This window comes from Gluconacetobacter sacchari (assembly GCF_014174255.1).
In the GTDB taxonomy this organism is placed as follows: Bacteria; Pseudomonadota; Alphaproteobacteria; order Acetobacterales; family Acetobacteraceae; genus Gluconacetobacter; species Gluconacetobacter sacchari.
The window spans coordinates 1-112,196 of sequence record NZ_JABEQJ010000009.1 but is presented as its reverse complement, the minus strand read 5'-3'; the positions used below and the strand labels follow the sequence as shown (position 1 = coordinate 112,196).

Below are 112,196 nucleotides of genomic sequence, written 5' to 3'. Positions count from 1 at the left end.
AGGATTTCAAGGCCACCCAGTGCGGAACGTCCGACGCGGCCGCCGCCACCCCTGCCGCCACCGCCCCGGCCGAGCAGGCAACCCCATCGGTGACCACGCCCCCGCCCACCGCCCCGGTCACGCCATCCAGGAACCCGGCCAGCATCGCGGCGACCGCCGCTGCCGGCAGCGCGGTGCTGCCCACCGCGATTTCGCCCAAATATGCCAGCGAAAAGCCGGGCAAGGCCCGCATGCATACCTGCCTGGACCAGTACAACGCCAACAAGGCGACCAACGCCAATGGCGGCCTGGTCTGGATCAAGAAGGGCGGCGGGTATTACAGCGTCTGCAACGCGCATCTGAAAAGCTGAACCGGCGAACCGGTCGGGACGGCGCGACAGCCCGGCCGGTTGCTAATAGGTGGAAAGGCTCTGGCGCCGTGCCGGCCGCATGAACATCCGGCCGGCGGCGTACGATATCCAGACCGTATGGCGGGCGAACCAGTCCGCGCCCAGCAGCATGTCCACCCGATCGCGCAGCGGGGCGACCGTCAGCACGGGGGCGTGCTCCATCTCGTTTCCCACCCGCAGGCTGGCGAAACGATGCCAGTGATACAATACCGGCCTGCCATCGACGCCACGGGTCTCGCCCCCCGGATCCCGCGCCAGGGTCTCTGGCGGCACGCCGGCCTGCTCGGCCGCGACCGACGACAGGATCCGCGAGCGCGCGCCGCTATCGACCAGCGCCTCCAGCAACTGCCCGTCCAGTTGCACCGCCAGCGCCACCCGGTGGCCGTCCCGCGACAACGCCACCGTGTCATAGGCCCCGTGCCACGCCGGCGCCGCCCGGCATGCGCCATCGGGCCGCATGCGCCAGAAGGACAGCCAGCCGCCCGCGACATCGAATTCCAGATCGAAGCGTGACAGCACGTCTCCGCCCAGCAGCCCCGCGACCGGCGGCGAGATCATCGGTTGCCCCGGCAGGTCGCCCACCGGGGTCGACAGGGCACCAAGATCCAGCCCGGGCCCATCCGGGCTGTCCAGACGCAGATCGGCGATCAGCGCGTTCGGGACCAGATCTCCGGCCCCGCCGGTGCCGTACAGCACGGTCCGCCGTCCGGAATCGACCGCCAGCCCCAGCGTTTCCGCCACCTGGCCGCTGATCAGCCCGCCCTCGGCCCCGGTATCGACCACCAGACTATAGGTGCCCCGCGCTTTCTGACCGGCGATCGACGCCGATACCGACAGATAGCCGCCATCATCACGCAACGGGACCCGCGCGATTCGCGTAACGGCACAGGCAACCGGCGCCGGTTCATCGGCCAGCCCCCGGGCGGGCAGCAGGCCCAGCAGCATCGCCGCAAACGGGGCCCACCCGCCCTTTCCCGTCCGGAGCATGCGCTCAGTCGCCGGCGGCAAAACGGTCGGTGGCGTTGAGCAATGCGGTCTGGATGCCCGGTTCGGAGACAGCATGACCGGCATCGTCCACCAGATGGAAATCCGCCTCGGGCCAGGCGCGATGCAGGTCCCAGGCCGTCCGCATGGGAGTGGCGATATCGTAACGCCCCTGTACGATGACCGCCGGGATATGCCGGATCCGCCCGACATCGCGGATCAACTGGCCTTCATCCAGCCACCCGCCATGGACGAAATAATGGTTTTCGATCCGCGCGAAGGCGAGCGCGTACTCCGCTTCGGCATGCTGGACCGACAAAGCCGGCGCCGGGCGCAGGGTCAGGGTCTCGCCCTCCCAGAGGCTCCAGGCCACGGCGGCCTCGGCCCGCGCCGCCGGATCTGGGCCGGTCAGGCGGCGGCGATAGGCCGCCATCAGGTCTCCCCGCTCGGCGGCCGGGATCGGGGCGAGGAACCGCTCCCATTTATCGGGAAACAGCCAGGATGCGCCTTCCTGATAATACCACAGCAATTCGGCCCGCCGCAGGGTAAAGATCCCGCGCAGGATCAGCCCCGTCACCCGGTCGGGATGCGTCTCGGCATAGGCCAGGGCCAGGGTCGAGCCCCAGGAGCCACCGAAGACCACCCAGCGCTCCGCGCCGGTCAGTACGCGCAGGCGTTCGATATCCTCCACCAGATGCCAGGTCGTATTGTTGTCCAGCCCCGCATGCGGTCTCGACCGGCCGCAGCCGCGCTGGTCGAACAGCAGGATGCGATAGCGCGCCGGGTCGAACAGGCGCCGATGCGCGGGCGTGCAACCGCCACCGGGACCGCCATGCAGGAACACCACGGGGATGCCGTTCGGATTGCCGCATAATTCCCAATAGACCTGATGACCGTCGCCGGTCTCCAGGATGCCGCTGCGATAGGGCTCGATCGGTGGATAGGGCACACGGCCGGCGCAGGTGGTCATGACTCGGTCTTTCCTGTTGTTCCTGTTCCGCCTTCGTCGGGCGACGCGCCGGGGGCACGCGGATGCGCCCCCGCCCACACCTGCATCAGCCGGGCCTCGTCCGCCAGCGTATAGCGCTGGGTCGTCGACAGGCTGGCATGGCCCAGCAGGTCCTGGATCACGCGCAGGTCCGCCCCTCCTTCCATCAGATGGGTGGCGAAGGAATGGCGCAACGCGTGCGGCGTCGCGTGATCGGGCAGACCCGCCATGTCGCGCCACACCCGCATGGCCCGTTGCGCCACCGCCGGCTGCAACCGCCCACCGCGCACCCCAGGAAACAATGGCGCGCCGGCCAGCGGCGCGGGGTGGCGCCCCCGCCATTCGGCCAGCACGCGCGCCACCTCCGGCACCATCGGCACCAGCCGCTCCCGCCCCCCCTTGCCACGGATCAGCAGCGTGCCCCCCGCCGACAGCGCGTGGTCAAGATCGCGGATATCCAGGCCCAATGCCTCGGAAATGCGCAGGCCGCAGCCATAGAGCAACAGGAACAGCGCCCGGTCGCGCCGTTCGACCATCGGGTTGGTGGCAACCGCACCCAGCCCGTCGGGCACCTCCAGCGCCTGCTCCGTCGTCAGCGGACGCGGCAGCGATGCGCGGACCTTGGGGGCGGCCAGCAGGCCTGGCGCCGGATTGGTCACGCCATGATGCCGCGCCAGATAGCGATAGAACGCGCGCATGGCCGACACCCGCCGGGCCCGGGTCCGTGCCGCGCGATCCGCCCCGCCCGGACGATGCCCCTGCCGCGCGCGCTGCGCCCCGGCATGTTCCGACGCCAGCCAGGCGCGCAGGTCGGTCAGGGACAGCCGGTCCAGCATCGCCAGGTCCACTTCGGCGCCCATATGACTGCCGACAAAGGCCAGGAACCGGTCCAGATCGCCCCGATAGGCCGCGATCGTCAGCGGCGCGGCCCGCCTTTCGTCGCGCATCCAGTCCAGGAAGGCATCGCGCAACGCGGCGCCGGTCATGCGGGCAGCCACCGGGCAGGCGGCAATGGCAGGACAAGACAGCGGACCGCCGGAGCGATAAAAAACCTCATGGCACATGCGAGTCTAGACAAACGCCCCTCGGCGCGGAAGCCGGAAAGCACCGGCCGGCCGCGCGCCGCCGTGCTGCTGCCGTTGCCCTTTCCCGGCCCGTTCGACTATGCCGTGCCGCCCACGCTGGCCGATCTGCAACCCGGCGACATCGTCAGCGTGCCGCTGGGCCGCCGGACCGAAACCGGGGTCGTGTGGGACCAAGCCCCGACCCTGCCGCCCGAATTCATGCCACCGCCGATGAAGCCGGTGAGCGATGGACGGCTGAAGCCGGTGATCGCGCGGCTGGACCAGCCCCCCCTGCCCGCCGCGCTGCGCCGCTTCGTCGACTGGGTCGCGGCCTATACGCTCTCGCCGCCGGGCCTGGTCCTGGCGATGGCGCTGCGGACGGCGACCACCGCCCCCACCGCGCCCGCGACCTGCTGGGCCATTGCCACCCCACCGACCGACCTGCGCGACACCCCCGCCCGCCGCCGGGTGCTGGACATCGCCTCCAGCGACGGCCCCCTGCCCGCCGCCGAACTGGCGCGCCGCGCCGGCGTGCGAACGGGCGTCGTGCGCGGACTGGCCGATGCCGGCGCCCTGCGCGCCGTCGTGCTGCGGCCGCCCCCCCCCTTTGCCGCCCCCGACCCCACTTATTGCCCGCCGACCCTGGGGGACGGCCAGGGCGAGGCGGCGCGGAGCCTGCGTACCCTGGCGGGGGCCGGCGGTTTTTCCGTCACGTTGCTGGAAGGCGTCACCGGGTCGGGCAAGACCGAGATCTATCTGGAAGCCATCGCCGCCTGCCTGGAACGCGGCCGGCAGGTGCTGGTGCTGTTGCCGGAAATCGCCCTGTCGGCACAATGGACCGGCCGTTTCGCCCGTCGCTTCGGCACCGAACCGGCGCTATGGCATTCCGACCTGGGCCCCCGCCTGCGCCGCGTCACCTGGCATGCGGTGGCCGAGGGCAGCGCGCGCGTGGTGGTCGGCGCGCGTTCCGCCCTGTTCCTGCCCTTTGCGGAGCTGGGCCTGATCATCGTCGACGAAGAGCATGAGAGCGCCTTCAAGCAGGAAGACGGCGTGACCTACCATGCGCGCGACATGGCGGTGGTGCGGGCGCGCCTGGACCATGCCCCGATCATCCTGGTCTCCGCCACCCCCAGCCTGGAAACCTTGGCCAATGTCGGGGCCGGCCGCTACCGCCACCTGGCGCTGACCGCGCGGCACGGGGGCGCCGCGATGCCCGACGTCCGCACCATCGACATGCGCGCCCACCCGCCCGAGCGCGGGCTGTTCCTGTCGCCGGTGCTGACCGAGGCGATACAGGCGACCATGGCGCGCGGCGAACAGGCGATGCTGTTCCTCAACCGCCGCGGCTATGCGCCGCTGACGTTGTGCCGCACCTGCGGCCACCGCCTGCAATGCCCCAACTGCACCGCCTGGCTGGTGGAACACCGCGCGCGCCGGGTCATCACCTGCCACCATTGCGGCTATCAGGAACCCACGCCCCCCACCTGCCCCTCCTGCCATGCCGAAGCCAGCCTGACCCCGATCGGCCCCGGCGTGGAACGCATTACCGAGGAAGCCCGCGCCACCTTCCCCGACGCCCGGCTGCTGGTGATGGCCAGCGACACGCTGCCCGGCCCCGCCGCCACCGCCGACGCGGTGGCGCGCATCGCCCGGCGCGAGGTCGATCTTGTGATCGGCACCCAGATCGTGGCCAAGGGCTGGCATTTTCCGCACCTGACGCTGGTTGGCGTGGTCGATGCCGATCTCGGGCTGGGCGGCGGCGACCTGCGGGCGGCGGAACGCACCGTGCAATTGCTGCACCAGGTCGCCGGCCGCGCCGGCCGCGCCGAGGCACCGGGCACGGTCCTGCTGCAAAGCTACTGTGCCGAGCACCCGGTGATGCAGGCCCTGGTTTCGGGCGATTTCGCCAGTTTCATGCATCAGGAGGCCGAACAGCGCCGCCCCGGCTTCTGGCCCCCCTTCGGTCGGCTGGCGGCGCTGATCGTCAGCGCCGACACGCCCGAGGCCGCCGACGCCACCGCCCGCGCCCTGGGGGCCACCGCTCCGCGCGGCGACGGCATGCAGGTCCTGGGCCCCGCGCCCGCGCCCCTGGCCATCCTGCGCGGCCGCCATCGCAGGCGGCTGCTGCTGCGCGCGCGGCGCGAGATCGCGCTGCAACCGATCGTGCGGCAATGGCTGGAGCGCGTGACGCCGGAACGCGGCGCGCGGATCGATGTCGATATCGATCCGGTTTCGTTTCTGTAGGTATCGGGCTCCGTTTTTATCGCCGGAAGCCTTTTTTGCGAATGCGCGCCGCCTCAATATGTGAAGCTGATCTGCCCCATGAAGGTCCGGCCCGCCGTCGGTGTCGCGCGATTGGAGAACAGGCTCTGATAATTCAGCCTGTTGGCCAGATTGTAGCCGTTCATCGCGATCTTCCAGTGCTCGTTGAGGCGATGCGACAGGACGGCGTCGAAATCGAGGTTGGCCGGTGCGCGCATCGTGTTGGCCGCGTCCAGCCACACATGCTGGCGCCAGGTCAAACCGCCGCCGAAGGCGATATTATACGGCTTCGCCGGAAAGGCTTCATACACGGACCACAGCGTTGCTTGATTATGCGGCACATATTGCACCTGCCTGCCGCGATTGGCCGCGGTGCCTGATGCGGTCGTGTCGCTGTCATACAGGGCGTAGGTCGCGCTGATATTCCACCCTCGCATGATCATGCCGCCCACGGAGAGTTCCAGCCCCTGGTTGCGCTGCTGGTCCGAACTGCCCAGGATCTCGCCCGTCACCGGGTCGGCATTCAGCGCATTGCCCTTTTCCAGCCGGAACAGGGACGCCGTGAAGCCGATCCGGTCATGGAAGGCACTGTATTTCGCTCCGACTTCGTACAGATTGGCCTTTTCCGGGCTGGCGTAGGAATTGGTGCCCGGGCGGATCGGCACCGAGCCGTTGGTGACATACATGCCCATCGGCGTCGTCGAGTTAGCCCAGGTGAAATAATAGGTCTGGTGGGCGTCCGGCGTCAGCACCAGGCTGACATTGGGGTTGAAGACGCTGCTGACATCATGGAAGTGGATATCGGGATTTTTCGCGATATTGCCGCCGGTCAGATTGTAGCTGGTCTGCCAGCGATCCCAGCGGAAACCGCCCTTGACCGAAAGCCATTTCGTGAACCAGATCTGGTCGAAGAAGAACAGCCCGGTATCGAATCCATACCCGTTGCTGTGTGGCTTGGCCCCCAGGCTGCCCAGCGTGACCAGGCCACCCGGGTTGGCCTCGCCCGGCACGAGGTCGAGATTGCCGACATACGGATCGGGATTGACCAGATTGGCGTAGGGTTTCGCCTTCAGATAGGTCGATTGCGCGCGCACGTCGTTCACGCGCTCGATATCGAACCCGGCCACGACCTGATGTTTCAGGAAGCCGGTATCGAAGTCGGCGACCATGGAGCCGACATTCTGCACCGACCAGCTTCTCTGCTGATAGGGCAGCGGCGCCATGTAGGTGCCCGGCCCCACCCCCTTGCCGGCACCGACCGGGCCGGACCGGGCGACCAGGGCCGCATCGGGATTGCCCAGAAAATACGTATTGACGCAGGTCGCATCGCATGTCGCCTTCGATGCCGCGAAGGTACGATAATATTCGCCACCGCGCAGATCATCGTAAAAGGTGATGTGCCTGTTCAGTCTGAAGGAAAAGCGCGCGGTTTCCATATTGTCGTTGGTTGCGTTCTGGTCATTGTTCGTGCCGTAGAAATTGGTGCGGCGAATCCCGTATTCGGTGATCGGTTCTCCATAGGGGGCGCCAGGCTTTTTGACGACGGGGACACCGAAATCGGGGATCGAATTTTCCTGCTGGTGCATGTACTGCAAGATCAGCGTCGTACGCCGGCCAAGCCCGAAGGCGATCGACGGCGCGATTCCCCAGCGATGCGAATAAAGAAAGTCTCGGCCGACGATGGCGTTCTCGTTCCCCATGCCGGCGATACGGATGGCCGTGGTGCTGTCGAGCCGCTTGTTGAAATCGAGCGTACCACGATAATAGGACCCCGATCCGCCGCTGAAATCGGCGGCATAGCGGTCGGTCAGGCCGGGCGTCTTGCTCTTCATATTGATCGCGCCGCCCGTCGTGCCGTTTCCAAATACTTCGGACGACGGCCCCTTGATGACCGAAATCGTCTCCAGGTTGAAGGCGTCCCGGCTATAAACCCCGAAATCACGCAGCCCGTCTTCATAGATGTCGTTCTGCGCCTGGAATCCCCGGATCAGGAACTGGTCGCCGTTCATGCCGCCGGCGCCTTCACCGATCGAGGACGTGACGCCGGGGACGTTGCGCAGGGCCTCGTCGAGCGATTTGACATTCTGCTGTTTCATCAATGCCTGCGGGACGACGTTGATCTGCTGCGGGGTGTGCAGCACATCCTGCGGCATCCGCGACAGGCCGCTCGGTTCATGAAGCGTGTTGAAGCCATGGCCGACGACCGTCACCGTCTCCGCAGCGCCACCTCCGTCGGCGAGCGTGTCGCCGGCCACCGTCGGTTTCGCACCGTCCGCGCGCGGGGCGTCCTTCTGGCGTTTCCGATCGTCGGTGCGCTCGTGTTTTCGGTGAGAATCAGTCGTCATATCGACTGTCGCAGCCTGGGCGGCCGAGGCGGCAAGGACTAGCCCGGTCATCACCGGCAGGGGTTGAAGGCAACGGCTGATAAAACGGCTCATGGCATCCTGTTTCATTTCGACATATGGGACACCTTGCATATATCGATATTGATACTCATTCGCAAATAAAATATGGCATGGCGATCCGTCGTGGCGCGACGTCGCCCCGCTGTGGACGCTGCTCCCCGCCCAATCGGTGAGGTCCACGGAAGACAGACTCATCATAAAAACCATTTCATTCGGCGCGATCGATCCATGACCTTATGAGGTAAAGGATATTATCCGGCACGCGTCGCCCCGAACCCGCGCAAGGGAGAACTGACCATTGAATCGTCGCGACCTGCTCGCCGCCGCCGCTGGTGCCAGCCTCCTGCCCGTCCTGCCCGCCCCGGGGCGCGCCGGCACGGTCTCGGGCGACACGGCCCCGGCCGGATCGCTGGACATCGTCGCCGAATTCTATGGCCCCGGCCCGTCCGGGATCGCCGTCACGCCGGATCATCGCATCTTCATCGGCTTTCCCCGCCACGCCGAAAACCACAGCAAGGCGACGCTGGCCGAACTGAAGGGTGATGTGCTGGTTCCCTATCCCGACAAGGCGCTCAGCCTGCCGTCATCCGCCTCGCCGGACCACCGGCTGGTCTCGATCCACGGCATGACCACGGACAGCAGGGGGCGGCTCTGGGCCATCGATGACGGCAAGATCGTCGGGCAGCCCATCGCGCCCGGAGCGGCGAAAGTGATCGGCATCGACCCCGCGACCGACCGGCTGATCGCCAGCATCGTGCTGGTCCCGCCCACCATGCGGCCCGACAGCCACATGAACGATCTGCGCGTCGACCTGACCCACGGGGCGCTCGGCACGGCCTATGTCGCGGATTCCTCCTTCGGCACCGCGCCCGCGCTGGTCGTGGTCGATATCGCCACGGGCCGCCAGCGCCGCGTCCTGGCCGATCATCCTTCGGTCCAGGCCGAGAAAGGGTTCCTGACCGTGCTTGAGGGCCGCCCGCTGCGCTACGACCCCAGGCACCCGACCTTCCCGATCGGCGGCGTGGACAGCATCACCCTCAGCCCGGACAGCACGATTCTGTATTATTCGCCGCTGACCAGCCGCCGCCTCTACAGCATCCCCACGGCGCTGCTGTCGGATTTCGACGCGACCGACGCACAGCTCGCCGCCGGGGTCAGGGATCACGGCGAAAAAGTCATGACCGACGGACTGGCCACCGACGCGCGAGGCCGGATCTATCTGACCGCGGGCGAGCATGATGCGATCATGCGCTGGCGACCGGAAGACGGCACGATCGACGTCGTGGTCCGCGACCCCCGCATCGTCTGGCCGGACGGTATTTTCGCCACCCTTACCCATGTCTACTGCACGCTGGGCCAGTGGAACCGCCTGGCGGGCTTCAATGGCGGCAAGGATCTGCGCCAGCCGCCCTATCTGCTGGTGCGCGCGCCGATCGCGCCGCCCATCCGCGAAGACCAGTCGTAAGGGCACCTGCGGTCGGAGCGTCGGCTCGCCGCCGCGCGCATCGCCGAAAAGCCTCTCAGGCGTCCTCGCCGACATGCTGCACATCCGCGTCGGCGGTGCCCATGACCCAGTAGCCCGATGCCATGATCCACTGCGCGGCGATCCCGCGATTGTCCAGCAGGTAGCGGCGCACCGCCTTCGCCACGGCAGCCTCGGCCCCGACCCAGACGAAGGTGCGGTCGGGAATATCGATCGCGGCCAGCACGTCCAGAATGCCGCGCGCCTGATCGGCCTCTTCCATCGGGCGATGGACCCAGTGCGCTTCGTGCCGGGCGGTCGTCGCGAAAACCTGCTCGTCATCCGCGCCCGCGACCGCCACCACGCTCGTCACCCGGTCCCGGGCCGAAAGCTCCTCGACCCGCCGGCCGATGGCGGGCAGCGCCGTTTCGTCCCCGATCAACAGCCAGCGATCGACCGGGCCCGTCACGACCCGCGAGCCGCGCGGGCCGGCGATCTCCAGCCGGTCCCCGACCCGGGCAGCGCGCGCCCAGGCGACGGCAGGGCCGCCATCATGACTCACGAAATCCAGGACCAGGGTCCCGCCATCCGGGTCATGACGGCGCGGCGTGTAGTCCCGCCGCGTCACTTCGCCATCCAGACCGGGAACGAAGACCTTGATATGATCGTCGGGCGAGGCGCTGACGAACCCGGCCAGTTCGGCGCCGGTCAGCGTCACCCGGATCATGTGCGGGGTCAGCCGCTCCACGGCCGCGACATCGAGGGTGCGCCGTCGCAATTCATGACGAACCCGCTGGATCGCAGGACCAGCCCCGCGACCGAGCAGAGAGTCGAGCATACTCATCTCTTGAATCCTCTATCCGAAAAAGTAACCGGTGGCGCGGCCGCCGCCTTCAGGCCTGCGCGATCTCGCGGGCGGCGGCGTCCAGCAGGTCGGTGATCTTCTGTTCCGTCACCGGGTCGAGCCCACCATTGCGCAGGCGAAGACGCAGGGCCGTCCTCAGATTCTCCATGGCGCGCATCAGCGGCACGGGAATGTTGCGGCGCCCGCCGCCCTCCGCGCCCGCTGTCGCCGAGCGGGCGAGAATTTCGTCCAGCGCCGCGCGGTTCGATGCCAGGAACGCTTCGCCCTCAGGCATGATGTGATAGCTCTTGCGCCCATCGGCGTCGGCCAGGCGGACATAGCCCGCTTCATCCAGCCAGGTGAGCGTCGGGTAGATCACGCCGGGGCTGGGCGTGTAGCTGCCGCCGAACCGCTCCTCGATCATACGGATCAGTTCGTAGCCATAGGTCGGCTTCCCGGCGATCAGGCTCAGGACCAGCAGGCGCATCTCGCCATAATCCAGCAGCCGGTTCCGGCCGCCCCGCCCGCCACCATGCCGGCCATGTCCCATGAACCCGGGCGGTCCCTCGGCGGAAAAAAATCGGCGGTCACGGCCGCCTTCATGTCTGTATCTGTGTCTCATGGCTCCGATATACATCCCGATATATCGGATATCAAGATATATCGGGATGTATTTTTTATTCGGTCCCATCCACTGGAATCGGTGATTTCAGCGGTATCGTGCCAGCCAGTGGGCGTAGGGCGGCGGCAGCACCGCGGCGGCATCCTCGCGGCCCAGCGCCTTCGCGGCCGCATAGGGCCAGTGCGGATCGGCCAGCAACGGACGCCCGACCATGACGAGATCCACTTCACCCTGGCGCACGATCGCGTCGGCAAGCTGCGGCGCGCTGGCGGCGTTCCAGCTTGTCGCCGTAGGCAGCCCCGTCTCGCGCCGTACCTGGCCGGCGATCGCACCCAGGAAGCCGGGCCCCCACGGTATCCGTGCCGTCGGCGTATTGAAGCCCATCGATACGTCCACGAAACCCAGCCCGTCCTGTTTCATGATCCGGAGCATGGCGAGGGCCTCGGCCAGCATTGCCGCGTCATCGCCGGCAAATTCGACGACGCCCAGCCGGATCGACAACGGCAGGTTCTCCGGCCAGACCGCCCGTACCGCACGTAGGGTCTCGATCAGGAAACGCGCGCGGTTTTCGGCGGAACCGCCATAGACGTCCGTCCGTTGATTGGCGAAGGGAGAAAAGAAGCTCTGCGCCAGATAGCCATGCGCGAAATGCAGCATCAGCCATTTGAACCCGGCCGCGCGCGCGCGAATCGCCGCGGAGACGAAATCCTGCCGCACCCGCTCGATATCCGCGAGCGACATCTCGCGCGGCGGGCGGGACAGGTTTCCGCCGAAGGCCACCGCCGACGGCGCGATCGGCTGCCAGGCGCGCGGGTCGGAGTCCGGCAGGTGATCGTCGCCTTCCCAGGGCCGGTTGGCGCTGGCCTTGCGCCCGGCATGGGCGATCTGGATACCCGGAACCGACCCGGCTGCTTCGATCGCACGCGCGATGGGCGCCAGGGCCTCGGCCTGGTCGTCACGCCAGATGCCGACATCGCCGGGCGTGATCCGGCCCTCGGGCGAAACCGCCGAGGCCTCGACCACCACCAGCCCCGCGCCGCCCCGCGCCAGCGTACCCAGATGCCCATGATGCCACGCGTTCACCACGCCGTCTTCGGCCATATACTGGCACATGGGCGATACCGCGATCCGGTTGCGCAACGTCACGTCGCCCAGCGTGTAGGGCGTAAAGAGGTGAGCCATGCCGTATTCCTTCTCTCGCCGCCCTCCCGATGGGGAAAGCGTTAGTTCCATGTCTATCGAACAAATGGGATTATGGGGTAGAGTAGGCGCCATGGCGAGAGACGAAAGCGGCATTTCTCATCCCGATGAAGCGACATTATCCCTGGAGGCGATCTTTCATGCGCTGTCCGATCCCTACCGCCTGCGGATCGTCCGGTCCCTCGCCGCCAGCGCCTGCCCCCTGAATTGCGGCGACCTGAGCTTCGACCGGCCGAAATCGAGCATGTCGCATCATTTCCGCATCCTGCGCGCCGCCGGGGTGCTGCACACCACCACCCAGGGCGTGGAACATCGGAACAGCCTGCGCCGCGACGCGCTGGACCGGCGCTTCCCCGGCCTGATGGCCGCGATCCTGGGCGAAACGGGGCGCCCTGCCACCCCAGCCATAATGGACCCTGCATGCCATGCAGGCGGTGCGGATTCCTGATCCGAACGCGGGGCTTCGGATCCTGACTTAAAACCGAGGGCATGTTCGGGGCAGGGTCACACATATGGCCCTATCGCGCCCTGAACGGCCTCGCGGTCAGATGCGCCGGGCGCGAAGCCTGTCCGCCCATCGCACAACGAGATCTTTCAAAGCACGATCCCTGTCGGCCGGACTCTCATCGTCTTTCAGGCGTTCGATCACCTCGAAGCAAAGGCCGTCGGCCCCGTGAAGATGCCACGCCTGCTGGAGCGACGGAGTGGGATGGCTTCGATGACGAAGCGTGAACCAGATCCGATTCTGGATCGTGCGAAGGTCCGGCGCGCCGCCTACCCATGTTTCCCCCGAAGCCATGCACCGGACAGCATAGACGCCGCTCTCGATTCTGCGCTCCTTGTAGGCGACGATCGCCACCTTTCTCTCGTCTCGTTGCATGCGCGCCTTCTCCACCATCAGAGGCGAGCATAGGTACGCAGCATCTTACGCACAATATCACCCGGGCATATTGACACGATAAATTTAACCCGGGTATATTTTTGCCATGTCAGATTATCTCTCAAAGCCCTGCACTGCGTTTACAGGCACCCGAAAGCTTGCCGGCGGCGCGCTGATCGACGTCGCCCTTGCGGTCAAGGAAGTGGACCCCGCGATGGTCGGTGACGCTGTCCTCGTATTCGACGACGCCACGGGCGGCGTCGTGGACCTCGACCTTCGCGGCAGCACCGCCGACATTGTCGCGCGACTGACGATACAGGGCAAAGCCGTGGCCCATGCCGGCAAAGCCCGGCGCCAGCCGACCGGCGACGTGTCGCATACCGGCCGCGGCCGTCCGAAGCTCGGGGTCGTCGCGCGCGAGGTCACGCTGCTGCCACGCCATTGGGAATGGCTTGCCGCCCAGCCCGGCGGTGCGTCGCAAATGCTGCGCCGGCTTGTCGATCAGGCCCGCCGTTCGGATGGCGGGCAAACCGGGATACGGGACGCCAGGGAAAGAACCTATCGTTTCCTGTCGGCTCTGGCCGGCAACCTGCCCGGCTTCGAGGAGGCGACGCGCGCGCTGTTCTCCGGTGACGATTCCGCCTTCGCCGGTCATATGCGCGACTGGCCGGCCGACGTGAAAGCCCATGCCCTGATGCTGGCACGCCCGCTCCCCGCGCAGAAGACCGGGTCGTGACGGACACCCGGCGCAAGCGGCGTCTGGCATCCTTCATTCGGAGCGTCTGGAATGACGGCGACGTCGCCGCCGTCGACGCCTATCTCGCGGATACATACACGATCCGTCACGACCCAGGCGATCCGTGGGAGGGCAAGGCGCTGGATCGCAGCGCCTTCAGGCAACGCATTCAAACGCTACGGGCAGCGTTTCCCGATCAGGCCTTCGAGATCCAGGCCCTGCTCGCCGATGGTGACGGCGTTGCCATGACGTGGCTGTGGAAGGCGACCCATCTCGGCGCGGTGGCGGATTTCCCGCCGACGGGCAGGACGATCCGGATGTCGGGCGCGACCGTCTATACGTTCGATCGCGAGGAACGGCTGACCGGACATTGGCAGATTGCCGATCGGCTCGGGGTCTATCAGCAACTCCAGCGCAATCGGGTCATCCCGGACTGACGGAGGGGAGAGCAGGCAAAACGGATGCATAGTCCGGCAGGCGCAGCGAAGCATGCACCGCCTGCTTGCTGGCGTCGAACATGCCGGTCGGTCCGTTTCGCGCGATTTCAGCAAGCACGCGGTCGCGCGCCTGGATATCTTTCTGCGTCCGGGGCAGGAAGAACGCACCATTGTCGCCGGTCGCCAGCGCCTGGTTGGCCTCGACAAACGGCCGCGCGACACGCTCATAGGCGGCGAAGGCGTCTTGCGGATCGTCATGCGTGGCCAGTTCGCCCGCCAGGATGTAGGCGCCGACGAGGGCCAGGCTGGTCCCCTGCCCCGAGCGGAACGAGGGGGCGAATGCCGCGTCGCCCACCAGCGCGACGCGGCCTTTCGACCAGCACGGCATGCGGATCTGGCAGACGGAATCGAAATACAGGTCGTCGGCCGCCGCCATCGCATCGAGCAGGCGCGGAACCTCCCAGCCCATGCCGGCGAATGCGGCCCGCGTGCGCCTGATCTGCTCCGCCACGTCGCGGCTGATGGCGGCCGGCGCGTCGTCCGTCGCGAAAGCGAGGAAGCCGAAAACCCGCGGGCTGTCCTGCACTGCCCAGATCCCGGAGATGCGTCCCGCCTCGGCATGGACGATCCCGCCATGCGACAGGCCCCGGTCGTTTGGCATGGAAAAGAGCGAAAAGCAGAAACCGAGCGAATGGGTGAAGGTGTCCTCGGGACCGACGACCAGCCGGCGCGTCCGCGAATGGAGCCCGTCCGCGCCGATGACGACATCGTACCGCGCCCGCCGGCCGCTGGCGAAGCCGACATCGATACCCTGGCCGTCATCATGCAGGCTGTCGATCGAGTCGTTGAAACGATAGGCGATAGTGCCGTTTCGCGTCGCGTCGTGAAGCAGACTTGCCAGAGTGCCGCGTGGAAGTTCGACATCGCGCGCGCTATCGCTACCGATCGCCTCGTAGATCGGGACGCTGCCGATGACCCGGCCCTGCCCGTCCACGAAATTCATCGCGCGGGAGGCTATATGCGCCGCGCGGATCTGCGGCAGCAGGCCCATGCGCTCGACCACGTCGATTGCCGTGCCGCGCACATCGATCGGGTAGCCGCCGGTGCGGATCGTCGGTGCCCGCTCGACCACCGTCACAGCGAACCCGTGACGGTCGAGCCAATAGGCAAGCGCCGGTCCCGCGATGCTGGCGCCAGAGACGAGGACGGACCGGCGACGGGGAGGAACCTCTGTTTTGCTCATGACGTGTATCCCTATATAAGATTCCTCGCGCATCTTATATGGCGGGCGCTGAAAGGCAATAAGATTCACGATGTATCTTAATTGGATGTCATGAGAGTCCGCGGGCGGACACGCCGGCGCGGTTCGGCGCTGGAAGAGGCGATCCTGGAGGCGGCCAGGGCGGAACTGGCGGAGCGCGGGTACACCGGGCTGACGATGGAGAACGTCGCGCGCCGCGCGGGGACCAGTCGCCCGGTGCTGCACCGGCGCTGGCCCAGCCGTACTGCGCTCGCGACCGCCGCGCTCGCGCAGCAACTCGCGCGGGCGAACATCGTCATTCCGGATTTGGGCAGCCTGCGCGACGAATTGTGTCTTCTGCTTCGGACCATGTCGGACCGTGCCGGGGGCGGGAACCTGCAACTGCTCTTCGACATGCAGAAGGATCTCGTGGCCGAACGATCGAGCTTTGCCGACATCAGGGCCCGCATCGTGGACGGCAGTCAGTTCCATGCCGTCATCGGGCGCGCCATCGCACGGGGTGAGATCGATCCGGGTCGCCTCACCCCACGGATCGCCTCGCTTCCGCTCGATCTCGTGCGCCACGAGATGCTGATGACGTTCCAGCCTTTGTCCGACGAGGCGATCCGCGAGATCGTCGACGGCATCTTTCTGCCCCTGGTGCGCCGGGGCGGTCCCCCTGCCCCGACATGACGACGCATCGCATGCCGAGGCTTGCACCATCGGCGTTGTGCAAGATCTCGAAAAATGCGGGAATTGGGCACCCTCCTGTCGTTTCGGCGGGCGACCGCGCGAAACCTCACCTGACGCACGAAGGATCGATCCGGATATGAAACTCGCAGTCTTCTGTGGCTCGGCGTCGGGAGATCGTCCCGCCTATCGGGATGCGGCCCACGCTTTCGGGCAACTGGCAGCCCGGCGGGGGATTGGCCTCGTCTATGGCGGTGGCAGGGTCGGCCTGATGGGTGCCGTGGCAGACGGCGCCCTCGCCGCGGGAGGAGACGTGACGGGTGTCATGCCGATCGCGCTGGTGGAGCAGGAAATTGCCCATACGGGCCTGACACGTCTGGACATCGTGCCGGATATGCATGCGCGAAAGACCCGAATGGCCGAACTGGCTTCGGGGTTTGTGACCCTGCCGGGCGGCGCGGGAACCCTGGAAGAGATTTTCGAACAATGGACATGGGCACAATTGGGGATTCACCAGAAACCGTGCGGCTTTCTCAACGTCGCCGGCTATTTTGACCCGCTTCTTGAAATGATCGAGCACGCCGTATCCGCGGGCTTTCTGAAGCGGGCGTATGCGGAGATGCTGGTCTGTACCCCCGCCCCCGATACGCTGCTGGAACGCTTCGCATGCTACCGGCCTCCTGCCCAGAAATGGCGGACGCAGGGGGCGGCTGGGCCGTAACCCACGGGAATGTGCTACGGGTTGCGGACAGGCAATGAAAATGGACGCGATTCATGATATTCCACACACGCTCGCAGGCCACGCAGGTGCGACGCGCATGAGCGAAACGCCACCCGATGGGCGCATCGACGGTCCGGGCAAGCGCGGCTGGTCGCCCACGGTCATCCTGCTGCTGGGCGTGGCGGGCATGCTCGACTTCATCGACCGGTTCGTGTTCTCGACGGCGAACGACGCGATCAAGCATGACCTTCATCTCTCGGATGCCATGGTCGGGCTTCTGGGCGGCACCGCGTTTGCGCTGCTCTATGGCGTGATGATCGTGCCGTTCGCCCTGATTTCCGATCGGGGGTTCGCCGCGCGCATGGCGACATTCGGCATCGCGCTGTGGAGTGTCGCGACCGTCCTGATGGGGCGCACGCACGGCATCGCCAGCATGGCGACCACCCGTATCTGCGTGGGGCTGGGGCAGGCTGCGTTTTCCCCCTCATCCTCCGCCCTGAACGCTGCCTATTCGTCGCCCGAGAAGCGCAGCACCGCCTTTTCGATCGCCTATGGCGTGTCGTATCTCGGCTATATCGTCGGGCTCGCGGGCGGCGGCTATCTCGTCGAGCATATCGGCTGGCGCATGACATTTACCGCCGTCGGTCTGGCGGGCATTCCGGTGACGATCCTGATGCTGCTGTTCGTCCGCGAACCGCGCCTGCCGCCGGCGACGCAGGATGGGGAATCATGGCGCGCCCTGCTCGCCAACAGGCCCCTGCGCGACCTTCTGCTATTTGGAATCAGCAGCCAGGTCGTAAATTACGGCATCACCCTGTGGGGCGTGTCCTTCTACATGCGCTCCTTCGGCCTGACGTCGGGACAGGCCGGCGCGTGGTTCGGCATCGGTATCGGGATCGCCACCGTTGTCGGCACCTTCATCGGCGGGCCGATCGCCGACCGCCTGGCATCGCGTTTCGGCATGGGTGGCGCGATGCGGTTCGCCTTCTGGGCCTATCTCGTCTCCCAGCCCTTCCAGATCGTCCAGATGCTGACGCATTCGCTCGATCTCTCACTGACGATGCTGGTCCTGACGGCGACACTGTCGGCCCTGTGCGCCGGCCCGGTCTACGGCGCGATCCCGAGCGTGGTGCCGCCGCATCAGCGCGCGACCGCGACGGGGCTGTTCGCGCTCCTGGCCAATGCGATCGGCATCGGACTGGGCCCGCCGCTCTTCGGATGGATCAGCGATTTGCTGACGCCGCATTTCGGCGCCGATGCCCTGCGCATGTCTCTGCTGGTCGCGGCGATTCTCAGCTTCTGGCCGGCGGTGCATCTCTTTCAGTTGCAGCGCCGGTTCCGGCGCCGGACCTGATTCCATCCGGATGGATGAAGGCCGGCGGATGCCGGCCTTCAAGGTGCGATCAAATCTGAAAGGGCACCGAGACCGAGCCAAAAACGCCAAGTCCGGGCTGCGAGTAGAACAGCCCGGTCGTGCCGTTCTTCGCATAGCCGTTGAAGTAATATATATTATGACTGTTCAGAAGATTATTGACATTCAGCTTGAGTTTCACGTTTTTCATCGGCCCGATCAGCGTCGGCACCGTATAGGCGAGCGAGAGATTGAGGGTATTGTAAGGATCTATGCCCTGTTTATTCCCGGTGTCGCCATAGGAGGCTCCGACCCATTTGTCGATCAGAGAAGCATAGAACGGCCCGTCATTATACGTGATGCCACCCGCTGCCGTCGCGTCGGGCGCATAGGGTACCCAGCTATTGTCGGAATTCAGACGGGCCTGATTGTAGCTACCGTTGGCGAACAGGGATATTCCGCGCCCCAGATAGTAGGAACCTGAAAACTCCACGCCATAATAACGTGTGGACCCGACATTGCGGTAGAGACTGTCACCAAGAGAGACATCATTGATCGCAACGATCATGTTGCTGAAATCAATATAATAGAAATCTGCGCTTACGCTGTATCTTCTGCTCTGATAGGACGTTCCGATCTGATAGTTCCATGTTTTTTCGGGAGAGATGGCGTTCTGGGACGGGTCCGGGACATAATAGTAGCTCAGGCTCGGGGCTTCGAAACCACGGGCGACCTGAATATAACCGGCCCATTTCGGCGTGAACATGTAGTGGAAGCTGAAAGAGGGAAGCGGCGTTCCATAGGAACTGGAGTAATAAAGGGGCGTCTTGGTCTTCTGGTTGATCGGGGCTTCAAGATCGCGCGAAAAATCGGCCCATTTGAAACCTGCTGAAAAGATCAGCTCCTTCGTGATATGGACATCCGCCTGAACGAAGGGCTGGACACTGAGATTCTGGTCGTGCATCAGCCGGCTGAAGGCCTTCACGGGCGGGTTCAGTTTGCCCCCCTTCGTCTTCCCGGGGTCGGGTCTGCCACCCAGGGTATAATCCACACTATATTGGTCGCGCCCATTGCTCTGGTGATCGACCCAGACGCCGGTCTGGAAGTCCACGATCGAGACGCTCTTCCTGATCTTGAGGATATCGCCCCACGCGCGGTAATTCATCTTCATCCGCGTGCCGGGAACATTGTCCGGACCGAAGGACGTACCGTTGGGCGTGCCGCCGTTCGGGTCTTTTCCGGACAGGCCGGGCTGGTGATAATAGGCGAAGGTATAGACCTTGTCCTCGATCTGCCATCCGGCGCCGAGATCCGACTTGATGCCGACATATTCCAGATCGCTCTGGACGACATCGAGATTGTAGCCCTCGTAATTCTGTTTCGTCGGATCGTTGGTCAGTCCGAATTTCGGACCGTATTCGGCGATCTGCGCGCGGGTGGCGCCGGGCGACTGATGGGAATCGACATGGTTGTAGAAGCCTGACGCCGTCAGGGTCGTATGCGCGCCGAGCGGCTGCACATATTTGAGGAAATAATTCGCTCGCCGCAGCGCGCTGTAATTCGCATAGCCATGGCTGGTCGTGCCCTCGACATCGACGACCAGGCGCCCCCCGTTGGTGCCGCGAATCAGGCCGCTATTATATTGGGCGCCATAGTTGTAGCTGTCGAAACTGCCGGCCATGGCGTGGGCCTCGGCGCTCATGACCGTCTTGGGGTCCACCGAATTCACATAGATCTGACCGCCAAAGGTTGCGAATCCGACCGTCGCCGCGTCGCCGGGGCCGGCATTGACCACGACCGACCCGGTAACGGGTCCCTGGTAATAGGAGGTGGTATGGTGGGTATTGTCGTTGGTCTGGGCGACCGGAATATCGTCGAACAGGACATCGTACTGTCCGTCGACGAATCCGCGCAGGGTCATGTTGATGCTTTCCGACAGGCCGGGACCATTGGGCGACGTGCCGGCCACGCTCGGCGCTATGGTCGCGATCGTATCGTAATTGGCGCTGGCCGGCAGATTATTCTCGATGAAATGCCGATTCACGACGAAGGTCGGCTGGGTCACGGTCAGGGGCGTGCTGGTCGGCGCCTGGTAGATCGCGGAATGAGTGCGCTGCCCCTCGACCTCGACATCCTCGCCCGGCATCGGGTCGCTCTGGCCGGCGGCCGCGTCCTGCCGCTGCCCCGCCTTGTCCCGATGCGTCGCGCCGGATTGACCGCGCTTGGTGGGCGTCATGACGGCGGGCGTTTGGGCGTCCTGTCCCGCCACGGTCGGATTCTCAGCGCGGGCGGGGGCGCCGATAAAGACCGGAACCGAACACAGCAGAACAGCACTCAGTCCCCGGAATTTGTATTTTTCTGACATGACAGAATTATTATGGGTTTCGAACTTCTGCGACTTGATCATTTTTCAATCCGACGACGAGCATTATTATAACGCAAATATATTATTTCCAAGCCGCCGGAATTTTCGTTCAGTGTTACGAATTGTCAATGTAACGTTGAACAAACTTTTATTAAATAATTGTTTCATATCAAGAACATAATATTCCTATTGAAGTCCGCGCCCTTTCAAGGGCCGGGTTATTTTTAATAAAAATATCATATTCTTGACATTACACGTCTCGTAGATTTGGCCGAGCACAACAAGCCACCGCAGAAAGAAACGATGTGACCGCCTGGCCGCACTCCTTGTCCAGCACACTGTCGCGCCGCGCCCTCTTGACCGGTTCGGCCAGCCTGATTGCGGCCCCCCTGTTCGGGACCGTGCCGGCGCGGGCGCGCGATCCGGATATGGTCAGCGTGCTCGTCGGGGATTGGGGGCGCAACGGCCACGATCATCAGCGCGAGGTCGCCGCGGAAATGGCGCGCGTGGCGGAGCGGTCGCGCAGCATTTTTACCGTCTCGCTCGGCGACAATTTTTACGAAGATGGCGTCAGCGGCGTCGACGACCCGCAATGGCGCAGTTCGTTCGAGGATATTTACGACGCCCCCAGCCTCCAGACACCGTGGCGCATCATTCTGGGCAACCATGATTATCGCGGCAGCGTCGAGGCGCAGCTTCGCTATGGCGCGAACGGGCATAAGCGCTGGCTGCTGCCCGCACGCTATTACAGCGTGCGCGACCGGCTGCCCGATGGCACGACGATCGACAGTTTCTATATCGACACCAGTCCGTTTCTGAAGAAGTACCGCCATTCCATCGTCAGGATCGACGATCAGGACCCGCGTGCCCAGCAGGCATGGCTTTCCGAAGCGTTGGGACGCAGCGACGCCGACTGGAAATTCGTGATCGGGCATCATCCCATCCATACCGGCGACGGCCGGCACGAAACCCCCGAGCTGATAGCCGCGATCGCGCCGCTCCTGCGGCATTATCGGGTCGCCGCCTATATTTCGGCGCACAAGCATAATTTCCAGCATCGTCGTATCGGCGGGATCGACTACATCGTCAACGGTGCCGGGTCACGGCTGGACCCGGCAGGGGTTGCCCTCGGCGGGGCGTTCACCAACGATGGTCAGCATGGCTTCATGACCATGCGCGTGGCCCGCGACCTCGTGGAAATCGGCTTCATCGGCGGCAGCGGAAAGACGCTCTTCTCCCGCCGCATTCCGCGCCCGACCGCCCTGTAACCACCACGTCATCCGGACTGACTGCCGAACAACCGTGCAACCGTCTGGACGGATGCCCGTGCGCTTATAGAGCCTGGGTGCTGCGGGTCATGGTCTGGCGGATCAGCCCGTCCACCGGCCGGCCCGCCATGGTCAGGGCCACGGCCTCCGCCACCCGTATGCCGTCGATCGCCGCCGACAGGATGCCGCCGGCATAACCCGCCCCCTCGCCCGCCGGATACAGGCCGGCGACGTTGGTGCATTGACCGTCCGGGCCGCGCGGAATCCGGAGCGGCGAGGAGGTACGGGTTTCCACGCCCGTCATCACCGCATCCGCCATGGCGAACCCGTCCAACTGCCGACCGAATGCCGCCAGGGCCTCGCGTATCGCCAGCACGGCGAAATCCGGCAGGCAGGATGTCAGGTCGGTCGGCGTGACGCCGGGGCGATAGCTGGGCTCGACCGTGCCCAGATGGGTGGACGGCCGGCCGGCCAGAAAATCGCCGACACGCTGGGCGGGGGCACGATAATCGCCGCCGCCGGCCAGAAAGGCCTGTCGCTCCCAATGGCGCTGGAAGGCGACGCCCGCCAGCGGGCCGCCGGGAAAATCGGCCTCTGGCGTGACGCCGACCACGATCCCCGCATTGGCGTTGCGCTCGGCGCGCGAATACTGGCTCATGCCGTTGGTGACCACACGCCCTTCCTCCGAGGTCGCGGCGACCACCGTCCCGCCGGGACACATGCAGAAGGAATAGACCGCCCGCCCGTTGGAGGCATGATGCACCAGCCGGTAATCAGCCGCCCCCAGCAGCGGGTTGCCCGCCTGCGGGCCGAACCGCGCCCCATCGATCACCGATTGCGGATGTTCGATCCGCACACCGATCGAAAAGGGCTTGGCCTCCATCGCGACGTCATGCGCGTGCAGCATCGCGAAGGTATCGCGCGCGCTGTGCCCGACCGCCAGCACGACATGATCGGCCGCGATCTCCTCGCCATCCGCCAGACGCAGCCCCGCGATCCGTCGCGCGCCGCCGGCGTCGGTCGCCAGCAGAATGTCCTCCACCCGGCTGTCGAACCGGTAGGCGCCGCCCAACGCCTCGATCTCGGCGCGGATATGCTCGACCATCGACACCAGGCGGAAGGTACCGATATGCGGCTTGGACAGGTACAGGATCTCCTCCGGCGCACCGGCACGGACGAATTCATGCAGCACCTTGCGCCCGTAATGGCGCGGATCGCTGACCTGGCTGTACAGCTTGCCGTCCGAGAACGTGCCCGCCCCGCCTTCGCCGAACTGCACGTTGCTCTCGGGCGTCAGCACCGATTTACGCCACAGCGCGAACGTATCGACCGTGCGCTCGCGCACGACCTTGCCCCGTTCCAGGACCAGCGGGCGCAGCCCCATCTGCGCCAGCAGCAGGGCCGCCAGCAGGCCGCAGGGGCCGGCGCCGACCACCACCGGGCGGCGATACCCCGGCCGCCCGGCGACATCCGCCCCGTCGCGCATCACGAAATGATAGGACGTATCGGGCGCCCGGCCGACATGCGGCGTGCCCGCCAGGCGCGCCAGCACCGCCTCCTCGTCCCGCACGGCGCAATCGACCGTATAGACCAGCGTGACCGCGCCGCGCTTGCGCGCGTCGTACCCCCGGCGGAAGACCGTATGCGCCAGCAGGTCCGCGCCCGCGATGCCCAGCCGGCGCGCGATATCCGCCGCCAGCGCTTCGGGCTGATGGTCGAGGGGAAGCCTGATTTCGGTCAGTCGGATCATGCGGGGCGGAACATCCGTTCGCGGGATTATGGAACTGTGCTGGCACGGGACGGCACGGCGTGGAGACGCCACGCGCCGTGCCTTATCACGACCGCCCGCCCCGGCGAAAGCACGCGGGGCTGGCCCCCGGTGCGACGCATCTGTTACAGAGGGCCGCCGCTCCAGGAGAAGCCCCGCCATGGCCGACTTGCACGACCCTTCATCCGCGCATGGGCACGCGGGCCGGGACCGGGCGCATGCGTGCGACCATGACCATGACCATCATGGACATCACGGCCACGGGCATGTGCATGCGCCGGCCTCGTTCGGCGCCGCCTTCGCCTGGGGGATCGGCCTCAATCTGGTCTATGTGATGGCCGAGGCGGCATGGGGCGTCACGTCGCACGCGCTGGCCCTGCTGGCCGATGCCGGGCACAACCTGTCCGACGTACTGGCGCTGGCGGCGGCGTGGCTGGCGCATGTTCTGTCGCAGCGCGCGCCCAGCGCCGCATTCACCTACGGGCTGCGCCGGTCCTCGATCCTCGCGGCGCTGGGCAATGCCGTGGCGCTGCTGCTGGTCACCGGCGGCATCGTCTGGGAATCGATCCTGCGCCTGATCGAACCCACGGCGGTGCCGGGTGGCACGGTCATGGCCGTGGCCGCGGGGGGCATCGTGGTCAACGGCGCGACGACCCTGCTCTTCGCGCGGAGCGGCGGCGACCTGAACATTCGCGGGGCCTTTCTGCACATGCTGGCCGATACGATGATGTCGGCCGGCGTCGTGGTCGCCGGCGCGATCATTTTCTATACCGGCTGGGTCCGGCTGGATCCGATCATGGGGCTGCTTTTGTCCTGCGCGATCGTCGCCGGCACATGGTCGCTGCTGCGCGATTCGCTGGACATGGCGCTGGACCGCGTGCCGCGCACGATCGATCAGGCAGGGGTCGAGGCCTATCTGCGCGCCCTGCCGGGCGTTCAGGACCTGCACGACCTGCATATCTGGCCGATCAGCACCACCGAGACCGCGCTGACCGTCCATCTGGTCTGCCCGATTGCCGCGGACGATACGCTGCTGGGCGACGCGACCGAAGCGCTGCGCTCCCGCTTCGGCATCGGGCACCCGACCTTCCAGGTCGAAACCCCGGCCTATGCGGGCCGCTGCGTGCTGGCCGACGCGAACGTGCCCTGACCCGATGCCCGAGATCAGCAAGAGCGCGCTGGCCTGGACCAGCCTGGGCGTCAGCATCGCCGCGCTGGGGCTGAAATACGCGGCCTGGCGCGTCACGGGCTCGATCGCGCTCTATTCCGATGCGATCGAGACCATCATCAATGTCGTTGCCGCCCTGACCGGCCTGTGGGCCCTGCATGTCGCCAGCCTGCCGCCGGACGACAACCATACCTATGGCCATTACAAGGCCGAATATCTCTCGGCCGTGGCGGAAGGCGTGCTGGTGCTGATCACCGCGCTGGCCATCGGCCGCGAGGCCTGGATCGACTGGCAGCATCCCGGCCTGCCGAACGCGCCGTTGGCCGGCATCGCGCTGAATGGCTCGGCCGGCCTGCTGAACCTGGCCTGGGCGCAGGTCCTGCTGCGCGCGGGCCGGGCAAAGCGGTCGCCCACCCTGGTCGCGGCCGGCCAGCACGTGATGTCCGACGTCTGGACCACGCTCGGCCTGGTGGGCGGCTTCGTCCTGATTCCTCTGACCGGCTGGCCATGGATCGACCCCCTGCTGGCCGGCCTGATCGCCCTCAATGTGCTGCGGGTGGGCTGGGGCATGATGCGCGACTCGATCGCGGGCCTGATGGACGAGGCCCCGGAGCCGGACACGCTGGACGCGATCCGCCAGGTGATCGCCGCCAGCGGCCACGGAGCGATCGAGGCGCACGATCTGCGCGCGCGCATCGTCGGCGCCATGGCCTTCGTGGAATTTCACCTGGTCGTACCCGGCGGCATGAGCGTCGATGCCGCGCATGAAATCTGCGACCGGATCGAGGCCGCGCTGCGGGCGCGCATCGGCGAGGCGCTGATCCATATCCATGTCGAGCCCGACCGCAAGGCCAAGCATTGCGGAATCGCGATCCCGTCCTGAGCGCTCCGTTGTGACAGGCACAACACAGCATCCCCCGCCGGTCGGGGATAAATGAGCGGTTCCAGTGGAAATACCCGGCACTAAGGGGGTAAAGGGCGGATAGATAATGCCATCACGCCCCCTGAGACCCTTCCGCTCCGGGGCGCCAGTGCCCCGGATACCCGACGATGAAGACCGACCTGACCGAACTGCGCATCCGTCACATGCGACATCTGCGCCGTTCCGCCCGGGTCACGACGGCGCAGTGGCGCCGCAAGATCGTCTATTGGACGGCCGCCGTCCTGGTCGGGCTGGTCGCGGTCGGGTTCGCCTCCGCGGCCGATACCGCCGCGGCCCTGCGAACCCGGCTGGTGGCGTGGGACCCATGGATCATGCTGGCGCTTACCCCGGCCGGCCTGGCGCTCTCGACCTGGCTGACGCGCACCTGGTTTCGCGGCGCCCAGGGTTCGGGCATTCCCCAGACGATCGCCGCCCTGCACCTGGAAAATTTCGCCATCGTCGACCGGCTGCTGTCGCTGCGCATCGCCTTCGGCAAGATCGTGCTGACCACGATGGGCCTGCTGGCCGGCGCGTCGATCGGGCGCGAAGGGCCGACGGTGCAGGTCGGCGCGGCCATCATGCACGCCTTCGGGCGATGGTTGAACCTGTCGACGGTCAGCGTCCGGCGCGGGCTGATCCTGGCCGGGGGCGCCTCGGGCGTATCCGCCGCCTTCAACACGCCGCTGGGCGGGATCGTGTTCGCGATCGAGGAACTCAGCCATTCCTTCGAACAGCGCACCAGCGGCACGATGCTGACGGGCGTGATCCTCTCGGGCGTCACCGCCATCGCGCTGGTCGGCAATTATACCTATTTCGGCCACACCGACGTCGTGGTGCCGATCGGCATCAGTTGGATCGCGGTACTGACTTGCGGCATCCTGGGCGGCATCAGCGGCGGCGTGTTTTCCGCGATCCTGATCCGCACCTCCCAGGGGCTGCCGGGCATGCTGGGCCAGTTCGTCGCACGGCGGCCGATCGCCTTCGCGGCCCTCTGCGGGCTGGTGCTGGCGGTGCTGGGGCTCGCCTCGGGCGGCATCACCTACGGCACGGGCTACACCCAGGCACGCGAGATCATCGCCGGCCAGACCAGCTATCCGGCCTCGTTCTTCATCCTGAAATATATCGCCACCATCGTGTCCTACTGCTCGGGCATTCCGGGCGGCCTGTTCGCGCCCTCGCTGGCCATCGGCGCGGGCATCGGCGGCTGGGTGGCGCAGTTCCTGCCGCACACCACGCCCGGCGCGGTGGTCCTGCTGGGCACGGTCGCCTATTTCTCGGCCGTGGTGCAGGCACCGCTGACGGCCAGCGTGATCGTGATGGAAATGTCGGACAACCAGCAGGTCACGCTGGCGCTGCTGGCCACCTCGTTCCTCGCCTATGGCGTCTCGCGCATGATCTGCCCCCGCTCGCTCTACAGCGCGCTGGCGGAGAAATTCCTCTCGGTGGTCGAAAACACCGAACCACCGCCGGCCGAAACGCCAGCCCCCGCCGAACGCCCCTGATCGCGCCGGAAGAGGGATTACCGTCGGATGGAAGACTGTTCGCAATCAAAACAAGACAGGCAGGCGATGCATGAACGAGGTCACACGCCATTATGACCAGCTTCTGGCGGCGCATTATTCCTGGATGAACGGACTGCCGCTGGAGGAAAAGATCGCCGAACAGCAGGCGCTTCTCGTCGATCTCGGACTGAATGACGGCCCCAAGGGCATCGCTGTCGATCTGGGCTGCGGGCCGGGCTACCAGTCATTCGCCCTCATGGCCATCGGCTACGATACCATCATCGCGATCGATACGAGCGCCGAGCTTCTGGCGGAACTGGAAGCGGCGGCAACCGGCCAGCCTATCAGGACTGTCCACGCCGATCTGCGCGGCTTCCCGACGCTGGTCGGCCGCGCGTCGGCCGACGCGATCGTCTGCATGGGCGATACGTTGACGCACCTGGAGGACCGGGCCGACGTGTCGACTCTCTATCGCGACGCGTACGAGGCCCTGCGCCCCGGTGGCCATTTCATCCTGACATTTCGCGATCTGTCGCAGGAACTCACGGGGCTCGATCGTTTCCTTTCCGTCCAGAGCGACGATCATCGTCTCATGACATGCGTTCTGGAATATGAACCGGAACGCGTCATCGTGAACGATCTTCTCCATGTTCGCGAAGCGTCCGGCTGGCGTTTCCAGAAAAGCCGCTACCGGAAGCTGCGCCTCTCCCCGGCGGAACAGGTCGCCGAACTGAAAAGACTTGGCTTCACGATCGGGCATGACCGCCCCATCGGCGGACTGCGTGCGATTGCCGCGCGAAAATAGCGGTGTCGCGCAGGTCTGGGGACGGTTCGGCTGAACATTTTTCATCCCGCCCTTCCTGCCGGGCGGAGACATTCAGTTCGATTATTATCTATCGGTGATCGCGAACGATGAACGCGTCGTCCTGGTCGATACCGGCTTTCGCGCGGAAACGGGCCTTCGTCGCGGTCGAGCGATGCTGCGCTGCCCGATCGACAGTCTCTCCCTTTGTGGATTCGATGTCCGCCAGGTGCGTGACGTCATCCTGACGCACCTGCATTACGACCATGCCGGAAACATGGGGCGCTTCGATGCCGCGCACTTCCATCTTCAGCGGCGCGAGATCGAATTCGTCACCAGCGCGATGATGTCCAGCACCAATCCCAACCTGGGCGGCTCGGTGGAAGCGAGCGACATCCATACATTGCTGGACCTGATTTTTGCCGGACGCGTCAATATCCTCGACGGATATGCCACTTTGGCGCCCGGCATCGAGCTTCAACGCATCGGCGGCCACACACCCGGCCAGCAGCTCGTACGTGTCAGGACCGCTCGCGGCTGGGTCGTCCTGGCAAACGACACATGCCACTACGAAAAGAACCTCGCCGATCGTCACCCGGTCAGCGCATTTGTCGATCTGCGTGAAATGATCGCAGGCTTTGACACGATCATGCGTCTGGCGGACGGGGACATGTCCAGAATCATTCCCGGCCATGACCCCATCGTCATGCGGCGCTTCCCGTCGCCACGCCCGTCCTTGAACGATATCGTGGTCCGGGTCGACCTTCCTCCCCTGCACATCGCCCCCTGACGGGGGATGCGCCCGAAAGGCCGCTATCGCGCCGCCAGGTCGACGATCCCGATCGCTCCGTCCTCGGTCCCGAATGCCAGGCCGGTTCCATCGGGGCTGAAAGCCAGTGCCGAGACCGCGCCACCGCCGGCGTCGCGCACCGGCAGGACCTTCTGCGCCGTCGCATCCTCCAGCAGGATGGTACCGTCGGCGAAGCCCGCCGCCACGATCTCATGCACCGGGTGGCAGGCCACGCGGCGGCAGATCACGCCCGGCAGGCCCGCCAGCTCGACCGGCGGCTTGCCCATCGGGCCGCCGCCGAAGAACGGCCACATGACCACGCTGTCCGCCCCGCCGGTCACCAGCCATTTGCCGGTGCGCGAGAACGCCATCGACTGCACCTTGGCCGGATAGCCGCTCATGCGCATATTGTGCCCGTCGGCCAGCCGCCAGCCGTGCAACTCGTTTTCCTGCATGCTGGTCACCAGCGCGTCACCGGCCGGATGGATGATGATACCGGTATGGCTGCCCTTCCAGTCCAGCCGCCGGGGGTTATCGACCCTGGCCTGCACGAACCACATCGACGCACCGTTATAGTGCGACGCCGCCACCCGCTTGCCCTTGGCGTCAAACGTCACGCCGCTGACGGTGGAAGGATGGTCCAGCACCTTCAGCGTCTCGGTGCCGGCCGCATCGCGCAGTTCGACCTGCTTGCCGGAGGCAAAGGCGATCACGCCCGATTTCGGGGTATTCTTCGCGTCGATCCAGGTGGCGACATGTTCGATCCACCGTCGGCCACGCACCAGGTCGGTCACCGCGCCATCCGCGCCGATCCGGCGCAGCGTGGAATCGTCGCCCCCGGTCAGGAAGCCGGTCGGCGCCGCATCGGGCGCCAGGCACAAGATCGCACCGTCATGCACCGTTTGCACCTGCCACGCGGCCGCGTCGGCGAAATCCGCGCGCGCCGCCAGTACCACATCGCCCTCGGCGGTGGCGAAGGCGAACTGGTTGCTGTCGCGCGACGCCACACAGGCGACGACATGGCCGTCGATCGTGCGCGCGGCACCCCGTCGTTCCAGCAGGCCGGCCGGTGCCCCGCTCTCGGTCCTCATCCCCGTCATCGTGCGCGACAGCTTTCAAAACCGCGACGCAGGCGCGGGCGGTTGAGGTTGCGGCCGATCATCACCAGGCGCGATTCCTTTTTCTCGCCATCCTTCCACGGCCCGATGAAGCCGCCATCGGCCATCATATGCACCGCCTGGAAAGCGAAGCGCCGGTCCTCGCCCGCATAATTCATGATGCCCTTGGCCCGCAGGATGTCCGGCCCCTGCTCCTGAAGCACCGCGCCGATCCACGCCTGGAATTTGGCGGCATCCAGAGGTTCCTCCACCACGTAGGATACCGAACTCACGTTCTCCTCGTGCGAATGGCTGGTGTCTTCCAGGAAATGCGGCGCGTGCTCCAGCGCCCGCGCCAGGTCGAAGCCGCCCTGGTCCAGCACCTCGGCCAGCGCCACGTTGCCGCGCTGGGCGCGATGCAGGCGGGCCACCGGGTTGATGGTGCGAATGCGGGCCTCGATGGCGGCCAGCGCCGCCTCGTCCGCCAGATCGGTCTTGTTCAGGATGATCACGTCGGCGAAGGCGATCTGGTTCACCGCCTCGGGGCTCTCTTCCAGGGTCTGCACCACGTTCAGCGCGTCGACCACGGTCACCACCGCATCCAGCCGCGTCTTGCCCCGCACATCCTCGTCGACGAAGAAGGTCTGCGCCACCGGGGCCGGATCGGCCAGGCCGGTGGTCTCGACGATAATGCCGTCGAACTTGCCCCGCCGCTTCATCAGGCTGCCCAGGATGCGGATCAGGTCGCCCCGCACGGTGCAGCAGATGCAGCCATTGTTCATTTCGAACACTTCCTCGTCGGCATCCACCACGAGGTCGTTATCCACGCCCAGTTCACCGAACTCGTTGATCACCACGGCGTATTTCCGCCCGTGTTCGGCCGTCAGGATATGATTGAGCAGCGTCGTCTTGCCGGCTCCGAGAAAGCCGGTCAGCACCGTGACCGGCACCAGCCCGTCGCCGGTCGCCGCTTGGGTCTCAGACATGTCGTCTCCTGTCCATCGTCGATAATCGTCCCAGCATATAGGCGCGCCGGTGCCTCCGTCCCATCCCTCGCCCGGAACTCTTTCAGCGGAGGGCGATCGCGGCCCGCCGCAACGCACCCAGCCTGTCCCTCGCGACCGCGCAATCGAACATCGCCGCCCGCGCCCGCCCCGCGACCGACAGCGCGGCGCGCCGGTCCGGGGCGGCCGCAAGCGCGCCGATCGCCGCCGCCAGGTCCGCCACCGGGTCCGGACGCGCCAGGATCGCGGCATCGCCCACGACATCCGGCAGCCCGCCCACCGGCGAGGCGACCAGGGCGGCGCCACAGGCCATCGCCTCCAGCGCCGTCAGGCCGAACGGTTCGGGCCAGCGGCTGGGCACCACCACGATCGCGGCCCGCGCCATTTCGTCCAGCACCCGGTCATGGGGCCGGTAGCCCGGCATCTCCACCCCCGCCGCCCGCGCGGCAGGCCGCAATGCACGCAGAAACGGCGTTTCGGGTGAAACGTCGCCGAAACGGTCGGCCCCGATCATGCACGCCCGCCAGCCCGGCAGATGCGGCAGCAGCGCGCCGCAGGCGGCCACGAAGGCATCGGCGCCCTTGTCCGCCACCACCCGCCCGGCAAACAGGATCGTCCGCTCGCGCGCCGCCGCCGGCAGGGGGGCAGGCAGGGACGCCATGTCGATGCAATTCGGCAGCACCGCCACCTCGATGCCGGGCAATCCCTCGGCAAAGCACCGGCTTACCCACTCCGACACCGCGATCACCCGCATCCGCCGCGCCAGCGCCGCCCGCTGGGCGGGCGACGCCGCGCCGCGCATCGGCCGCGGATCGTTATGCAGCGTCAATGTCATCGGCAGCGTGGGGAAACGCCGCGCCAGCGCCAGGGCGATATCGGGCCGGTTATGGATTTCGACCAGCGCGGGCCGTGCCTGTCGGACGATGCGCGCCACGGCGGCCACGTAGCGCGCCGTTGCGCGCAGAGGCCGGAACGGCCAGCACCCGGGAAGCGCGGCCCGGAACGCCACATCGGCGAAAGGCGCCGCGACCGGCTGGCCCACCACGATATCACCGGGGCCCGCCAGACGATGCACCACCAGACTGATCGCCCCCGCCTGCCCCGGCGCGAACCGCTCGCGCGGCGGCAGGATCGTCAGGACCGGCGCCATTGGCGTCACCGGTCGTTCAGGCGATGGACTCGTATCGCTCCAGCCGCCACGCTTCCGGCTCGGCGGCCGCGTCGTCATACCAGCGCGCCACCAGCGGATGCGCCCGCAGGAACGCCGCATAATCGGCAGCCCCCGTCGACAGAGCGACGTCGTAGGACAGGAAGCGGGCGATCACCGGTGCGAACATCGCGTCGGCCACCGTCAGTTCGGCACCGAACAGATACGGGCCGCCCTGGGCATAGGCCGCACGGGTTTCCGACAGGATGGCATCGATCCGCGCGATATCGGCCCGCACGTCATCGGCCAGCCCACCCGCCAGCGGCCGCGCGGGGCGGCCCAGATTCATCGGCAACGCAACACGCAGCGGGCGGAAACCGGCATGCATCTCGGCGGCGATGCTGCGGGCATGCGCCCGCGCGATCCGGTCCGTCGGCCACAGGCCGGGCGCGATCTCGGCGCAATATTCGCCGATCGCCAGACTTTCCCACATCCGCGCGCCGTGATGTTCCAGGTAAGGCACCAGCCCATTAGGCGAGACCGCCCTGATCGCCGTCGTGCCGCCGCCCCCGGCAAGGGGTATCAGCACCTCGTCGACATCCAGGCCCGCCAGATGCACGACCAGCCAGCCACGCAGGGACCAGGACGAATAGCGTCGGGTGCCGATATACAATGTGCCGTCCGCCATGGTGCTTGCCCTCTCCGCCTTTGTTCTTTTCAAGAAACAGAAGATCCCCGCACCGCGACGGGCTCCCGCCGCCGAATAAACCCGCCGCCCAGCACCCGGCTTCCCTCGTACAGCACGCATGCCTGCCCCGGCGCCGGCATCGCCGGTTCGTCCAGCGTCACGCTGGCACCATTCTCCGCCCACCGTACGGTCGCCGCCCGCGCATCTTCTCGCGCGCGGATCTGCACCATGCAGCGCAATTCGCCCTCCGGCGGGGGGATCAGCCAGTTCACGTCGCGCAACGACACATCACGCACCGCGCCGGCGGCGCGCGGCCCGATCACCACGCGGCGCGCGGCGGGTTCGATCCCGACCACCATCTGCCGTTCGCCATCGCGCATCGCGGCATTGCCCAGCCGCCGGCTCTGCCCGACCGTAAAACGCGTCACGCCGTCATGCCGCCCGACCACCCGCCCGGCTTCGTCCACGATCTCGCCGCTACCCGCCATCTCGGGGCGCAGCTTTTCGACCACCTGCGCGTAGGAACCGTCGGAGACGAAGCACAGATCCTGGCTGTCGGGCTTGGACGCCACCTCCAGACCGAAACGCTCGGCCTCGGCCCGCACGGCGGCCTTGTCCGGCATGTCGCCCAGCGGAAAGCGCAGGAAATCCAATTGATCGCGCGTGGTCGCGAACAGGAACCACGACTGGTCGCGCGAGGCATCGACCGGGCGATGCAGTTCCGGCCCGGCCGGACCTTCGATCCGGCGGACATAATGGCCGGTCGCCATCGCATCGACGCCCAGGTCGCGCGCCATGCCCAGCAGGTCGGTAAACTTCACGCCCTGGTTGCAGGCCACGCACGGAACCGGCGTCTCGCCGCCGGCATAGGCGTCGGCGAAGGTTTCGATCACGCTCTCGCGGAACCGGCTTTCGGCATCGATCACATAATGCGGAATGCCCAGCCGGTCGGCCACGCGACGCGCGTCATGGATGTCGCGCCCGGCGCAGCACGCGCCCTTGCGCGCGCTGGCCCGCGAATCATAGAGCTGCAACGTCGCGCCCACCACCTCGTGGCCCTCGGCCACCAGGCGCGCGGCGACCACGCTGCTGTCCACGCCGCCCGACATGGCGACCATGATCCGCATGGGGCGGGTTCCTTCCGTTCGTTCAGGCCGTTCGCTCAGGCGGTGCGCGGCAGGCGCACGACCAGGCCGTCCAGCGCGTCGGTCATCACGATCTGGCAGCCCAGGCGCGAGGTCTTCTCCAACCCGAACGCCAGGTCCAGCATGTCTTCCTCGTCCTCGGTCGGCGCGGCCAGCTTCGGCGCCCATTCGGGGTCGACCACGACATGGCAGGTGGCGCAGGCCAGCGATCCCTCGCACGCGCCCTCCAGATCGACCCCATGCTTGTGGGCGATCTCCAGAACCGACAGGCCGACCGGGGCGTCGACTTCGCGGCGGGTTCCGTCATGCTCGACGAAAATCATATGCGGCATTCTGCTATCCTGGCCGTGTCATCATGAGTCGGCTCACGGGCGGCCTCCCCCGCCGCGCGCGCTTCCGCCACCGCCCGGCACAGGATCGCCGCCGCGCGATCCATATCGGCGGCTGAGGTATAGCGTCCCACCGCCAGACGCAAGCTTCGCGCGGCCGCATCCGCATCCAGCCCCATCGCGGTCAGTACATAGGACGGCACCAATTCGGCCGACGAGCAGGCCGATCCGGTGGAAACGCATATTTCCGGCGCGTGCGCGATCACATCCAGCGCCCGCACGTCGGGGAAACGCAGATTGAGGTTGGCCGGCAGCCGATGCGCCATGGACCCGTTGACCGCGAGGCCGGGAATGGCCGCCATCATGCGGTCCAGGAAACGGTCGCGCAGCCCCGTCATCCGCCGCGCCTCCTCCACCCGCACCGTGCGCGCGACGCGGCAGGCCGCGCCGAACCCCACCAGCAGCGGCGTCGCCAGCGTGCCCGACCGCAGCCCCCGCTCCTGCCCGCCACCCGAGAACAGCGGCGCCAACCGCACGCGCGGCCGCCGGCGGACATACAGGGCACCCACGCCCTTCGGCCCATACAGCTTGTGGGCGGACACCGACGCGAGGTCGAGATCCATCGCCCGCACGTCCAGCGCCACCTTGCCCGCCGCCTGCGCCACGTCGCTGTGCAGCAGCGCGCCCGCCGCGCGAACCTCCGGCGCCAGGGCGGCCATGTCGTGCAGCACGCCGGTCTCGTTGTTCGCCGCCATGATGCTGACCAGCAGCGTGGGCACGGCCAGCGCCGCGCGCAGCACCGTCGGGTCCAGCCTCCCGTCGGCCCCGACCGGCAGGATCACCGGGTCGAACCCCTCCGCCGCCAGGTCGCGCACCGATTCCAGCACGCATTTATGCTCGGTCGCGACCGTGATGACGCGCCGTCTGCCGTCGCCCCGCGCCGCCAGATGGCGCACCGCGCCCTTGATGGCGATGTTGTTGGCTTCCGTGGCGCCGGACGTGAACACCACCTCGCGCACATCCGCCCCCAGCAGCGCCGCCACATCGGCCCGTGCGTCCTCCACCGCGTCGCGGGCCTGCCGGCCCATCGCATGGTCCACGCTGTGCGGGTTGCCGAACATCTCGGCGAACCAGGGCATCATCGCCGCCATCACCGCCGGATCGCAGGGCGTCGTCGCCTGGTAATCCAGATAGAGCGGGGGCACGGCCTCGCCTGCGGCTTCCCCGGTCATGCTCCGGCCTCCTCCAGCGTCACGCGCCGCACGGGAAGGCGGGCCGCCATCGTGCGATAGGCCTCGATAAATCGCATCACATCCTCCTCGCGCGTCGTCCAGGGCAGCGAGACGCGGATCGCCTCACCCGCCAGCGGTCCCAGCCCCATCGCATCCAGCACATGCGACCGCGCGACTTTGCCCGACGAACAGGCCGACCCGGCGGACACGCCGAACCCCGCCAGATCCAGCGCGATCAGTTGCATCTGGGACGTCCGCCCCGGCAATGCCAGGCAGGTGGTGTTGGCCAGGCGCGGCGCAGCAGCACCGCAGACCACCGCCCCCGCCGCCACCGCCGCGGCGTCGATGGCATCGCGCCAGCGCGCCATCGCCGCCGCGCCCTCCGCCGCCAGCGCCGCGACCGCCTCGGACGCCGCCTCGGCCATCGCGGCGATCGCCGGCAGGGCCGGCGTACCGCCGCGCCGCCCCATTTCCTGCCCGCCGCCCGCCATCACCGGCGGCAGCGTCCGGGTCGCATCGCCGGCCAGCAGCAAGGCCCCCGCTCCCTTGACGCCGCCGAATTTATGCCCCGACACCGCGAGGCCGTCCGCCCCCAGCACACGCAGATCGACCGCGATCCGCCCCGCCGCCTGCACCGCGTCGACATGCAGCAGCGCGCCATGGGCGCGGCAGATCCGCGCCGCCTCGGCCACCGGCTGAATCGTCCCGACCTCGTTATTCGCCAGCATCAGGCAGACCAGCGCCGGCCCGCCCCGCGGATCGGCCAGCATCCGCTCCAGCACGGCCAGCCGCACCACGCCGTCGCCATCGACCGGAATGCTCTCCCCCACCACAGCGGCACGCACCGCGTCATGCTCGATCGCCGAGACCAGCACACGCCGCCCGGCACCCAGCCCGGCCACCGCCAGCAGGTTGGCCTCGGTCCCGCCGGAGGTCATGACGCAATTGTCCCCACGCGCGCCGAACAGGGCCGCCAGCCGCTCCCGCGCCGATTCGAGCACCGCGCGCGCCTCCCGCCCCGCCCGATGCACCGAGGACGGATTGCCCGGCACGGACGCCGCACGGGCCAGAGCATCCAGCGCCGCCGGGCGCACCGGTTCGGAAGCGTTGGCATCGAAGTAGATCCAGTCATGCCCCATGCCATTTTCTCCCCTCGGCCCAGATGCCAGCCCCGTTCCACGACCGGACGGTGCGTGTCGCACCGGCAAGTGTAAACACGAATTATCTGGCAATTGGCGATTCCGGATCGCTATATACACCCTCATGGCAAGGCGATCGGCTCATGAACCGCCGGATGCGCGATGAGTATTGTCACACCCGGGCGAACGGCATCGGCCGGCCGGATGTCATGGACGGTGACTGCCGCCCTGATGGAATGAAGGGATACTGGACTATGGCCACATCAAGCAGGAAGTCAACCGGTCAGCCTCCCGTTCCCTCCCCAGGGGTTCCATGACTGCTTGAAATGCAATCCACGCCTGACAAACCGGCATTTCGCGCCCTCCTCGCGTTGCGTCACTCTAAACAGGATGCAATGTCGGCTCGTCCCCCATCCGGCCGGATCGGCGCTGTCGGTATGACCAGAGATCACGCGTGAATCGCAAGGGCAGCGTGCCCGACTGCCGGGGCGGCCGAGCAGCCGCCCTTTCCTATCCGCCGGCAGGCGACGGGGCATCGTCGTCCACCGGCCGCCACAGTAACGATCCCGACGCCATGCCTGGGGGCGCGGGAAGCATATTGCGGGATACGAATGCCTGAGGTCATGTTCGCCGGCCCTGACGGCCGCCTTGAGGGACGTTATCACCATTCAAGCGAGCCCAATGCGCCGCTGGCGCTGGTCCTTCATCCCCACCCGCTGCATGGCGGCACCATGAACAACCGCATCACCTATGCGATGTATCGTTCGTTCGAGAAGATGGGTTTCTCGGTCATGCGATATAATTCGCGTGGGGTCGGCCGTTCGCAGGGCCGCTATGACGGCGGCATCGGAGAAATCTCCGACGCGGCGGCGGCGCTGGACTGGATGCAGATGGTCAACCCGAATGCCGGCGGGCTGTGGATCGCCGGCTATTCGTTCGGCGCCTTCGTCGGCATGCAACTGCTGATGCGGCGGCCGGAAATCACCGGCTGGATCAGCGTCGCACCGCCGGCCAATCATTACGATTTCGGCTTCCTGGCCCCGTGTCCCTGCGGCGGGCTGATGATCGCCGGCGATTCCGACGAACTGGTTCCCGAGCCGGCGATCCGCAAGCTGGTCGACAAGCTGAACACCCAGAAGGGCGTCTCGGTGGATTATCGCATTTTCGCGGGTGCCGACCATATCTTCGCCAACCATGCCGAACAGGTGGCCGAAGCCGTGGAAGACCATGTGGGCACCATCATGGCGCGCGGCGCGCTGGCGCTGGCCGCCGACTGACCTTGTGGCCGCCCCGCCGGACGTTGCCCGACGGGGCGGCCACAGTCATCGCGTCTCCCTCTTTCCAACGCCGCGAAACCCGTGCGGGTTTCATGTCGCCGGAGGGACATGCTAGAGGGTCGCCGGTGCCTGTCCGTCCCAGCCGGCCGGGCCGCCATGATACCAGAGTGACCCGACCATGCCGAACAGCGAATTCCTCCAGGAAGCCGAGGCCCGCGGCTTCATCTTCCAGTGTACCGACCTCGAAGCACTGGACGCCGCCCTGACGGCCGGGCCGGTGGCCGGCTATATCGGCTTCGACCCCACCGCCGACAGCCTCCATGTCGGCAGCCTGATCCAGATCATGTTGCTGCGCCTGATGCAGAAGCACGGCCACCGGCCGGTGGCCCTGATGGGCGGCGGCACGGCGCGAATCGGCGACCCCTCCTTCCGCGAGGAAGCCCGGCAGTTGATGACCGGCGAGACGATCGCGGCCAATCTGCGCGGGATCGAGGGCTGCCTGCGCCAGTTCCTGGCATTCGAGGGCGAGACGGGGGCAAGGCTGGCGAATAACGCCGACTGGCTGGACCGGCTGTCCTATATCGACCTGCTGCGCGATGTCGGGGTGCATTTTTCGGTCAACCGCATGCTGGCCTTCGATTCCGTGCGCTCGCGCCTCGAGCGCGAACAGGGGCTGACCTTCCTGGAATTCAATTATTCCATCCTGCAATCGTACGATTTCCGCGAGATGAACCGCACGATGGGCGTGACGCTGCAAATGGGCGGATCCGACCAGTGGGGCAATATCGTCTCGGGCATCGACCTGGTCCGCCGCACCGAGCAGAAGCAGGTCTTCGGCCTGACGACGCCGCTGCTGACCACTTCGTCGGGCGCCAAGATGGGCAAGTCGGCACGTGGCGCCGTCTGGCTGTCGGCGGCGCGCCTGCCGGTGTTCGAGTATTGGCAGTTCTGGCGCAATGTCGAGGATGCCGATGTCGGCCGCTTCCTGCGCCTGTTCACCGACCTGCCGCTGGCGGAATGCGACCGCCTGGCCGCGCTGGAAGGTGCGGAGGTCAACGAGGCGAAGAAGATCCTGGCCACCGAGGTCACCGCCCTGTGCCACGGCCGGGCCGCCGCCGAGGAAGCCGCCGAGACCGCGCGCCGCACCTTCGAGGGCGGCGAGGCTCCCGCCGCCCTGCCCGCCACGACGATCGCGGCCGACCTGCTGGCGGCCGGCCTGCCCGCCTTCCGCCTGTTCGCCGAAAGCGGCATGGCCGCCAGCAATGGCGAGGCGCGGCGCCTGATCCGCGGCGGCGGCGCGCGGATCAACGATGTCGCGGTGAAGGACGAATCGCTCATGGTCACCCCGGCGGACCTGGTGGACGGCGCGATCAAGCTGTCGTCGGGGCGCAAGCATCACCTTCTGGTGCGCCCGGCCTGATGGGCGGAGGTGTCGGGGCGGGCGACACGCCGCCCCCGCCGATACCCGACGCGCTGTGGCAGGGCCTGGCCCGTTCGGCTTTCCGGGCGCGCTTCCATCTGGATGCGAAGGATCGCGCCTATCTGAAAGACAAGGGCCTCCCGACGGTCATGGAGCATGCGGCGGATTTCATCACGCGCCGCCTGGCCCCGGCGCACCCGGCGCGCGACGGCCGCCAGACGCCCTGGCGCGGCCACCCGGTCTTCGTCGCGCAGCATGCCACCGCCACCTGCTGTCGCGGCTGCCTGGAGAAATGGCACGGGCTTGCCAAGGGACAGCAACTGGATGCACCCGACCGCGCCTATGTGCTGACAATCATCAGGACATGGCTGGAGCGGGAGCAAGCCTGACCCAGAGCGCGCCATCGCATTCGCGAACGGGAAAGCGCGCCACCGCGCATTCAGGAACGGCCACGCCATCGGGCCCGACATAATGACCCGATTCGTCGAACGCCCAGAGATGAAACGGGCAGACCAGGTGCCCCGCCTCGACATACCCCGCCGACAGCCGGGCATCGCGATGGGGGCAGCGATCGGCGAAGACGCGCGGCCTGCCGCCGGCCGCAAGCCAGACCACCAGCCCCGTGCCGTCCACGACCACGCGGTGCGGCCCCGCGCGCGCCGCCTCGGTCGCGCACAGCCGCACCCAGTTCTCCATGCTTCGGCCGCAATCCTCATCCATTTGTGTCCCGCCTCGACCGTTCCACGGCGGTTGCCTATCCGCTCCCAAACGATCAGGCTAGGGTGAATGGATCAAAGTGACAGGATATCCGCTTTCAATGACATCCTCATCGACATCCTCATCGACGTCCTCCTCGCCGCCCCCTGGCGGGTCGGCCCATGACAGGCTTCTGGACCGCCTGGGCGAAGTCGCGGTCCGGATCGGGCTGAACGTCGCGCCGGGCCAGCAGGTGCTGATCACGGCGCCGCTGGAGGCGGTGCCGCTGGTGCGGCGGATCGCCGAACACGCCTATCGGGCCGGCGCGTCGCTGGTCACGCCGTTCTATACGGATGACGCCGTCACGCTGGCGCGCTTCCGCCATGCCCCCGACGCGGCATTCGACATCGCGCCGACCTGGCTGCACGAAGGCATGGCCGACGCCTATCGCCAGGGCGCGGCACGCATGGCCATCACCGGCGGCAACCCCGTACTGCTGAGCCATGAGGACCCCGACCGCGTGGCCCGTGCCAGCAAGGCCGCGTCGCTGGCCGGTCGACCGGCGATGGAACTGATCACCAGCTTCGCCGTGAACTGGAACATCGTCGCCTGCGCCACCCCGGCCTGGGCGGAGCAGGTCTTCCCCGACGAGGCCCCCGACCGGGCGCTGGAACGGCTGTGGGGCGCGATCTTCCAGGCCTCGCGCGTCACGGCGGACGACCCGGTGGCGAACTGGAGCGCCCATAACGCAACCCTGCACCGGCGCGCCGACTGGCTGAACGACCGGCGCTTCGCGGCGCTGCACTTCACCGGGCCCGGCACCGACCTGACGGTAGGCCTGGCCGACGGCCACGCCTGGGCCGGCGGGTCGGAGCCCGCGCGCAACGGCATCGTGTGCAATCCCAATATCCCGACCGAGGAAGTCTTCACCACGCCGCACGCGCGGCGGGTCGAAGGCGTCGTCCGCGCCACCAAGCCGCTGTTTCACCAGGGGACGCTGATCGACGGCATCGCGGTGCGTTTCGAGGGCGGCCGGATCACCGAAGCCCGCGCGACCCAGGGCCAGGCGGTGCTGGAACGCATCCTGGCCACCGACGAAGGGGCCCGGCGCCTGGGCGAGGTGGCGCTGGTACCCCATTCCTCCCCGATCTCGCAGACCGGAGTGCTGTTCCGCAACACGCTGTTCGACGAGAACGCCGCCAGCCACATCGCACTCGGCCAGGCCTACACGAAATGCATGGTGGAGACCGAAGGCCAGACACCGGAACAGCTTGAGGCGCGCGGCGCCAACAGCAGCTTCATCCATATCGACTGGATGATCGGTTCGGCCGAAATCGACGTGACCGCCATCTCCCAGGATGGCGACCGCGAACCCCTGATGAAACACGGTGAATGGGTCAATACGGTATGACGATGCGACTGACGATCCTGGCGGCCACCCTGGCCGCCGCCCTGCCCGCCGCCGCAATGGCCCAGGCGCCGCAGCAACAGGCCCGCCAGCCTTCGGCCGCCGAAATCGCGGCGTTCCAGCACGACATGCAGGCGGCCGCGCAATATCCGCTGCCGGCCGATTTCCTGCCGCGCATGACCACGACCATCCGCGCCATCCAGGCCGCCGGCATCAATCCGCCGAACGCCCAGAACCTGTCGCTGGCCCAGACCATCGACCAGACCGCCGCCATTCCGGGCCTGTCCCAGATCCTGGCGGCCAATGGCTTCACGGCTCGTGACTTCGTCATGGGGATCAGCGCATTCGGCATCACCGAGGCCATGATCCGTCAGCCGCCACCAGCCGGCGCGCACGCCCCCACCCTCAACCCGGCCAATGTCGCCCTGCTGAAAGCCCACCAGCCGGAAGCCGACGCGCTGATGAAGGCCATGAACTGAGACGCGGGACGTCCCCCGCAGCCATACGGCGCGCCCCGGTTCCGGATGACGGAAACGGGGCGTCGCTTTTTCACGCAAGCGTGATAAAGACATCCAGCGACGGCCGCCCCCGGACAGACGGAAGCGGCACTCGTGATGAAGTTGATTCTTCTTCAATAAATCTCATGTTTTTTGGAAACCCCACACACCCTGACGCGTCATGACGGCATGATGAAGCCGTCGGATTACTATTGCAATTGCGAGGCATTCTTAATTAAAGTCATCCTCACGCACGATACGCAACGCCGATCGGGAGTGTCCCATGACTGACGCAATGCCCCGCCTGTACGACCTGTCCCCCAGCGAGAGACTGACGGTCCGAATCCTCCGGCGCCTGTCCGCGCAATGGACGGCCCGCCAGGGCACGGTCGGACGTACCCCCCTACCCGCTCCGGCGCGGCCACGTGCCGTCCACGCGACCATGGCGCTCGCCTTCCATGACGCATTCAGCCGCATGGCCCATCTGTGCCTGCCGGGGCTGGCCGTCGGCACGTCCGGCACCACCCGGCTCACGGCGACCGAACAGAGTTTCCTGCATGCCACCGCCGCCGCCCAGCAAGGGCGGATGCCGGAAATCGGCAATGCACTGCACCGCGTCTTCCCCCGCCCCTCGGTCCATGCCCGGTTCGTGGCAGCGGTGAAGATGCTGGGCGCGTATCTGGCCAGCACCGGATACCACCTGCCCTATCCGCGCCCCCTCCTGCCGGCGGGAGAAAGGCTGGTCGTGGGTGGTGCCTGCCTGCTGACCATGGCGCGCTGGCATGGGCTGGATATCGGAGCGACCCGCGTCCTGTGGCCCCGGACGGAGCCGGCAAACGCCGCGTCCTGAACGCTCGGCTGGGCTTTGGCAGCCTATGCGGCATGGCAGCCATTGCCGAGCAACGAATTGAAACAGGACGGATGGCAATTCAGCTTTCCTTGCGGCGTGGCTTCAACAGCCGCCACGATCGGCGTCCCGCCCGCTGATCCTCGCCCGCGCGAGTTTGTGCCTGATCTTCCAGGCCGCAATCTGCATCACGTCGAGCACGATTCAGGATCGGGGCACCAGACCGACAGTACAGTCTACCGAATAAACAGGTTAGCCTGTGGTTATGGTCGAACGACCTTTTTGAAATGGACACATTCAGTTCGATATAGAAACACTATGATACCGAAACATAATTCAGTCGCCAGGAGCACGAGGCATGACAAAGCCGGGAAGATTCGAAAGACAACCGGATCATATCGGAACAGCAGGCCGCGTCGATCCGACCACCCGTCATGTCGACGTCAATGATAACCTGACACCGATCCCAGCGCCGTTCAGGCGGCGGCAATGCCCTGCTGCAACCGGAACTGTCGCGCACCTGTACCATCGGCACGATCCTGACCCCGCGCTTCCTGCCGGCGTTGACCGCGACGATCGATTATGTCCAAACCCACATCACCGAGACGATCGGCTATCCGTCATTGCCGACCGAACTGAATGGCTGTTACGAAAGCACCAACCTTTCCAGCCCCTCCTGCTCCATCCTGCATGGACGTGACGTGAACGGGCAGCTCTGCCCGGTATCGCGGCTGCATACGAATACCGGCGCCTTTATCGAAGACGGGCTGGATATCAACACATCCTACGTCCACCCGATCGACTATCTGAATGCGCTGTCCTTCGGCGCCGATATCCAGGATGTCATGGCCACCTATCATGAAAGCTGGTATATCGTGACGGCAGGGGTGAAGAATATCGGCGGACGCGACCCGAACTTCTACGCCAACGGTGACTGCAACACCGCCCCCGGCATCCATGATTATGTCGGCCGTTCCATGTTCATCAAGGCACAGGCCCACTTCTGACACCCATGACCGGCTCCGCAATTATCCCCGCCGCCCCCCGCATCGTCTCGATCGACGCGATGCGGGGGGCAACGATCGCGTTCATGATCGTCGTCAACACGCCCGGTAGCTGGAACCATGTCTGGCCGCTCCTGGAACATGCTCCCTGGAACGGCTGCCGCCCGGCGGACTTCGTCTTTCCGTTCTTCCTGTTCCTGATGGGCTGCGTCATTCCGTTCGCGCTCGACCGCCGCCTTGCCGCCGGCGAAAGCCGGGCCAAGCTGGCCGGGCATATCGCGCGACGGGTTCTGCTGCTGATCGCACTCAAGCTTCTACTCAGTGCGTATCCCCATTTCCATCTCGGCCATCTGCGCCTCTTCGGCGTTCTGACGCGCATCGCATTGTGCTACGGTCTGGTGGCACTGCTCTATATGGCGACCCGCAAGCCCCTGCCGCTGCTGGCCGTGACCTGCGGCATTCTGCTGGGCTGGTGGCTGATGCTTTGCGCCGTTCCCATACCAGGCCTCGGCCTGCCGGGACGCGATGTCCCGCTGCTCGACCCCCAGGCCAACCTGGCGGCATGGCTGGACCGTATCGTCTCGCACTGGACGCTCCGCGTGCTGCATACGGGCATATTGTATGAAAAAACCTGGGACCCGGAAGGCCTGCTTGGCACGCTGCCGGCCTGCGCCTCTGTACTGTCCGGCGTGCTGGCGGGGCAGGCGTTCCGGAATCGCAACATGTCCGCGCGACACAGGACGCTCCTGCTCCTTGCCGCAGGCCTCATCAGCCTTGCACTCGGTCAAGCGTGGGGCATGGCCATGCCGATCAACAAGGCACTATGGACCAGTTCCTTCGTGCTGGTCACATCCGGCGCCGCCCTGCTGATGCTGGCCGCGTTCGATTGGGCGTTCGACATCCGGCGGGTTCAGGACGACAGCCGGATCGCGTCCCATGCGCTGCTCGTCCTGCGCGTGTTCGGCACAAACGCCATCGTCGCCTTCCTGCTCAGCGGTTTCGTCGTCAAGACCATGATGGTTCTTCCGGCCCCCGCCGACACGGAGCATTCGGTCTATACGTGGCTCTATACGCGGTTTTTCGCCTTCTGGATTCCGTCACCGGACCTGGCCTCGTTCCTCTTCGCCGTGGCCTTCACGGCTGTCATGGCCTTGCCCCTTGCGGTGCTCTACCGCCGCAACATCGTCATCAGACTCTGACCCCGCAAAGGCCACTACGAACCACCCCAGGCTGAGTAGCGAAGGGCGCGGCAAGGACGGTGCCGGAGGAACGCCTGCGCGCGAACGCTCTTCGCATGCGATTCAAGGCGAAAGCGGCCCGGCGCGGGATGCGCCAGGCATGTGTTTCAGGGTCTCACGCCTGCTCGGGCGCCGGCGCCGAGTTCAACTGAATATAACGCTCGATCCCGACCAGCTTGATCAGATCGAACTGGCGGTCGAGGAAATCTTCATGCTCTTCCTCGTTATCGAGAATCTTCAGAAGCAGATCGCGCGACACGTAATCGCGCACGCTCTCGCAATAGGCGATGCCTTCACGCAGATCGTCCAGCGCCTTGACTTCGAGCTTCAGGTCGCATTCCAGGATCTCCTGGACGTTCTGGCCGACCAGGATGGTGTTCAGCCGCTGCACGTTCGGCAGGCCGCCCAGATAGAGAATGCGCTCGATCAGCCAGTCGGCATGACGCATCTCCTCGATCGATTCCTCGTATTCCTTCTTCCCCAGCAGGGTGACGCCCCAGTGGCGCAGCGTGCGGGCGTGCAGGAAATACTGGTTGATCGCCGTCAACTCGTTGGTGAGCTGGGTGTTCAGATGCTCGATAACCTTGGGGTCCTTGATGGCCATGCGCCCTCTCCGATCGATGGTGGATGCTTTCCATCACGGGCTTACACCCTGCCGCATCCGGATTGCAAACATAAAATTCATATATATCAATATGATAATAGATTTAATTCTCACTCGCAAATCTGACGCTGCGTTGCGCGCGCCAGCACCGGTCACTCCCCCTCGGTCGCGTGGAAGCGCGTGTAATCGACGGTGATCCGCCCATCGGCCGACGCGTCGATGATATCGACGAAGCGATGATTGTACAGCACCCGGTCGAACCCGTAGGCGGACCGCGCGAAGACGCTCTGTCCCGAGACCTCGTCGGTACCGCTCACGGTCAGGACGATTTCCGCTTCCTCCTTGCGCAGTTCCTCGATCGTCAGGCCGTGCAGCGGGCTGCCTTCGTCGATGACGTGCATCAGCGAGAAGGCGAAGCGCAGGACCGGGATATGCGACTGGACCAGCGGCAGCGGGTCGAACTGCCTGACCAGCCGCCCGTTCGGCTGGACGATCAGGCGCGAGAGAAACAATTCGGTGTCGATCGACAGGATCGGGCTCAGGCGCTGGTTGGCGATACGCACGCTCAGATGCGCGATGCCCTGCTCGTGGCGGATCAGGGCGCTGTTGCTGAACATGATCCTGGCCCTGGGCCGGGCGAAGCGCGCGAAGACCAGGCCGGTGGCCACGGCGTTGAGGATCATCCCCCCCAGCAATTCGCAGGCCGAGAACACGTGCGCCACCAGCCCCACCGGCGCCATCACGCCATAGCCCACGGTGGAAAAGGTCTGGATGCTGAAGAAGAAGTAATCCCAGAACACGCCCGGCCGGGTGCCCGTGACCTGCCGGGGAACCGTCATGTACAGCAGCGCGAACACGCCGTTGAACAGGACGTAGCAGAGCAGGGTATACCAGAAGAAACCGGTCCAGCGGATCGTCAGGGCATGGTGATAGAAATCGGACCACGCCCTGTCGGCATGGCCGACACGCACGACATTGTCATGTCCCCGGTCTTCCAGCGCATGATGCAGGCGCAGACGCGACAGGACATGCGGCATATGGGGGGCGGTAGGCCTTGTTTTTGTTTTATTTTCCGGTCCAGGCGCCCTGTCCATTGTCGCTAATCCTTCCGCATGATCTGATTGCGGAGAGATATGACGCGAAAACGCGCGGCCGCGTATGGCGCGGATCGCGCGGGTCTCATGCGCGCCGCGCCGGGTGAAAGCGCGCTGGCCGGAAGCCTGCCGCCATGGCAAAATGGCCGCTCCACAGGAGATACAGACCATGGCCGCCTATATCGTCTTCACGCGTGAATCCACCTCCGACCAGGCGGAACTCGACGCCTATTCGAAAGCCGTCGCCCCCACCTTCGCGGGCCATCCGGCCCGGATCCTGGCGGCCTACGGCACCCAGGACGTCCTGGAAGGCACGCCCCCCGAAGGCGTGGTGATCGTCGAATTCCCCACCATCGAGGCCGCGCGCGCCTGGTACGACAGCCCGGCCTACCAGACGGTGGTGCAGCACCGCTGGAAAGGCGCGTCATACCGCGCCGTCATCGTCCAGGGCGTTTAAGGCCGGTTTCAACCGGCCTCCGGACATGTCAGGCGGCGGCGAGGGCCGCCACGACCCGCTGGCGGCGGAACAGGCCCGCCGCCAGCGTCCGCGCATCCTGGAGCGACGTCATGATCTGCCCGTTCAACGGGCGCAGCCATTCATGGATGGCACGGAAGACGCGCGTTCCGTCATGGCGGAACTGGATGACGACCCCGACGAACACCCCGTCGATTTCGACGATCTCAGACTTGATCATGACATGACTCTCCTTCGTGCAGCGGCATGTCGGTAGAAACGCGGGTTCATGACCACGATCTCCGGCCCGACGCAACGACGGCCGCATGAAGTCTTCGTGACAGTCCGATGACGGCCGCCTAGCGCGCCCAGAAGACGGCCGTCCGGCGGAATTTGCGCCAGCGCCGATGCGCGTTCTCATGGGTCGCATCCTGGCGGCAGCAGAGAAACCCGGTGACGGCGCCCAGGACATAGCGGATCTCGCCGTCCGCCGCATCGCCGAAGCGTTCCAGCAGCAGCCGCGTGGTCAGGACATCGCTATCCATGCCCAGCGCCGCCTGCATCGCCGCCAGGCGGCGCAGATAACGCCTGCCCGCATGCCCCGGCGCATGCAGCGTGACGAAGAATTCCGCCGCATAGCGCAACCTCTTCAAGGCCAGGCGTACCTCATGACGCTGCGGCGGCGTCAGCAGCGTGAATCCCCGCCCCTTCCGCAGGACCTTGCGATGCAGCCGCGCCAGATGACGGACGGCGAAAGCGCCAGCCGGCTCCTCCAGCGCCTTCAATCCCGCCGGCGACCGAGCCTCGTCCCATAGTTCGCCTTCGGCCAGACGGTTCACCAGGCGCAGGACCCACCTGGCATCCTCCCCACCCAGGATCTGCCGAACCCCGTCATAGGCGGCGTCGCGCCGGGCCGCGGCCAACGGCAGCAACATCCCGGCGACATTGACCCCCATCCGCCCCAGCGGGCTCAGGCCCGGCAGCGTCTCCAGCAGGAAGACGTCCCAGTCCCGCGCGTCGCCGACGGCCCGCGCCAGCCTGCGCGCCCGCGCCGCCGCCTCGTCCAGCGTCGCACACGGATAATCGCGTCGCAGCAAGGCCACCAGCGCGCGGAACCGACGCAATGCCACGCGCACCTGATGCACGCCCTCGACATTCCGCCCGTCGATCGCCACCGGCAGGTTGGCCGTCAGGTGGTCGCGCAGAACGGCGGCGATCCGCGCCACCGCCCGGCACACGCTATCACCGGGCTCCAGTTCCACCGGCGCCGCGCCGTGACTGTCCGGAATGGCAGTCCCGACCTGATCGGGCATGTTCGTGACCTCTCACCCCTGTCGCCACACCACGGGGCGGATGGCGAAATGACTCTGGATCTGTGCCACGCCGGGCAGGCGCGAAAGTTCCTCGTTATGGATACGCTCGTAATCCGCCGCATCGCGCACCGCGACGTGCAGCAGATAATCCGCGTCGCCGGTCATCAGGTAGCATTGGCGCACGTCGGGGCAGGTCCTGACCCGGGCCTCGAACCGCCGCAGGCATTCCTCGGTCTGGCGCTCCAGCGTGATCCGCACGATCACGATCGTCGTCCCCTCGCGCCCCCGTTCGTCGATGATCGCGCGATAGCCGCGGATCACCCCGGCCCGTTCCAACTGCCGTACTCGCCGCAGGCACGCCGAGGGAGACAGCCCGACCCGCTGCGCCAGATCGGCATTGGTCATGCGCCCGTCCTGGCTCAGATGACGCAGGATCGATTCGGTCGTCCGGTCCTTTTTTTGTTTCGAGTCAGATTCTATCATGTTCCTGCAACCACCCCGGCAGATCATGCCATTTCAGCGCATGGAATTGCATATTTCTCATTCAGGCGACAGATCATGCGATCAATCGGCAGGAAATATCAGCCCCACCCGGCCTAAGCTGATGCAGGACATCACACGCCCTGATCGGTCGAGGTCGCGCCGCCATGCCCCCTGCTCCCCCTGCCCCGCTTTTATCCGATACCGGCTGGCCCCGCAGCCGGGCCGGCGCGACGCTGACGATCGACCTCGACGCCATTCGCGCCAATTACCGCACGCTGCGCGGCCTGGCGGCCGGGGCGGAATGCGCGGCGGTGGTCAAGGCCGACGCCTACGGGCTGGGCGCCACCCGGGTCGCCCCGGCGCTGGAGCGCGCCGGCGCGCGCACCTTCTTCGTCGCCCATGTGGACGAGGGCATCGCCCTGCGCCCCCATGTCGCGTCCACCACCCGGATCTTCGTCCTGCACGGCCCGCTGGCGGGAGCCGAGGCCGATTGCGTGCGGCATGACCTGATCCCGGTGCTGAACAGTGTCGAGCAGATCCGGGGCTGGCGCGCCACGGCGCGCGGCCTGGACCGCCCCCTGCCGGCGGCGGTGCAACTCGATACCGGCATGTCGCGCTTCGGCCTGTCGGAGCAGGATATCGATCGAATCGAGGCCGATCCCGACGGCTGGCGCGGCATCGGTCCCGGCCTGGTCATGAGCCATCTCGCCTGCGCCGACGACCCGTCCGATCCGGCCAGCGCCCGGCAGCGCGCGCGCCTGCTGGCACTGCGCGCGCGCCTGCCGGCGGCGCCCGTCAGCCTGGCCGCCTCGTCGGGCATTTTCCTGGGGCCGGGTTTCCATTTCGACGTCGTGCGCCCCGGCGCGGCGCTGTACGGCGTGGCACCCAACGACAGCGCACCCAACCCGATGCGCCCGGTCGTGCGCCTGCAAGCCCGGATCCTCCAGACCCGCATCGTCGGCCCCAGGGACGGCGTGGGGTACGGCCTGACCTACCGCCCGTCCGCTCCACGCCGGATCGCGACCGTCGCCGCGGGCTACGCCGACGGCTTCATGCGCCATGCCGCGCGCGACGGCCGCGCCTGGCTGGGCACGCAGGCCCTGCCGATCGTCGGTCGCATCTCGATGGATTCCATGGCCGTCGACATCACCGACGCCCCCGATTCCCTGACCACGCCCGGCGCCATGCTGGACCTGCTGGGGCCCCAGCACGGCGTCGATGACGTGGCACGCGGCGCCGGCACCATCGGCTACGAAATCCTGACCTCCCTGGGGCATCGCTACCACCGCGCCTATGTCGCGGACGGCACCCCCTCTCCTGAGCGGACCTGACGACACATCATGAAGATCATCATTCTCGGCGGAGGCGTGGTCGGCGTGACCTCGGCCTGGTATCTCACGCAGGCCGGGCACGCGGTCACGGTCATCGATCGGCAGCCGGCGGCGGGGCTGGGAACCAGCTTCGCCAATGCCGGCCAGGTCTCGCCCGGCTATTCCTCGCCCTGGGCCGGTCCGGGCGTGCCGTTGAAGGCGGTGCGCTGGCTGCTGATGGCCCATCGCCCCTTCGTCTTCCGCCCGATGGCCGACCCGCGCCAATGGCGCTGGCTGGCCCGGATGCTGGCCAACTGCACCAGCGCCGCCTACGACCGCAACAAGGGCCGCATGGTCCGCCTCGCCGAATACAGCCGCGACCTGCTGGACGAGCTGCGCGCCGGCACCGGCCTCGCCTATGATGACCGCCAGCAGGGCACATTGCAGGTCTTTCGCACGCAGAAGCAGATGGACCATCTCGGCGACGACCTGCGCGTGCTGGACCAGTACAAGGTGCCCTACGAAATACTGGACGCCGCCGGCTGCGTGCGGGCCGAGCCCGGACTGGCGGCGGCCCGGGACAAGCTGGTCGGCGGCCTGCGCCTGCCGGGGGATCAGACGGGCGACGCCCATATCTTCACCCAGCGCCTGGCGGCGATGGCGGCCGAACGGGGCGCGACCTTCCTCTACGATACCACCATCCGCGGCTTGCGCCGCGAGGACCGGCGCCTGACCGGCATCGACACCAGCCGCGGCCGGATGGATGCGGATGCCTATGTGCTCGCGCTGGGCAGTTTCTCGCCCGCCATGGTGCGTGCCCTGGGGCTGGACCTGCCGATCTATCCGGTCAAGGGCTATTCGATCACCGCCCCGATCATCGACGCCACCCTGGCCCCGGTTTCCACCGTGATGGACGAAACCTACAAGATCGCCATCACCCGCCTGGGCGATCGCATCCGTGTCGGCGGCACCGCCGAACTCGCGGGGTTCAGCACCACGCTCCGCGCCCCGCGCCGGGCGACGCTGGAACATTCCCTGACGGACCTGTTCGCCGGTGCCGGCGACGTGCCGTCCGCGACCTTCTGGACCGGGCTGCGCCCCATGACGCCCGACGGCACGCCGATCATCGGCCCGACCGCAATCGACAATCTGTATCTCAATACCGGTCACGGCACGCTGGGCTGGACCATGGCCTGCGGGTCGGGCCGGGTGCTGGCCGACATCCTCTCCGCCCGCAAACCCGACATCGCGTACGAGGATCTGGCCCTGGCCCGCTATCGCGCCTGACCCGCGAGACCTTGCTTGTCGCCCTCTCGATGCTGCGATATGGTGCGCGCCGCATCCAGAGCCGGGGCAACCCGGCACCAACCTGCATCCGAGCAAGGTGGCGTTCCCGTTCCGGGAAGATGTGGCCGATCCGGCAAAAAACGGACCGCTACCTCATGTCGCCGATCCTCGTGATGCTTGTAGCAAGCGAGGAAAGGCCACGATCGCGATGCCCCATACCCAGCAATTCGCCAGCGACAATTACGCGGGTATCTGTCCCGAAGCCCTGCGGGCAATGGAAGAGGCCAATCGCGGCTCGGCCCCGGCCTATGGCGACGATCCGTGGACGTTGCGCGCCGCCGACGCCTTCCGCCGGACGTTCGAAACCGATTGCGAGCTGTTCTTCGTCTTCAACGGCACGGCGGCCAACTCGCTGGCGCTGGCGTCGCTGTGCCAGTCGTACGAAAGCATCATCGCCGCAGACATCGCCCATGTCGAAACCGACGAGTGCGGGGCGCCGGAATTCTTCTCGAACGGCGCCAAGATCCTGGTCGGCCGCACCACCGACGGCAAGCTGACCCCCGAGACGATCCGCGATTTCGCGCTGGGACGCACCGACATCCATTTCCCGCGCCCCAAGGCCGTGACCATCACCCAGCCGACCGAGACCGGGCAGGTCTACACCCTGGACGAGATCCGCGCGATTTCCGCCACCTGCCGCGAATTGGGGCTGCGGCTGCACATGGACGGCGCGCGCTTCGCCAACGCGATCGAGAGCCTGGGCTGCTCGCCGGCCGAGATGACCTGGCAGGCCGGCATCGACGTGATGAGCTTCGGCGGCACCAAGAACGGCATGGCGGTCGGCGAGGCCGTGATCTTCTTCGACCGGGCGCTGGCCGAAGGGTTCGACTATCGCTGCAAGCAGGCCGGTCAACTGGCTTCCAAGATGCGCTTCCTGTCCGCGCCGTGGGCCGTGATGTTCGAAACCGGCGCCTGGCGGACCCACGCGGCCCACGCCAATGCCTGCGCCCGCCATTTCGCCGATCAGGTCAGGGACCTGCCCGGGATCGCACTCATGTTTCCCGTCGAGGCCAACGGCGTGTTCCTCAAACTGTCCGAGCCCCTGACCGAAGGACTGCGCGCCCGGGGCTGGCGGTTCTATACGTTCATCGGCGGCAGCGCCCGCTTCATGTTCGCCTGGGATTCCCAGATCGCCCGTGTGGACGCGCTGATCGCCGACCTGCGCGCGCTCACGGGCGGCGATGCGGCATGGAAAGCCGTCCCCGACGCGCCCGTCCTTACAGCGTGACCTGCCCGCTGATCCGGGTCACGGTATCGCCGCCGATCCAGAATCCAGCTTCGTCCCGCGCCACCCGGACCCGCCCCATGCGCCCCAGCACCGTCCCCTGCCTGACGATATAGCGATCGGGCGCCAGACCCGCGCCGATCAGCCATGTCGCCAGTCCCGCATTCAGGCTGCCGGTCACCGGGTCCTCGAAGACGGTCCCGCCGCCGGTGAACGCACGGACCTCGAACTGCGCCGCATCCCCGTCGCGCGCCGGGTCCCACGGCGCGACCAGCCCGATGCGCCAGTCGCCCAGGGCTTGCGCATCCGGCCGCAGCGCCAGCAACGCCTCCCGGTCCCGCAGCATCAGGGCCAGCCAGCCGGGACCGTTATCGACCCAGTTCGACGCCGCGATGCGATCCGTGGACAGTCCCAGAATCCGGGTCACGGCCTCCAGGTCCGACGCATCGACCGGCCCCGCGCGACGCAGCGGCGGGGCGGCGAAGGCCAGTCCGTCGCCACCGCGCCGCACCGTCACCAGCCCGGCACCGCATTCCTGCACCACATCGCGCCCCTGCGGCACGCCACCCATGGCCAGCCAGACATGGCACGATCCCAGCGTAGGATGCCCGGCGAACGGCAGCTCCTCCTCCGGGGTGAAGATCCGCACCCGGTAGTCGGCACCGGGCATCGTGGGCTTCAGCAGGAAGGTCGTCTCGCTCAGATTCATCCAGTTCGCGAAGGCCGCCATCTGCGCGTCGTCCAGCGCATCCGCCCCCGCGACGACGGCCAGCGGATTGCCCTTCAGCGGCGCGGCCGCGAAGACATCGACCTGATGAAAGACGTATGTCGTCATCACCTGTTTCTCCGAACCCGCGCCATCATCCATCACGTCGGCATCCATCACGTCGGCGGATTGTCGCGCAGCGCGACGTCCAGCACCGGCGCCCCGATCCGCGCCACCGCCTGCGACAGCGACCGCCGCCGGCAGTCCGACCGGGCGATGGCGGCGCGCAGCACATCCAGGCTGGCATGATCGTCACCGCACGCCACCAGCGCGGCGTGATCCAGCCGGGCCAGCAGCCGGCGCGCATGCGCCGCGTCGCGCAGGTCGGCGGCATCGTACGCCACCCGCACCGCGACCGTCTTCTCCGCCGGGTCGTCCTGGCCTCTCGCCGGCCCATGCAGCGCCAGCAGCAAGACCAGCCCCAGCGCGATGACCAATCCGATCCCAGCACCTTCGGCATGTTCCCGGACCGCGTCCAGTCCGGGCTGCCGGATTGGAGGGCTCCCGATCGGCGCGGATCTCGTTTCCCTTCCCACCATGATCATCGTCAATCGTCCTTTTTTCAGGCACGAAAAGGCTATCCGAGACAATTTCGGAAATTGTACTATTACAATATCGGATTCCTCTCCGTTTCATGAGTTTTGTTCTAGTATTTTCGCCGGTCAATCGTTATATTGTCATATATCAATCCGCTCGTACCACGCACGGCAGAACCCATGACCCCTCTCTGGCACCCCGACATTCCGCCTCCGCCCGGCCCGCTCTACGCCCGCCTGGCCGACGCGCTGGAACGGGACATTGCTGCCGGCATCCTGCCGGGCGGCAGTCGCCTGCCGCCTCAGCGCGAGCTTGCCTATGCGCTCGGCCTCAGCATCGGCACGGTGACCAGGGCCTATGCCGAGGCCGAGCGGCGCGGCCTGCTGCTGGCCCATGTCGGACGCGGCTCCTTCATCCGGGACACGAGCCCGGACATCGCGATCGCGACCAGCTTCGATCCCACGCCGTCCACCCCCGCTCCGCAGACCGGGACGATCGACCTGCGCTGCAACATTCCGCCGCGCATGGGCCTGACCCGGGCGCTGGAACGCGCGGTGGCGGAACTGGCGGCCGCCGGCCAGCTCGAACCGGCGGTCCAGTACATCCAGGGCAGCGGCCTGCGTTCGGTGCGCGAGGCCGGCGCGACCTGGCTGGCGCGCCGCCATGGGCTGGCCTGCGATCCGGCCGACCTGATCCAGTGCAATGGCGGGCAGCATGCGATCGCGCTGGTGCTGTCCTCGCTCTGCCGGCCGGGCGACACGGTGCTGTGCGAATCCGCCACCTTCTACGGCGCGCGCACCGCCGCCGAACATCTGGGCCTGACGCTGCGCGGCGTGGCGATGGACGAACAGGGGCTGCTCCCCGCGGCGCTGGAACGCGCCGCCGCCGAGACCCGCGCGCGGGTCCTGTTCACGGTGCCGACCTTGCAGAACCCCACGACCCGCACCATGAGCCTGTCCCGGCGGCAGGACATCGCGCGCGTCGCCCACCAGCACGACCTGACGATCGTCGAGGACGACGCCTATTACACCTACGCCGACCCCGCCGACCGGCCTCCGCCGATCGCCATGATCGCCCCGGACCGCACGCTCTACGTCGCCAGCATTTCCAAGGGGATCCTTCCGGGTTTCCGCCTGGGTTTCGTCACGCTGCCGCCCACCGTGATGCGCGAGCGGATCATGCGCGGCATCCGCGCGCTGGGCTATTGCCCGCCCGCGCTGGGCGGGATGATCTTCGCCCGCTGGGTGGCGGACGGCACCGCCGACGCCATCGCCGACGCGGTGCAAGCCGAAACCGCGGTGCGTCTGGCCATGGCGCGCCAGATCCTGGGGTCCGCCATGGAGCCGCCGGGCGCCGCGCGCTCACCGCATGTCTGGGTGCCGCTCTCCCCGCTGGCGGCCCAACGCACGCTGAACCACGCCTTGCGCGCAGGTGTGGAACTGACGCCGCCCGAGGCCTGCTCCGTCTCCCGCGATGCCGAATCCGGCGTCCGCGTCTGCCTGGGCGCACCGGACGACCGCCCCATGCTGGAACGGGCGCTGCATATCGTGCGCGACGCCATCCACGAACCCGCGCTCAGCGAGGCGAGCGGCATTATCTGACCGGCCAGACCTGTATGCAGTTCGGGTCGATATTGACCCGGCAGGCCCCATCCGCGTCGCAGGACGGATCGGCCAGGATCTCCAGCACCCCGTCGCCCAGGCGCAGCCGCATCGGACGCTGGCCGTCGCATACCGGCCCCCGCCACAGGATATGGGCGGGATAGGCCCCATCCGTCGCCAGCCGGATCTGATAGGGCCGCGCCGCCCAGCGCACCCGCGTTCCCGGCGGCGGCAGAGCCGGGTCGTCACATTCAGGATGCCGAACCCTCAGCGCCACGCCCATCCCCACATCGATCCGTCCCTCCGGCGTCACCATGCCGTCGCCCATCGGCCCCGCCCCCAGCAGCAGCGCGGCCAGTTCGCTGCCCGGGCGGGCGAAGACGTCGGCGGCGGAGCCGGCACGGATGACACGCCCGGCCTCCAGCAGCACGAGGTCCTCCGCCATCGCCAGGGCCTCGGCCGGGTCGTGGGTCACCAGCACCGTCAGCACCTTCATGCCGCGCAGCACGGCCAGAACCTCGCGCCGCAGCCGCGCGCGCAGCGGCACGTCCAGCGCCGCGAACGGCTCGTCCAGCAGCACCAGATCCACGCGGCACCGCGACAGGGCGCGGGCCAGCGCCACCCGCTGACGCTGGCCCGGCGAGAGTTCATGGGGATACCGCGCCGACAACGCCTCCAGCCCCAGCGCCGCCATCCATGCCGCCGCCCGGTCGGGCACGCAATCGGTCGCGAACGTGACCTGCCGCGCCACGGTCAGATGCGCCGGCAACGCATAACCCTGCGGAACATAGGCGACGGCGCGCCGGTCCGGCGGCAGCGACGACAGGTCGCGCCCGTCCAGCCTCACCTGTACCCCGGCCGCGTCGTCCAGCCCCGCGATCGCGCGCAGGGTCATCGACTTGCCCGAGCCGGACGGTCCGAGAACGGCGATGCGCCGGGCCCGGCTGTCCAGCATCAGGTCCAGCGTAAAGCCCGGCAGGTCGCGGCGCAGCGCCAGTTCCAGATGGCGCGGCGGCGCCTCGGCAGCCTCCCGTGCCGCCAGAGGCGGCAGCGGGGCGCCAGGGGGCGCCGCGCCGCCGGCGACCGGCCGGGTCAGCCAGCGCCCCGCCGCCAGCACCAGCGCGGCCAGCGCCAGGGTCGGCGCCAGCACCGGCAGCATGGACGGCAACCCGGCTTCGCCGAACGCGACATAGGTAAAGACCGGCAGCGAATAGGGATGATAGGCCAACATCACCGTCGCGCCGAACTCGCCGAACGCCCGCAGCCACGCCAGGACCAGCCCGGCCAGGATCGGCCGCCAGGCCAGCGGCAGGCTGACCCGGCGAAAGATGCCGCCCGGCCCGTGCCCCAGCGTCGCCGCCACGTCTTCCATCGCCGGATCGATCGCGGCGAAGGCCGAGCGCGCGGCGATGATCAGAAAAGGCGACGCGACGAAGATCTCGGCCGCGACGATGCCGGCGAAATGCTCGCTCAGGCCCAGGGCGCCCAGAGGCCCGCCATATCCCAGCAGGAACAGCAGCAGCACTCCGCCGGCCAGCGGCGGCAGGGCCAGCGGCAATTGCACCACCCCGCCGAGGCACGCGATCCACCATCCCCGTCCCCGCGCCAGGACATAGCCCAGCGGAATGCCGAACAGTCCGATCAGCAGCGTCGCCACGCTGGCGCTGGCCACGGACACGGCGGCGGCACGGAGCAGCGCCGCGCGGTCGACGCCCCACCAGTCCGCATCGCCCAGCCGCAGCAGCCCGGCCGCGAACGGCGCCAGCAGCCACAGGCCGAGCACGCAGGCCAGGACCCCGACCGCACCGGGCATCCGCCGCATGGCGCCCGCCTCAGGGATGGATCAGCGGCCGCAGCAGCGCGGGCATCATGCTGCCGTCGCCCGTCAGGACCGGCGCCACCTTCTCCAGCCCATGCCGCCGCAGGATCGCGCCCCCCGCCTCGCCCAGCAGGAAGGCGACGAACCGCGCCGCGCCCTCCGGATTGGGCGCGTCCCGCAGGATCGTGACGGAATAGCGGGCCGCCAGCGACAGGTCCGGCGGCAGGGTAACGGTCGGGATATGCAGGTCGGCGGTTTCCATCGCGTAGAAGAACCCGGCATCGATCTGCCCCGATTGCAGCCGTCCGACCAGGTTTTCCTCCGGCCGCACCTGACCGGATGCGTCGGAGCCCATGATCCGCGCCGCGAGCCCGGGCTGGTGATAGAATTGCTCGGCCTGCCGGAGCATGCGCACCGTCAGCGCCCCTTTCGGGTCCAGCGCCGGATCGGTCCGGCCGATCCGGATGCCGGTCTGTTGCAGGACCTCGTACCACGGCCGTGTCCGGAATGAATCGGCAAATCCGCTCCGCGGATCATAACCGATCACCAGGGGCGAACGCGCGAAGACGATATACCAGCGCACCTGGTCGCCCTGCGTCGCACCCAGCCGGTCGTTCAGCGCCGGATCGGCGCTGATGAAGACATCGCCGCGCCGCAGGCCGCCCCGGATCTGGTTGACCAGGGCGCCCGACCCGCCCGCATAGCCGCGAAAGCGATCGCCGCCCAGCGCATCGAAGGCCGGGGCGATCCCGCGTTCCATCAGGTTCAGCAGCGAGCCCGCATACAGCACGTCCACCGTGCGCCCGTCCCGCGCCCGTGCCGCGAGCGGCAGCATCGCCGCCCCCAGTACTATCGTCCGCCGCCGCATGCCCCCTCCCGCCGCCTTCAGGAACCGGGGCACCATAGCACCGGCCATGGCTTTGTCAGCGCGCGGCGGCCCGTATCCCCCGCCTGGCGGTGTCAGTGGCGGGGGGCCAGGATATCCGCCAGCACGTCCGGCTTGCCCGCCACCCGCTCCAGATGCGGATAGCGCAGACCGCCATGATAGGAGACCGGTACCGTCAGATACCGGTCGCCTTCCTGGAGCAGCAGCGCGATCGGCGCGGTATGCGCGTCCTTCGCCTCGACGATCGCCTCGCGCAGCAGATCGGCGTCATACGCCTCGCCATTCACCGCGATCAGCTTGGCGTCGCGGGTAATCCCGGCCTGCCAGGCCGGGCTGCCCCATTCGACATTGGACAGCGTGCCGCCCTTGCCGATCATGATGCCCAGCGAGAAGCTGAAATCCGTCACATGACGCATGGCGGCAAACGAGGCGACATAGCTGTTGGGCTGATCGGTATACACCAGCCGGTAGCCCCCGCGCGTGACCCCGTCCAGCGGCCCATGCTCCGACGTCATGTCCAGCCGCTGGTGCAGGAACGCGGCCCAGTCGTAAGGCTGGATGTCGTTCAGCGCCTTCACCACGTCGTCGAACTGATAGGTGCTGGTGACGAAGCTGCCGTCATTCGTGCCGAAGAAATGGCGCGCGACATCGTCCAGCGAATGCCTGCCGCCCGAAAGCTGGCGGATCAGCGTGTCGGCATCCAGCCAGACGAGTTGGCCCTCGGAATAATAATCCTCGCTCCGCTGCCAGCTCCGCCAGGACAGGGGCGCACGCCGCGCGATCACCGGGTCGTTGGTGGTGTCCAGAAGCGGCCGCCAGGTCCGTCCGCGACGGGTGTCGTACATCGCCGCCACCTCGGCCAGCGCCTCGGTCACCTGCGGCGCCGTCATCAGGCCGGCCCGCGCCGCCAGGACATAGCCCCAATACTGCGTCTGCCCCTCATAGACCCACAGGCCGGAACCGCGCTGCGGGGTATTGAAATTCGGCGCCCACAGGTCGGCCGGCCGGCGGTATTTGCCGTTCCACGAATGGGTATATTCGTGGGCCAGCAGGTCGCGCGCCGCGAAGGTCTTGTCCCATTCCGTAAAATACCCGCGCGGGCCGCTATTTTCGCTGGATTGATGATGTTCCAGCCCGATCCGCCCCAGTTCGTCGGTCAAAGCCAGCAGGAAATCGTAATGATCGTAATGGTGCGAGCCAAAGAGCAGGTTCGCCTGCGTCACCAGGGCGCGATGCGCGCCGATCTGCGCCTCGGTCGCCTCCAGCTCCGCCGGCTTGTCCGCCACCAGGTTCAGCGCCACCGGCACGGCCGCCCCCGGCGCCAGGTCGATGCGGCGGAAATACCGCCCGGCGAACAGCGGGGAATCCACCAGCGTATTGAACGGCACCGGATCGAAGGTCACGACGTCGCCCGCCGTGGCCTGCGCCCGCAGCGCCGTCCCGTACCGCCAGCCCGTGGGCAGGCGCAGGCTGGCCTGCACCGGAATCTGGCGCGTGAAATATCCGGCCGGATACAGCGCCACGGCGTTCCACTGCACGTTCAGCATCTCGGGCGTCATCACCACGCGCCCTTCCTCGGACGAGACGGGCGAGAGGAGCTGGAACGACAGATCCAGCGCATGCACCCCCTTGGGCACATGCACGTGGAAGGCGCTGACCGTCACGCTGTCGCGCACCCAGCCGACCGTGGCGCCCCCGGCCTTGACGACCAGGCCGCCGAACTGATCCAGCGTGCCGCTCGGCGAATGATCGCCCGGCAGCCACATCGGATAGAGCAGTGGCAGGTCCCCACCACTCGCCGACAGCGCGGCGGGCACGGGCACGGTCTCACGCACCGTCATGATATGCCGCGTCAGGTCGGTGGCATCGACCGAGAGCCGGATGGTCCCGCCGAACGGCACGTCCCGCGGCGCGGGAATGGAGTCCGGCAACGCCAGGGGCTGAGGCTGGCCGCCGGCGGCCCGCGACGACCCCGTCAGGCCGACGGTCGCCAGCGCCGTGGACAGGGAAAGGACAAGAATGCGTTGGGAAAGCGGACGCAAATGAGCACACCTTTGACAATGTCACGAACGGGAGGGCAGCGCCGGGCGTAACCCCGGCAATCATCTTCCGCAATGAAATGACATGAAACCCACCGTGCTGTCACGGTCCCGGCCCACGGCCGACCGCGCCCGGGGACCGGCCCTCCGGACCATGCGGGCAAGGCAGCAGGTGAAGTTTTCATGACATCCGCGAGTCGCGCATTCTCCTGGCGAACAAGATTAAATAATGACAATCTTGATGTTATGATTTTGAAAAAGTTTGAAATATTTTATCCGTCGTCATACCTGCTGTCATGCCCATTCCTGTCCGCGCATCAGCCGGATCGGCCCGTTCAAAAGTGATGCCCGTGCCAGACCTGATACAGAGAAATCGTTTCATTTCATCCTTTACGGTGCCCTTTCGCCGCTCACGGACCCAGGCCGACGTCGCATCCGCATGGCGTGGCGGCGCGGCTCCCGGCGCTTCCCCATGGACAATGACCCGGATCATCGCTACTGGCTGCGCGCGGTGGTGGGGCCCGACGGATCCGGATCGCGCGACATGCCGCAGGGGCGCATGCGCTCCGTTCCCGAGACGGGCCGCCATGTTCCCGTAATGAAATCGTCCTGTACAGAACTGATCCCGGCCTGCCTCCCGCTCGCGGGACCAGACGCCGTTATTCCCTTCCAAGACTTCAGGCCCAGGCCCATGCACCAGACCGCGCCCCTGACAAGAGACTGCCCGACAAGCCGGCGACCGCCGCTTGGCGGCGCCGCGCGTCTTGTCGCGACAGGGATCATGGGGTGCGCCATCCTTGCGGCGGCGATCGCGCCGGGTACGGCCGCGCCCGCCGCCATGGTGCGCAACGACCATGGCCAATTGACGGTCGCCGCGGATTCACCGCTGGCGGCGCGGCTGTCCGTGACCCCGGTGACGCTGGTATCGCTCAGCCGCACGATCCCCGTCCCGGGCGAAGTCCGGGCCGAGCCGTCGCGGTCGCTGTCCGTGATGACGCCGGTCGCCGGTTCCATCGTCAGCCTGCCGGTTTCCCCCGGCGATCCCGTGACCCGCGGCCAGGTCGTCGCCGAACTGGTGTCGGGCGACATGGCGCAGGCCGCGACCGACGTGGCAAAGGCCCGCGCGGCGCTGGATTACGCGCACCGGGCCCTGGTCCGCGCGCAGGGCGTCGCCAGTGCCGGCGGCGCCGCGACGCGGGACGTGGAATCCGCTCGCAGCACCTGGCTCCAGGCGCAGGCGGAGGACGACCGCGCCACCGCCCGCATGGCCGCGCTGCGTGCCTCGGCCGGATATCAGGCCGGACAGGGCGGCGTCATCAGGCTGACCGCGCCGATCGACGGCATCGTGTCCGCGGTCAACACCGCCCCCGGCGCCTTCGTCACCGATCCGACCGCGCCGCTGCTGGCGATTACCGGCACGCAGGAGGTCTGGGCCGTCGCCGCCGTGCCGGAAAACCTGGCGGATGCGCTGCATGTCGGCCAGCAGACCGAGATCGACGTCCCCGCCCTGCCCGGCCGGACGGCCCACGGCGCCATCTCGGCGATCGAACCGGTGCTGCATGCCGATACCCGTACGTTGCAGGCGCGGGTGGTGCTGGCCAATGGGGACGGCGCGCTGAAACCCGGCATGTTCGCGACCCTGACCGTCCTGACCCCGCAGCCGCCCCGGATCATGGTCCCGCAATCGGCGCTGCTGATGAACAACGACACCGTGACGGTGTTCGTCGAGGTCGCGCCCCACACCTACCGGCGGCGCGGCATCGAAATCGTCTATGACGACGGCGATCTGTGCGAGGTCACCTCCGGACTGTCTGCGGGCGAGCGCGTCGTGACCCAGGGCGCGGTGCTGCTGAACGATGATTAATCGCTTTATCGCCGTCTGCCTGGAGCAGCGGCGGGTCGTCTTCGCCGCCATGATGATCCTGGTCACGCTGGGCGCGATATCGTGGAACCTGATCGCGGTCGAGGCCTATCCCGATCTCGGCGCCGTCAACGTCCAGATCACGACGCAGGTTTCGGGCCTGGCCGCCGAGGAAATCGAGCAGGAAGTCACCACCCCGCTGGAACGGCTGATCGCCAGTTCGCCGGGCCTGGTGGACAGCCGGTCCAGTTCCACCTTCGGCCTGTCGCTGATCACGCTGATCTTCAAGGACGGCACCGACGTCTATGCCGCCCGGCAGTATGTCTCGGAACAACTGGCGCAGGCGACGCTGCCCACCGGCGTGGTGCCCTCGCTGGGGCCGATCAGCGGCCCATCGGGCGAGATCTATCGCTATACGCTCGAATCCGACAGCAAGAACCTGATGCAACTGTCCGACATCCAGCGATGGATCGTCGTGCCGGCGCTGATGCAGGTCCCCGGCGTCGCCGCCGTCAACAATTTCGGCGGCTTCACCATCGAGTACCAGATCGTTCTCGACCCGCAGGCGCTGTTCCGCTACGGGGTCGGCGTCAATGACGTGATGTCGGCGCTTCAGGTCAACAACGCCAATGCCGGCGGCGGCCGCGTCACGCGCGGCGACCAGTCCTATATCGTGCGCGGCGTCGGCATGGTTCACACGCTGGCCGACATGGGCGCCATCGCGGTGACCCAGCGCAACGGCGTGCCGATCCTGGTCCGCGACCTGGGCGACCTGCAACTGGGCCACCAGGTGCGCGAGGGCATCCTGGGCAAGAACGGCAACCCGGACACGATCGAGGGCATCGTCCAGATGCTCACCGGCCAGAATCCGTCACTGGTACTCAACGACCTGCACGCCTCGGTCGAGCGTCTCCAGGCCCGGCTCGCGCCGCTGGGGGTGCGGATCGTACCGTATATCGACCGCGACAATCTGGTGCATACCACCACCGAAAAGGTCACCCACACGGTGATCGAGGGCGTGGGCCTGGTGTTCCTGATCCTGATCCTGTTCCTCGGCAGCCCGCGCAGCGCGATCGTCGCGGCCGTGACCATCCCGATCGCCCTGGCGACGGTCTTCGTGCTGATGCACCTGCTGCACATGCCGGCCAACCTGTTCTCGCTGGGCGCCATCGATTTCGGCGTGATCGTGGACGGCGCCATCGTGGTGACCGAAGCCATCCTGCGCATCCGCGAGGACCACCCCGACCACACGATGGACAAGGGCGACATCCTGGCCGTCACCCGCCATGTCGGCCGCGCGATCGTCTTCGCCACCCTGATCATCATCGTCGCCTACGGCCCGCTCTTCGCCTTCGAAGGCGCGGAAGGCCGCCTGTTCCGGCCGATGGCCTTCACCGTCAGCTTCGCCCTGCTCGGCGCGCTGATCTGCTCGATCACCCTGACGCCGGCCCTGGCCTACCTGGCCATGCGCAAGCCGCATCGGCTGTTCCACAACGCGCCGCTGGAAAAACTGCACCACGGCTATCATCGCTGGCTGGGCCACATGGTGGACCGGCCATGGGCCGCCTATCTGGGCGGGGCGATCGCCTTCTGCCTGGTGGTGTGGCTGGGCGCGCGCACGGGGCGCGAATTCCTGCCCGACCTGGACGAAGGCGCGCTGTGGCTGCAAATCCAGTTGCCGTCGGGCCTGTCGCTGGAGAAAGCGGGCGCGATGGCGGACGAGATCCGCACCGCGATCCATTCCTTTCCCGAAACCAGCTACGCGGTGACGCAGCTTGGCCGCAGCGATGCGGGCACCGACCCGTGGAGCCCCTCGCATATCGAGGCCCCGGTCGGCCTGACCCCCTATTCGACCTGGCCGCACGGCGAAACCCGCGTACAGTTCATCCACCGGCTGCGTGACCGGCTGGCACAGATCCCGGGCATCAGCTTCGGCATCAGCCAGCCGATCGCCGACAACATGAACGATCTGGTCGGCGGCGCGCACAGCCCGCTGGTGCTGCGCGTCTACGGCAACGATTTGAAGGAACTGCGCCGGATCGGCAGCCAGATCGTGGGCATCCTGCAACAGGTTCCCGGCACCGCCGACGCCTCGATCTTCCAGGAACCCGAGATCCCGCAGATGGACGTGACGGTCGACCGGGCCGCCGCCGCGCGCTACGGCATAAGCGGCACCGACATCATGAACGCGGTCCAGAACATGATCGGCGATGCCGCGGTAGGGCAGGTCTATGTCAGCGACCGCATCTACGCCATGACGGTGCATATGAAGCGGCAGTTGACCAGCAAGCTGCCCGCGATCGACCAGATTCCCCTGACCGGCCTGAACGGCGCGCGGATTCCGCTCGGTCTGGTGGCCCGCATCTCGCTCCAGACCGGCGAGGCCAACATCGCGCACGAGATGAACCACCGGCAGATCACCATCCGCGTCGATAACGGCCAGCGTCCGCTGTCGCAATATCTCGCCGACGCGCAGGGCCGCATCGCGAGCCAGGTGCATTTCGACGCCGCGCGCTACCGGCTGGAATGGGCCGGCACCTTCCAGCAGGAGGAACGCGCCCAGGCCCGCCTGAGCGTGGCGCTGGCCATCATGTTCTGCGTCATGCTGGTGCTGCTGTTCGGCCAGTTCGGCTGCCTGCGGCAGGCCGTCCTGGTGCTGGCGGTCGTGCCCATGGCCACGCTGGGCGGCCTGGTGGCCCTGAACCTGCGCGGCGAGACGCTGAACATCGCCACCGCCGTCGGCTTCATCGCCCTGTTCGGCGTCGCGATCCAGAACGGCATCATCATGATCTCGGCCATCAACCGGCTGCGCGACGAGGGCATGGCCCTGCGCGACGCCGTGCTGGCGGGCGCGGGCGAACGTTTCCGTCCCGTGCTGATGACGGCGACCGTCGCCAGCATGGGCATGCTGCCGGCGGCGCTGGCGACCGGCATCGGCACCGACGTCCAGCGCGGCCTGGCCACCGTGGTCGTCGGCGGCCTGGGCATCGCGACCCTGCTCACATTGTTCATCCTGCCGACCTATTATTGCGAGCTGGAGGCCTGGTACGCCCGCCGCGCGCCGCGCCGGAAGGGAGACCCGACATGACCGCCGCGCCCGCGCGCCCCGTTTCCCCGCGTCGCTGGCGGCATCTGCTGTGCGGCGCAGGCATGCTGTCGGTGCTGATCGACGTGGGCGGGTGCGCGGTCGGGCCGAATTTCCACCATCCGGCGGCGCCCGCCACCCGCTTCGCGCAGGCCGGCCGCCCCGCCCGCACCGACAGCCTGGCCGGGGCCGACGGTCAGGCCCAGGTTTTCCACCCGGGCGCGGACATTCCGGCGGAATGGTGGACGCTGTTCCACTCCCCGGCGCTGGACCGGCTGGTCCGCCACGCGCTGGCCAACAGCCCGACGCTGGACTCAGCGCGCCACGCGCTCCGCGTGGCGCAGGAAAACCGCGCCGCCCAGGCGGGGGTGCTGTATCCCAGTATCTCGGCCAGCTTCAATCCGGCGCGCTACAAGACCTCGCGCACCTATTCGCCGGTGCCGAACAGCAATAGCTGGCTCTACACGGTCCACACCGCGCAGTTGAACATCTCCTACCAGGCCGACATCTGGGGTGGCCTGCGGCGCGGCATCGAGGCCACGTCCGCCCAGCGCGATGCCGAACGCTATCAGTTGGAGGCCGCGTATCTGTCCCTGACCGGCGAACTGGTCCAGGCAGCCATCGCGTACGCCGCCCTGCGCGCGCAGGTCGAGGCCACGCAGGATCTGGTCGCCAGCCAGCGCGAGATCCTGGACTCGGCGACCCGCCAGATCGCCCTGGGCCAGATCTCCGACGCCGACCTGGCCCAGCAGCGCGCCCAGCTCGCGCAGGCCGAGGCCACGCTGGTCCCGCTGCGCCAGCAGGTGACGCAGCAGCACGACCAGATCGCCGCCCTGGCGGGCGACATGCCCGACGACCCGACGCCGGATTTCACGCTCGACGGCTTCACCCTGCCCCAGGACCTGCCCGTCAGCGTGCCCGCGCGGCTGATCGACCAGCGGCCGGACGTGAAGGTCGCCGAGGCCGGATGGCATGCCGCCTGCGCGCAGGTCGGGGTCGCGATCGCCAACCGCCTGCCCAACCTGCAACTCAGTGCCCAGCCCGGCCTGGCCGCGGCCTCGATCGGCCAGTTGTTCGTTCCCGGCTACGGCCAGTGGATGGTCGCCGGCATGCTGTCCCAGCCCCTGTTCCAGGGCGGCCAGTTGATGCACCAGGAACGCGCGGCCCGCGCGCAGTACGAGCAGGCCGCCGCCGACTATCGCGCCGCCGTCGTCGCCGCCGTCCAGGATGTCACCGACAGCCTGAACGCCATCGGCTTCGACGCCACCGCCCTGGTCGCCGACAGCACCGCCGAACGCGCGGCCACGCGCGGCCTCGAGATCGCGCGGGCGCGTCTGGCGTACGGCGATGCCTCGCGGGTGGACATGCTGCTGGCCGCCCAGACCGCGCTCCAGGCCCGCGTGACCCTGGCCCAGGCCCGCGCGGCACGCCTGTCCGACACGGCCGGCCTGTTCCAGTCCCTGGGCGGCGGCTGGTGGAACCGCCACGACGCGCCGCCCGCTCGCGCCGGCTGGCCGCCGTGAGGGCGAGCCGGCCTTTCACGAAAGAGTAGGCGCGCGCAACGAAACGTTCACCGACGGGTTGCGGCCACGAGCATCTGACAGAGAGCGTGGCAATGAACGAACCGAACGCAATCCTGCTGGACCACCACGAGCCGGTCCGCCGCTCGGCGGAAACCGGCGTGGCATCCCCCACGCGCGGGGTGAACGAAGGCTATCCGATGCTTCAGATGCTGCGGATGCTCGTCGGCCTCAGCATTTTCGCCGGCCATTGGTCGGAGCCCTATTTCGGGCAGATGTGGCCGCAGGGACAGATCGCGATCGACATCTTCTTCATGATCGAGGGCTTTCTCTCGATGCGCTTTCTATCGCAGCCCGCCGTCGTCGGCGCGGGCTGGCGGCGGGTCGTCGGCGATCGCATCGCCCATGTCTACCCGATCTACGCCATGGCACTCATCGCGGGCTTCTGCTCGTTCGCGCCCCTCGCCCTCAAACATGCCGAGGGATGGACAATCGCGAACTGGGTCGGCGCCTTCTTCTCGGGCCTTGTCCTGATGCCCGTCTTCTCCCCACGCGTCTACGGCTCGGTGTTCCCGCTCAATCCGCCCAGTTGGGCCATCGTGCTGGAACTGTTCGGCTTTGCATTCCTGGCCGCGCTGCGCGTCCAGGGCTCTCCAGGACGACTGGTTGTCTTATGGGTCGGTGCGATGTCCGCCTGCCTAGCGCTCGGCGCGCTCTGGCACGACCCCAATGCGGGCTGGTCCGCGGCGCATTACTGGGGCGGATGGCCACGGATGATCCTGAGCTTCTGCGGCGGTGCCCTGCTGTGGCATCTCCACAGGCGCCATGGCACGCGCGGCCCGACATTGCCCCCCACCTACGTCCTGGCCGGATTCGTCGGCATGCATCTGCCGGCGATCCGGTTCATCGGCTGGCCGTTGCTGGCATTCGGCGTGCCGGTGCTGGTCTGGTCCGGCGCCGCGTGCGCGCGGCCCGCGTGGCTCGAAACCATCGCGGGCTATGCGAGACGAAACGCGCTGGCGATCTACCTGCTCGGCTACCCCGTCATGATGATCTGGCGATACGCGGACACCGCCTTCACCATGCGCCCGTCCTTCGCCGAGAGTCCGGCCGGGTTCGCCCTGGTTCTCGGCAGCCTGCTGGCGGCCAGCGTGACCGTCATGCGGCTACAGAACAACACAGTCCGCGTTGCGCCGGCTCGGCCTTGAGCCGGCTTCGGCGCCTCTCAGCATGTCAGGATACCACCGATCTCCCGACACACGCCCTGGGTCGCTCCCGTCCCGTCCCGCGCGATCCATGCGCCCGGCCCGGTCGGCGTAATGGTCAGGCCTCTGCGCTGCGCCGCGATGCGCCGGTCGATGTCGTGCTGCACCGCCTGCTCGCGCTGCCATTGCTCGGGCGTCGCCGGGGCCGACGCGCCGCGCTCCCCACGCAGCGCGTCGAGCGCCGCCTGATCGCGCGCGATCGCCCGCTGCTCACGGGTCCGGGCGGCAAGGTCCTGCTGCCGGATCGCCGTCTCCACCTCCATCTGCCGTCGCGCCCGATCCGCCGCCGTGGCCACCCCTTCCTCCGGCACGATCGCACCCGGCGGCAGACCGACGCCGGCAGGATAGCTCTGCCCCCACGCCGCCGCGCACCATGGCGACAGGGCCAACCCCACCATCAGGACCAGCCCGTACCGTCCCCGCGACCTCTCCATCATGGCCGCGCATCCGCGAAATGCGTCGCCAGCCACGCGCGCATCAGCGCGTAGGACTGCCGGGCGGCATTCTCATCATACCGGCACGGCCCACCTGGAGCGGTCGCCTCGGTCTCGGTAAAGCAATGCACGGCATGCCCGATCACCACGAACTGCCAGGCGGCGGGGACCTGGCTCATCTCCCGCAGGAAGGCCGGAAGATCGGGCATCGTCCACTGGTCGTCCGCCCCGTTCATCACCAGCGTCGCTGCGCGGATCTGCCGCGCCAAGGCAGGATCGTCGGTCGCCAGCCCGCCATGGAACGAGACCGCCGCGCGCAGGTCCGCCCCGCTCCGCGCCAGATCCAGCACCGCCGTGCCGCCAAAACAGAAGCCGATGGCCGCCAGACGGGAGAGATCGATCGGTGCCGACACCGCCTGCGCCCGCAATGCGGCCAGCGCCCGCGCCATCCGCCGCCGAAGCAACGCGCGGTCGGCCATCAGCGGCTTCACCGCCGCCCGGGCCTGCGCGTCATCGACCGGCCGCACCGACGCGCCATAGACGTCCGTCAGCAGGATGACATAGTCACGCCCCGCGATTATCCGCGCCTTGTCGACGGCGATCGCATTCACCCCATGCCAGTTGGGCACCATGACCAGGCCCGGCCGACGGCCGGACACCGAATCGTCATAGACCAGCACGCTGGCGAAGCGCACGCCGTCTTCGGTCCAGGTGACGGGGCGTGTCACCATCCGTGCGACGGCCTCGCCCCGCCCCGCGTACAACGTCGCCACAACCAGGCAGAACAGGCCGAAAAACCGCCACAACCGCATCGCATCCCCCAGTGCCGAGTGCCGAGTGCCCAGTGCCCAGTGCGGACAGGCGGGATACCCCACCCGCCGCCACTCATTTCGCCGACCCGACCACCGCGATCAGCCGGCCGACGATCGTCGCATCGGCCAGCGTCGACAGATCGCCCAGCCCGTCCAGCTCGTGACAGGCGATCTTCCGCAGCAGCCGCCGCACGATCTTGCCCGAGCGCGTCTTCGGCAGGTCAGGCACCAGATAAACCCGTTCGGGCACCGCATAGCGCCCGATCCCCCTGGTCACGGCCAGCGACGCGGCATCCGCCAGGCCGGGTTCGGCCGCATCGCGCGCCACCGCGAACACGACCAGCCCCTGCCCCTTGATATCATGCGGAATGCCGACCGCCGCGCATTCGACGAAACGATGGTCGGTCGCCACCACATCCTCGACCTCGGCGGTGCCGATCCGATGACCCGAAACGTTGATCACATCGTCGATGCGCCCGGTGATCCAGTAATACCCGTCTTCATCGCGCCGCGCCCCGTCGCCCGAGAAATAATAGCCGGGGCAGAAGCTGAAATATGTCTGGCGGAACCGGTCGTGACCTCCCCAGATGGTCCGCGCCTGGCCGGGCCAGGAGCGGGCAATGCACAGGCAGCCCTCGCCCACCCCCTCGATAACCGCGCCCTTGTCCGTCAGCAGCGCGAGTTCCACCCCGGGCAGCGGCAGAGTGGCCGAGCCCGGCTTCTGCGGCACGGCACCGGGAACCGGCGCGATCAGGATGCCGCCCGTCTCGGTCTGCCACCAGGTATCGACCACGGGGCAGCGCCCGCGACCGACGGCCTCGTGGAACCACACCCACGCATCGGGGCTGATCGGCTCGCCCACGCTGCCCAGCAGGCGCAGGCTGTCCAGCGCATGGCGCTCCACCGTCCCGCCATCGTCGCGCATCAGCGAGCGGATCGCCGTGGGCGCGGTATAGAAGGTCGTGACCTTGTGGGTCTCGATCACCTCCCACCACCGTCCCGGCGCGGGATAGGACGGCAGCCCCTCGAACAGCAGGACCGTGCCGCCATTGGCCAGCGGCCCGTAGACGACATAGGTGTGGCCGGTGATCCAACTGATATCCGCCGTACACCAGAACACATCCCCCGCCCGATGATCGAAGACCAGCTCGTGGGTAAAGGACGCCCAGACCATGTAGCCACCGGTGGCGTGGACCACCCCTTTCGGCTTGCCGGTGCTGCCGGACGTATAGAGCAGGAACAGCGGATCCTCGGCCGCCATCTCGGCCGCCGGACAGTCCGGCGACGCCTCGGCCAGCAGCGGGCCCAGCGCCAGGTCGCGGCCGTCATGCATCGGCAGGTCCAGGCCGGTCACCGCCAGCACCAGCACGTGCCGCACGCTGGGCACCCCCCGCGCCAGGGCCTCGTCCATCACGCTCTTCAGCGGAATCCGCTTGGCGCCGCGCCGCGCCTCGTCGGCGGTGATGACGACCACCGCCCCGCTGTCGTTCAGCCGGTCGGCCAGCCCCTCGGCCGAAAATCCGCCGAACAGCACCACATGCAGCGCGCCGATCCGCGCGCAGGCCAGCATCGCCACCACGCCTTCGGCCACCATCGGCAGATGAATCGCCACCCGGTCGCCCCGCCCGACCCCGAGCCCGCGCAGCACATTGGCCATGCGGCAGACGCGCTCATGCAACGCGCGATAGGTCAGCCGCTCGACCTGCGCCGCCTCCTGCCCCTGCCAGATCAGGGCGATCTGCTCGCCCCGTTCGGCCAGATGGCGGTCCAGGCAATTGACGCTGGCATTCAGCCGCCCATCCGCGAACCAGCGGATCGAAACATCGTCCGCGAAGGACGAGCCGGACGCGACCGTCGGCCGCCATGTCCAGTCCAGACGCCCCGCCTGACCGAGCCAGAACCGTTCCGGATCGCGCGCGGCCTCTTCGGTCATCTGGCGCAGACGGTCGCCATCGACGGCCGCCTGTGCGGCGAATAACGGCGGAGTCTGGAAAATCTCTTTTTCTGACACTGTATTTTAAATCCACCTGTCGGACCGGTTTGAATGCCGATTTCTCTGGTTGGGGGGATGTGCGTCGGACAACATAGAGAATCCCTCCCCGGGACACGAGCCCAATTTCCGCTCTCGCTGCCATTTCCCCGAACGCTCGCCGCCTCAGCCCCCGATCGGGCGCTCCGGACCGGTATCGAGCGTGAATGGCAGCGCGTCCCGCCGATTGATATCCAGCGCCAGGCGATGATGCAGCGGCGGGTGCGCGCGCGACCGGCATTCGGTCCATTCGCACAAATGGCAGGATATACCGACAGGAATGGCCGGCGCCTGGAGATTCAGCCGGTCGGAATACACGATTTCCGAAGCCCGGGTCATGTCGCATCCCATGGCGATGGCATGGACCGGCTGCACGTCGTTCCAGCCGGTCGAAATGCCCGACACCGTCCGCGAGAAACACAGGAAGGTCCGCCCATCGGTAAACTGCGCCACCTGCGCCTGCGTGACGCCCGGCGTCGCGAAACATGTATTGGCATTCCATTGCGGGCAGGAATGCCCCTGCCGGGGCACCGGAAACCCGCAGGCGGAAAAGCTCTTGGTCATGTTGCCCGCCGGGTCGGTACGCACGAAGAAGAACGGCACCCCCCGCTCGCCCGGCTTCTGCAATGTCGACAGGCGCTGCGCCGCCTGCTGGTAGGACACGCCGAACCGGGCCGAGAGAATGTCCAGGTCGTAGCGCAACGCCACCGCCGCCGTCAGAAAGGGCGAATAGGGCATCAGCAGCGCGGCGGCGGCGTAGTTCACCAGCCCGATCTGGATGACGATGCGGGCATCCTCGGTGCTGGGCGCGATCTCGTGCAGCAGCGCCTCGATTGCCTCGCGCCCCTCCAGCAGCATCAGTTGAAAAGCCAGTTGGAAACCCCGGCTTTCCCGTGGCAGCAGGTCGGACAGCAGCAGCAGCCGGCTGTCGGGATCGTAGCGGCGGAATGCCCCGTCCAGGGCGGTGATCCGCACCACGATGCCATGAAGCTGGCGCAGGCGGGTGGCGATCATGTGGTTGCTTTCCGACGGCGGCAGCGCCTCGCCATCCGGCAGCCGGGCCGCCCGCGCCATGTCCGCGCGCACGTGCTGGGCGAGATCTTCCAGCGTGGGGAAATGGTTCAACCGTTCGTCATAGACCAGTCGCGCCTCCTCCTGCGGCAGGATGACGCGCGTGCCCGTCGGCAGCATCAGCCTTGTCGCGTCGTGATGCGCGGCCCGGAACGCCTGGTGCAGGGTCAGCACCGCCCGCGCGGCCTCGGGCTGGGCCGCCAGGGCGGCGATTTCCTGCGCCGGAATGCCATGCGCCCCCAGCAGCGGGTCGGACAGCGCCTGGTGCAGCAGGCCTTCCATCCGCTGTTCGTCCACCCCCGACAGCGCCTCGATGGACACATCCAGCGCCCGCGTCAGCTTGATCAGGAGCGACGCGGTGACGCTGCGCTGGTCATGCTCGATCAAATTGAGATAGCTGGGCGAAATGCCCAGCCTTACGGCCAGCGCCTGCTGCGACAGGGACCGTTCGGTCCGGATCCTGCGGATGATGCGGCCGATGCGGGTCGGGGACATGTTTATTTACTCGTTTTTACAAATATATTCATCAGTATGTAAATGGTTTTACACCATTCATGATCTGGCGTCTTCTTTTGTCTGGCATGTACTGTCAGGTCTCTCCTTAACTGGTCGCACAGCATGATCGAAGAGGAAGATTCGTCAATGCCCGCCGGGGGCCGCCTGGTCATCGGCATGCACCGGCCACCACAGACACGCCGGACCGGACCCGGTCCGCACATTCCATTCAAGGGAAACCGTCATGTCCCGTCGCACCATTGGTCAGATCCACGTCGATCGCGCTCTCGATTCCTTCGTCACGAACGAGGTCCTGCCCGGGACCGGCATCGCCCCCGACCGGTTCTGGGCCGGCCTGTCCGACATCGTCTCGCAGTTCGCGCCCAAGGTCCTGAACGCGCTGGCGCGGCGTCGGCTGCTTCAACAGGCCGTGGACCAGTTGCTGACCGCGCCGGGATTCGATCCAGCCGATATCGACGGCCAGATCCGGCTGCTGCGCACGACCGGATATCTGGAGCCCGAGCCCGCCCATTTCGACATCACGACCCGCGATGTCGATGCCGAGATGGCCCATGTCGCGGGCCCGCAGCTTGTCGTGCCCGTCACCAATGCCCGCTACGCGCTCAACGCCGCCAATGCGCGCTGGGGCAGCCTGTACGACGCGTTCTACGGCACGGATGCCGAGCCGTACGGCCCCTCGGGCGTGCCGGCTCGCGGCTATGACGAACGGCGCGGCGCGCAGGTGATCCGGCGCGTGCGGCTTATTCTGGACGAGATCATGCCGCTGTCGCAGGGCAGCCACGCCGATGCCACCCGCTATCATGTCGCGGACGGGCGGCTGTTCGCCACGATCGCCGGCATCGCCGAGCCGGTCGAACTGCGCCGCCCCGCCCAGTTCGCGGGTTTCCAGGGCTCCGGCGACAGGCCAGAGGCCGTCGTGCTGCGCAATCACGGACTGCATATCGAACTGCGCTTCGATCCCACCTCGCCGATCGGCAGCCGCGACAAGGCCGGCATCGCGGACGTGATCGCGGAATCCGCGCTGACCACCATCATGGATTGCGAGGACAGCGTCTCGGCCGTCGATGTCCAGGACAAGATCCTCGTCTACCGCAACTGGCTGGGCCTGATGAAGGGCACGCTCACCGCGTCGTTCCCCAAGGGCGGGCGCACGGTGGAGCGGCAACTGGCGCCCGACCGCCGCTATACCGCGCCCGACGGCACGTCGCTGGTGCTGCCGGGGCGCAGCCTGATGCTGGTGCGCAATGTCGGGCACCATATGTTCACCGACGCGGTGGTGGACAGCACCGGCCATGCCATCCCCGAGGGGGTGCTGGACGCCGCGATCACCGCCGCCATCGCGCTGCACGACCTGCGCGGCAATTCGCCCACCATCAACAGCCGTACCGGGTCGATCTATATCGTCAAGCCGAAGATGCATGGCGGCGAGGAGGTCGCGCTGTCCAACGCCCTGTTCGACCGGATCGAGCAGTTGCTGGACCTGCCGCCCAACACGATCAAGATGGGCATCATGGACGAGGAACGGCGCACCAGCGCCAATCTGGCCTCCTGCATCCATGCGGCGCGCGCGCGCGTAGTCTTCATCAATACCGGCTTCCTCGACCGCACGGGCGACGAGATCCATTACTGCATGCAGGCCGGCCCGGTGGTGCGCAAGGCCGAGATGCGCGCCGAACCGTGGATGGCCGCCTACGAACAGCGCAACGTCGCCATCGGCCTGGCCTGCGGCCTGAAGGGCCGCGCGCAGATCGGCAAGGGCATGTGGGCGATGCCCGACCGCATGGCCGACATGATGGAACAGAAGATCGCCCACCCCCGCGCCGGCGCGAACACGGCGTGGGTGCCGTCGCCCACCGCCGCGACCCTGCATGCCCTGCACTATCATTTCGTCGACGTGCGGGCCGTTCAGGACCGGCTGAAGGCCGCCCATCCGGTGGCCCTGCCCGCGCTGCTGACTCTGCCGCTGGCCCGCCAGGTCGCCTGGTCGGCGGCGGAGCGCCGAGCGGAGCTGGACAACAATCTGCAAGGCATCCTGGGCTACGTCGTGCGCTGGGTGGATATGGGGATCGGCTGCTCCAAGGTGCCGGACCTCAACGATGTCGGCCTGATGGAAGACCGCGCGACGCTGCGCATCTCCTCGCAGCATGTCGCCAACTGGCTGCGTCACGGCGTGATCTCGGAGGACGATGTCCGCACCTCGATGACGCGCATGGCCGCGATCGTCGATGCGCAGAACCAGAGCGAGGACGGCTATCGCCCGATGGCCGAAAATCCCGACGGTCCCGCCTTCCGCGCGGCGGCCGAACTGGTCTTCACCGGCACCACCCAGCCCAACGGCTACACGGAGCCGACCCTGCATCGCTGGCGCCGTGTCGCCAAGGCGCAGGCGGCGGCAGGCCAGGGCGCGCCCGTGCTGGAAAAGACGACGATCTGAACCACCCACCCCGTCCGGATGTCCCCATCCGGACGGGCCCCTTCGCCCGGCGCCACGTGGCAAAGGCCGCGATCATGCGCGCTTCCCCATTTCGTGAAAACCCCCCCGCTGCACGATGACGCGCCGCACCCCATTTCGCGGGAAGCACGAGTCCGCTGCGAGCGGGGGAAGACCATGTCGTCAGATCGCTCCATCCTCTTCAGGAACAGGCACGACGCCGGCCAGGCGCTGGGTATCGCCCTTCGGCCGCTGGCCTCTTTCCATCCCCTGGTTCTGGCGCTGCCGCGCGGTGGCGTGCCCGTCGCGTTCGCGGTCGCACAGGCGCTCGATGCGGAGATGGACCTGCTGTTCGTACGCAAGATCGGCAGTCCCGGTCACGAGGAATATGGCTTCGGCGCGGTCGTCGATGGCGCCGAGCCGCAAATCGTGCTCGACGACGCCTATGTGCGCGTGTCCGGAATCAGCCAGGAGACGATCCAGGACATCGTGGATCTGCAACGGGCGGAAATCGACCGGCAACGCCGCCTGTATGCGCCGGACCGGCAACCGGCGCCGGTCACCGGTCGCGTGGTGATCGTCGTGGATGACGGAATCGCCACCGGCGGCACGATGCGGGCCGCCCTTCGCGCATTGCGGAAAAACCGCCCAGCCCGCCTGGTGCTGGCCGTACCCGTGGCGCCCCCCGACAGCATCGCGACCCTCGGCGCGGAATGCGACCAGACCGTCTGCCTGCTGCAACCGGAATCCTTCCATGCCGTCGGCGCCTATTATCACGATTTCTCCCCCGTGGAGGATGCCGAGGTCATCCGGCTGGTCGCGGAGGCCCGCGCCATGCACCGCGTCCGCCGGCATTCCGATGCCATCTGACATCTCGGCCGGACGCATCCCGGTCGCGCGCGCCGCTCAACGCAGGGCCGGACGCGCGGGCGGCAGGCGGCTTTTGTCGCGCAGAATATGAATGGTCATGATTTCCCCGATATTCGTCTGGGAGATCAGCCCCATGAATCGCCCCTGTCCGTCGCACACCCCGACCGCCGGTACCTGGCGTTCCTCCAACAGGCGCATGGCATCGTCCACGCTCTGGTAGGAATGCAGGGTGGGGATATCCGGCATCATGATGTCGGCGGCCATCGCATCCGTCTGTCCGGCATGCATGGCCCGCAGGATGGCCGCATGCGTCAGAAGGCCACACAGCTTGCCCTGCCCGTCCACGACGGGGAATTCCCGCTGCGGCAGATGCACCATCGTGACGACGATATCGTCGATCCGACTGTCGGGTGACACGGGCTGGAGATGCGTGGTCATGACATCGGACACGATCATGCCATGCGCCAGTTGACGGAACAGGGCCCCCTGCGCCTCGGCCACGGCGCCCAGATAGACGAAAAGCGCGATGAACACGAGCAGCGGATTGCCGACAAGGCCGAGAAATCCAAAAACGAACGCGATCCCCTGCCCGATCGAGGCGGCAACCTGCGTCGCCTGGGCATAGGCCATCCGATAGGTCAGCAAGGCCCGCAGCGCCCGTCCGCCATCCATCGGAAACGCCGGGATCAGGTTGAAGACCGCCAGGAACAGGTTGATGCTCGACAGCCGCGCCACCAGGCCCACGCCCTGGTCCTGGAACGCGGCGCCCGAAAGATGCGGCACGCTCCGCGTGATGCCATACAGGATCGCGGCGATCACGAGATTCACCGCCGGCCCGGCCAGGGCGATCACCAGTTCCTGGGTCGGCTGCTCGGGAATGCGCGCCATCCGGGCAACCCCGCCGATCGGCAGGAGCGTGATGTCGCGGGTCTGCACGCCATAATGCCGCGCGGCGAGCACATGGCCGAATTCATGCAGCACGACGCAGGCAAACACGGCCAGCACGAGCACAACGCCGTCGATCGCCGCCCGCATGCCGGCCCGCGCGGCATAGACCGCGCCGATCCAGACCAGAAAGAGCAGGAACGTGATGTGAAGCCGAACCGTCGTTCCGCCAAATCGGCCGATCGGGATGGACCAGGTCATGCCGTGCCCTCGATGAACGATCGTCTGCTGCGCGAACATGGTTAACATCGTCGCGCGGCATAAGTTCGCCCCGCGCGTGGCGCGCCTCCCCATCACAGAGTCCGGAGCCGCCTTGTTTCCCCCCTCCTCGCGCGCATCTGTGGAGGAAGAAGAAAAAAGACCGATTTTTCATGAGGATCAGGAAAGATGACCGCCCGGAACACCATTCTGATCGTCGTCGCGGACGGGGCGCATGCCCGCTTCGTGCAACCGGCCGAAAACCGTGCGCTGCACACCATCGAATCCTTCGACGCCCTCTCCGCGCGTCAGCGGACGTCCGACCTCGGAGACGACGCGCCGGGCGCGACCTACCATACCGGCTCCACCGCCCGCCACGCCCTCGCCCCGCGCCATGACCGCCACAGGCTGGAGATGGACGCGTTCTCGCAATTCGTCGCCCGGCAGATCAATGAATGGGATCATGCGTATGACAGGCTTCTGGTCATCGCGCCCGCCCATAGAAACGCGGAAATCGTCAGTCACCTCAAGCCGGAATCCCGAACGAAAATCATCGGAATCATCGACAAGGACCTGACCGGGGTGCCCGACGACGCCCTGGGGGATCACATCGACCACGTCATCTGATCCCCTGCCGCGATACCGCGCCCCGCCCCCGCCGTCTGGTATCGGACGCGCGACACGGCCATAATCGCGCAGTGCCGGAGCCGGCAGCCAGAGTCCGCTCCCGGCACATGGTCATCGTCCGGAAAGGCAGGCCCATGTATCGGCGTCGCTTCTGCTCGTCCCTGGGGGCGGCGCTGGCCCTCTCCGGCTCTCCCGGCATCGCCGACGCCGACGACGGGCCGATGGTCGGGCCGATCCACCTGGTCGGCAACCGGGTGGCCATGCCGGTGCGCGTCAACCAGGCCGGCACCTTCCTGTTCGCCATCGACACCGGAGGCGCCATCAGCCTGATCCGTGAGGACCTGGCGCGAACATTATCGCTTCCCTACGGCGGGTCGCTCAATGTCGGCGTCGCAGGGCATGACGGCCCCCACGAGACGTTCGTGATCGAGGATGCGACCCTCGCCGGCATCGTACGACAGCAGAATGTCCGGCTGGTCGGCGTCGGGCCGACCGTGCTGGGCGACCAGATCGCGGGCGCGCTCGCCTCCGGCATCCTCACGACGGTCTTCAGCGAGCTGAATTTCGACACCTTGCAATGGCGGGTCTGGCCGAACGGTCGCCCGAACCTGGCGGGCTTCACCCGGCTGGACTCCGAAATCACCCGTTCCGAACCCGGCCGCTGGTCCCCTGCCCTGACCGCCGCGGGCACCGTCAACGGCACCCGCCTGCGCTTCCTGCTCGATACCGGCGGGCTGTCGCTGGTGCGGCTGAACCACCGCGCCGCCCGCGATCTCGGCCTGTGGTCGAACGATCATCCGTTTGCGCCGCTACCAAACGGCAGACGGATCGTCAGGCTGAAAACGATGGCATTCGCGGGATACGTCTTCGACGGCCTCCTGGCCCTGCTGCTGTCCGACAATCGCGAGGACGATATCTCCGACGGCCTGATCGGACTGCCGCTGCTGCGCTGTTTCAATCTGGCCTGCGATCCGGCCGGCCACGTGATCTGGGCCAGACGCAGCGGCCTGTCGCCTGCGCCCTTCACCTACCCTCTCTCCGGCCTCGCCGCCACCCAGGCAGGGGGCGCCCTCCGCGTCACGGCCGTCGGCAAGGGCAGCCCGGGGGAACAGGCGGGCATCCGTCCCGACGACACGATCCTCAGCCAGGCCCCCCAGGCGACCCTGCAAGCACTGGGCGGCCCGCCCGGCTCCGCCGTGTCGCTGACGATCAGCCGCCCTTCCGGGCCATTCTCCGCCACGGTCACCCTACGCCCCTATCTCTGACGATCATCCCGCGCCGGCACATGCGCATCACGTCGCGGATCTCGCGACAAGTGATCCGTCGAATGCCCTGCTGCTCCATAAACCGCGTCAACGACAGGTCGGTGAGGCAGGCCGCGTCATGGATGCGAATATGGGTGAAGCGATGATCGTAGGCGCGCAGTTCGCCAGTGTCGTCGGCCGGATGGGCGAAGATTTCGCCAATACCGGGCGACAGGCCCGGCACCACCTCCAGCAGGACGTCCCGGGCCGGATACGGAACGGACGCTGTGACATGACCCCGCTTCGTTGCCGGTCCGGCCACATCCCCTCTTGCGAGGACAGCACCTCGCTCGGGAAAGCAGGTTGGTGCCGAACGTCCGTCCAGCTCTTGATGCTGGCAGGCAGCCTAATCGGACAGGCACGCAAAGACAACCGCTCCGGCGGTTCAGCCATGGGGGGCCGAACGGGCGGAATGCTCCAGATAGAGCCGCAGCACCGCCTCGGCTTCCACGTCCCCGGCCGATTGCGGGCCTGGACCGTCCTGTGGAAGCGCGAAGATCGCCTTGACCAGATGCAGCAGTATCACCGCCCGTTCGTCATGCGCCCCCGGCGAGCCGCCGAGCCGCGACAGCAGCCCGCCCATGCGCCCGATCAGCGCCGTGCGGAGCGTACCCGTCCCGGCCTGCCACGCGATTCCGCTGTCGATCAGCGACAATACGACGGACCGCTCCGTCCGCAGGCACCGGACGATCTCCAGCAGCCCCGCCGCCGCATCCGCCACGGACAGGGGCGGATCGCGGTCGATCAACCGGTCCAGCGCATGCAGCAACCGCTCGCCATAGCGTTCGAGCAGCGCGACGGCCAGGACCTCCTTGGTCGGAAAGAAGCGATAGAGCGAGCCGATCGCCGTGCCGGAGCGAAGAGCCACCTCGGTCATCGTCGCCGCCTCGTAGGACTTCTCGGCAAACAGCGCCGTCGCCGCCTCGAGGATCGCCGCGACACGATCTCGTCCGCGCTGCCGCTTGGGGGCCAGCGCGACGCCAGGGGGGAGGCTTGACATAATGCGAGGACTCCCTCAACTAACTTTATGCGAGACAATCTTCGCATAATGAACTTTCCGCCGCCGGTCGATAAGCGATGTCGACACGCGACACGACGGTATCTCCCACCCCTGCGAGGCTTCAATCCATGCTTCAATGCGACCCGCGAACCACCGCACTCGTCCTCATCGACCTGCAAAACGGCATCCTTGCCCTGCCGACCGTCCCGAGACCATCGTCCGAGGTGCTGGAGGGCGGAAAATCCCTGGCCAAGCGGTTCCGCGACGCCGGCGCGGCGGTGGTTCTGGTCCGCGTCGCATTCGCTCCCGACTATGCCGACGCACCGCCGGGCTCCACCGATCAGCCCCTCGCGCGTCCCGAGGGCGGCCTGCCGGCAAACTGGGCGCGCCTCGCGGATGGGCTGGAGGCACCGGGCGACATCGTCATCACCAAGCATCAATGGGGCGCGTTCACGGGCACGGAGCTGGACCTGCAACTCCGCAGGCGGGGCGTGCGGACGATCGTGCTTGGCGGCATCGCCACGAATTTCGGCGTCGAATCCACCGCGCGCCACGCCTGGGAGTTGGGCTATCACGTCGTCATCGCCGAGGATCTGTGTACCAGCCTGTCGGCGGAGTTGCACGACATCGCCGTCCGCTCCGTTTTCCCACGGATCGCGCGCGTGACGCGGGCCGACGGCATCTCGATCAGCCATTGATCCACGCCGCGGTCCGGCCCCTCCGCACGGCCTCCCGTCCTGCGGTGGGGCGTACTGGCCCTCCTGTCGCCGGTCTTCACCGCCAGGATGCGCGGTCCGCATTCCATCTCGATCCATGCAGGTCGCCCGGTTCTTCCGCGTCCCGGTCACCGGGCCGGCCGTGGCACGCTGGCCGTCTCGGACATCGTCCGGTCGCCCTCTCTGAGACGTGCCAGCCAAACGCGTTATTTTTTCGAATCCCCCCTTGAGCGCCCCGCTTTCGAAACCAGCTCACTCATAGCCCGGCGCATCAGCGTTTCCGGGCGCCATTCTCCAGAACGGCAGAAAACGACGAACAGGAGATTGATGATGGCAAACCTCGAAAAAATTTCGGAAAAAACGGAAACGACAACGGGGAAGACGGGCATGCCCGTCTCCCGTCCATCGGCGGGGTCGGCCCTGGACGCCCTGCGATGGGAACTCGATCGTCTCTTTGACGATTTCCGCACGAGCACGTGGCGCCGTCCGGCGAGCCGCATACCCGGTCTCGAACGTCTTTGGCCACGAGACGACACATTCGCCGTCGTCCCGGCGATTTCCGTGGTGGAAAAGGACAATTCCTACGACGTCGTCGCGGAACTGCCTGGAATCGATGAAAAAGATCTGGAGATCAAACTCTCCGGCGGCGTTCTGAGCATTCGCGGCGAAAAATGCGAGCAACGCGAGGACGAACAGAAGAACTATCACTATTCGGAACGTCGCTTCGGCACATTCATGCGGTCCCTCGCGGTCCCCGACGGCGTCGATGCGAGCAAGATCGATGCTTCGTTCGAGAACGGGCTCCTGACGATCACCATGCCCAAGACGGTGGACGCCCAGAAAAACGAGAAGATCATCCCCGTCAAACACGCCTGACACGCCGCGCCGCAAAAAAACAAACCCCGCCACGGGGGCGGGGTTTGCCGACAGTCCCGGCCGCCCCAGCGGGGCGGCCGTCCATGCGATCCGGCCGAAATCAGGCCGACTTGGCCACGATCTCCTCGGCCACATTGCGCGGCACCGGGTCGTAGTGATGGAACTGCATCGTGAAGGACGCGCGCCCCTTCGTGATCGAACGCAGGTGCGAGATGTAGCCGAACATTTCCTTCAGCGGCACCAGCGCGCGGACCATAACGGTCGAGCCCGAGCTTTCCTGGTTCTGGATCATGCCGCGACGACGGTTCAGGTCGCCCACCACGTCGCCGACATGATCGTTCGGCGTCGTGACTTCCACGTCCATGATCGGCTCCAGGATCACCGGGCCGGCCTTCTTCATGCCTTCGCGGAAGCAGGCCTTGGCGGCGATTTCGAACGCCAGCGCCGAGGAGTCGACGTCATGGTACTTGCCGTCCAGCAGCGTGAACTTGAAGTCCACGGTCGGGAAGCCCGCCAGCACGCCCGTCGTGGACTGCATGCGGATACCCTTTTCGACCGCCGGAATATATTCCTTCGGCACGGTGCCGCCGACGACCTTGTTCTCGAACTGGATCTCCTGGTTCCGTTCCAGCGGCGCGAACTCGATCTTCACTTCGGCGAACTGGCCCGACCCACCCGACTGCTTCTTGTGGGTATAGGTCTCGACATGCGGCTGGGTGATCGTCTCGCGATAGGCCACCTGCGGCGCACCGATATTCGCGTCCACGCCATATTCGCGGCGCAGGCGGTCGATGATGATGTCCAGATGCAGTTCGCCCATGCCCGACAGGATGGTCTGGCCGGTTTCCTGGTCGGTCTTCAGACGCAGCGAGGGGTCTTCGCCCGCCAGCTTCTGCAACGCCAGGGTCATCTTCTCGACCCCGTCCTTGGTCTTCGGCTCGACCGAGATGTCGATCACCGGCACCGGGAAGCTCATGCGCTCCAGCACCACCGGGTCGGCGGCGTCGGCCAGCGTGTCGCCGGTCTGGGTGTCCTTCAGGCCCACGAAGGCGGCGATGTCGCCGGCGTGGACTTCCTTCACTTCCTGGCGCTTGTCGGCATGCATCTGGAAGATACGGCCGATCCGCTCCTTGTGGTCCTTCGTGGTGTTCAGGACGCTGTCGCCCGAACGCAGCACGCCGCGATAGACGCGCACGAAGGTCAGCGTGCCGTATTTGTCGTTGATGATCTTGAACGCCAGGCCGGCGAACTTGCCATCTGGATCGACCGGGATGATCGGCAGCGCGTTCTCGTCCACTTCCTCGCCCTCGGGCGGGGCGATACGGATGCCCGCCACGTCGTCCGGCGCGGGCAGATAGTCGATCACCGCATCCAGCAGCGGCTGCACGCCCTTGTTCTTGAAGGCGGTGCCGCACAGCACCGGGCGGAACTCACCCGAGATCGTGCCCTTCTTGATGCAGCGCTTCAGGGTGGCGACATCGACGTCGCCCTTGTCGAAATATTCTTCCATCGCCGCGTTGTCGACGGCCAGCGCCGTGTCCAGCAGTTCCTGCCGGGCCTCGGCGGCCTTTTCCTTCAACTCGTCCGGAATCTCGGCGTAATGGAACTTCGCGCCCAGTTCGCCGCCTTCCCAGATGATCGCGCGCATCTCGACCAGATCGACGACGCCGACGAAGTTTTCCTCGGCCCCGATCGGCAGTTGCAGCGGGATCGCGACGATGTCCAGCTTCTCCTTCAGCGTGTCGAACGCGCGGTAGAAGTCGGCGCCGGTGCGGTCCAGCTTGTTGATGAAGATGATGCGCGGCACGTTGTAGCGGTCGGCCAGGCGCCAGTTGGTCTCGGACTGCGGCTGCACGCCGGCCACGCCCTCGATGATGAACACCGCGCCGTCGAGCACGCGCAGCGAGCGGTTCACCTCGATGTTGAAATCGATATGGCCCGGCGTGTCGATGATGTTGATGCGATGCCCGTCCCATTCGCAGGTGACGGCGGCCGAGGTGATCGTGATGCCGCGCTCACGCTCCTGGTCCATATAGTCGGTCGTGGTGTTGCCCTCATGGACCTCACCGATCTTGTGCGACACGCCGGTGTAATACAGGATCCGCTCGGTGGTCGTCGTCTTGCCGGCGTCGATATGCGCGGTGATGCCGATATTACGGATCAGTGAAAGATCGGACTTTTCAGACACGGGGGGAACCTCCACAAAACAGTTCAGGCGCGAACGGAACCTTTCCCCTCGCGCCTGCCGGAGCCGGACGCCCACCCCGTCGACAAAGGTCGAGGACGATGCGGACCGGCCGAATAGACAGTTGGCCCTGACATGCGTCAGGCACCTGAGACATGCAAGCCCACCCCGGCCGAAAACCCGGCCGGGGCGGCACAGGATCGTCAGGCTGCCGCGGCGGCCTTCTTTTCCTGGGCGCGCAGGATACGGCGCTTCAGCGCCTGCGCCTCAAGCGGCAGCTTGCGGTTCGGCGTCGACAGCAGGAACGCGTCCAGCCCACCGTTATGCTCGACCGTGCGGATGCCATTGGTGCTCAGGCGCATACGCACCGGGCCACCCAGGATATCGGACAGCAGGGACGTCTCCTGCAGGTTCGGCAGGTAGCGGCGGCGGCTCTTGTTGTTGGCGTGGCTGACGTTATTTCCCGTCAGCACGCCCTTGCCCGTGATCTGGCAACGGCGAGACATGGTATCATCCTCGGATAACTGGGGCCGAGGCATAATGCCCGGCAACGATCGTCAAGATTAGGCGCGGCTTATGGCCAAGCTACCGCGCCTCGTCAAGCCGAAAGGCACGATTCGCGGCGTTTTCGCCCGAATCCCCTTCCGGCCCCTTCCCTTACTCGGGGCGCGCGACCTTGTCACGGTCGGGGTGCAGGTCGCCCGACCGCACGCTGTGAATGGCGTTTTCCAGCATCGCCAGCATCGTCCCCTGGTCCATGGTGCGGGCCAGCAGCCCCAGCGCGCCGCCCAACAGAGCCGATGAAATGGCGATCGGCGGCAGGTTCTCGCCCAGCATGTATTCGATGGCCTTGTCGACCACGGCGCCGCAATGGCTCAGTTCCTCGGGAACCGATCCATCCTGGCCCAGCGCGGGTCCTTCGCCGTCCGTCTCCGCCATGTCATCCTCTCTCCGTCATATGCCGCGCGCCATGCGGGCGGCGCGGCCGGGCGCAAAATGCCCCCGTTCAGGCCGGAAGACCAGCCCCCACCGCCGCCTGGCCGGCATCCTCTCCACGCTCCTCGGCCTGGGCGGCCCACATGCCGGCATAGAGCCCGTCGCGGGCCAGCAGGCTGCGATGCGTGCCACGCTCCTTGATCACCCCGTCCCCCATCACAAGGATTTCATCCGCGTCGATCACGGTGGACAGCCGATGGGCGATGATCACGGTCGTCCGCTCCGCCGAGACGGTCCGCAGCGCGACCTGGATTTCCTGCTCGGTATGGGTGTCCAGCGCGCTGGTCGCCTCGTCCAGGATCAGGATACGCGGATTCTTCAGGATGGTCCGGGCGATGGCGACGCGCTGCTTCTCGCCACCCGACAGTTTCAGCCCCCGCTCGCCCACCCGGGTCGCATAGCCGTCCGGCAGGCTGGCGATGAAGTCATGGATCTGCGCCAGCCGCGCCGCGTGCTCGATCTCCTCCTGCGACGCTCCCAGCCGGCCATAGGCGATATTGTAGCCGATCGTGTCGTTGAACAGCACGGTATCCTGCGGCACCACGCCGATCGCCGCCCGCAGCGCCGCCTGACGATAGGCGCGCACGTCGTGCCCGTCGATCACCACCCGGCCCGACGTCACGTCATAGAACCGGAACAGCAGCCGGCTGATGGTCGATTTGCCCGCCCCGGTCGGCCCGACGATGGCCACGCGTCCACCCGCCGGCACGCTGAAGCTGACATCGTGCAGGATCTCGCGGTCGGGCCGGTAGCCGAAGCGGACATGCTCGAAGCGGATCGCGGCCGCCGGCGCCTCGTCCAGCCGGCCGGGCAGTTCGATCGCGTCCGGCCGGTCCTTCACGTCGGGCGCCTCCTCCATCAGCCGGAACATCTGTTCCAGGTCCACCAGCGACGTGCGCAGCGACGAATAGATGCTGCCGAGAAAATTGAGCGGCAGATAAAGCTGCATCAGATAGGTGTTGATCAGCACGAACCGCCCCACCGTCAGACGCCCCTGCCCGACATCGTGCGCCGCCAGCAGCATCACCACCGTCAGCGTGACGGCGATGATCGCCGCCTGGCCGAAATTCAGCCCGTTGAGCGAAAGCTGGGTCCGCACCGCCGCCCGTTCGTAGCGAAGCTGGGTTTCCTCGTAGCGGCGGCTCTCATGCTCCTCGTTGCCGAAATACTTCACCGTCTCGTAGTTCAGCAGGCTGTCCAGCGCCTTCCAGCTCGCCTCGCTGTTGATCTCGTTCATCTCGCGGCGGATGCCGATCCGCCAGGAGGTGAACCCGATCGTGAAGCCCACATAGGCCGCGACCGCCAGCAGCATGATCGCGGCATAGCGCCAGTCGAACAGGCGCCAGATGACGGCGATCACCATCAGCGCCTCGATCAGCGTCGGCACGATGTTGAACACGCCCACCCGCAGGATGGTCTCGATCGCCTCGGTCCCGCGCGCGATCGCCCGCGTCACGCCGCCCGACTGGCGGTCGAGGTGAAAGCGCAGCGAAAGCGCATGCATGTGGCGGAAACTGCGCATCGCCGCCACGCTGCTGATATGGAAGCGCACCGGGGCGAACAGCGCATCCCGCCATTCCCCCATGCCCGCCGACATCAGGCGCAGCATCCCGTATCCGACGATCAGCGCCATGGGAATCGTCAGCCCGTCCATGGTGCCGGGCCCGTGATGCAGCGCGTCGACCACCAGGCTGTAGACATAGGGCACGGCGATCGTCGCGATCTTGGCGGCGACCAGCAGCAGGCAGGCCCCCACCACCCGCGCCCGGGTACCGACATCGTGACGGGGCCAGAGATAAGGCAGCAGGGCGCGCAGGGTCGCATGCACGGGGCGTCCGAGCGCGGCCCGGTCGGAGGATGAGGGCGGTGTCATGCCATCCGATGTGGCATGCGAGGGTCGATTTGCAAACTCCCGTCCTCCGCTGCGGCCCACCACGCGGCAGGATTGTCACACCCTCACCCGCCCGGTATGCCATGGCCACGCATATGGAGCAGACCCGCATGACATCGGACGCCGCCCCTTTCATCCGGCATCTCGATTCCTGCAATACCGCGCGCCTGCCCGGCGCGCGCGCGCCCTTTCGCCTGGGCGACGCGCCGGCCGGCTGGATCGCGCCCGATCTGGTGCCCGAACTGGAGCGGCGCGGCCTGCGCCGTCTGTCGGGCGCGCTGGTGCTGGACGACCCGGCCGCGCTGGAGGCATTGGGCGAGACGCTGGCCGCCAACGGCGTCTACCGCTCCCACCACGAAATGTTCGACGTCGCCCCCACCGCCGACGCCGCCCCGGTCGCGCGCATCGACCGGGGCGCGCTGCCGCTGTTCGGGCTCATCGCGCACGGGGTGCATATGAACGGGCTGGTCCGCCACCCGGACGGCCCGCATCTGTGGGTCGGCCGCCGCGCCATGACCAAGCGGCTGGACCCCGGCAAGCTCGACCATCTGGTCGCCGGCGGCATCCCCGCCGGCCACACGCCCCGGCAGGCGCTGGAGAAGGAAGCGGCCGAGGAAGCCGGCATCGCCCCCGGCCTGATCGCCCGGGCCACCCCGGCGGCCTGCATCCGCTACGCCATGGACCGGCCGGAGGGGCTGCGCCGCGATGTCCTGCATTGCTACGACCTCGACCTGCCGCCCGACTTCGTGCCCGTCCCCACGGATGGCGAGGTCGAATCCTTCATGCTGATCCCCCTGCGCGAGGCCTGGCGGATCGTGCGTGACGGCGACGCTTTCAAGTTCAACGTCAACCTGGTCCTGATCGATTTGTTCCTGCGCCACAGGCTGATCGATCCGGACAGTCCCGGCGGACGCCGCCTGCGCGCGGGCCTGTCCGGGCTCGACAATCCGGCTTTCGCCTGATGCGCGCGGTCGCGGCATGCCTTCTGGCGGCATCATCCCTGCTGGCCTCGTGCGCGCCGGCGGCCCATGACGGGCCGGCGGGCGACGATCTGGCCTGCGCCCGCTTCGGCGCCCGCCCGGGCATCGAGATCTCGCTGCTGTTCGGCCTGAGCCGGCCCGACGGCCGCCCGATCACCGACGCGGAATGGCACGATTTCCTGTCCCGCGCCGTCACGCCGCGCTTTCCCGACGGGCTGAGCGTGTTCCAGGCCAGCGGCCAGTGGCGGGACCGGACCAGCCTGCGGATCACCTCCGAACCATCGCGCATCGTCTGGATCGCCGCCGACGCCCGCGCCCCCGGCCTGGCCGCGCGGCTGGACGCCGTCCGCGCCCAGTATCGTCGCGACTTCCAGCAGCAATCCGTGGGATTGGTCCTGCGCGCCGGCTGCCAGGCCTTCTGAGACACGCCGCGCGGGGCCCCTGTCACTTCCATGGACGGTCTTGTATGGTCGCGCCTCGTCCCGGCTTCCGGTCGGACAGCGATGGAGAGAGACGATGACCACCGCCCCGGTCGCCCGCAGGCAGCCCCAGACCATCACGCAGCTCGGCCGTGTGCGCGTGGACGAGTATGGCTGGATGAAGGACGAGAACTGGCAGGAGGTCCTGCGCGATCCGTCGGTGCTGCGCGCCGACATCGCGGACCATCTGCGGGCCGAAAACGCCTACACCGCCGCCATCCTGGCCCCCACCGAGGCGTTGCAGGCCACCATCGTCGCCGAGATGCGCGCCCGCATCCGCGAGGACGAGACCTACCCCGCCCTGCCGCACGGTCCCTGGCGCTATTACCTGCGCTACGACACCGGGGCGCAGCACCCGATCCATGCCCGTCATCCGGCCGGACGGCCGGACGAGGAGACCATCCTGCTGGATGTCCAGCGCGCGGCCCGGGGCCACGATTATTTCGCCGTCGCCACCGCGACGCACAGCCCCGACCACCGCCTGTTCGCCCATGCGGAAGACAGCCAGGGCTCCGAAGTCTACCGCGTCATCATCCGCGACATCGCGGGCGACACGCCGGTCGGCCCGCCCATCGAAAGCTGTAGCGGCAATTTCGCCTTCTCGCCCGACGCGCGCTACCTGTTCTGGACCTGGCGCGACGCGCATGGCCGCCCGACGAAAATCTATCGCCGCCGCATCGGCACCGCCGAGGACGTGCTGGTCTACCAGGAAGCCGACCCAGGCTTCTTCATCGGGGTGGAGGCCAGCCGCTCCGGACGCTGGATCGTCATCTCCGCCGCCAACCAGGACACGTCGGAATCGTGGCTCATCCCCGCCAGCCGCCCCGAAGCCGATCCGATATGCGTCGAGCCACGCCGCAGCGGCGTACTCTACACGATCAGCCATTGGGGCGACCGGTTCGCGATCCTGACCAATGCCGATGGCGCGGTCGATTTCAAGCTGATGGAAACGCCCGACACCGCGCCGTCGCGGGCCAACTGGCGTGACCTGGTCCCCCACGAGCCCGGCCGCTACATCACCGATTGCATCGCCTTTGCCGGCCATCTGGTCTGGCGCGAGCGCCGCGACGCCAACACCGCGCTGGTGATCCGCCCGGCCGACGGGCCGGATCATGTGCTGTCGTCCGACGAAGACGCCTATGTCCTGTCCTTCTCGGGCTCCTACGAATACGACACGGCCGAACTGCGCTATGTCTACCAGTCGCCGACCACGCCACGGCAATGGCTCGCCTATGACATGCGGACCCGGACCCGCCACCTGCTCAAGAGCCAGGAAGTCCCGTCGGGCCACGATCCCGCGCATTATCGATGCTGGCGCCTCACGGCCCGCGCCCCCGATGGCACCGAGGTGCCGGTCACCGTACTGGGGCGACACGACACGCCGCGCGACGGCTCCGCCCCGCTGCTGCTCTATGGCTACGGCGCCTACGGCCATGCGATCGAGCCGAGCTTCTCCACCGGGGTCTTCAGCCTGGTCGACCGGGGCTGGTTCCACGCCGTCGCCCACGTGCGCGGCGGGTCCGAGAAAGGCTGGAACTGGTTTCTCGGCGGGCGCGGACGCAACAAGCCCAACAGCTTCACCGATTTCATCGCCTGCGCCGAACATCTGGCCGCCACCGGCTTTACCAGCGCCGGACGCATCGTCGGCGACGGCCGCTCGGCCGGCGGCATGGTCATGGGGGCGATCGCCAACATGCGCCCCGACCTGTTCGCCGGCATCGTGGCGGTGGTGCCCTTCGTGGACGAACTGAACACCATGTCGGACACCAGCCTCCCCCTGACGCCGCCGGAATGGCCGGAATGGGGCAACCCGCTGGAAGATCCGGAAGCCTATGACCTGATCGCCGGCTACGCCGCCTACGAACAGGTCGGGCCACGCCCCTACCCCGCCATCCTGGCCATCGGCGGCCTGTCCGATCCGCGCGTGACCTATTGGGAACCGGCGAAATGGGTCGCCCGGCTGCGCGTCCACAGCATTTCATCCCGTCCCATCATGCTGCGCACCAATATGGAAGCGGGCCATGGCGGCGCCTCGGGGCGTTTCGACGCGCTGAAGGAAGCCGCCCTGATCCAGGCCTTCGCCATCTGGGCGGTGGATGGCACGAACCGCCCGTGACGCCCGAGCAGAGGATCATGATGACGGACCCCGCCAGCCCCGCGATCGTCCCGCCCATGGATCGGTCTCCCTTCCGCCAGATGCGCGAGCGCCACAAGGTGCAGCGCATCGCCCGCGGCCTGCTGGCCACCTCCTTCGTCCTGCTGGGGCTCTATACGGTTCGCGGCTTCCTGCCGTCGCTGATCTGGGGCGCCATCTTCGCCATCGCCGCCTGGCCGCCCTATGTCGCGATCCGCGACCGCTGGAAACTCCGGCCCGGCGGCGTCCTGCTGCCGCTGCTGTTCACCACCGCGATCGCCCTGATCTTCCTGATCCCGATGGGCCTGTTCGCGCTGGAAGCCGGGCGCGAGGCGCAGGGCGTGCTGAACTGGGCCGACATCGCGCGCCATTCCGGCGTGCCCGTCCCCCGCTGGCTCCGCCGCCTGCCGGCCGGCGCCTCGGCCATCACCAGCTGGTGGCAGCAGCATCTGCAGGACCCGGACGACGTCTCGGAACTGCTGCATTCCTTCAATGTCGGACGCAGCATGCGGATGACGCAGCAGGTCGGGACGCAGATCTTCCATCGCGGCCTGCTGTTCGTCTTCACGATCCTGACCCTGTTCTTCCTGCTCAAGGACGGCGAGACCGTAACGCGGCAATGCCTGGTGGTCTCGCGCCGGGCCTTCGGCAAGCGGGGCGAGACCATCGCCGAACAGATCGTCGCCTCGATCCACGGCACGGTGGCGGGGCTGGTGCTGGTGGGCCTTGGCGAGGGCGCGCTGATGGGCATCGCCTATCTGGTCGCCGGCGCGCAGCATCCGTTCCTGTTCGGTGTCTTTACCGCCGTGGCGGCCATGATCCCGTTCTGCGCCGTCGTCGCGGTCGCGCTGGTCTCGCTGGCGCTGCTGGTCAAGGGCACGGTCATCGCCGCCATCGTCATCTTCTGCCTGGGCATGGCCGTCATCTTCTTCGCCGACCATTTCGTCCGGCCGGCGCTGATCGGCGGATCGACCCAGATGCCCTTCCTGTGGGTGCTCACCAGCATTCTCGGCGGGGTGGAAAGCTGGAGCCTGCTGGGCCTGTTCATCGGGCCCGCCATCATGTCGGTCCTGCACCTGATCTGGCGCAACTGGACGCGCGACCGCATCCAGGACCCAACGCGCGCCGGCCGCGAGGAAATCGACGACCTGGCCGATAGATGATGCCGATAGATGATTCGGGGAAATTCAGGGAAAATGGTCGCAGACGGGAATATCGGGCAGGCGGGATTCGAACCCACGACCCCCAGTCCCCCAGACTGATGCGCTACCAGGCTGCGCTACTGCCCGTCCGTCTGCGACGACACGCCGTGTAGCAGCGCGCGCCGCGCTCCGCAACCCATCACGGACAGCAAATCCGGCTCAGACCGGAATCAGCCGCCTCAGGGCCTGCAATTCAACCAGAATCCCACGCAGACTATCCTTCAGGATCAGGTTCTCGCGAGAGATTCGCTCGATCTCCGAAGGGCCTGCGACCGATTCCTCATCCGGCACCACAGGAGCTGTATCCGGCGAGTCGTCTTCAATCGTCACGATCGCCACCGTCTCGATATCGGTTTCCACCGCCGGTTCGATTTCGGCCACCGCAGCGGCACTCTGCGAATCGTGATGAAACAGATCGGCGTCTTCCGCGGCGTCACCCAGGGCGGCGACATCGGGCTCGCAGCCCTCGCGCAGCATGCGCTGCACGCCCTTGATCGTGTAGCCCTGCACATAGAGCAGGTCCGAGATCCGCCGCAGCAATTCGATATCGTCCGGGCGATAATAACGCCGCCCGCCACCGCGCTTCAGCGGGCGCACCTGGCTGAACCGCGTTTCCCAGAAGCGCAGCACATGCTGGGGCACGTGCAGCTCGTCGGCGACCTCGCTGATGGTGCGGAAGGCATGGGGCGCCTTCTTCAGGCGGCCCGCGCCGGCCGCGTCATCCAGCAGATGGGGGTCGGCGGCCTCACCCGGCTCCGGCAGACCGGGCTCCGGCCAGTCATCCTGCCCCGCGTTGAGCGTGTTCATTCACCGTCATCCTCGGTGCCGTCGACCTGCCGGCCATTGACCCGCGCCCGCAGAAGCTGGCTGGGGCGGAAGACCAGGACCGATCGCGGTAGGATCGGCACTTCGACCCCCGTCTTGGGGTTACGGCCGGTCCGGCGTCCCTTCTGACGGACGGAAAAGGTCCCGAAGCCGCTGATTTTAACGGTATTCCCGCCCTCAAGCTCCTTCGCGACCCGTTCGAGCACATGCTCGAGAAGGTCGGCAGACTCATTGCGAGAGAGTCCGACCTGACTGTAGATATGCTCTGCCAGACTGGCGCGGGTGACGGTGCTCATACAGCCGAAGCTATGGCATGCGACGACGGCGCGTCAATTCAATGCGTTAAGCACGGACGTTTTTTCACGCTCGGCGTCCGGCGCCACACGAGCGGGACGCAATGCGGAAGGGCGCGGCCTAGAGCCGCGCCAGGGCCGATCCCCAGGTCAGCCCGCCACCCAGCGCCTCCATCAGCACCAGGTCGCCCTTGCGGATGCGACCGTCGCGCACGGCCTCGTTCATCGCCAGGGGAATCGACGCCGCCGAGGTATTGGCATGGCGGTCGACCGTCATCACGACGCGCTCGGGCGGCAGTTCCAGTTTGCGGGCAACCGCCTCGATGATGCGCAGGTTGGCCTGGTGGGGCACCAGCCAGGACACATCGGCATGCGTCATCCCGTTGGCCGCCAGCACCTCGTCCACCGAGGAGGAGAGCTTGGCCACCGCATGGCGGAACACATCCCGCCCCTGCATGCGCAGGAAGCCGGACTGCTCACGCAGCCCCACCGCCCCGTCGACATAAAGCAGGTCGCCCATCGTGCCGTCCGAATGCAGATGCGTCGACAGGACTCCGGCCGGCTGCGCGGCATCGCCGGCCTTCAGCAGCACCGCCCCCGCGCCGTCGCCGAACAGCACGCAGGTACCGCGATCCGACCAGTCGAGAATGCGCGAATAGACTTCGCTGCCGATCACCAGCGCCGAATCGGCCTGCCCGGTGCGGATCAGCGAATCGGCCACGGTCAGCGCATAGACGAAGCCCGAACAGGCCGCGGCGATATCGAAGCCGAAGCCGCCGCGCATCCCCAGCGCGGCCTGCACCCTGACCGCGGTCGCGGGGAAAGCCTGGTCCGGCGTGCTGGTCGCGACCACGATCGCACCGACATCGGCCGCCGGCATGCCGGCATAATCCAGCGCCTGCGCCGCCGCCGCCGTCGCCATGCTCACGGCATTGTCTTCGGGCCCGGCGATATGCCGCTGGCCGATCCCGGTACGGGCTCGGATCCATTCGTCCGAAGTGTCAAGGCGAGCCGCCAGCTCGTCATTGGTCACGATCCGGTCCGGCAGGTACCCGCCAAACCCGACCATCAGCGAACGTCTCGCCATCATTTCCATCATTCCAAGCCCGGCACGCGTCGCGCGGGTCAGCTTACGGCCGCAACCGCGGGCTGCTCCTTTTCCACACCCGGCCGCATGACGGCCAGCGTCTCCAGCCGGGAGATCTGATCCCGTATGCTTTCGTTGAACCGGTGCGACACCATATCCATGGCAACATCCACCGCCGATGCAAAGCCTTCCGCGTCGGTCCCGCCATGCGATTTGACCACGACACCATTGAGGCCGACGAATACCGCGCCGTTATAGCGGCGCGGGTCCAGCCATTCGCGCATGCGCTCCAGCCCCGGGCGCACCAGCAGGTAACCCAGCTTGGCCAGCAGGCCCGAGCGGAAGACCTGGCGCAGCAGCACGAACGCCATCTTCAGCGCCCCCTCGCCCGTCTTCAGCGCGACATTGCCGGTAAATCCATCCGTCACCACCACGTCGGTCGTGCCGGCGGTGATATCGTGCCCTTCGACGAAGCCATGGAACTGCGCCGCAAGCGGGCTGTTGCGCAGGATCTCGGCGGCCTGCCGCAGCTTCTCGTCGCCCTTCACTTCCTCCGACCCGACATTCAGCAGGCCGATCGTCGGCGCGGGCAGGCCCAGCACCGCCTTGGCGAAGGCTTCGCCCATCACCGCGAATTCGACGAGATTGCGTGCATCGCACGCGACATTGGCGCCCAGGTCCAGCATCACGGCATCGCCCCGCAATGTCGGGCTGATGGCCGCCATCGCGGGCCGCGACACGCCGGGAAGGGTCTTGATGACGATCTTGGCCAGCGCCAGCATCGCGCCGCTATTGCCGGCCGACACCACGCCCAGCGCCTCGCCCTGCGCCACGGCATCCATCGCCAGCCGCATCGACGAATCGCGCACGCGCAGCGCGGCCGTCGGCTTCATATCCATGGGGATGGCGCTCCCCGCCGGGCGCACCGTGCAGATCGCCGCCGCCTTCGGATGGCGGGCCAGGACCTCTGTCAGCCGGCTCTCGTCCCCGATCAGCAGAACCCTGCTGCCGGGGTGCCTGTCGGCAGCAATCGCCAGGCCGGCCACCACAACTTCCGGACCGCCGTCCCCCCCCATGCCGTCAACCGCCAGCGTGAAGGGCTCTGCCCCGGAAAAAGAGGAACCTGTCTCGCTCATGCCTGCCTTACTGCCGGGTGAACACCAAATTCGCAAGGCCGTCGCGAGATCGTGTCGCAAAGGACCATGGCCCGTCACCCGACGGGCCATGCTATCACGTCAGCGTCCGCCGGCCATGCGCCGCCGGTCAGGCCCGGACGGCGGTCTTCAGCGTCTTGCCGGCCGCGACGACCTCACGACCGTCATAATGGCCGCAATGGCTGCACACATGATGCGGGCGCTTCAGCTCGCCGCAATTCGCGCATTCGGCATAGGCCTGCACGGTCAGCGCCTCGTGGCTGCGGCGCATGCCGCGACGGGACGGCGAGGTTTTTCTTTTGGGTACAGCCATGGGCCCGGGCCCCTCCGATCTGGGATCTTAACCGGGCCCGGCTGGAACCCGATCAGTTATCGATAACGAGGGGGCGCCTCTAGCAGGTAGAAACCGAATTCGCAAGGCATCTTCGTACCGCCGCCCCCCATGCACGCCTTATATATCGTCCTTGCGCAGCGCGGCCAATGCCGCGAAAGGCGACGGCCGTCCCTCCTTCGCCGCGTCCTCATCCGCCTCGGCGGTCGCCGGCGGCAGGTCGACCGACCCGACATCGGCGGGCAGCACGGCCCCCGGGCGGCGCGGATAGGGATCCAGCGCCAGCGACAATTCCTCCGCCGCCAGTTCGCCGACATCGATCGTGTCGTGCTCGTAGGGGATCTCGTCCACCGCCTCGGGGTCCAGGTCCTCGTCCTCGCGAAACCGCTCGGCGGGCACGAAGCGGGCGACGAAGTCCGCGGTCAGCATGCTGACGAACGGCTCGGCGGTCGCGACGCAGACCTGCTCCACCTCGGCCGCCAGCCAGCCTTCGGCCAGCACCTGCTCCTGCCGGCCCGGCGTCAGGCGATAATGGCATGACAGGGCATGGATCGCAGGCAGGCCGAACCGGCGGGCCAGGGCGGCACGCTCCGCCGCGTCGGCCTCGATGTCCATCTCCCGGCCCGCGGCCCCGATTCGTCCAACCGCGACCCCGCGGGAAAATTCCGTCTTCATCCTGTCCTGCTCCCGCCCGGCGGCGGCGCCGTCAATTCGCGCGCCCGATACCGATATCGCTCCCTGTATGGCGATGAAGAATTGACTTCGCCACCCCAATCGGGCACCGGACGGAAGAGTTATCCCCGGATCAGGACGCCCCCCAGGCCATGCGGTCATCGTCGGACACGACCATTCGCCCGATCGGGCGCCTTCTCCCCTGCGCGGTCGTGGGACTCGGCCTGCTGCTGTCGGGCTGCGCGCTGTTCTCGCCGCCGCCGGCGCATCGCGGCTCGCTGATCGAGGCCGACGATTACAGCCAGCTCAAGCCCGGGGTCAGCACCCGCGCCGAGGCGATGGACCTGCTGGGCTCGCCCACCACCCGCGCGACGTTCGACGACAACACATGGATCTACATCTCCATGCGCACGGTTCCGGCGCCGATGGATTTCCCGAGCATCCGCTCGCAGGACGTGCTGGTGCTCAATTTCGACGACAAGGGCGTGCTGCGCACGATGCGGACCCTGAACAAGAGCGACGCCCGTCCCACCTCCATGGCACCGGGCGCGACGCCCACGCCGGGCACTTCGGTCAATATCCTGCAACAGATCCTGGGCAATGTCGGCCGCTACAACCCGCTGAGCAACATGAACAGCACGTTCGGCGGCAGCACCGGGCCGATGGGCTATAACAACGGTCCGGGCCATGGCGGCTCGGGCAACGGCCTCCCCTGATCCGGCGCCCCCTGGCCGGGCCAGCGGCAACGCGGTCAGGCGGGCAGAACGATCCGGACCTGTAGCCCCCCCAGCCGGCTGGGGCGCAGCGCGATGTCCCCGCCATGGGCGCGCACGATATCGCGCGCGATCGTCAGGCCCAGCCCGCTCCCGCCATCCCGGCCACTCTCGAACGGCCGGAAGACCGCCTCCATCCGGTCGCGCGGAATGCCCGGCCCGTCGTCATCGACACAGATCACCACCCCGCGCGCGTCATGGCTGGCGCTCAGCGCCACGCGCCCGCCATGCCGCCGCGCGTTCTGCAACAGATTGTCCAGCACCCGGCGGATGGCGTCCGGCCGCAGGACGCCCTCGACCGGCCGGGGCACCGAGACGGACAGGATCGTTCCGCCCGCCCGTCGAAAGGCGGAGGCGACCTCATCCAGCAACTGGCCGACATCGACCGCCACCGGCGTCTCGGCTCCCTCGCCCCGGGCGAAGGACAGGTAGCTTTCGATCATGCGTTCCATTTCCGCGATATCGGCGACCATGTCGGTCACTTCGGACTGGAATTGCGCGGCATCGATCGTGCCCGCCTGCGGAATCATCGCCAGCGACAGGCGCAGGCGGGTCAGCGGCGTCCGCAAATCGTGCGAGACCCCCGCCAGCACCGCGGTCCGCTGGGCCACGAAGCGGAAAATACGCTCCTGCATCCGGTTGAAGGCGACCGCCGCCTTGCGAACCTCCTGCGCGCCCTCGGGCCGGATCGGCTCGATATCGCGCCCCAGCCCGAACAGCTCGGCCGCCCGGGCCAGGCGGCGGATGGCGCGGATCTGGTTGCGCATGAACAGGCTGGCGATGATGAACAGCAGCAACGTGCTGCCCACCGCCCAGGCCACGAACAGCCAGATGGGCGCCACCGACAGCCGCTTGCGCGGCGCCCCGACATCCAGCACGCCATCGGGCATCTGGACACGGATATGCACGGTCTGCGGATCGCCGATCCAGTCGACCTGGAACGGCCGCCCGATCGAACCGTCCAGCGCGTCGGCCAGGTCCTCGTCCATCGGCCCCAGCACATGGGTCGAGCCGGTGTGCGCCAGCCGCCGCCCCGGCTCCCAGTCCATGTCCAGTTGGGTGCGCACGCGCACCTGGTTCATCACCCAGGCCCGGTCGCCGGCCGAACGGTACCGCGCCAGCAGGTCGAGCGTCAGCACGATATCCGCCGCGACGCTGCCCGACATGCGACGCGACACGACCTTGAGGTAATTGCCGTAGAACAGCTCCAGCGAAATGCCCTGCGTGACCAGCAGCGGGATCAGCACGATCAGCAGCATCCGCCCCAGCAGCGAGCGCGGCAAAACCCGGCGCACCGGCCGGTCCATCCGGCGATACAGCCCCGCCATGGAGTGCGCCCGCCCGGGCCCCTCACCCGCCATGGCCAGCCTCCTTCCCATCCGCCGTCACAGGCCCGGCTTCAGCACATATCCCTTGCCCCGGATGGTCTGGAGAAAGCGCGGCTCGCGCGGGTCGGGCTCGATCCGCCGGCGCAGGCGCGTCACCTGCACGTCCACCGCGCGCTCGCCGATTTCCTCCATGTCCAGCAGGCGCGCGATCTCGTCGCGGGCCAGCACCTCGTTGGGGCGGCGCGCCAGCGCGCTCAGCAGCGCGACCTCGCCCCCCGTCAGGTGGACATTGCCTTCGCCGCCGGACAGCAGGCCCCGCGCGGGGTCGAATTCCAGCGCGCCCAGCCGCACCACCCGCAGATTGTCCGACGGCGCGGGCGGGGCGAACCGGCGCAGATGCGCCTTCAGCCGCAGCAGCAGCTCGCGGGGCTCGAACGGCTTGCCCAGGTAATCGTCGGCCCCCGCCTCCAGCCCGGTGATCCGGTCCTCGGGCTCGCCGCGCGCGGTCAGCAGCAGGATCGGCAGGTCCTGCCCCTCCTGCCGCAGGGCGCGGGTCAGCGCCAGCCCGTTCTCGCCCGGCATGGTCACGTCCAGCACCATCGCGTCGGGCTGCATGAAGCCCAGCACCTGCCGCGCCTCGGCGGCCGAGGACGCCGCGCTGATGCGGAACCCATGCTCGGTCAGGTAGCGTTGCAACAGGCGACGCAGGCGCGGATCGTCATCCACCACCAGGATATGCGCCCCCGCCACCGATCCGTCCCGCACGCCGCCCTGCTGCCCGCTCTGGTGCCCATCCAGTCCCATCATCGTCCATCCCGGCTCGGAGACCGTCCGCACAGCCTCATCATGCCCCGCCACGATGCGCCCGTTCCGCGGCGGCGGCCACGTCCTCGATCACCCGGCGCGTCCGCTCGTCCATAAGACCCTGCACGACGCGGCGAAACCCGTCGATCGCGGCGGCGCCCACATCGCGATACACGCCCATCAATTTTTCCCGTTGCAGATCGAAAAGCCGCCGCTCCACCGCCGCCCCGCTCTCGGTCAGCGACAGCAGGCGCAGGCGCCGGTCGCGCCGGCCGACCTCCTGCGTCACATAGCCCCGCTCCTGGAGGTCCGTCAGCGCCCGGCCCAGGCTCTGCTTGGTGATGCCCAGCAGGTCGATCAGGTCGCCGACCGCGATCCCCGGATGATGGCCGACAAGCTGCAATATCCGATGATGCGCCCGCCCCAGGCCCAGCGATTCCAGCACCGGATCGACCACGCCGCCGAAATCCCGCCAGGCCAGCATCATCAGCTCCTGCGCCTGCCGCATCTCCTCCTCGCGCAGGAACAGCAGGCCGGCACCGGCCCCCGGGCGCCGGGTCGGCGCCTTCGGTTCGCTCACGCCGCCCGGGCCCGTCCGGGCCGCAGGCGCGCCAGCAGCGCCTGCTTCGCCCGGCCCAGGCGCACCACGCCGGCCAGCCGCCGGTCCAGGAAAGCCGCCACCGCCTCGCCGTCATCGCCGCGCGCCAGCCAGAACAGCAGCACCTGCCCATAGATCGCGGCCAGGCTCATCCGCTTGGTCTGCCGGGTGAGACCGCTCGCATGGTCGCCCGCCGCTTCCCAGATCGCATCCACCGTCCGGCCCATGACCCGGGCCAGCAGTCCGGCATGGCCCGGCGCCAGCAGAACCGCCAGCGCCCGGCGCACCGCGTCGCGGTCCGGGGTGACCGCCCGCAGCCGCAACAGGATCACGGCGCGCACCCGGCGCCCGAGATGCGCGTCCTCCACCCCGCGCGCGGCCTCGATCATGATCCGGTCGGCCAGGTCGAACCAGGCCTCGACCAGTTCGGCGGCGCCGCCGGGAAACAGCAGGTCCGCATCCGGGCCGGCGACATCGCGCAGCACGTCCATCCCCCAGCCGCGCGCGCCGGCCACCGCCCCCAGGCGGCACAGCGCCTCGTCCCGTGCCAGGCTGCGTTCCGGCCGGCGCGGCGCGCAGGCACCGGCGCATTCCCCCAGCCCGGCCGCCAGCCGGCCCGCCAGCCCCGCGATCGTCCCCACGCCGCTCATGCCCTTGTCCCGTAGCGCGCGATTTCCTCGTCGAAGCCCATCTGGCCCAGATCCGTCATCCGCATCGGATAGAGAATACCATCCAGATGGTCGTATTCATGCTGGAGCACGTTCGCCAGAAAGCCCGTCGCCACGCCCTCCACCGCCTGGCCGGCCCGGTCCAGGCCGGCATAGGCCACCCGCACATAGCGCGGCACCAGGCCCCGCAGGCCAGGGATCGACAGGCATCCCTCGGGCCGCAATATCATGTCGTCGTCCACCGGCGTCAGCACCGGATTGATCAGCACATCGGTCTCGCGCGGCGGATCGTCCGCGCCCGCGCTGCGTTCGGCCGGCACGCGATAGACGAACAGCCGCAGCGAGACATGGACCTGCGGCGCCGCCAGCCCGGCGCCGCGCGCGTCCTCCATCGTCTCGATCATGTCGTCGATCAGCCGGCCGATCTCCGGCGCGGTCGGGTCCGGCACCGCGTCGGCACGGCGCAGCAGCACGGGGTGGCCCATCCGGGCGATCTTGAGCAAGGTCACGGTCTCTGCCTATCCTTCGTCCTGCCGGCGTCGCCGCCCGCAATCATCCACCTCCGCGCCCGGCGCGGGGCGGCCCCGTAAAATAGTCCGCCCGAAGCCGGCGGGAAACGGGCGGAATGATTTGTCTTTCGCGCAAAGCCCATGTTATACGTCCGCGCCATTCGGGAATCGCATGCAGGGCCGGGCCTTGGGCGGTAACCCATCCATGGTTTTCGTGGTTAACCCCAAGGCAGCCACAAACAGGAGTAAGCGACCAAGTGCAGGTTCTCGTTCGCGACAATAATGTCGACCAGGCTCTCAAGGCACTCAAGAAGAAGATGCAGCGTGAAGGCATCTTCCGTGAGATGAAGCTGCGTCGCCACTACGAAAAGCCCTCCGAGCGCAAGGCGCGCGAGGCTGCCGAGGCCGTGCGCCGCGCCCGCAAGATGGAGCGCAAGCGCCTGGAACGCGAAGGGTTCTGATCCGCCCCCGGGCGTCGATCCCTGCAAGAAAGCCGGTCTCCTTCGGGAGGCCGGCTTTTTTCATGCCGTCGCGCGGACGCAATCGCGTCACTCCGGTTTGCCCGACGAGGCCGCCCCCCCGATCAGGCGCAGCAGTTCGTCCGGAATCGGCTCATCGACCACCGAGCCCGCCATCGTGGCGAGCGCGCTCTTCAGCCAGGCTTCCAGCACGATCTGCCCGCCCGGCCGCGCGCTTTCCGAGGCCTGCCCCGAGCGGACCTGCCGGCGTTGCAGAAGCTCGACCTGATTGCGCACCCGCAGCCAGAATTCCAGATCGTCGATCAGGCTCTCGTCCAGGCAGCGCATGATACGCCGCCAGATCGCGGCCGGAGCGTCATCCCCCTATGTCCCCGCCCGACGCCACCGTAACGATACACAGGGCACATCTCGCCCGCCCCTGGCGTCGGGCGGGTAGCAACGTGTTCCAGAAGGGCTAAAAGCACGCCCTGCCTATTTCCATTACGACGAACAGGTCTTCCCGCTCATCGCTGGACATGGGTCCAGGTCCTTTATTCGGCAGGCCACCCGACAGAGGACCCTTTCGCCGCAAGGGCACTGTCATGCACCACACTCCGAATACCATGCGGTGTGCAGCCGCGCGCCAGACGGCAATCCTCCTGCCGCCGTCATTGTCGTGCCATCCGGCGGCGGGATGCTATCCCCCGCCCGCCTTCCCGTCCCCATCCATCAGCCGGCTCAGATACACCGCTTCCAGCGCCCGCTCCCGTGCCACTTCCTCCGCATTCACCGTCCCGGAATGCCCGCCCTCGGTATCCTCGTAATACAGAAAGGGCACCCCCAGCGCCTGGAGCCGCGCCGCGAACAGCCGGGCATGGACCGGCCCCACCCGGTCGTCGAGGGTCGAGGTGAAGATGAACGGCTCGGGATAGCGCACGCCGGGGCGCAGCGCCCGCAGCGGCGAGATCCGCTCCAGAAAGGCCCGCTGCGCCGGCACCGCCATGCTGCCATATTCCCCGACCCACGAGGCCCCGGCCGCCATGGTTTCGAAATGCTCCATGTCCAGCAGCGGCACGCCGATGATCACCGCCCCCCAGAGGTCGGGATGCTGGGTGAACTCCACCCCCATCAGCAGCCCGCCGTTCGACCGGCCGCGAATCCCCAGATGCGCGGGCACCGTCACCTTCCGGGCGATCAGGTCCCGCGCGACGGCGGCGAAATCGTCGAAGACATGCTGGCGACCGGTCGTCCGCCCGGCCTCGTGCCAGGCCGGCCCGAACTCGCCGCCGCCGCGGATATTGGCCACCACATAGACGCCACCCCGATCCAGCCACAGCCGCCCCGCGACCGGATCATAATCAGGCACCGACGAGACCTGGAAACCGCCATAGGCCGTTAACAGGGTCGGATTGCGGCCATCGAGCCGCATATCCGCCCGATGCACGATGAAATAAGGAATCCGCGTCCCGTCGGTCGAAGTCGCCCATTCCTGCCCGACCACCAGCCCGCCGGCATCGAACTGGGGCGGCAATTCCATGATCTTCCGCGCGCTGCCGTCGGTACTGTCGGCCAACCACAGTTGCTGCGGCGTCAGGAAGCCCGAAACCGACAGAAACGCCCGCCCCGACCGGCGATCGGCATCCAGGATATGCACCGACATCATGTCGGGCAGCGCCAGCCGCGCGCCATGCCAGCCGCCCGCCGCATCGGGCCGGAAGACCCAGCCCTGCCCGCGCACCGAATCCAGCACCGTCATCACCACGCCCGTCCCGGTCACCGCCACCTCGTCCACCGCCTGGCGCGCGCCGGGGGTGAACAGGGTCCGGACCGGCTGCCGCCCATCCGGGTCGACGGCGATCACGCTGCCGGCGGCAACCCGCAGCCCGCCCCGGGACCAGTCCTGGTTGGCCGACAGGATCAGCCGCCCCGCCAGCAGCCCATGCAATTCCATGCGCGCCGGCAGGTCCAGTTCCCGAACGCCCTGGCCGGTAACCAGGCTGTAGCGATCCTCGAAGAACGTCACCGCGCGACGGATCAGCACCAGCCGGTGCCCTTGCCCATCCGCCAGCGCCACGGGGTCCACCGACACGTCGTCGCGCTGCCCGCGCATGACCTCCACGGCCTGGTCCAGCGCCTGTCCGCGACGCAGGCGCCGCACCACGAACGGATAGCCGGAGCGGGTCATCGCACCGCCGGAAACCCCGCCCGGCCCGTCTCCCCAGTCGCGCGCCACCAGCAGCGTGTCCCGATCCTGCCACGCCACGGCCTGCTTCGACCGGGGCAGCAGGAAACCACCGGGCACGAAAATACCGGACCGGGGCACGAACTCCCGCAGGGTGGTCGCGTCCTCGCCCCCTTCCGAAAGCTGGACCAGACAGGGCGAATCGTTGGGGGCCAGGCAATCCGCGCCCTGGAACACCCAGTCGCGATGCGCCCGCCGGGCCAGGTCGTCGACATCCAGCCGCGTGGTCCAGGCCGGATGCCCGGTCAGGAAGCTCTCCGGCGCCGCCTCGCGCCAGATCCCGCGCGGATGCGCCGCATCCTGCCAGAGATTGAAGATCGCCCCGCCCAGGAATTCCGGCACGGGAATGCGATGCGCGTCCTGCCGGATCCGCAGCACCGAATCATGGAACGTCCGATAGCGCGGATCGGCTTCCAGCGCGGCGAACGTCCGCCGGTTCTCCTGCCCGACCCAGGCCAGGGCCCGCGCGCCACGTACATCGGACAAGGCATCCGGAGGCGGAGCGGACGGCGAGGATGAGGCGACGGCCGGCATGGCGGCCAGCATCGCAATTCCGGCGATGACGATTCGAAACGAGCGCATGGCCGCGAGCATTCCAGATGCGCCCGCCGATGGAAAGCCCGCCGCCGTCCTCACGGCCGGCGACGGCCGGGAAACGGCGATCAGCCGTTCAGCTTGTCCAGTTCGCGCACCACGGCCTCGCCCATCACGGATGTGCCGACCTGGGCCATGCCCGGGCTCATGATGTCGGCGGTGCGCAGGCCGCTGGCCAGCACGTTGGCCACCGCCTGCTCGATCAGCGCGGCATCCGCCTCCATCGCGAAGGAATAGCGCAGCAACATCGCGAACGAGAGGATCTGCGCCAGCGGGTTGGCGATCCCCTTGCCGGCGATGTCGGGCGCGCTGCCATGGATCGGCTCGTACAGCGCCGGGCGCCGGCCGGCGTCATCCACCGCGCCCAGCGTGGCCGAGGGCAGCATGCCCAGGCTGCCGGTCAGCATCGATGCCAGGTCGGACAGCAGGTCGCCGAACAGGTTGCCGGTCACGATCACATCGAACTGGCGCGGGTTGCGCACAAGCTGCATGGCGCAATTGTCGGCCAGCATGTGGCTCAGTTCCACATCGGCATACTCGCGGGCATGCAGCGCGGTCACGACCTCCCTCCACAGCAGGCCGCTTTCCATCACGTTGCATTTCTCGACCGAGCAGACGCGGTTGCCGCGCTGCCGCGCCAGGTCGAAGGCCACCCGCGCCACGCGCTCGATCTCGGACGTGGTATAGATTTCGGTATTGATGCCGCGCCTGCTGCCGTCCGGCAGCGTCTCGATCCCGCGCGGCGTGCCGAAATAGATACCGCCCACCGATTCGCGCACGATCATGATGTCCAGCCCGGCCACCACCTCGGGCTTCAGCGTGCTGGCCTCGACCAGCGCATCGAACACCTTCGCCGGGCGCAGATTGGCGAACAGCCCCAATTCCTGCCGCAGTTTCAGGATCGCGATTTCGGGCCGCAGGTCGAAACCGGCCGACGCCCATTTCGGATCGCCGACCGAACCGAACAGCACCGCATCCGCGGCCCGGGCCGCCGCGATCACCTCGTCACGAATCGGCACGCCATGCACCGCCAGCGACGCGCCGCCGACCAGTTCCTCGGAAATCTCGAAGGCGACGCCGCGCGCATCCGCCATCCATGCCACGACGCGCGCGACCTCGTTCATCACCTCGGGACCGATCCCGTCGCCGGGCAGGACAAGGAGCTTCTTGGTAGCGGTCATTTCTCGTATTCCTGTCGTGACAAATAGGCGGCGTGCGCGACGATCAATCGATGACGATGCGCGTCCGCCAGGGCTGGGCCCGACCACGCGCCGCCTCGAAACCGCTGATCGCCTCCTCGTGCTGCATGGTCTGGCCGATATCGTCCAGCCCTTCCAGCAGCAGGTGCTTGCGCAGCGGATCGATCTCGAACGCGATCTCCTCGCCGTCGGGCCGCACGACCACCTGGCGCTCCAGGTCGATCGTCAGCCGGCCATTGGCGCCCAGCCGCGCGTCGTCCATCAACGCATCGCAGATCTCGCGCGGCAGGCGGATCGGCAGGATACCGTTCTTGAAGCAGTTGTTGAAGAAGATGTCGGCGAACGACGGCGCGATCACGCAGCGAATGCCGAAATCCAGCAGCGCCCAGGGCGCATGCTCGCGCGACGACCCGCAGCCCAGATTGTCATGGGTGATCAGGATGCCCGCCTTGCGATAGGGCTCCCGGTTCAGCACGAAATCCGGCTTCTCCGACCCGTCCGGGTTGTAGCGCATGCCGTCGAACGCATGCACGCCCAGGCCGGAGCGCTTGGTGGTCTTGAGAAACCGCGCCGGGATGATCTTGTCCGTGTCGATATTCGCCTCGGGCAGCGGCGCCGCGATGGCGGTCAGGACGGTGAATTTATCCATGGCTCAGATCAACTCCCGCACGTCCGTCAGATGTCCCGTCACCGCCGCCGCCGCCGCCATCGCGGGCGACAGCAGATGGGTCCGCCCGCCCGGCCCCTGCCGCCCCTCGAAATTGCGGTTGGAGGTCGAGGCGCAGCGCTGCCCCGGCGTCAGCCGGTCGGGATTCATGCCCAGGCACATCGAACATCCCGCCTCGCGCCATTCGAAGCCGGCCGCGAGAAACACCCGGTCCAGCCCCTCGCGCTCGGCCTGCGCCTTCACGATGCCCGATCCCGGCACCACCATGGCGCGCACGCCCGGCGCCACATGCCGCCCCGCCACGATCGCGGCCGCCGAGCGCAGGTCCTCGATCCGGCTGTTGGTGCAGGAGCCGATGAAGACGACATCGACCGGCACCCCGGCGATCCGCTGCCCGGCTTCCAGTCCCATATAGTCCAGCATGCGCTGCAACTGCGCACGCTTCGCCTCGTCGCTCTCCGCCGCTGGGTCGGGCACGGTGCCGGACACCGGGATCACCGTCTCGGGGCTGGTGCCCCAGGTCAGGACGGGGGGGATATCCTCGGCCCGCAATTCCACGATCTTGTCGTACTGCGCGCCCTCGTCGGCCACCAGCGTCTTCCAGTAGGCCACCGCCTGCTCGAACGCCTCGCCCCGCGGGGCGAACGGCCGGCCGCGCACATAGTCGAACGTCGTCTCGTCCGGCGCCACCAGCCCGGCGCGGGCACCCGCCTCGATCGACATGTTGCAGATCGTCATCCGCCCGGCCATGTCCAGCCCGCGAATGGTCGAGCCCGCGAATTCGATCACATAGCCGGTGCCGCCGGCGGTCCCGATGGTGCCGATGATCGCCAGCATCACGTCCTTGGCGGTCACCCCCGCGCCCAGCGCGCCCTCGACCACCACCTTCATGTTCCGGGCGGGCTTTTGCAGCAGCGTCTGGGTCGCCATCACATGCTCGACCTCGGAGGTGCCGATGCCGAACGCCAGCGCCCCCATGGCGCCATGGGTGGAGGTATGGCTGTCGCCGCAGACGATGGTCATGCCGGGCAGCGAAATCCCCTGCTCCGGCCCCACAACATGCACGATGCCCTGCCGTTCCGACAGCAGCGGAAAATACGGCACGCCGAATTCGCGGACATTGCGCTCCAGCGTCTCGATCTGGTTGCGGCTTTCCGGCTCCTCGATCGGCAGGGTACGGTCCGAGGTCGGTACGTTATGGTCCACCACCGCGATGGTGGCATCCGGCCGGCGCAGGCGGCGGCCGCTCACGCGCAGCCCCTCGAACGCCTGCGGGCTGGTCACCTCATGCACCAGGTGACGGTCGATATAGAGAATGGCCGTGCCGTCCTCGAGCCGTTCCACGACATGGCTGTCCCAGATCTTGTCGAACAGCGTGCGTGCGGCCATCGGTCTCTCCCCTTCGGAACGGCATGGCGGAGAACGGCCCCGCCGCCCGCGAGAACGCTCGGACGGCGAAGGAACGAACCCGTAAAGTCACGGCGATGCGCCCCGCCGGTCCGGGCGGCGGCGCATCGCGTATCGGATGGCGATCAGGCCGTGGCCGTCACCGTCTCGCGGGCGCGCTCGGCGATACGCGCCGACTTGCCGCGGCGGCCGCGCAGATAATACAGCTTCGCGCGACGCACGGCGCCACGACGCACGACCTTGATCTCGGCGATCGTCGGCGCATAGAGCGGGAAGACGCGCTCCACACCCTCACCGTTCGAGATCTTGCGCACGGTGAAGTTGCTGTTCAACCCCTTGTTCGAACGGGCGATCACCACGCCTTCATAGGCCTGGATACGCTTGCGCTCGCCTTCGACGACGCGGACCGACACGCGAACCGTGTCGCCGGGGCCGAATTCGGGGACCGCGCGCTCGGCGGAGAGGCGGGCAATCTCACCGGCCTCGTACTGCTGGATAATGTTCATGATCGGGTTCCTCGTTTCAAAACAGTCTAGTCAGTGCAGCCGGTCGGGATCAGCCGCATAGCTGACCGGATCGGACGTGTCTCGGCCGGTGCGGCGCCGATACGCGGCCCAGAGATCGGGCCGGCGCACCTGGGTCGCCGTCTCGGATTCAGTCTGCCGCCAGCGTGCGATGGCGGCGTGGTGACCGGATAGCAGGATGTCGGGCACGGCCCGCCCCTCCCAGTTCGCCGGCTTGGTGTAGTGCGGATATTCCAGCAGCCCGTCGGAAAAGCTTTCCTCCGTCCCGCTGGCCTCCGAGCCCATGACGCCGGGGATCAGCCGGACGCAGGAATCCAGCAGCACCAGGGCCGCCATCTCCCCGCCGGACAGGACATAATCGCCGATCGAAACCTGTTCGACGGCGCATGCCTCCAGCACCCGTTCGTCCACCCCTTCGTAGCGTCCGCACAGCACCACGATTCCCGGGCCGCCGCTCAGGCGACGAACGTCCTCCTGCCGCAGCGGGCGCCCCCGGGGGGTCGGGTAGATCACCGGGCGTCCGGCGGCCGCCACGTCGCGGATCGCGGCGGACACGACATCCGGGCGCATGACCATGCCGGCCCCGCCCCCGAACGGCGTATCGTCCACCACCCGGTGCCGCCCCAGGCCGTACTCGCGCAGATCGTGGAGATCGAGCGACCACAGTCCGTCCTCCAGCGCCCGTCCGGCCAGCGACTGGCCGAGCGGCCCGGGAAACATGCCGGGGAACAGGGTCAGGATCGTGGCCCGCCAGGTCATGACGCCCTCCCGACGGACGGCGCGGCATCCTCGCCCTCCCCCGACAGATCGCCCTGCACCTCCACCTCGTCCGGCAGCACCGCTTCGATCCGGCCGGCTTCGATGTCGATCACCGGGAAACAGGCCCGGGTAAAGGGCAGGATCCGGGCGCCATGCCCCTCCCCGCCGATTTCCAGGCTGATCCCGGCGCCATAGTCATGGACGACCAGGACGCGCCCCAGGGCATCGCCGCCCCGCTCGTGGACCGCCAGGCCGATCAGGTCGGCGAAATAGAATTCGTCCTGATCGGGCTCCGGCAGGCTGGCCCGCGCGATATACAGGCGGCGGTTGACCAGGGCCTGGGCGGCCTCGCGCGACGAAACGGGCTGGCCCGCCGCGTCGCGCAGTTCGGCAATGCCGTCGCCGCGCCAGCGCAGGGCCCAGGCCTGTCCCCGGTCGTCGGTCAGCGTTCCATAGGCCGTCAGGTCTTCCGGCACGGCGGCGTAGCTGTGTACGCGCACCAGCCCCCGCACGCCATGCGGCCGCCCCACCACACCCATCAGGATACGATCGCGATCCACCGGTTCAGCCTGCCTGTGATCCTGTCCGCCCTATGCTCAGGCCGCGGTCGCGGCAGCGGCGGCGGCGGCGGCGCGCTCCTGCGCGCGCTTCTTCGGCGCGGACTGCTTCGGCTGCTCGGTATAGACCGGCTTCGCGATCAGGCCGGCATTGCCCAGGAAGCGGGCGACGCGGTCGGTCGGCAGGGCGCCCTGCGACAGCCAGTGCGTGATGCGCTCGTTCATCAGGCGGATGCGGTCGGCATGGTCGGACGGCAGCATCGGGTTATAGGCGCCCACCTTCTCGATGAAACGGCCGTCGCGGGGCGAACGGCTGTCGGCCACCACGATGTGGTAGTAGGGGCGCTTCTTCGCGCCGGCGCGGGCGAGGCGGATCTTCAGGCTCATTGCGGCAATTCTCCGAACTGTAAAAAAAGCGGAATGCGGGACAGGGACGAAGCGATCGGATCGATCGCGTCAGCCGAACGGACGGCCGCCGGGCGGCTTCGCCCCCTTGGGCATGAGAGCGGACATCCCCTGGCGCATGAGACCTTTCATGCCCAGCTTGTTGATCCGCTTCATCATCGTGGACATGTCGTCGAACTGCTTCAGCAGCCGGTTGATGTCCTGAACTGTGGTGCCCGACCCGGCGGCGATGCGCTTCTTGCGCGACGCCTTGATGATGGCGGGCGTCTTGCGCTCCGCCCGGGTCATGGACGAAATGATGGCCTGGTGGCGCTTCAGGACCGAGGTATCCAGGTCCTTGTCGCCCAGCGCCTGCTTGACCTTGCCCATGCCGGGCAGCATGTCGAGAATCCCCGACAGCGAGCCCATCTTCGCGATCTGGCGGATCTGCGCGGCATAATCGTCCAGGTCGAACTTGCCCTGCATCATCTTGAGGGCGATCTTCTCGCTCTCCTCATGATCCAGGGTGTCGGCGGCCTTCTCGACCAGGCCGGCGATATCGCCCAGGCCCAGGATACGGCCGGCGACGCGCTCGGGGTGGAATTCCTCCAGCGCGTCCAGCTTCTCGCCCGAGCCGGTCAGCTTGATCGGCGCGCCCGTCACGGCCCGCATCGACAGCGCGGCACCGCCGCGGGCGTCGCCGTCCATCCGGGTCATGACCACGCCGGTCACGCCCACCGCCTCGTTGAAGGCGCGGGCGGTGTTGACGGCATCCTGGCCGGTCATCGCATCGACGACCAGCAGGGTCTCGGCCGGCGACGTCTCGGCGCGGATCTCCCGCACCTCGGCCATCAGCGCCTCGTCGATCGACAGGCGCCCGGCGGTGTCGAGAATGACGACGTCGAAGCCTTCGCGCCGTCCGGTCTCCATCGCCCGCCGCGCGATCTCCACCGGCGTCTGGCCGGGCACGATCGGCAACGAGGGCACACCGGCGCGCTCGGCCAATTGCTGCAACTGCAACTGGGCGGCCGGGCGCTGGGTATCCAGGCTGGCCAGCAGCACCTTCCTGCGCTCGCGGGTCGCCAGCCGCAGGGCGATCTTGCCCGAGGTCGTGGTCTTGCCCGAGCCCTGCAAGCCGACCATCAGGATCGGCACCGGCGGGACGGCATTCAGGTTCAGCGGCACCGCGCCCGCGCCGCCCAGCGCGTCGATCAGCGCGTCATTGACGATCTTGGCGACGGCCTGGCCGGGCGAGATGCTGTCCAGCACCTCGTGCCCCACGGCGCGCTCGCGCACCTTGGTGACGAAATCCTTGACCACCGGCAGGGCCACGTCGGCGTCCAGCATCGCCAGGCGCACTTCACGCATCGCCTCGGCCACATCGGCCTCGGACAGCGCGCCGCGCTTGGCGAGGCCGTCGAACACACCGGAAAGCTTACCTGACAGCGCCTCGAACAAAGGACGTTCACCCCAAAAGATATCGCGCCACTGCGCGAACACTCGCGAAGCGGCGGTCCTGATTTCCGGTGGGCTTTACCCCCCTCCCCTCCCGCTGTCAACGATTCCGGTCCATGGCGGCCAAGGACAGGCCACCAGGGGCGGAATCGCGACGTCCGGGCCGCCCGCGTCAGTCGGCGTCGCCGCCCTCGGGCGCCTCGGCGGGCGGCGGCGTCATCAGATCGCGCAACTGCTCGTGCAGCGACCGGATCTTGTCCTCGCGCGCCTTCGCGTCGGCCAGTTGCGCGGGGGTCAGGATGTCATGGATCTTGACCGCCACATCCAGCCGGGCCTCGGCGTCGGCGTGATAGATCGCTTCGATCTGCTGGGTCAGGGATGTCAGCTTGGCGCGATCGACCGGCCCGGGCGCCAGCAGCAGGTCCCTGATCTGCTCATGCAGCGCCCCCGCCTGCTTCCAGTCCCCGTGCCTGCCCTTGCGCGCGGCCTCCAGGATCGCATGAATCTGCGTGCGCTGCGCCGGGGTCAGCTTCAGCCCGGCCAGCATCTCCATGCCGTGACGCTGGCCCCAGCCGTGATGGAAACCCGGGCCGGCACCCGGCGGCGGCATATCGTGGGCCTGGGCCACGGTCGCCGACAGCCCCGCCAGGACCGTCACCGCCAGGATCGTCTTCTTGAACATGTGTGAGCCTCTATTTCCGTAACCGGCCCGGGATCGCCCCCGGGCCAACCAGGAAATCTAACCACGGAGGCCCAATTCGAAATCAGGCCATTGTGCTACGAAATGTAAGCACGCCCCTCACGCCCGGCTGGAGGCACCGCCGCGCGGCCGCTCCGGCGGCAGCATCTCCCCCGTCGCGGCGTAATAGACGCGTTCGGCGATGTTGGTGGCATGGTCGCCGATCCGCTCCAGGTTCTTGGCGATGAACAGCAGATGCGTGCAGGACCGGATGGTACGCGGGTCCTCCATCATGT

At 67.5% G+C, this 112,196-nt stretch carries 108 protein-coding genes, 1 tRNA gene and 2 riboswitches (1 of these 111 running past the window's edge); of the genes, 44 read left to right on the top strand and 65 right to left on the bottom strand.

The genetic code is table 11. The annotated features are described in order from the left end of the window. Window positions 1-350, top strand: partial view of a hypothetical protein gene (locus HLH48_RS08945; protein WP_182997152.1) — the 3' portion only. Its footprint begins 163 nt before the window's first position; the window shows 350 of its 513 coding nt (coding positions 164-513); the start codon falls outside the window, past its left edge; its stop codon occupies window positions 348-350. Window positions 351-392: 42 nt separating this feature from the next. Here the strand turns inward: HLH48_RS08945 and HLH48_RS08940 are convergent, their stop codons facing one another. Genes HLH48_RS08940 through HLH48_RS08930 form a run of 3 tightly spaced genes read right to left on the bottom strand, consistent with a single transcriptional unit; the run spans window position 393 to window position 3,347 of the window. Next, a complete protein-coding gene (locus HLH48_RS08940; RefSeq protein WP_246387175.1) occupies window positions 393-1,376 on the bottom strand; it encodes a pepsin/retropepsin-like aspartic protease family protein in 984 nt (327 codons plus the stop codon). Window positions 1,377-1,380: 4 nt separating this feature from the next. Beyond that, the gene (gene pip, locus HLH48_RS08935) at window positions 1,381-2,343 is read right to left on the bottom strand and encodes a prolyl aminopeptidase (protein WP_182997151.1); all 963 of its coding nucleotides are present in this window, start codon (window positions 2,341-2,343) and stop codon (window positions 1,381-1,383) included. Beyond that, complete coding sequence (locus tag HLH48_RS08930; RefSeq protein WP_182997150.1) at window positions 2,340-3,347, bottom strand: tyrosine recombinase XerC; 1,008 nt, start codon at window positions 3,345-3,347, stop codon at window positions 2,340-2,342. The genes pip and HLH48_RS08930 overlap by 4 nt, the downstream gene beginning before the upstream one ends. Before the next feature lie 69 nt (window positions 3,348-3,416). On the opposite strand from HLH48_RS08930, the gene HLH48_RS08925 reads away from it, so the two are divergent. Continuing rightward, complete coding sequence (locus HLH48_RS08925; RefSeq protein WP_182997149.1) at window positions 3,417-5,669, top strand: primosomal protein N'; 2,253 nt, start codon at window positions 3,417-3,419, stop codon at window positions 5,667-5,669. Window positions 5,670-5,722: 53 nt separating this feature from the next. On the opposite strand, the gene HLH48_RS08920 is transcribed toward HLH48_RS08925, so the two are convergent. Then, complete coding sequence (locus tag HLH48_RS08920) at window positions 5,723-8,032, bottom strand: TonB-dependent receptor (RefSeq protein WP_182997148.1); 2,310 nt, start codon at window positions 8,030-8,032, stop codon at window positions 5,723-5,725. A gap of 358 nt (window positions 8,033-8,390) precedes the next feature. Between HLH48_RS08920 and HLH48_RS08915 the strand changes: the two genes are divergently transcribed. Further along, on the top strand, window positions 8,391-9,557 hold the full coding sequence (locus tag HLH48_RS08915) for an L-dopachrome tautomerase-related protein (RefSeq protein ID WP_182997147.1): 1,167 nt from the start codon (window positions 8,391-8,393) through the stop codon (window positions 9,555-9,557). Between the two features lie 55 nt (window positions 9,558-9,612). Here HLH48_RS08915 and HLH48_RS08910 read toward each other — a convergent pair whose 3' ends face one another. The 3 genes from HLH48_RS08910 to HLH48_RS08900 form a co-directional block, all read right to left on the bottom strand. Beyond that, window positions 9,613-10,398, bottom strand: a complete 786-nt coding sequence (locus tag HLH48_RS08910) for a siderophore-interacting protein (RefSeq protein WP_182997146.1) — start codon at window positions 10,396-10,398, stop codon at window positions 9,613-9,615. Window positions 10,399-10,447: 49 nt separating this feature from the next. Beyond that, window positions 10,448-10,948 carry a PadR family transcriptional regulator gene (locus HLH48_RS08905; RefSeq protein WP_246387173.1) on the bottom strand — a complete coding sequence of 167 codons (501 nt, stop codon included), beginning with the start codon at window positions 10,946-10,948 and terminating at the stop codon, window positions 10,448-10,450. 159 nt (window positions 10,949-11,107) lie between these two features. Continuing rightward, on the bottom strand, window positions 11,108-12,202 hold the full coding sequence (locus HLH48_RS08900) for an NADH:flavin oxidoreductase/NADH oxidase (protein WP_182997144.1): 1,095 nt from the start codon (window positions 12,200-12,202) through the stop codon (window positions 11,108-11,110). Between the two features lie 91 nt (window positions 12,203-12,293). Here HLH48_RS08900 and HLH48_RS08895 point away from each other — a divergent pair, with 91 nt between their 5' ends. Next, window positions 12,294-12,668 (top strand): ArsR/SmtB family transcription factor, encoded by a 375-nt coding sequence (locus tag HLH48_RS08895; RefSeq protein ID WP_182997143.1) that lies wholly within the window; start codon window positions 12,294-12,296, stop codon window positions 12,666-12,668. Window positions 12,669-12,764: 96 nt separating this feature from the next. Here the strand turns inward: HLH48_RS08895 and HLH48_RS08890 are convergent, their stop codons facing one another. After that, on the bottom strand, window positions 12,765-13,079 hold the full coding sequence (locus HLH48_RS08890; protein ID WP_220795050.1) for a GIY-YIG nuclease family protein: 315 nt from the start codon (window positions 13,077-13,079) through the stop codon (window positions 12,765-12,767). Window positions 13,080-13,206: 127 nt separating this feature from the next. On the opposite strand from HLH48_RS08890, the gene HLH48_RS08885 reads away from it, so the two are divergent. Both HLH48_RS08885 and HLH48_RS08880 read left to right on the top strand, forming a co-directional pair. Further along, window positions 13,207-13,836, top strand: a complete 630-nt coding sequence (locus HLH48_RS08885; protein ID WP_182997141.1) for a DUF2239 family protein — start codon at window positions 13,207-13,209, stop codon at window positions 13,834-13,836. Then, window positions 13,833-14,273: an ester cyclase gene (locus HLH48_RS08880; RefSeq protein ID WP_182997140.1), complete on the top strand. Its 441-nt coding sequence runs from the start codon at window positions 13,833-13,835 to the stop codon at window positions 14,271-14,273. Before HLH48_RS08885 ends, HLH48_RS08880 begins: the two co-directional genes overlap by 4 nt. Here HLH48_RS08880 and HLH48_RS08875 read toward each other — a convergent pair. Further along, window positions 14,260-15,516: an FAD-dependent monooxygenase gene (locus HLH48_RS08875; protein WP_246387172.1), complete on the bottom strand. Its 1,257-nt coding sequence runs from the start codon at window positions 15,514-15,516 to the stop codon at window positions 14,260-14,262. The genes HLH48_RS08880 and HLH48_RS08875 overlap by 14 nt on opposite strands. 90 nt (window positions 15,517-15,606) lie before the next feature. Between HLH48_RS08875 and HLH48_RS08870 the strand changes: the two genes are divergently transcribed. The 3 genes from HLH48_RS08870 (at window position 15,607) to HLH48_RS08860 (ending at window position 18,278) form a co-directional block, all read left to right on the top strand. Continuing rightward, window positions 15,607-16,206: a TetR/AcrR family transcriptional regulator gene (locus tag HLH48_RS08870; protein ID WP_182997139.1), complete on the top strand. Its 600-nt coding sequence runs from the start codon at window positions 15,607-15,609 to the stop codon at window positions 16,204-16,206. Window positions 16,207-16,342: 136 nt separating this feature from the next. Further along, a complete protein-coding gene (locus HLH48_RS08865) occupies window positions 16,343-16,924 on the top strand; it encodes an LOG family protein (RefSeq protein WP_182997138.1) in 582 nt (193 codons plus the stop codon). A gap of 97 nt (window positions 16,925-17,021) precedes the next feature. After that, a complete protein-coding gene (locus HLH48_RS08860; RefSeq protein ID WP_246387171.1) occupies window positions 17,022-18,278 on the top strand; it encodes an MFS transporter in 1,257 nt (418 codons plus the stop codon). A gap of 49 nt (window positions 18,279-18,327) precedes the next feature. On the opposite strand, the gene HLH48_RS08855 is transcribed toward HLH48_RS08860, so the two are convergent. After that, window positions 18,328-20,640: a TonB-dependent receptor gene (locus tag HLH48_RS08855; protein ID WP_182997136.1), complete on the bottom strand. Its 2,313-nt coding sequence runs from the start codon at window positions 20,638-20,640 to the stop codon at window positions 18,328-18,330. 305 nt (window positions 20,641-20,945) lie between these two features. Between HLH48_RS08855 and HLH48_RS08850 the strand changes: the two genes are divergently transcribed. Beyond that, the gene (locus HLH48_RS08850; protein ID WP_182997135.1) at window positions 20,946-21,908 is read left to right on the top strand and encodes a metallophosphoesterase; all 963 of its coding nucleotides are present in this window, start codon (window positions 20,946-20,948) and stop codon (window positions 21,906-21,908) included. A gap of 64 nt (window positions 21,909-21,972) precedes the next feature. Here the strand turns inward: HLH48_RS08850 and HLH48_RS08845 are convergent, their stop codons facing one another. Beyond that, window positions 21,973-23,658, bottom strand: a complete 1,686-nt coding sequence (locus HLH48_RS08845) for an NAD(P)/FAD-dependent oxidoreductase (RefSeq protein ID WP_182997134.1) — start codon at window positions 23,656-23,658, stop codon at window positions 21,973-21,975. 178 nt (window positions 23,659-23,836) lie between these two features. Here HLH48_RS08845 and HLH48_RS08840 point away from each other — a divergent pair, with 178 nt between their 5' ends. From HLH48_RS08840 to HLH48_RS08820, 5 genes are all read left to right on the top strand, one after another. Then, a complete protein-coding gene (locus HLH48_RS08840) occupies window positions 23,837-24,826 on the top strand; it encodes a cation diffusion facilitator family transporter (RefSeq protein ID WP_182997133.1) in 990 nt (329 codons plus the stop codon). Between the two features lie 4 nt (window positions 24,827-24,830). Next, window positions 24,831-25,727: a cation diffusion facilitator family transporter gene (locus HLH48_RS08835; protein ID WP_182997132.1), complete on the top strand. Its 897-nt coding sequence runs from the start codon at window positions 24,831-24,833 to the stop codon at window positions 25,725-25,727. A 167-nt stretch (window positions 25,728-25,894) separates the two neighbouring features. After that, the gene (locus tag HLH48_RS08830) at window positions 25,895-27,268 is read left to right on the top strand and encodes a chloride channel protein (protein ID WP_373320261.1); all 1,374 of its coding nucleotides are present in this window, start codon (window positions 25,895-25,897) and stop codon (window positions 27,266-27,268) included. A 70-nt stretch (window positions 27,269-27,338) separates the two neighbouring features. Further along, window positions 27,339-28,073, top strand: coding sequence for a class I SAM-dependent methyltransferase (locus tag HLH48_RS08825; RefSeq protein ID WP_182997131.1), 735 nt, complete (start codon window positions 27,339-27,341; stop codon window positions 28,071-28,073). 94 nt (window positions 28,074-28,167) lie between these two features. Beyond that, window positions 28,168-28,860, top strand: coding sequence for an N-acyl homoserine lactonase family protein (locus HLH48_RS08820; RefSeq protein ID WP_182997130.1), 693 nt, complete (start codon window positions 28,168-28,170; stop codon window positions 28,858-28,860). 23 nt (window positions 28,861-28,883) lie between these two features. Here HLH48_RS08820 and HLH48_RS08815 read toward each other — a convergent pair whose 3' ends face one another. The 8 genes from HLH48_RS08815 to HLH48_RS08780 all read right to left on the bottom strand — a co-directional run bounded on the left by HLH48_RS08815 (window position 28,884) and on the right by HLH48_RS08780 (window position 36,641). Then, window positions 28,884-29,951 (bottom strand): WD40 repeat domain-containing protein, encoded by a 1,068-nt coding sequence (locus HLH48_RS08815; protein ID WP_182997129.1) that lies wholly within the window; start codon window positions 29,949-29,951, stop codon window positions 28,884-28,886. Between the two features lie 5 nt (window positions 29,952-29,956). Then, on the bottom strand, window positions 29,957-30,943 hold the full coding sequence (locus HLH48_RS08810) for a CobW family GTP-binding protein (RefSeq protein ID WP_182997128.1): 987 nt from the start codon (window positions 30,941-30,943) through the stop codon (window positions 29,957-29,959). An 82-nt stretch (window positions 30,944-31,025) separates the two neighbouring features. Then, window positions 31,026-32,111: a glycosyltransferase family 4 protein gene (locus tag HLH48_RS08805; protein WP_182997127.1), complete on the bottom strand. Its 1,086-nt coding sequence runs from the start codon at window positions 32,109-32,111 to the stop codon at window positions 31,026-31,028. Window positions 32,112-32,127: 16 nt separating this feature from the next. Continuing rightward, complete coding sequence (locus HLH48_RS08800; RefSeq protein WP_182997126.1) at window positions 32,128-32,796, bottom strand: glutathione S-transferase family protein; 669 nt, start codon at window positions 32,794-32,796, stop codon at window positions 32,128-32,130. 29 nt (window positions 32,797-32,825) lie between these two features. Beyond that, window positions 32,826-33,923, bottom strand: coding sequence for a tRNA 2-thiouridine(34) synthase MnmA (gene mnmA / locus HLH48_RS08795; protein ID WP_182997125.1), 1,098 nt, complete (start codon window positions 33,921-33,923; stop codon window positions 32,826-32,828). 35 nt (window positions 33,924-33,958) lie between these two features. After that, on the bottom strand, window positions 33,959-34,273 hold the full coding sequence (locus tag HLH48_RS08790; protein ID WP_182997124.1) for a ferredoxin family 2Fe-2S iron-sulfur cluster binding protein: 315 nt from the start codon (window positions 34,271-34,273) through the stop codon (window positions 33,959-33,961). Further along, a complete protein-coding gene (locus HLH48_RS08785; protein ID WP_182997123.1) occupies window positions 34,261-35,502 on the bottom strand; it encodes a cysteine desulfurase family protein in 1,242 nt (413 codons plus the stop codon). Before HLH48_RS08785 ends, HLH48_RS08790 begins: the two co-directional genes overlap by 13 nt. Beyond that, entirely contained in the window at window positions 35,499-36,641 is a 1,143-nt protein-coding gene (locus HLH48_RS08780; RefSeq protein ID WP_182997122.1) for a cysteine desulfurase family protein, read from the bottom strand. Before HLH48_RS08780 ends, HLH48_RS08785 begins: the two co-directional genes overlap by 4 nt. A gap of 611 nt (window positions 36,642-37,252) precedes the next feature. Here HLH48_RS08780 and HLH48_RS08775 point away from each other — a divergent pair. The 3 genes from HLH48_RS08775 to HLH48_RS08765 all read left to right on the top strand — a co-directional run bounded on the left by HLH48_RS08775 (window position 37,253) and on the right by HLH48_RS08765 (window position 39,727). Beyond that, on the top strand, window positions 37,253-37,918 hold the full coding sequence (locus tag HLH48_RS08775; RefSeq protein ID WP_182997121.1) for an alpha/beta hydrolase: 666 nt from the start codon (window positions 37,253-37,255) through the stop codon (window positions 37,916-37,918). A 178-nt stretch (window positions 37,919-38,096) separates the two neighbouring features. Beyond that, window positions 38,097-39,338: a tyrosine--tRNA ligase gene (tyrS, locus tag HLH48_RS08770; RefSeq protein ID WP_182997120.1), complete on the top strand. Its 1,242-nt coding sequence runs from the start codon at window positions 38,097-38,099 to the stop codon at window positions 39,336-39,338. Next, a complete protein-coding gene (locus HLH48_RS08765) occupies window positions 39,338-39,727 on the top strand; it encodes a DUF4186 domain-containing protein (protein WP_182997119.1) in 390 nt (129 codons plus the stop codon). The genes tyrS and HLH48_RS08765 overlap by 1 nt, the downstream gene beginning before the upstream one ends. Here HLH48_RS08765 and HLH48_RS08760 read toward each other — a convergent pair. After that, window positions 39,696-40,034, bottom strand: a complete 339-nt coding sequence (locus tag HLH48_RS08760) for a Rieske 2Fe-2S domain-containing protein (RefSeq protein ID WP_182997118.1) — start codon at window positions 40,032-40,034, stop codon at window positions 39,696-39,698. The two genes, HLH48_RS08765 and HLH48_RS08760, sit on opposite strands and share 32 nt — an antisense overlap. 121 nt (window positions 40,035-40,155) lie before the next feature. Here HLH48_RS08760 and HLH48_RS08755 point away from each other — a divergent pair, with 121 nt between their 5' ends. From HLH48_RS08755 to HLH48_RS08735, 5 genes are all read left to right on the top strand, one after another. Continuing rightward, a complete protein-coding gene (locus HLH48_RS08755; RefSeq protein WP_182997117.1) occupies window positions 40,156-41,445 on the top strand; it encodes an aminopeptidase in 1,290 nt (429 codons plus the stop codon). Next, window positions 41,427-41,921: a hypothetical protein gene (locus tag HLH48_RS08750; protein ID WP_246387170.1), complete on the top strand. Its 495-nt coding sequence runs from the start codon at window positions 41,427-41,429 to the stop codon at window positions 41,919-41,921. Before HLH48_RS08755 ends, HLH48_RS08750 begins: the two co-directional genes overlap by 19 nt. Window positions 41,922-42,222: 301 nt before the next feature. After that, window positions 42,223-42,789: a hypothetical protein gene (locus HLH48_RS08745; protein ID WP_182997116.1), complete on the top strand. Its 567-nt coding sequence runs from the start codon at window positions 42,223-42,225 to the stop codon at window positions 42,787-42,789. Window positions 42,790-43,349: 560 nt separating this feature from the next. Beyond that, on the top strand, window positions 43,350-43,793 hold the full coding sequence (locus HLH48_RS08740; protein WP_182997115.1) for a hypothetical protein: 444 nt from the start codon (window positions 43,350-43,352) through the stop codon (window positions 43,791-43,793). A 5-nt stretch (window positions 43,794-43,798) separates the two neighbouring features. Further along, complete coding sequence (locus HLH48_RS08735) at window positions 43,799-44,989, top strand: acyltransferase family protein (RefSeq protein WP_182997114.1); 1,191 nt, start codon at window positions 43,799-43,801, stop codon at window positions 44,987-44,989. Window positions 44,990-45,143: 154 nt separating this feature from the next. Here HLH48_RS08735 and bfr read toward each other — a convergent pair whose 3' ends face one another. Continuing rightward, window positions 45,144-45,632 carry a bacterioferritin gene (bfr, locus tag HLH48_RS08730; protein ID WP_182997113.1) on the bottom strand — a complete coding sequence of 163 codons (489 nt, stop codon included), beginning with the start codon at window positions 45,630-45,632 and terminating at the stop codon, window positions 45,144-45,146. A 152-nt stretch (window positions 45,633-45,784) separates the two neighbouring features. Continuing rightward, window positions 45,785-46,669 carry an ion channel gene (locus HLH48_RS08725; RefSeq protein ID WP_182997112.1) on the bottom strand — a complete coding sequence of 295 codons (885 nt, stop codon included), beginning with the start codon at window positions 46,667-46,669 and terminating at the stop codon, window positions 45,785-45,787. Window positions 46,670-46,895: 226 nt separating this feature from the next. Between HLH48_RS08725 and HLH48_RS08720 the strand changes: the two genes are divergently transcribed. Then, window positions 46,896-47,183: a DUF1330 domain-containing protein gene (locus HLH48_RS08720; RefSeq protein ID WP_182997111.1), complete on the top strand. Its 288-nt coding sequence runs from the start codon at window positions 46,896-46,898 to the stop codon at window positions 47,181-47,183. A 28-nt stretch (window positions 47,184-47,211) separates the two neighbouring features. Here HLH48_RS08720 and HLH48_RS08715 read toward each other — a convergent pair whose 3' ends face one another. The 3 genes from HLH48_RS08715 to HLH48_RS08705 form a co-directional block, all read right to left on the bottom strand. Then, complete coding sequence (locus HLH48_RS08715) at window positions 47,212-47,421, bottom strand: hypothetical protein (protein WP_182997110.1); 210 nt, start codon at window positions 47,419-47,421, stop codon at window positions 47,212-47,214. Between the two features lie 118 nt (window positions 47,422-47,539). Beyond that, complete coding sequence (locus HLH48_RS08710; RefSeq protein WP_220795048.1) at window positions 47,540-48,493, bottom strand: CHAD domain-containing protein; 954 nt, start codon at window positions 48,491-48,493, stop codon at window positions 47,540-47,542. Between the two features lie 12 nt (window positions 48,494-48,505). Then, complete coding sequence (locus tag HLH48_RS08705) at window positions 48,506-48,898, bottom strand: Lrp/AsnC family transcriptional regulator (protein ID WP_246387169.1); 393 nt, start codon at window positions 48,896-48,898, stop codon at window positions 48,506-48,508. Between the two features lie 242 nt (window positions 48,899-49,140). Between HLH48_RS08705 and alr the strand changes: the two genes are divergently transcribed. The 3 genes from alr (at window position 49,141) to HLH48_RS08690 (ending at window position 52,861) form a co-directional block, all read left to right on the top strand. After that, window positions 49,141-50,307: an alanine racemase gene (gene alr / locus HLH48_RS08700; RefSeq protein ID WP_182997108.1), complete on the top strand. Its 1,167-nt coding sequence runs from the start codon at window positions 49,141-49,143 to the stop codon at window positions 50,305-50,307. 9 nt (window positions 50,308-50,316) lie between these two features. Further along, window positions 50,317-51,573, top strand: coding sequence for a D-amino acid dehydrogenase (locus tag HLH48_RS08695; protein ID WP_182997107.1), 1,257 nt, complete (start codon window positions 50,317-50,319; stop codon window positions 51,571-51,573). A 46-nt stretch (window positions 51,574-51,619) separates the two neighbouring features. Further along, a riboswitch (SAM-I-IV-variant riboswitch) is annotated at window positions 51,620-51,724 on the top strand. Between the two features lie 57 nt (window positions 51,725-51,781). After that, complete coding sequence (locus HLH48_RS08690; protein WP_182997106.1) at window positions 51,782-52,861, top strand: threonine aldolase family protein; 1,080 nt, start codon at window positions 51,782-51,784, stop codon at window positions 52,859-52,861. Here the strand turns inward: HLH48_RS08690 and HLH48_RS08685 are convergent. Beyond that, complete coding sequence (locus HLH48_RS08685) at window positions 52,851-53,693, bottom strand: PhzF family phenazine biosynthesis protein (RefSeq protein ID WP_182997105.1); 843 nt, start codon at window positions 53,691-53,693, stop codon at window positions 52,851-52,853. The two genes, HLH48_RS08690 and HLH48_RS08685, sit on opposite strands and share 11 nt — an antisense overlap. A 47-nt stretch (window positions 53,694-53,740) precedes the next feature. Next, complete coding sequence (locus HLH48_RS08680) at window positions 53,741-54,169, bottom strand: UrcA family protein (RefSeq protein WP_182997104.1); 429 nt, start codon at window positions 54,167-54,169, stop codon at window positions 53,741-53,743. A gap of 171 nt (window positions 54,170-54,340) precedes the next feature. On the opposite strand from HLH48_RS08680, the gene HLH48_RS08675 reads away from it, so the two are divergent. Then, window positions 54,341-55,762, top strand: coding sequence for an aminotransferase-like domain-containing protein (locus HLH48_RS08675; protein WP_182997103.1), 1,422 nt, complete (start codon window positions 54,341-54,343; stop codon window positions 55,760-55,762). Here the strand turns inward: HLH48_RS08675 and HLH48_RS08670 are convergent. The 3 genes from HLH48_RS08670 to HLH48_RS08660 are packed head-to-tail and all read right to left on the bottom strand — an operon-like array spanning window position 55,755 to window position 60,509. After that, complete coding sequence (locus HLH48_RS08670; RefSeq protein ID WP_182997102.1) at window positions 55,755-57,584, bottom strand: ABC transporter ATP-binding protein/permease; 1,830 nt, start codon at window positions 57,582-57,584, stop codon at window positions 55,755-55,757. The genes HLH48_RS08675 and HLH48_RS08670 overlap by 8 nt on opposite strands. Before the next feature lie 10 nt (window positions 57,585-57,594). Then, window positions 57,595-58,497 (bottom strand): extracellular solute-binding protein, encoded by a 903-nt coding sequence (locus tag HLH48_RS08665; RefSeq protein ID WP_220795047.1) that lies wholly within the window; start codon window positions 58,495-58,497, stop codon window positions 57,595-57,597. A 44-nt stretch (window positions 58,498-58,541) separates the two neighbouring features. Continuing rightward, a complete protein-coding gene (locus tag HLH48_RS08660; protein WP_182997101.1) occupies window positions 58,542-60,509 on the bottom strand; it encodes a M61 family metallopeptidase in 1,968 nt (655 codons plus the stop codon). 469 nt (window positions 60,510-60,978) lie between these two features. Between HLH48_RS08660 and HLH48_RS08655 the strand changes: the two genes are divergently transcribed. From HLH48_RS08655 to HLH48_RS08640, 4 genes are all read left to right on the top strand, one after another. Continuing rightward, window positions 60,979-62,370, top strand: coding sequence for an efflux RND transporter periplasmic adaptor subunit (locus tag HLH48_RS08655; protein WP_246387167.1), 1,392 nt, complete (start codon window positions 60,979-60,981; stop codon window positions 62,368-62,370). Next, window positions 62,363-65,455, top strand: a complete 3,093-nt coding sequence (locus tag HLH48_RS08650) for an efflux RND transporter permease subunit (protein ID WP_182997100.1) — start codon at window positions 62,363-62,365, stop codon at window positions 65,453-65,455. Before HLH48_RS08655 ends, HLH48_RS08650 begins: the two co-directional genes overlap by 8 nt. Continuing rightward, window positions 65,452-66,975 carry an efflux transporter outer membrane subunit gene (locus tag HLH48_RS08645; protein ID WP_182997099.1) on the top strand — a complete coding sequence of 508 codons (1,524 nt, stop codon included), beginning with the start codon at window positions 65,452-65,454 and terminating at the stop codon, window positions 66,973-66,975. The genes HLH48_RS08650 and HLH48_RS08645 overlap by 4 nt, the downstream gene beginning before the upstream one ends. 92 nt (window positions 66,976-67,067) lie before the next feature. Next, window positions 67,068-68,180 (top strand): acyltransferase family protein, encoded by a 1,113-nt coding sequence (locus HLH48_RS08640; RefSeq protein ID WP_246387164.1) that lies wholly within the window; start codon window positions 67,068-67,070, stop codon window positions 68,178-68,180. A gap of 17 nt (window positions 68,181-68,197) precedes the next feature. Here HLH48_RS08640 and HLH48_RS08635 read toward each other — a convergent pair whose 3' ends face one another. From HLH48_RS08635 to HLH48_RS08620, 4 genes are all read right to left on the bottom strand, one after another. After that, window positions 68,198-68,674 carry a hypothetical protein gene (locus HLH48_RS08635; protein ID WP_182997098.1) on the bottom strand — a complete coding sequence of 159 codons (477 nt, stop codon included), beginning with the start codon at window positions 68,672-68,674 and terminating at the stop codon, window positions 68,198-68,200. Beyond that, window positions 68,671-69,546 (bottom strand): dienelactone hydrolase family protein, encoded by an 876-nt coding sequence (locus HLH48_RS08630; RefSeq protein ID WP_343065399.1) that lies wholly within the window; start codon window positions 69,544-69,546, stop codon window positions 68,671-68,673. The genes HLH48_RS08635 and HLH48_RS08630 overlap by 4 nt, the downstream gene beginning before the upstream one ends. Window positions 69,547-69,556: 10 nt before the next feature. Next, the gene (gene acs, locus HLH48_RS08625; RefSeq protein WP_182997097.1) at window positions 69,557-71,494 is read right to left on the bottom strand and encodes an acetate--CoA ligase; all 1,938 of its coding nucleotides are present in this window, start codon (window positions 71,492-71,494) and stop codon (window positions 69,557-69,559) included. A 144-nt stretch (window positions 71,495-71,638) separates the two neighbouring features. Next, complete coding sequence (locus HLH48_RS08620) at window positions 71,639-73,078, bottom strand: helix-turn-helix domain-containing protein (protein ID WP_182997096.1); 1,440 nt, start codon at window positions 73,076-73,078, stop codon at window positions 71,639-71,641. Between the two features lie 244 nt (window positions 73,079-73,322). Here HLH48_RS08620 and HLH48_RS08615 point away from each other — a divergent pair, with 244 nt between their 5' ends. Next, entirely contained in the window at window positions 73,323-75,533 is a 2,211-nt protein-coding gene (locus HLH48_RS08615; protein ID WP_182997095.1) for a malate synthase G, read from the top strand. Window positions 75,534-75,707: 174 nt separating this feature from the next. Beyond that, window positions 75,708-76,400: a phosphoribosyltransferase gene (locus HLH48_RS08610; protein ID WP_182997094.1), complete on the top strand. Its 693-nt coding sequence runs from the start codon at window positions 75,708-75,710 to the stop codon at window positions 76,398-76,400. A gap of 36 nt (window positions 76,401-76,436) precedes the next feature. Here the strand turns inward: HLH48_RS08610 and HLH48_RS08605 are convergent, their stop codons facing one another. After that, complete coding sequence (locus HLH48_RS08605) at window positions 76,437-77,546, bottom strand: site-2 protease family protein (RefSeq protein WP_182997093.1); 1,110 nt, start codon at window positions 77,544-77,546, stop codon at window positions 76,437-76,439. Between the two features lie 186 nt (window positions 77,547-77,732). Between HLH48_RS08605 and HLH48_RS08600 the strand changes: the two genes are divergently transcribed. Beyond that, complete coding sequence (locus HLH48_RS08600) at window positions 77,733-78,170, top strand: host attachment protein (protein ID WP_182997092.1); 438 nt, start codon at window positions 77,733-77,735, stop codon at window positions 78,168-78,170. A 134-nt stretch (window positions 78,171-78,304) separates the two neighbouring features. After that, entirely contained in the window at window positions 78,305-79,435 is a 1,131-nt protein-coding gene (locus HLH48_RS08595) for a retropepsin-like aspartic protease (protein ID WP_182997091.1), read from the top strand. On the opposite strand, the gene HLH48_RS08590 is transcribed toward HLH48_RS08595, so the two are convergent. Further along, complete coding sequence (locus HLH48_RS08590; RefSeq protein ID WP_182997090.1) at window positions 79,413-79,736, bottom strand: hypothetical protein; 324 nt, start codon at window positions 79,734-79,736, stop codon at window positions 79,413-79,415. The two genes, HLH48_RS08595 and HLH48_RS08590, sit on opposite strands and share 23 nt — an antisense overlap. Beyond that, a riboswitch (SAM-I-IV-variant riboswitch) is annotated at window positions 79,707-79,814 on the bottom strand. It overlaps the preceding gene by 30 nt. Window positions 79,815-79,859: 45 nt before the next feature. Then, window positions 79,860-80,474: a TetR/AcrR family transcriptional regulator gene (locus HLH48_RS08585; RefSeq protein WP_182997089.1), complete on the bottom strand. Its 615-nt coding sequence runs from the start codon at window positions 80,472-80,474 to the stop codon at window positions 79,860-79,862. A 128-nt stretch (window positions 80,475-80,602) separates the two neighbouring features. On the opposite strand from HLH48_RS08585, the gene HLH48_RS08580 reads away from it, so the two are divergent. Beyond that, window positions 80,603-81,172 carry a hydrolase gene (locus HLH48_RS08580; RefSeq protein WP_182997088.1) on the top strand — a complete coding sequence of 190 codons (570 nt, stop codon included), beginning with the start codon at window positions 80,603-80,605 and terminating at the stop codon, window positions 81,170-81,172. 348 nt (window positions 81,173-81,520) lie between these two features. Beyond that, window positions 81,521-82,066, top strand: a complete 546-nt coding sequence (locus tag HLH48_RS08575; protein WP_182997087.1) for an Hsp20/alpha crystallin family protein — start codon at window positions 81,521-81,523, stop codon at window positions 82,064-82,066. A gap of 100 nt (window positions 82,067-82,166) precedes the next feature. Here the strand turns inward: HLH48_RS08575 and fusA are convergent, their stop codons facing one another. From fusA to HLH48_RS08555, 4 genes are all read right to left on the bottom strand, one after another. Then, window positions 82,167-84,254 carry an elongation factor G gene (gene fusA, locus HLH48_RS08570; RefSeq protein WP_182997086.1) on the bottom strand — a complete coding sequence of 696 codons (2,088 nt, stop codon included), beginning with the start codon at window positions 84,252-84,254 and terminating at the stop codon, window positions 82,167-82,169. Window positions 84,255-84,454: 200 nt separating this feature from the next. After that, on the bottom strand, window positions 84,455-84,757 hold the full coding sequence (gene rpmB, locus HLH48_RS08565) for a 50S ribosomal protein L28 (RefSeq protein ID WP_182997085.1): 303 nt from the start codon (window positions 84,755-84,757) through the stop codon (window positions 84,455-84,457). 151 nt (window positions 84,758-84,908) lie between these two features. Further along, window positions 84,909-85,190, bottom strand: coding sequence for a hypothetical protein (locus tag HLH48_RS08560; protein WP_182997084.1), 282 nt, complete (start codon window positions 85,188-85,190; stop codon window positions 84,909-84,911). A 67-nt stretch (window positions 85,191-85,257) separates the two neighbouring features. After that, on the bottom strand, window positions 85,258-87,120 hold the full coding sequence (locus HLH48_RS08555) for an ABCB family ABC transporter ATP-binding protein/permease (protein ID WP_182997083.1): 1,863 nt from the start codon (window positions 87,118-87,120) through the stop codon (window positions 85,258-85,260). Window positions 87,121-87,248: 128 nt separating this feature from the next. Between HLH48_RS08555 and HLH48_RS08550 the strand changes: the two genes are divergently transcribed. The 4 genes from HLH48_RS08550 to HLH48_RS08535 all read left to right on the top strand — a co-directional run bounded on the left by HLH48_RS08550 (window position 87,249) and on the right by HLH48_RS08535 (window position 91,894). Beyond that, complete coding sequence (locus HLH48_RS08550) at window positions 87,249-88,100, top strand: NUDIX hydrolase (RefSeq protein ID WP_182997082.1); 852 nt, start codon at window positions 87,249-87,251, stop codon at window positions 88,098-88,100. Continuing rightward, entirely contained in the window at window positions 88,100-88,540 is a 441-nt protein-coding gene (locus tag HLH48_RS08545) for a DUF3574 domain-containing protein (protein ID WP_182997081.1), read from the top strand. Before HLH48_RS08550 ends, HLH48_RS08545 begins: the two co-directional genes overlap by 1 nt. A gap of 94 nt (window positions 88,541-88,634) precedes the next feature. Continuing rightward, a complete protein-coding gene (locus HLH48_RS08540; RefSeq protein ID WP_182997080.1) occupies window positions 88,635-90,713 on the top strand; it encodes a S9 family peptidase in 2,079 nt (692 codons plus the stop codon). A gap of 20 nt (window positions 90,714-90,733) precedes the next feature. Then, the gene (locus HLH48_RS08535; RefSeq protein ID WP_182997186.1) at window positions 90,734-91,894 is read left to right on the top strand and encodes an AI-2E family transporter; all 1,161 of its coding nucleotides are present in this window, start codon (window positions 90,734-90,736) and stop codon (window positions 91,892-91,894) included. Between the two features lie 52 nt (window positions 91,895-91,946). Here the strand turns inward: HLH48_RS08535 and HLH48_RS08530 are convergent. From HLH48_RS08530 to HLH48_RS08500, 7 genes are all read right to left on the bottom strand, one after another. Beyond that, window positions 91,947-92,020 (bottom strand) — tRNA-Pro (locus HLH48_RS08530). Window positions 92,021-92,092: 72 nt separating this feature from the next. Continuing rightward, the gene (locus tag HLH48_RS08525) at window positions 92,093-92,740 is read right to left on the bottom strand and encodes a MerR family transcriptional regulator (RefSeq protein ID WP_182997079.1); all 648 of its coding nucleotides are present in this window, start codon (window positions 92,738-92,740) and stop codon (window positions 92,093-92,095) included. Next, complete coding sequence (locus HLH48_RS08520) at window positions 92,737-93,054, bottom strand: integration host factor subunit alpha (RefSeq protein ID WP_182997078.1); 318 nt, start codon at window positions 93,052-93,054, stop codon at window positions 92,737-92,739. The genes HLH48_RS08525 and HLH48_RS08520 overlap by 4 nt, the downstream gene beginning before the upstream one ends. Window positions 93,055-93,172: 118 nt before the next feature. Continuing rightward, window positions 93,173-94,141 carry a beta-ketoacyl-ACP synthase III gene (locus tag HLH48_RS08515; protein WP_182997077.1) on the bottom strand — a complete coding sequence of 323 codons (969 nt, stop codon included), beginning with the start codon at window positions 94,139-94,141 and terminating at the stop codon, window positions 93,173-93,175. Between the two features lie 35 nt (window positions 94,142-94,176). Further along, on the bottom strand, window positions 94,177-95,274 hold the full coding sequence (plsX, locus tag HLH48_RS08510; RefSeq protein ID WP_182997076.1) for a phosphate acyltransferase PlsX: 1,098 nt from the start codon (window positions 95,272-95,274) through the stop codon (window positions 94,177-94,179). A 127-nt stretch (window positions 95,275-95,401) separates the two neighbouring features. Further along, entirely contained in the window at window positions 95,402-95,605 is a 204-nt protein-coding gene (gene rpmF, locus HLH48_RS08505) for a 50S ribosomal protein L32 (protein WP_182997075.1), read from the bottom strand. Between the two features lie 138 nt (window positions 95,606-95,743). Continuing rightward, the gene (locus HLH48_RS08500) at window positions 95,744-96,298 is read right to left on the bottom strand and encodes a YceD family protein (RefSeq protein WP_182997074.1); all 555 of its coding nucleotides are present in this window, start codon (window positions 96,296-96,298) and stop codon (window positions 95,744-95,746) included. 149 nt (window positions 96,299-96,447) lie between these two features. On the opposite strand from HLH48_RS08500, the gene HLH48_RS08495 reads away from it, so the two are divergent. After that, entirely contained in the window at window positions 96,448-97,011 is a 564-nt protein-coding gene (locus HLH48_RS08495) for an outer membrane protein assembly factor BamE (protein WP_182997073.1), read from the top strand. 35 nt (window positions 97,012-97,046) lie between these two features. On the opposite strand, the gene HLH48_RS08490 is transcribed toward HLH48_RS08495, so the two are convergent. From HLH48_RS08490 to def, 5 genes are all read right to left on the bottom strand, one after another. Continuing rightward, window positions 97,047-98,429 carry an ATP-binding protein gene (locus HLH48_RS08490; RefSeq protein ID WP_182997072.1) on the bottom strand — a complete coding sequence of 461 codons (1,383 nt, stop codon included), beginning with the start codon at window positions 98,427-98,429 and terminating at the stop codon, window positions 97,047-97,049. Window positions 98,430-98,453: 24 nt separating this feature from the next. Next, the gene (locus tag HLH48_RS08485) at window positions 98,454-99,200 is read right to left on the bottom strand and encodes a response regulator (RefSeq protein ID WP_264812957.1); all 747 of its coding nucleotides are present in this window, start codon (window positions 99,198-99,200) and stop codon (window positions 98,454-98,456) included. 40 nt (window positions 99,201-99,240) lie between these two features. After that, on the bottom strand, window positions 99,241-99,708 hold the full coding sequence (locus HLH48_RS08480; protein WP_182997184.1) for a MarR family winged helix-turn-helix transcriptional regulator: 468 nt from the start codon (window positions 99,706-99,708) through the stop codon (window positions 99,241-99,243). Between the two features lie 68 nt (window positions 99,709-99,776). Continuing rightward, the gene (locus HLH48_RS08475; RefSeq protein ID WP_182997071.1) at window positions 99,777-100,448 is read right to left on the bottom strand and encodes a ubiquinone biosynthesis protein COQ9; all 672 of its coding nucleotides are present in this window, start codon (window positions 100,446-100,448) and stop codon (window positions 99,777-99,779) included. Beyond that, entirely contained in the window at window positions 100,445-100,975 is a 531-nt protein-coding gene (def, locus tag HLH48_RS08470; protein ID WP_182997070.1) for a peptide deformylase, read from the bottom strand. The genes HLH48_RS08475 and def overlap by 4 nt, the downstream gene beginning before the upstream one ends. Window positions 100,976-101,232: 257 nt before the next feature. Here def and rpsU point away from each other — a divergent pair, with 257 nt between their 5' ends. After that, a complete protein-coding gene (gene rpsU, locus HLH48_RS08465; protein WP_010506446.1) occupies window positions 101,233-101,436 on the top strand; it encodes a 30S ribosomal protein S21 in 204 nt (67 codons plus the stop codon). A gap of 87 nt (window positions 101,437-101,523) precedes the next feature. Here the strand turns inward: rpsU and HLH48_RS08460 are convergent, their stop codons facing one another. From HLH48_RS08460 to HLH48_RS08405, 12 genes are all read right to left on the bottom strand, one after another. Next, window positions 101,524-101,781 (bottom strand): hypothetical protein, encoded by a 258-nt coding sequence (locus HLH48_RS08460; RefSeq protein ID WP_182997069.1) that lies wholly within the window; start codon window positions 101,779-101,781, stop codon window positions 101,524-101,526. Window positions 101,782-102,130: 349 nt separating this feature from the next. After that, window positions 102,131-104,257 (bottom strand): prolyl oligopeptidase family serine peptidase, encoded by a 2,127-nt coding sequence (locus HLH48_RS08455; protein WP_246387161.1) that lies wholly within the window; start codon window positions 104,255-104,257, stop codon window positions 102,131-102,133. A gap of 80 nt (window positions 104,258-104,337) precedes the next feature. Then, window positions 104,338-105,450: a 3-isopropylmalate dehydrogenase gene (gene leuB / locus HLH48_RS08450; RefSeq protein WP_182997067.1), complete on the bottom strand. Its 1,113-nt coding sequence runs from the start codon at window positions 105,448-105,450 to the stop codon at window positions 104,338-104,340. 43 nt (window positions 105,451-105,493) lie between these two features. Further along, window positions 105,494-106,117, bottom strand: a complete 624-nt coding sequence (gene leuD, locus HLH48_RS08445) for a 3-isopropylmalate dehydratase small subunit (RefSeq protein ID WP_182997066.1) — start codon at window positions 106,115-106,117, stop codon at window positions 105,494-105,496. A 3-nt stretch (window positions 106,118-106,120) separates the two neighbouring features. Further along, on the bottom strand, window positions 106,121-107,524 hold the full coding sequence (gene leuC / locus HLH48_RS08440) for a 3-isopropylmalate dehydratase large subunit (RefSeq protein WP_182997065.1): 1,404 nt from the start codon (window positions 107,522-107,524) through the stop codon (window positions 106,121-106,123). Between the two features lie 143 nt (window positions 107,525-107,667). Then, window positions 107,668-108,048, bottom strand: coding sequence for a 50S ribosomal protein L19 (gene rplS / locus HLH48_RS08435; RefSeq protein WP_182997064.1), 381 nt, complete (start codon window positions 108,046-108,048; stop codon window positions 107,668-107,670). Between the two features lie 30 nt (window positions 108,049-108,078). Continuing rightward, window positions 108,079-108,825 (bottom strand): tRNA (guanosine(37)-N1)-methyltransferase TrmD, encoded by a 747-nt coding sequence (gene trmD, locus HLH48_RS08430; protein ID WP_182997063.1) that lies wholly within the window; start codon window positions 108,823-108,825, stop codon window positions 108,079-108,081. Beyond that, window positions 108,822-109,385, bottom strand: a complete 564-nt coding sequence (gene rimM, locus HLH48_RS08425; RefSeq protein ID WP_182997062.1) for a ribosome maturation factor RimM — start codon at window positions 109,383-109,385, stop codon at window positions 108,822-108,824. Before rimM ends, trmD begins: the two co-directional genes overlap by 4 nt. Before the next feature lie 36 nt (window positions 109,386-109,421). Next, entirely contained in the window at window positions 109,422-109,769 is a 348-nt protein-coding gene (gene rpsP / locus HLH48_RS08420) for a 30S ribosomal protein S16 (RefSeq protein WP_182997061.1), read from the bottom strand. A 69-nt stretch (window positions 109,770-109,838) separates the two neighbouring features. Continuing rightward, the gene (ffh, locus tag HLH48_RS08415) at window positions 109,839-111,224 is read right to left on the bottom strand and encodes a signal recognition particle protein (protein WP_182997060.1); all 1,386 of its coding nucleotides are present in this window, start codon (window positions 111,222-111,224) and stop codon (window positions 109,839-109,841) included. A gap of 169 nt (window positions 111,225-111,393) precedes the next feature. Continuing rightward, complete coding sequence (locus tag HLH48_RS08410; protein WP_182997059.1) at window positions 111,394-111,903, bottom strand: Spy/CpxP family protein refolding chaperone; 510 nt, start codon at window positions 111,901-111,903, stop codon at window positions 111,394-111,396. Between the two features lie 117 nt (window positions 111,904-112,020). Further along, window positions 112,021-112,196 (bottom strand): phosphate signaling complex PhoU family protein (locus tag HLH48_RS08405; protein WP_281374930.1); only part of this gene is annotated, 176 nt, incomplete at its 5' end.

What these genes read in the sequence shown, in the direction of transcription:
- HLH48_RS08940 (WP_246387175.1), bottom strand. Translation starts at nt 1,376, where the DNA reads ATGCTCCGGACGGGAAAGGGCGGGTGGGCCCCGTTTGCGGCGATGCTG.
- pip (WP_182997151.1), bottom strand. Translation starts at nt 2,343, where the DNA reads ATGACCACCTGCGCCGGCCGTGTGCCCTATCCACCGATCGAGCCCTAT.
- HLH48_RS08930 (WP_182997150.1), bottom strand. Translation starts at nt 3,347, where the DNA reads ATGACCGGCGCCGCGTTGCGCGATGCCTTCCTGGACTGGATGCGCGAC.
- HLH48_RS08925 (WP_182997149.1), top strand. Translation starts at nt 3,417, where the DNA reads ATGGCACATGCGAGTCTAGACAAACGCCCCTCGGCGCGGAAGCCGGAA.
- HLH48_RS08920 (WP_182997148.1), bottom strand. Translation starts at nt 8,032, where the DNA reads ATGACGACTGATTCTCACCGAAAACACGAGCGCACCGACGATCGGAAA.
- HLH48_RS08910 (WP_182997146.1), bottom strand. Translation starts at nt 10,398, where the DNA reads ATGAGTATGCTCGACTCTCTGCTCGGTCGCGGGGCTGGTCCTGCGATC.
- HLH48_RS08905 (WP_246387173.1), bottom strand. Translation starts at nt 10,948, where the DNA reads ATGGGACATGGCCGGCATGGTGGCGGGCGGGGCGGCCGGAACCGGCTG.
- HLH48_RS08900 (WP_182997144.1), bottom strand. Translation starts at nt 12,202, where the DNA reads ATGGCTCACCTCTTTACGCCCTACACGCTGGGCGACGTGACGTTGCGC.
- HLH48_RS08895 (WP_182997143.1), top strand. Translation starts at nt 12,294, where the DNA reads ATGGCGAGAGACGAAAGCGGCATTTCTCATCCCGATGAAGCGACATTA.
- HLH48_RS08885 (WP_182997141.1), top strand. Translation starts at nt 13,207, where the DNA reads ATGTCAGATTATCTCTCAAAGCCCTGCACTGCGTTTACAGGCACCCGA.
- HLH48_RS08875 (WP_246387172.1), bottom strand. Translation starts at nt 15,516, where the DNA reads ATGAGCAAAACAGAGGTTCCTCCCCGTCGCCGGTCCGTCCTCGTCTCT.
- HLH48_RS08870 (WP_182997139.1), top strand. Translation starts at nt 15,607, where the DNA reads ATGAGAGTCCGCGGGCGGACACGCCGGCGCGGTTCGGCGCTGGAAGAG.
- HLH48_RS08865 (WP_182997138.1), top strand. Translation starts at nt 16,343, where the DNA reads ATGAAACTCGCAGTCTTCTGTGGCTCGGCGTCGGGAGATCGTCCCGCC.
- HLH48_RS08860 (WP_246387171.1), top strand. Translation starts at nt 17,022, where the DNA reads ATGAGCGAAACGCCACCCGATGGGCGCATCGACGGTCCGGGCAAGCGC.
- HLH48_RS08855 (WP_182997136.1), bottom strand. Translation starts at nt 20,640, where the DNA reads ATGTCAGAAAAATACAAATTCCGGGGACTGAGTGCTGTTCTGCTGTGT.
- HLH48_RS08845 (WP_182997134.1), bottom strand. Translation starts at nt 23,658, where the DNA reads ATGATCCGACTGACCGAAATCAGGCTTCCCCTCGACCATCAGCCCGAA.
- HLH48_RS08840 (WP_182997133.1), top strand. Translation starts at nt 23,837, where the DNA reads ATGGCCGACTTGCACGACCCTTCATCCGCGCATGGGCACGCGGGCCGG.
- HLH48_RS08835 (WP_182997132.1), top strand. Translation starts at nt 24,831, where the DNA reads ATGCCCGAGATCAGCAAGAGCGCGCTGGCCTGGACCAGCCTGGGCGTC.
- HLH48_RS08830 (WP_373320261.1), top strand. Translation starts at nt 25,895, where the DNA reads ATGAAGACCGACCTGACCGAACTGCGCATCCGTCACATGCGACATCTG.
- HLH48_RS08825 (WP_182997131.1), top strand. Translation starts at nt 27,339, where the DNA reads ATGAACGAGGTCACACGCCATTATGACCAGCTTCTGGCGGCGCATTAT.
- HLH48_RS08815 (WP_182997129.1), bottom strand. Translation starts at nt 29,951, where the DNA reads ATGAGGACCGAGAGCGGGGCACCGGCCGGCCTGCTGGAACGACGGGGT.
- HLH48_RS08810 (WP_182997128.1), bottom strand. Translation starts at nt 30,943, where the DNA reads ATGTCTGAGACCCAAGCGGCGACCGGCGACGGGCTGGTGCCGGTCACG.
- HLH48_RS08805 (WP_182997127.1), bottom strand. Translation starts at nt 32,111, where the DNA reads ATGGCGCCGGTCCTGACGATCCTGCCGCCGCGCGAGCGGTTCGCGCCG.
- HLH48_RS08800 (WP_182997126.1), bottom strand. Translation starts at nt 32,796, where the DNA reads ATGGCGGACGGCACATTGTATATCGGCACCCGACGCTATTCGTCCTGG.
- mnmA (WP_182997125.1), bottom strand. Translation starts at nt 33,923, where the DNA reads ATGCGGATCATGGTCGCCATGTCGGGCGGCGTGGACAGCAGCGTGGTC.
- HLH48_RS08790 (WP_182997124.1), bottom strand. Translation starts at nt 34,273, where the DNA reads ATGCCGCATATGATTTTCGTCGAGCATGACGGAACCCGCCGCGAAGTC.
- HLH48_RS08785 (WP_182997123.1), bottom strand. Translation starts at nt 35,502, where the DNA reads ATGACCGGGGAAGCCGCAGGCGAGGCCGTGCCCCCGCTCTATCTGGAT.
- HLH48_RS08780 (WP_182997122.1), bottom strand. Translation starts at nt 36,641, where the DNA reads ATGGGGCATGACTGGATCTACTTCGATGCCAACGCTTCCGAACCGGTG.
- HLH48_RS08775 (WP_182997121.1), top strand. Translation starts at nt 37,253, where the DNA reads ATGCCTGAGGTCATGTTCGCCGGCCCTGACGGCCGCCTTGAGGGACGT.
- tyrS (WP_182997120.1), top strand. Translation starts at nt 38,097, where the DNA reads ATGCCGAACAGCGAATTCCTCCAGGAAGCCGAGGCCCGCGGCTTCATC.
- HLH48_RS08765 (WP_182997119.1), top strand. Translation starts at nt 39,338, where the DNA reads ATGGGCGGAGGTGTCGGGGCGGGCGACACGCCGCCCCCGCCGATACCC.
- HLH48_RS08760 (WP_182997118.1), bottom strand. Translation starts at nt 40,034, where the DNA reads ATGGAGAACTGGGTGCGGCTGTGCGCGACCGAGGCGGCGCGCGCGGGG.
- HLH48_RS08755 (WP_182997117.1), top strand. Translation starts at nt 40,156, where the DNA reads ATGACATCCTCATCGACATCCTCATCGACGTCCTCCTCGCCGCCCCCT.
- HLH48_RS08750 (WP_246387170.1), top strand. Translation starts at nt 41,427, where the DNA reads ATGGGTCAATACGGTATGACGATGCGACTGACGATCCTGGCGGCCACC.
- HLH48_RS08745 (WP_182997116.1), top strand. Translation starts at nt 42,223, where the DNA reads ATGACTGACGCAATGCCCCGCCTGTACGACCTGTCCCCCAGCGAGAGA.
- HLH48_RS08735 (WP_182997114.1), top strand. Translation starts at nt 43,799, where the DNA reads ATGACCGGCTCCGCAATTATCCCCGCCGCCCCCCGCATCGTCTCGATC.
- bfr (WP_182997113.1), bottom strand. Translation starts at nt 45,632, where the DNA reads ATGGCCATCAAGGACCCCAAGGTTATCGAGCATCTGAACACCCAGCTC.
- HLH48_RS08725 (WP_182997112.1), bottom strand. Translation starts at nt 46,669, where the DNA reads ATGCCGCATGTCCTGTCGCGTCTGCGCCTGCATCATGCGCTGGAAGAC.
- HLH48_RS08720 (WP_182997111.1), top strand. Translation starts at nt 46,896, where the DNA reads ATGGCCGCCTATATCGTCTTCACGCGTGAATCCACCTCCGACCAGGCG.
- HLH48_RS08715 (WP_182997110.1), bottom strand. Translation starts at nt 47,421, where the DNA reads ATGATCAAGTCTGAGATCGTCGAAATCGACGGGGTGTTCGTCGGGGTC.
- HLH48_RS08710 (WP_220795048.1), bottom strand. Translation starts at nt 48,493, where the DNA reads ATGCCCGATCAGGTCGGGACTGCCATTCCGGACAGTCACGGCGCGGCG.
- HLH48_RS08705 (WP_246387169.1), bottom strand. Translation starts at nt 48,898, where the DNA reads ATGACCAATGCCGATCTGGCGCAGCGGGTCGGGCTGTCTCCCTCGGCG.
- alr (WP_182997108.1), top strand. Translation starts at nt 49,141, where the DNA reads ATGCCCCCTGCTCCCCCTGCCCCGCTTTTATCCGATACCGGCTGGCCC.
- HLH48_RS08695 (WP_182997107.1), top strand. Translation starts at nt 50,317, where the DNA reads ATGAAGATCATCATTCTCGGCGGAGGCGTGGTCGGCGTGACCTCGGCC.
- HLH48_RS08690 (WP_182997106.1), top strand. Translation starts at nt 51,782, where the DNA reads ATGCCCCATACCCAGCAATTCGCCAGCGACAATTACGCGGGTATCTGT.
- HLH48_RS08685 (WP_182997105.1), bottom strand. Translation starts at nt 53,693, where the DNA reads ATGACGACATACGTCTTTCATCAGGTCGATGTCTTCGCGGCCGCGCCG.
- HLH48_RS08680 (WP_182997104.1), bottom strand. Translation starts at nt 54,169, where the DNA reads ATGATCATGGTGGGAAGGGAAACGAGATCCGCGCCGATCGGGAGCCCT.
- HLH48_RS08675 (WP_182997103.1), top strand. Translation starts at nt 54,341, where the DNA reads ATGACCCCTCTCTGGCACCCCGACATTCCGCCTCCGCCCGGCCCGCTC.
- HLH48_RS08670 (WP_182997102.1), bottom strand. Translation starts at nt 57,584, where the DNA reads ATGCGGCGGATGCCCGGTGCGGTCGGGGTCCTGGCCTGCGTGCTCGGC.
- HLH48_RS08665 (WP_220795047.1), bottom strand. Translation starts at nt 58,497, where the DNA reads ATGGCCGGTGCTATGGTGCCCCGGTTCCTGAAGGCGGCGGGAGGGGGC.
- HLH48_RS08655 (WP_246387167.1), top strand. Translation starts at nt 60,979, where the DNA reads ATGGACAATGACCCGGATCATCGCTACTGGCTGCGCGCGGTGGTGGGG.
- HLH48_RS08650 (WP_182997100.1), top strand. Translation starts at nt 62,363, where the DNA reads ATGATTAATCGCTTTATCGCCGTCTGCCTGGAGCAGCGGCGGGTCGTC.
- HLH48_RS08645 (WP_182997099.1), top strand. Translation starts at nt 65,452, where the DNA reads ATGACCGCCGCGCCCGCGCGCCCCGTTTCCCCGCGTCGCTGGCGGCAT.
- HLH48_RS08640 (WP_246387164.1), top strand. Translation starts at nt 67,068, where the DNA reads ATGAACGAACCGAACGCAATCCTGCTGGACCACCACGAGCCGGTCCGC.
- HLH48_RS08635 (WP_182997098.1), bottom strand. Translation starts at nt 68,674, where the DNA reads ATGATGGAGAGGTCGCGGGGACGGTACGGGCTGGTCCTGATGGTGGGG.
- HLH48_RS08620 (WP_182997096.1), bottom strand. Translation starts at nt 73,078, where the DNA reads ATGTCCCCGACCCGCATCGGCCGCATCATCCGCAGGATCCGGACCGAA.
- HLH48_RS08615 (WP_182997095.1), top strand. Translation starts at nt 73,323, where the DNA reads ATGTCCCGTCGCACCATTGGTCAGATCCACGTCGATCGCGCTCTCGAT.
- HLH48_RS08610 (WP_182997094.1), top strand. Translation starts at nt 75,708, where the DNA reads ATGTCGTCAGATCGCTCCATCCTCTTCAGGAACAGGCACGACGCCGGC.
- HLH48_RS08605 (WP_182997093.1), bottom strand. Translation starts at nt 77,546, where the DNA reads ATGACCTGGTCCATCCCGATCGGCCGATTTGGCGGAACGACGGTTCGG.
- HLH48_RS08600 (WP_182997092.1), top strand. Translation starts at nt 77,733, where the DNA reads ATGACCGCCCGGAACACCATTCTGATCGTCGTCGCGGACGGGGCGCAT.
- HLH48_RS08595 (WP_182997091.1), top strand. Translation starts at nt 78,305, where the DNA reads ATGTATCGGCGTCGCTTCTGCTCGTCCCTGGGGGCGGCGCTGGCCCTC.
- HLH48_RS08585 (WP_182997089.1), bottom strand. Translation starts at nt 80,474, where the DNA reads ATGTCAAGCCTCCCCCCTGGCGTCGCGCTGGCCCCCAAGCGGCAGCGC.
- HLH48_RS08580 (WP_182997088.1), top strand. Translation starts at nt 80,603, where the DNA reads ATGCTTCAATGCGACCCGCGAACCACCGCACTCGTCCTCATCGACCTG.
- HLH48_RS08575 (WP_182997087.1), top strand. Translation starts at nt 81,521, where the DNA reads ATGGCAAACCTCGAAAAAATTTCGGAAAAAACGGAAACGACAACGGGG.
- rpmB (WP_182997085.1), bottom strand. Translation starts at nt 84,757, where the DNA reads ATGTCTCGCCGTTGCCAGATCACGGGCAAGGGCGTGCTGACGGGAAAT.
- HLH48_RS08560 (WP_182997084.1), bottom strand. Translation starts at nt 85,190, where the DNA reads ATGGCGGAGACGGACGGCGAAGGACCCGCGCTGGGCCAGGATGGATCG.
- HLH48_RS08555 (WP_182997083.1), bottom strand. Translation starts at nt 87,120, where the DNA reads ATGACACCGCCCTCATCCTCCGACCGGGCCGCGCTCGGACGCCCCGTG.
- HLH48_RS08550 (WP_182997082.1), top strand. Translation starts at nt 87,249, where the DNA reads ATGACATCGGACGCCGCCCCTTTCATCCGGCATCTCGATTCCTGCAAT.
- HLH48_RS08545 (WP_182997081.1), top strand. Translation starts at nt 88,100, where the DNA reads ATGCGCGCGGTCGCGGCATGCCTTCTGGCGGCATCATCCCTGCTGGCC.
- HLH48_RS08540 (WP_182997080.1), top strand. Translation starts at nt 88,635, where the DNA reads ATGACCACCGCCCCGGTCGCCCGCAGGCAGCCCCAGACCATCACGCAG.
- HLH48_RS08535 (WP_182997186.1), top strand. Translation starts at nt 90,734, where the DNA reads ATGACGGACCCCGCCAGCCCCGCGATCGTCCCGCCCATGGATCGGTCT.
- HLH48_RS08525 (WP_182997079.1), bottom strand. Translation starts at nt 92,740, where the DNA reads ATGAACACGCTCAACGCGGGGCAGGATGACTGGCCGGAGCCCGGTCTG.
- HLH48_RS08520 (WP_182997078.1), bottom strand. Translation starts at nt 93,054, where the DNA reads ATGAGCACCGTCACCCGCGCCAGTCTGGCAGAGCATATCTACAGTCAG.
- HLH48_RS08515 (WP_182997077.1), bottom strand. Translation starts at nt 94,141, where the DNA reads ATGATGGCGAGACGTTCGCTGATGGTCGGGTTTGGCGGGTACCTGCCG.
- plsX (WP_182997076.1), bottom strand. Translation starts at nt 95,274, where the DNA reads ATGAGCGAGACAGGTTCCTCTTTTTCCGGGGCAGAGCCCTTCACGCTG.
- rpmF (WP_182997075.1), bottom strand. Translation starts at nt 95,605, where the DNA reads ATGGCTGTACCCAAAAGAAAAACCTCGCCGTCCCGTCGCGGCATGCGC.
- HLH48_RS08500 (WP_182997074.1), bottom strand. Translation starts at nt 96,298, where the DNA reads ATGAAGACGGAATTTTCCCGCGGGGTCGCGGTTGGACGAATCGGGGCC.
- HLH48_RS08495 (WP_182997073.1), top strand. Translation starts at nt 96,448, where the DNA reads ATGCGGTCATCGTCGGACACGACCATTCGCCCGATCGGGCGCCTTCTC.
- HLH48_RS08490 (WP_182997072.1), bottom strand. Translation starts at nt 98,429, where the DNA reads ATGGCGGGTGAGGGGCCCGGGCGGGCGCACTCCATGGCGGGGCTGTAT.
- HLH48_RS08485 (WP_264812957.1), bottom strand. Translation starts at nt 99,200, where the DNA reads ATGGGACTGGATGGGCACCAGAGCGGGCAGCAGGGCGGCGTGCGGGAC.
- HLH48_RS08480 (WP_182997184.1), bottom strand. Translation starts at nt 99,708, where the DNA reads ATGCGGCAGGCGCAGGAGCTGATGATGCTGGCCTGGCGGGATTTCGGC.
- HLH48_RS08475 (WP_182997071.1), bottom strand. Translation starts at nt 100,448, where the DNA reads ATGAGCGGCGTGGGGACGATCGCGGGGCTGGCGGGCCGGCTGGCGGCC.
- HLH48_RS08460 (WP_182997069.1), bottom strand. Translation starts at nt 101,781, where the DNA reads ATGCGCTGCCTGGACGAGAGCCTGATCGACGATCTGGAATTCTGGCTG.
- HLH48_RS08455 (WP_246387161.1), bottom strand. Translation starts at nt 104,257, where the DNA reads ATGCGCTCGTTTCGAATCGTCATCGCCGGAATTGCGATGCTGGCCGCC.
- leuB (WP_182997067.1), bottom strand. Translation starts at nt 105,450, where the DNA reads ATGACCGCTACCAAGAAGCTCCTTGTCCTGCCCGGCGACGGGATCGGT.
- leuD (WP_182997066.1), bottom strand. Translation starts at nt 106,117, where the DNA reads ATGGATAAATTCACCGTCCTGACCGCCATCGCGGCGCCGCTGCCCGAG.
- leuC (WP_182997065.1), bottom strand. Translation starts at nt 107,524, where the DNA reads ATGGCCGCACGCACGCTGTTCGACAAGATCTGGGACAGCCATGTCGTG.
- rplS (WP_182997064.1), bottom strand. Translation starts at nt 108,048, where the DNA reads ATGAACATTATCCAGCAGTACGAGGCCGGTGAGATTGCCCGCCTCTCC.
- trmD (WP_182997063.1), bottom strand. Translation starts at nt 108,825, where the DNA reads ATGACCTGGCGGGCCACGATCCTGACCCTGTTCCCCGGCATGTTTCCC.
- rpsP (WP_182997061.1), bottom strand. Translation starts at nt 109,769, where the DNA reads ATGAGCCTGAAGATCCGCCTCGCCCGCGCCGGCGCGAAGAAGCGCCCC.
- HLH48_RS08410 (WP_182997059.1), bottom strand. Translation starts at nt 111,903, where the DNA reads ATGTTCAAGAAGACGATCCTGGCGGTGACGGTCCTGGCGGGGCTGTCG.